Annotated in this window: 102 protein-coding genes, 9 pseudogenes, 3 riboswitches and 1 other annotated feature (2 of these 115 cut by a window edge); of the genes and pseudogenes, 29 read left to right on the plus strand and 82 right to left on the minus strand. The window is 40.6% G+C overall.

What is annotated here, in order from left to right:
• From ACN6MY_RS15525 to ACN6MY_RS15535, 3 genes are all read right to left on the minus strand, one after another.
• Positions 1 to 73, minus strand: partial view of an SRPBCC family protein gene (locus tag ACN6MY_RS15525; RefSeq protein ID WP_419881006.1) — the beginning only. It extends 377 nt beyond the left edge of the window; 73 of the gene's 450 nt are visible here — the first part of the coding sequence; the start codon lies at positions 71 to 73; its stop codon lies off the left edge, out of view.
• A gap of 291 nt (positions 74 to 364) precedes the next feature.
• On the minus strand, positions 365 to 559 hold the full coding sequence (locus ACN6MY_RS15530; RefSeq protein WP_419881007.1) for a hypothetical protein: 195 nt from the start codon (positions 557 to 559) through the stop codon (positions 365 to 367).
• Positions 560 to 1,111: 552 nt separating this feature from the next.
• Positions 1,112 to 1,672 (minus strand): MEDS domain-containing protein, encoded by a 561-nt coding sequence (locus ACN6MY_RS15535; RefSeq protein ID WP_419881008.1) that lies wholly within the window; start codon positions 1,670 to 1,672, stop codon positions 1,112 to 1,114.
• Between the two features lie 606 nt (positions 1,673 to 2,278).
• Here ACN6MY_RS15535 and ACN6MY_RS15540 point away from each other — a divergent pair.
• Complete coding sequence (locus tag ACN6MY_RS15540) at positions 2,279 to 3,082, plus strand: STAS domain-containing protein (RefSeq protein ID WP_419884184.1); 804 nt, start codon at positions 2,279 to 2,281, stop codon at positions 3,080 to 3,082.
• Positions 3,083 to 3,193: 111 nt separating this feature from the next.
• Here the strand turns inward: ACN6MY_RS15540 and ACN6MY_RS15545 are convergent.
• A pseudogene (locus ACN6MY_RS15545) lies at positions 3,194 to 3,691 on the minus strand (TetR-like C-terminal domain-containing protein).
• A 294-nt stretch (positions 3,692 to 3,985) separates the two neighbouring features.
• On the opposite strand from ACN6MY_RS15545, the gene ACN6MY_RS15550 reads away from it, so the two are divergent.
• Positions 3,986 to 5,026 (plus strand): NAD(P)-dependent alcohol dehydrogenase, encoded by a 1,041-nt coding sequence (locus ACN6MY_RS15550; protein WP_419881009.1) that lies wholly within the window; start codon positions 3,986 to 3,988, stop codon positions 5,024 to 5,026.
• A 486-nt stretch (positions 5,027 to 5,512) separates the two neighbouring features.
• Here the strand turns inward: ACN6MY_RS15550 and ACN6MY_RS15555 are convergent, their stop codons facing one another.
• The 4 genes and pseudogenes from ACN6MY_RS15555 to ACN6MY_RS15570 form a co-directional block, all read right to left on the minus strand.
• Complete coding sequence (locus ACN6MY_RS15555) at positions 5,513 to 7,231, minus strand: methyl-accepting chemotaxis protein (protein ID WP_419881010.1); 1,719 nt, start codon at positions 7,229 to 7,231, stop codon at positions 5,513 to 5,515.
• A 699-nt stretch (positions 7,232 to 7,930) separates the two neighbouring features.
• A pseudogene (locus ACN6MY_RS15560) lies at positions 7,931 to 8,200 on the minus strand (hypothetical protein); the annotation flags it as partial.
• A gap of 55 nt (positions 8,201 to 8,255) precedes the next feature.
• A complete protein-coding gene (locus tag ACN6MY_RS15565; RefSeq protein ID WP_419881011.1) occupies positions 8,256 to 8,468 on the minus strand; it encodes a hypothetical protein in 213 nt (70 codons plus the stop codon).
• A 469-nt stretch (positions 8,469 to 8,937) separates the two neighbouring features.
• Complete coding sequence (locus ACN6MY_RS15570; RefSeq protein WP_419881012.1) at positions 8,938 to 10,068, minus strand: NADH:flavin oxidoreductase; 1,131 nt, start codon at positions 10,066 to 10,068, stop codon at positions 8,938 to 8,940.
• A gap of 225 nt (positions 10,069 to 10,293) precedes the next feature.
• Between ACN6MY_RS15570 and ACN6MY_RS15575 the strand changes: the two are divergent.
• Positions 10,294 to 10,436: pseudogene (locus ACN6MY_RS15575) on the plus strand (IS1595 family transposase); the annotation flags it as partial.
• Positions 10,437 to 10,525: 89 nt separating this feature from the next.
• Here ACN6MY_RS15575 and ACN6MY_RS15580 read toward each other — a convergent pair.
• Positions 10,526 to 11,350, minus strand: coding sequence for a DUF2785 domain-containing protein (locus tag ACN6MY_RS15580; protein WP_419881013.1), 825 nt, complete (start codon positions 11,348 to 11,350; stop codon positions 10,526 to 10,528).
• A gap of 281 nt (positions 11,351 to 11,631) precedes the next feature.
• Here ACN6MY_RS15580 and ACN6MY_RS15585 point away from each other — a divergent pair, with 281 nt between their 5' ends.
• The gene (locus tag ACN6MY_RS15585) at positions 11,632 to 12,096 is read left to right on the plus strand and encodes a VOC family protein (protein WP_419881014.1); all 465 of its coding nucleotides are present in this window, start codon (positions 11,632 to 11,634) and stop codon (positions 12,094 to 12,096) included.
• Positions 12,097 to 12,268: 172 nt separating this feature from the next.
• Here ACN6MY_RS15585 and ACN6MY_RS15590 read toward each other — a convergent pair.
• Positions 12,269 to 12,754, minus strand: a pseudogene (locus ACN6MY_RS15590) (transposase); the annotation flags it as partial.
• A 1-nt stretch (position 12,755) separates the two neighbouring features.
• Here ACN6MY_RS15590 and ACN6MY_RS15595 point away from each other — a divergent pair.
• Positions 12,756 to 13,001, plus strand: a pseudogene (locus ACN6MY_RS15595) (IS110 family transposase); the annotation flags it as partial.
• A 378-nt stretch (positions 13,002 to 13,379) separates the two neighbouring features.
• Here ACN6MY_RS15595 and metG read toward each other — a convergent pair.
• The 11 genes and pseudogenes from metG to ACN6MY_RS15650 all read right to left on the minus strand — a co-directional run bounded on the left by metG (position 13,380) and on the right by ACN6MY_RS15650 (position 28,590).
• A pseudogene (gene metG / locus ACN6MY_RS15600) lies at positions 13,380 to 15,016 on the minus strand (methionine--tRNA ligase).
• Positions 15,017 to 15,072: 56 nt separating this feature from the next.
• Positions 15,073 to 15,338 (minus strand) — a binding site (T-box leader).
• A 771-nt stretch (positions 15,339 to 16,109) separates the two neighbouring features.
• Complete coding sequence (locus ACN6MY_RS15605; protein ID WP_419881015.1) at positions 16,110 to 16,517, minus strand: hypothetical protein; 408 nt, start codon at positions 16,515 to 16,517, stop codon at positions 16,110 to 16,112.
• 15 nt (positions 16,518 to 16,532) lie between these two features.
• Positions 16,533 to 17,384 carry a hypothetical protein gene (locus ACN6MY_RS15610; RefSeq protein ID WP_419881016.1) on the minus strand — a complete coding sequence of 284 codons (852 nt, stop codon included), beginning with the start codon at positions 17,382 to 17,384 and terminating at the stop codon, positions 16,533 to 16,535.
• 137 nt (positions 17,385 to 17,521) lie between these two features.
• Positions 17,522 to 17,954, minus strand: a pseudogene (locus ACN6MY_RS15615) (pre-toxin TG domain-containing protein); the annotation flags it as partial.
• Between the two features lie 787 nt (positions 17,955 to 18,741).
• Positions 18,742 to 19,230, minus strand: a complete 489-nt coding sequence (locus tag ACN6MY_RS15620) for an SMI1/KNR4 family protein (RefSeq protein WP_419881017.1) — start codon at positions 19,228 to 19,230, stop codon at positions 18,742 to 18,744.
• Entirely contained in the window at positions 19,227 to 21,329 is a 2,103-nt protein-coding gene (locus ACN6MY_RS15625) for a T7SS effector LXG polymorphic toxin (RefSeq protein WP_419881018.1), read from the minus strand. The genes ACN6MY_RS15620 and ACN6MY_RS15625 overlap by 4 nt, the downstream gene beginning before the upstream one ends.
• Positions 21,330 to 21,350: 21 nt before the next feature.
• Positions 21,351 to 21,620 carry a YwqI/YxiC family protein gene (locus tag ACN6MY_RS15630; RefSeq protein ID WP_419881019.1) on the minus strand — a complete coding sequence of 90 codons (270 nt, stop codon included), beginning with the start codon at positions 21,618 to 21,620 and terminating at the stop codon, positions 21,351 to 21,353.
• Entirely contained in the window at positions 21,620 to 22,048 is a 429-nt protein-coding gene (locus tag ACN6MY_RS15635; protein ID WP_419881020.1) for a YwqH-like family protein, read from the minus strand. The genes ACN6MY_RS15630 and ACN6MY_RS15635 overlap by 1 nt, the downstream gene beginning before the upstream one ends.
• Before the next feature lie 611 nt (positions 22,049 to 22,659).
• The gene (locus ACN6MY_RS15640) at positions 22,660 to 23,835 is read right to left on the minus strand and encodes an MFS transporter (protein ID WP_419881021.1); all 1,176 of its coding nucleotides are present in this window, start codon (positions 23,833 to 23,835) and stop codon (positions 22,660 to 22,662) included.
• A gap of 207 nt (positions 23,836 to 24,042) precedes the next feature.
• A complete protein-coding gene (locus ACN6MY_RS15645) occupies positions 24,043 to 26,211 on the minus strand; it encodes a PAS domain S-box protein (RefSeq protein ID WP_419881022.1) in 2,169 nt (722 codons plus the stop codon).
• A 96-nt stretch (positions 26,212 to 26,307) separates the two neighbouring features.
• Positions 26,308 to 28,590, minus strand: a complete 2,283-nt coding sequence (locus ACN6MY_RS15650) for an ATP-dependent DNA helicase (protein WP_419881023.1) — start codon at positions 28,588 to 28,590, stop codon at positions 26,308 to 26,310.
• Between the two features lie 190 nt (positions 28,591 to 28,780).
• On the opposite strand from ACN6MY_RS15650, the gene ACN6MY_RS15655 reads away from it, so the two are divergent.
• Positions 28,781 to 29,686 carry a YitT family protein gene (locus ACN6MY_RS15655; RefSeq protein ID WP_419881024.1) on the plus strand — a complete coding sequence of 302 codons (906 nt, stop codon included), beginning with the start codon at positions 28,781 to 28,783 and terminating at the stop codon, positions 29,684 to 29,686.
• 112 nt (positions 29,687 to 29,798) lie between these two features.
• Here ACN6MY_RS15655 and ACN6MY_RS15660 read toward each other — a convergent pair whose 3' ends face one another.
• The 5 genes and pseudogenes from ACN6MY_RS15660 to ACN6MY_RS15680 form a co-directional block, all read right to left on the minus strand.
• Complete coding sequence (locus ACN6MY_RS15660; RefSeq protein WP_071352875.1) at positions 29,799 to 29,993, minus strand: cold-shock protein; 195 nt, start codon at positions 29,991 to 29,993, stop codon at positions 29,799 to 29,801.
• 842 nt (positions 29,994 to 30,835) lie between these two features.
• Positions 30,836 to 31,042, minus strand: coding sequence for a cold-inducible protein YdjO-related protein (locus ACN6MY_RS15665; protein WP_071352874.1), 207 nt, complete (start codon positions 31,040 to 31,042; stop codon positions 30,836 to 30,838).
• Between the two features lie 80 nt (positions 31,043 to 31,122).
• Positions 31,123 to 33,243 (minus strand): DNA helicase RecQ, encoded by a 2,121-nt coding sequence (recQ, locus tag ACN6MY_RS15670; protein ID WP_419881025.1) that lies wholly within the window; start codon positions 33,241 to 33,243, stop codon positions 31,123 to 31,125.
• A 128-nt stretch (positions 33,244 to 33,371) separates the two neighbouring features.
• Positions 33,372 to 34,169, minus strand: a complete 798-nt coding sequence (locus ACN6MY_RS15675) for a LysM peptidoglycan-binding domain-containing protein (protein ID WP_419881026.1) — start codon at positions 34,167 to 34,169, stop codon at positions 33,372 to 33,374.
• A gap of 329 nt (positions 34,170 to 34,498) precedes the next feature.
• Positions 34,499 to 35,370: pseudogene (locus tag ACN6MY_RS15680) on the minus strand (S1 RNA-binding domain-containing protein).
• Positions 35,371 to 35,637: 267 nt separating this feature from the next.
• Here ACN6MY_RS15680 and ACN6MY_RS15685 point away from each other — a divergent pair.
• Entirely contained in the window at positions 35,638 to 36,081 is a 444-nt protein-coding gene (locus tag ACN6MY_RS15685) for a GNAT family N-acetyltransferase (protein ID WP_419881027.1), read from the plus strand.
• Between the two features lie 151 nt (positions 36,082 to 36,232).
• Positions 36,233 to 37,423, plus strand: coding sequence for an alanyl-tRNA editing protein (locus ACN6MY_RS15690; RefSeq protein WP_419881028.1), 1,191 nt, complete (start codon positions 36,233 to 36,235; stop codon positions 37,421 to 37,423).
• A gap of 40 nt (positions 37,424 to 37,463) precedes the next feature.
• On the opposite strand, the gene ACN6MY_RS15695 is transcribed toward ACN6MY_RS15690, so the two are convergent.
• The 4 genes from ACN6MY_RS15695 to helD all read right to left on the minus strand — a co-directional run bounded on the left by ACN6MY_RS15695 (position 37,464) and on the right by helD (position 41,046).
• On the minus strand, positions 37,464 to 37,745 hold the full coding sequence (locus ACN6MY_RS15695) for a DUF5658 family protein (RefSeq protein WP_419881029.1): 282 nt from the start codon (positions 37,743 to 37,745) through the stop codon (positions 37,464 to 37,466).
• A gap of 53 nt (positions 37,746 to 37,798) precedes the next feature.
• Positions 37,799 to 38,218 carry a hypothetical protein gene (locus tag ACN6MY_RS15700; RefSeq protein ID WP_419881030.1) on the minus strand — a complete coding sequence of 140 codons (420 nt, stop codon included), beginning with the start codon at positions 38,216 to 38,218 and terminating at the stop codon, positions 37,799 to 37,801.
• Positions 38,219 to 38,347: 129 nt separating this feature from the next.
• On the minus strand, positions 38,348 to 38,560 hold the full coding sequence (locus tag ACN6MY_RS15705; RefSeq protein WP_141770088.1) for a hypothetical protein: 213 nt from the start codon (positions 38,558 to 38,560) through the stop codon (positions 38,348 to 38,350).
• Between the two features lie 230 nt (positions 38,561 to 38,790).
• Positions 38,791 to 41,046 (minus strand): RNA polymerase recycling motor HelD, encoded by a 2,256-nt coding sequence (gene helD, locus ACN6MY_RS15710; RefSeq protein WP_419881031.1) that lies wholly within the window; start codon positions 41,044 to 41,046, stop codon positions 38,791 to 38,793.
• 310 nt (positions 41,047 to 41,356) lie between these two features.
• Between helD and ACN6MY_RS15715 the strand changes: the two genes are divergently transcribed.
• Both ACN6MY_RS15715 and ACN6MY_RS15720 read left to right on the plus strand, forming a co-directional pair.
• Positions 41,357 to 42,976: an ABC-F family ATP-binding cassette domain-containing protein gene (locus tag ACN6MY_RS15715; protein WP_419881032.1), complete on the plus strand. Its 1,620-nt coding sequence runs from the start codon at positions 41,357 to 41,359 to the stop codon at positions 42,974 to 42,976.
• A gap of 364 nt (positions 42,977 to 43,340) precedes the next feature.
• Positions 43,341 to 43,592, plus strand: coding sequence for a hypothetical protein (locus tag ACN6MY_RS15720; RefSeq protein WP_419881033.1), 252 nt, complete (start codon positions 43,341 to 43,343; stop codon positions 43,590 to 43,592).
• A gap of 52 nt (positions 43,593 to 43,644) precedes the next feature.
• Here ACN6MY_RS15720 and ACN6MY_RS15725 read toward each other — a convergent pair whose 3' ends face one another.
• From ACN6MY_RS15725 to trhA, 4 genes are all read right to left on the minus strand, one after another.
• The gene (locus tag ACN6MY_RS15725; protein WP_419881034.1) at positions 43,645 to 44,016 is read right to left on the minus strand and encodes a hypothetical protein; all 372 of its coding nucleotides are present in this window, start codon (positions 44,014 to 44,016) and stop codon (positions 43,645 to 43,647) included.
• 273 nt (positions 44,017 to 44,289) lie between these two features.
• Positions 44,290 to 45,075 carry an SDR family oxidoreductase gene (locus ACN6MY_RS15730; RefSeq protein WP_419881035.1) on the minus strand — a complete coding sequence of 262 codons (786 nt, stop codon included), beginning with the start codon at positions 45,073 to 45,075 and terminating at the stop codon, positions 44,290 to 44,292.
• Positions 45,076 to 45,092: 17 nt separating this feature from the next.
• Entirely contained in the window at positions 45,093 to 45,950 is an 858-nt protein-coding gene (locus ACN6MY_RS15735) for a GRP family sugar transporter (RefSeq protein ID WP_419881036.1), read from the minus strand.
• Positions 45,951 to 46,400: 450 nt separating this feature from the next.
• On the minus strand, positions 46,401 to 47,051 hold the full coding sequence (trhA, locus tag ACN6MY_RS15740; RefSeq protein WP_419884185.1) for a PAQR family membrane homeostasis protein TrhA: 651 nt from the start codon (positions 47,049 to 47,051) through the stop codon (positions 46,401 to 46,403).
• A 690-nt stretch (positions 47,052 to 47,741) separates the two neighbouring features.
• Between trhA and ACN6MY_RS15745 the strand changes: the two genes are divergently transcribed.
• Positions 47,742 to 48,323, plus strand: a complete 582-nt coding sequence (locus ACN6MY_RS15745; RefSeq protein WP_419881037.1) for a metalloregulator ArsR/SmtB family transcription factor — start codon at positions 47,742 to 47,744, stop codon at positions 48,321 to 48,323.
• Between the two features lie 95 nt (positions 48,324 to 48,418).
• Here the strand turns inward: ACN6MY_RS15745 and ACN6MY_RS15750 are convergent, their stop codons facing one another.
• From ACN6MY_RS15750 to ACN6MY_RS15780, 7 genes are all read right to left on the minus strand, one after another.
• Positions 48,419 to 49,033, minus strand: a complete 615-nt coding sequence (locus ACN6MY_RS15750) for a cell wall hydrolase (protein ID WP_419881038.1) — start codon at positions 49,031 to 49,033, stop codon at positions 48,419 to 48,421.
• A 108-nt stretch (positions 49,034 to 49,141) separates the two neighbouring features.
• Positions 49,142 to 50,374: an MDR family MFS transporter gene (locus ACN6MY_RS15755; RefSeq protein WP_419881039.1), complete on the minus strand. Its 1,233-nt coding sequence runs from the start codon at positions 50,372 to 50,374 to the stop codon at positions 49,142 to 49,144.
• A 393-nt stretch (positions 50,375 to 50,767) separates the two neighbouring features.
• Positions 50,768 to 51,169 carry a secondary thiamine-phosphate synthase enzyme YjbQ gene (locus ACN6MY_RS15760; RefSeq protein WP_419881040.1) on the minus strand — a complete coding sequence of 134 codons (402 nt, stop codon included), beginning with the start codon at positions 51,167 to 51,169 and terminating at the stop codon, positions 50,768 to 50,770.
• A 2-nt stretch (positions 51,170 to 51,171) separates the two neighbouring features.
• Positions 51,172 to 51,984, minus strand: a complete 813-nt coding sequence (locus ACN6MY_RS15765) for a VOC family protein (protein ID WP_419881041.1) — start codon at positions 51,982 to 51,984, stop codon at positions 51,172 to 51,174.
• 287 nt (positions 51,985 to 52,271) lie between these two features.
• Entirely contained in the window at positions 52,272 to 54,149 is a 1,878-nt protein-coding gene (locus ACN6MY_RS15770) for a PTS fructose transporter subunit IIABC (protein WP_419881042.1), read from the minus strand.
• Positions 54,146 to 55,069 (minus strand): 1-phosphofructokinase, encoded by a 924-nt coding sequence (pfkB, locus tag ACN6MY_RS15775; RefSeq protein WP_419881043.1) that lies wholly within the window; start codon positions 55,067 to 55,069, stop codon positions 54,146 to 54,148. Before pfkB ends, ACN6MY_RS15770 begins: the two co-directional genes overlap by 4 nt.
• Positions 55,066 to 55,818: a DeoR/GlpR family DNA-binding transcription regulator gene (locus ACN6MY_RS15780; protein WP_419881044.1), complete on the minus strand. Its 753-nt coding sequence runs from the start codon at positions 55,816 to 55,818 to the stop codon at positions 55,066 to 55,068. The genes pfkB and ACN6MY_RS15780 overlap by 4 nt, the downstream gene beginning before the upstream one ends.
• A 449-nt stretch (positions 55,819 to 56,267) precedes the next feature.
• On the opposite strand from ACN6MY_RS15780, the gene ACN6MY_RS15785 reads away from it, so the two are divergent.
• Both ACN6MY_RS15785 and ACN6MY_RS15790 read left to right on the plus strand, forming a co-directional pair.
• Positions 56,268 to 56,831 (plus strand): transposase, encoded by a 564-nt coding sequence (locus ACN6MY_RS15785; RefSeq protein WP_419881045.1) that lies wholly within the window; start codon positions 56,268 to 56,270, stop codon positions 56,829 to 56,831.
• A complete protein-coding gene (locus ACN6MY_RS15790; protein WP_419881046.1) occupies positions 56,795 to 57,661 on the plus strand; it encodes an IS3 family transposase in 867 nt (288 codons plus the stop codon). The genes ACN6MY_RS15785 and ACN6MY_RS15790 overlap by 37 nt, the downstream gene beginning before the upstream one ends.
• Positions 57,662 to 57,727: 66 nt before the next feature.
• Here the strand turns inward: ACN6MY_RS15790 and odhB are convergent, their stop codons facing one another.
• The 5 genes from odhB to ACN6MY_RS15815 all read right to left on the minus strand — a co-directional run bounded on the left by odhB (position 57,728) and on the right by ACN6MY_RS15815 (position 68,661).
• Positions 57,728 to 58,996: a 2-oxoglutarate dehydrogenase complex dihydrolipoyllysine-residue succinyltransferase gene (gene odhB / locus ACN6MY_RS15795; RefSeq protein WP_419881047.1), complete on the minus strand. Its 1,269-nt coding sequence runs from the start codon at positions 58,994 to 58,996 to the stop codon at positions 57,728 to 57,730.
• 1 nt (position 58,997) lies between these two features.
• Positions 58,998 to 61,856 carry a 2-oxoglutarate dehydrogenase E1 component gene (locus ACN6MY_RS15800; RefSeq protein ID WP_419881048.1) on the minus strand — a complete coding sequence of 953 codons (2,859 nt, stop codon included), beginning with the start codon at positions 61,854 to 61,856 and terminating at the stop codon, positions 58,998 to 59,000.
• A gap of 606 nt (positions 61,857 to 62,462) precedes the next feature.
• Complete coding sequence (locus tag ACN6MY_RS15805) at positions 62,463 to 63,266, minus strand: polysaccharide deacetylase family protein (RefSeq protein ID WP_419881049.1); 804 nt, start codon at positions 63,264 to 63,266, stop codon at positions 62,463 to 62,465.
• Positions 63,267 to 63,365: 99 nt separating this feature from the next.
• Positions 63,366 to 66,824: a methionine synthase gene (metH, locus tag ACN6MY_RS15810; protein ID WP_419881050.1), complete on the minus strand. Its 3,459-nt coding sequence runs from the start codon at positions 66,822 to 66,824 to the stop codon at positions 63,366 to 63,368.
• Positions 66,817 to 68,661 carry a bifunctional homocysteine S-methyltransferase/methylenetetrahydrofolate reductase gene (locus tag ACN6MY_RS15815; RefSeq protein WP_419881051.1) on the minus strand — a complete coding sequence of 615 codons (1,845 nt, stop codon included), beginning with the start codon at positions 68,659 to 68,661 and terminating at the stop codon, positions 66,817 to 66,819. Before ACN6MY_RS15815 ends, metH begins: the two co-directional genes overlap by 8 nt.
• Positions 68,662 to 68,889: 228 nt before the next feature.
• Positions 68,890 to 68,990, minus strand: a riboswitch (SAM riboswitch).
• Positions 68,991 to 69,275: 285 nt separating this feature from the next.
• Here ACN6MY_RS15815 and ACN6MY_RS15820 point away from each other — a divergent pair.
• Positions 69,276 to 69,884, plus strand: a complete 609-nt coding sequence (locus ACN6MY_RS15820) for a class I SAM-dependent methyltransferase (protein WP_419881052.1) — start codon at positions 69,276 to 69,278, stop codon at positions 69,882 to 69,884.
• A gap of 87 nt (positions 69,885 to 69,971) precedes the next feature.
• On the opposite strand, the gene ACN6MY_RS15825 is transcribed toward ACN6MY_RS15820, so the two are convergent.
• The 5 genes from ACN6MY_RS15825 to ACN6MY_RS15845 all read right to left on the minus strand — a co-directional run bounded on the left by ACN6MY_RS15825 (position 69,972) and on the right by ACN6MY_RS15845 (position 74,745).
• Entirely contained in the window at positions 69,972 to 70,616 is a 645-nt protein-coding gene (locus ACN6MY_RS15825; RefSeq protein WP_419881053.1) for an MOSC domain-containing protein, read from the minus strand.
• 306 nt (positions 70,617 to 70,922) lie between these two features.
• The gene (locus tag ACN6MY_RS15830) at positions 70,923 to 71,012 is read right to left on the minus strand and encodes a putative holin-like toxin (protein ID WP_371261463.1); all 90 of its coding nucleotides are present in this window, start codon (positions 71,010 to 71,012) and stop codon (positions 70,923 to 70,925) included.
• 366 nt (positions 71,013 to 71,378) lie between these two features.
• Entirely contained in the window at positions 71,379 to 73,037 is a 1,659-nt protein-coding gene (locus tag ACN6MY_RS15835) for a glycerol-3-phosphate dehydrogenase/oxidase (RefSeq protein ID WP_419881054.1), read from the minus strand.
• Between the two features lie 209 nt (positions 73,038 to 73,246).
• On the minus strand, positions 73,247 to 73,801 hold the full coding sequence (locus tag ACN6MY_RS15840; protein WP_419881055.1) for a glycerol-3-phosphate responsive antiterminator: 555 nt from the start codon (positions 73,799 to 73,801) through the stop codon (positions 73,247 to 73,249).
• A gap of 104 nt (positions 73,802 to 73,905) precedes the next feature.
• Positions 73,906 to 74,745, minus strand: coding sequence for a Ku protein (locus ACN6MY_RS15845; RefSeq protein ID WP_071353381.1), 840 nt, complete (start codon positions 74,743 to 74,745; stop codon positions 73,906 to 73,908).
• A gap of 284 nt (positions 74,746 to 75,029) precedes the next feature.
• Between ACN6MY_RS15845 and ligD the strand changes: the two genes are divergently transcribed.
• Positions 75,030 to 76,880 (plus strand): DNA ligase D, encoded by a 1,851-nt coding sequence (gene ligD / locus ACN6MY_RS15850; protein ID WP_419881056.1) that lies wholly within the window; start codon positions 75,030 to 75,032, stop codon positions 76,878 to 76,880.
• 31 nt (positions 76,881 to 76,911) lie between these two features.
• Here the strand turns inward: ligD and dapF are convergent, their stop codons facing one another.
• Positions 76,912 to 77,901: a diaminopimelate epimerase gene (gene dapF / locus ACN6MY_RS15855; RefSeq protein ID WP_419881057.1), complete on the minus strand. Its 990-nt coding sequence runs from the start codon at positions 77,899 to 77,901 to the stop codon at positions 76,912 to 76,914.
• A gap of 203 nt (positions 77,902 to 78,104) precedes the next feature.
• On the opposite strand from dapF, the gene ACN6MY_RS15860 reads away from it, so the two are divergent.
• The gene (locus tag ACN6MY_RS15860; RefSeq protein ID WP_419881058.1) at positions 78,105 to 78,398 is read left to right on the plus strand and encodes a hypothetical protein; all 294 of its coding nucleotides are present in this window, start codon (positions 78,105 to 78,107) and stop codon (positions 78,396 to 78,398) included.
• Here the strand turns inward: ACN6MY_RS15860 and ACN6MY_RS15865 are convergent.
• The 6 genes from ACN6MY_RS15865 to ACN6MY_RS15890 form a co-directional block, all read right to left on the minus strand.
• Positions 78,393 to 79,637 carry an EAL and HDOD domain-containing protein gene (locus ACN6MY_RS15865; protein ID WP_419881059.1) on the minus strand — a complete coding sequence of 415 codons (1,245 nt, stop codon included), beginning with the start codon at positions 79,635 to 79,637 and terminating at the stop codon, positions 78,393 to 78,395. The genes ACN6MY_RS15860 and ACN6MY_RS15865 overlap by 6 nt on opposite strands.
• Before the next feature lie 159 nt (positions 79,638 to 79,796).
• Positions 79,797 to 81,098 carry an NCS2 family permease gene (locus ACN6MY_RS15870; protein ID WP_419881060.1) on the minus strand — a complete coding sequence of 434 codons (1,302 nt, stop codon included), beginning with the start codon at positions 81,096 to 81,098 and terminating at the stop codon, positions 79,797 to 79,799.
• A gap of 95 nt (positions 81,099 to 81,193) precedes the next feature.
• Entirely contained in the window at positions 81,194 to 81,352 is a 159-nt protein-coding gene (locus tag ACN6MY_RS15875) for a hypothetical protein (protein ID WP_419881061.1), read from the minus strand.
• 35 nt (positions 81,353 to 81,387) lie between these two features.
• Positions 81,388 to 81,957 (minus strand): beta-class carbonic anhydrase, encoded by a 570-nt coding sequence (locus ACN6MY_RS15880; protein ID WP_419881062.1) that lies wholly within the window; start codon positions 81,955 to 81,957, stop codon positions 81,388 to 81,390.
• Positions 81,958 to 82,069: 112 nt separating this feature from the next.
• A complete protein-coding gene (locus ACN6MY_RS15885) occupies positions 82,070 to 82,873 on the minus strand; it encodes a hypothetical protein (RefSeq protein WP_419881063.1) in 804 nt (267 codons plus the stop codon).
• 501 nt (positions 82,874 to 83,374) lie between these two features.
• Complete coding sequence (locus ACN6MY_RS15890; protein ID WP_419881064.1) at positions 83,375 to 83,695, minus strand: DUF4870 domain-containing protein; 321 nt, start codon at positions 83,693 to 83,695, stop codon at positions 83,375 to 83,377.
• A gap of 196 nt (positions 83,696 to 83,891) precedes the next feature.
• On the opposite strand from ACN6MY_RS15890, the gene ACN6MY_RS15895 reads away from it, so the two are divergent.
• The 3 genes from ACN6MY_RS15895 (at position 83,892) to ACN6MY_RS15905 (ending at position 86,674) form a co-directional block, all read left to right on the plus strand.
• A complete protein-coding gene (locus ACN6MY_RS15895; RefSeq protein WP_419884186.1) occupies positions 83,892 to 84,641 on the plus strand; it encodes an undecaprenyl-diphosphate phosphatase in 750 nt (249 codons plus the stop codon).
• A gap of 89 nt (positions 84,642 to 84,730) precedes the next feature.
• A complete protein-coding gene (locus ACN6MY_RS15900) occupies positions 84,731 to 85,864 on the plus strand; it encodes an amidohydrolase (RefSeq protein ID WP_419881065.1) in 1,134 nt (377 codons plus the stop codon).
• Positions 85,865 to 86,116: 252 nt separating this feature from the next.
• The gene (locus tag ACN6MY_RS15905) at positions 86,117 to 86,674 is read left to right on the plus strand and encodes a GNAT family N-acetyltransferase (protein ID WP_419881066.1); all 558 of its coding nucleotides are present in this window, start codon (positions 86,117 to 86,119) and stop codon (positions 86,672 to 86,674) included.
• Positions 86,675 to 87,095: 421 nt separating this feature from the next.
• Here the strand turns inward: ACN6MY_RS15905 and ACN6MY_RS15910 are convergent, their stop codons facing one another.
• Positions 87,096 to 87,260, minus strand: a complete 165-nt coding sequence (locus tag ACN6MY_RS15910) for a YflJ family protein (protein ID WP_419881067.1) — start codon at positions 87,258 to 87,260, stop codon at positions 87,096 to 87,098.
• Positions 87,261 to 87,323: 63 nt separating this feature from the next.
• Positions 87,324 to 88,400 carry an undecaprenyldiphospho-muramoylpentapeptide beta-N-acetylglucosaminyltransferase gene (locus ACN6MY_RS15915; protein ID WP_419881068.1) on the minus strand — a complete coding sequence of 359 codons (1,077 nt, stop codon included), beginning with the start codon at positions 88,398 to 88,400 and terminating at the stop codon, positions 87,324 to 87,326.
• A gap of 294 nt (positions 88,401 to 88,694) precedes the next feature.
• Here ACN6MY_RS15915 and ACN6MY_RS15920 point away from each other — a divergent pair, with 294 nt between their 5' ends.
• Positions 88,695 to 90,050: an MATE family efflux transporter gene (locus tag ACN6MY_RS15920; RefSeq protein WP_419881069.1), complete on the plus strand. Its 1,356-nt coding sequence runs from the start codon at positions 88,695 to 88,697 to the stop codon at positions 90,048 to 90,050.
• Positions 90,051 to 90,121: 71 nt separating this feature from the next.
• Here the strand turns inward: ACN6MY_RS15920 and ACN6MY_RS15925 are convergent, their stop codons facing one another.
• The gene (locus tag ACN6MY_RS15925) at positions 90,122 to 90,895 is read right to left on the minus strand and encodes an SDR family oxidoreductase (protein ID WP_419881070.1); all 774 of its coding nucleotides are present in this window, start codon (positions 90,893 to 90,895) and stop codon (positions 90,122 to 90,124) included.
• Positions 90,896 to 91,069: 174 nt separating this feature from the next.
• On the opposite strand from ACN6MY_RS15925, the gene ACN6MY_RS15930 reads away from it, so the two are divergent.
• The 5 genes from ACN6MY_RS15930 to ACN6MY_RS15950 all read left to right on the plus strand — a co-directional run bounded on the left by ACN6MY_RS15930 (position 91,070) and on the right by ACN6MY_RS15950 (position 93,170).
• Positions 91,070 to 91,312 (plus strand): spore germination protein, encoded by a 243-nt coding sequence (locus ACN6MY_RS15930; RefSeq protein ID WP_071352628.1) that lies wholly within the window; start codon positions 91,070 to 91,072, stop codon positions 91,310 to 91,312.
• 12 nt (positions 91,313 to 91,324) lie between these two features.
• Positions 91,325 to 91,567, plus strand: coding sequence for a spore germination protein (locus ACN6MY_RS15935; protein WP_419881071.1), 243 nt, complete (start codon positions 91,325 to 91,327; stop codon positions 91,565 to 91,567).
• Positions 91,568 to 91,612: 45 nt separating this feature from the next.
• Positions 91,613 to 92,107, plus strand: a complete 495-nt coding sequence (locus tag ACN6MY_RS15940) for a CS domain-containing protein (RefSeq protein ID WP_071352626.1) — start codon at positions 91,613 to 91,615, stop codon at positions 92,105 to 92,107.
• 87 nt (positions 92,108 to 92,194) lie between these two features.
• Positions 92,195 to 92,677: an Hsp20/alpha crystallin family protein gene (locus ACN6MY_RS15945; protein WP_419881072.1), complete on the plus strand. Its 483-nt coding sequence runs from the start codon at positions 92,195 to 92,197 to the stop codon at positions 92,675 to 92,677.
• Between the two features lie 13 nt (positions 92,678 to 92,690).
• Complete coding sequence (locus tag ACN6MY_RS15950; RefSeq protein ID WP_419881073.1) at positions 92,691 to 93,170, plus strand: hypothetical protein; 480 nt, start codon at positions 92,691 to 92,693, stop codon at positions 93,168 to 93,170.
• A gap of 187 nt (positions 93,171 to 93,357) precedes the next feature.
• On the opposite strand, the gene ACN6MY_RS15955 is transcribed toward ACN6MY_RS15950, so the two are convergent.
• Positions 93,358 to 93,765 (minus strand): FixH family protein, encoded by a 408-nt coding sequence (locus ACN6MY_RS15955; RefSeq protein WP_419881074.1) that lies wholly within the window; start codon positions 93,763 to 93,765, stop codon positions 93,358 to 93,360.
• Between the two features lie 53 nt (positions 93,766 to 93,818).
• On the minus strand, positions 93,819 to 94,097 hold the full coding sequence (locus ACN6MY_RS15960) for a hypothetical protein (protein ID WP_419881075.1): 279 nt from the start codon (positions 94,095 to 94,097) through the stop codon (positions 93,819 to 93,821).
• A 79-nt stretch (positions 94,098 to 94,176) separates the two neighbouring features.
• On the opposite strand from ACN6MY_RS15960, the gene ACN6MY_RS15965 reads away from it, so the two are divergent.
• Positions 94,177 to 94,425, plus strand: coding sequence for a DNA alkylation repair protein (locus ACN6MY_RS15965; RefSeq protein ID WP_419881076.1), 249 nt, complete (start codon positions 94,177 to 94,179; stop codon positions 94,423 to 94,425).
• A 57-nt stretch (positions 94,426 to 94,482) separates the two neighbouring features.
• Here ACN6MY_RS15965 and ACN6MY_RS15970 read toward each other — a convergent pair whose 3' ends face one another.
• From ACN6MY_RS15970 to ACN6MY_RS16010, 9 genes and pseudogenes are all read right to left on the minus strand, one after another.
• Positions 94,483 to 94,848 carry a MarR family transcriptional regulator gene (locus tag ACN6MY_RS15970; protein ID WP_419881077.1) on the minus strand — a complete coding sequence of 122 codons (366 nt, stop codon included), beginning with the start codon at positions 94,846 to 94,848 and terminating at the stop codon, positions 94,483 to 94,485.
• A gap of 237 nt (positions 94,849 to 95,085) precedes the next feature.
• Positions 95,086 to 95,997, minus strand: coding sequence for a CobW family GTP-binding protein (locus ACN6MY_RS15975; protein ID WP_419881078.1), 912 nt, complete (start codon positions 95,995 to 95,997; stop codon positions 95,086 to 95,088).
• A gap of 575 nt (positions 95,998 to 96,572) precedes the next feature.
• A complete protein-coding gene (locus ACN6MY_RS15980) occupies positions 96,573 to 96,923 on the minus strand; it encodes a cupin (protein ID WP_419881079.1) in 351 nt (116 codons plus the stop codon).
• A gap of 168 nt (positions 96,924 to 97,091) precedes the next feature.
• Positions 97,092 to 97,355: pseudogene (locus ACN6MY_RS15985) on the minus strand (pentapeptide repeat-containing protein); the annotation flags it as partial.
• A 457-nt stretch (positions 97,356 to 97,812) separates the two neighbouring features.
• On the minus strand, positions 97,813 to 98,346 hold the full coding sequence (locus ACN6MY_RS15990) for a cupin domain-containing protein (RefSeq protein WP_419881080.1): 534 nt from the start codon (positions 98,344 to 98,346) through the stop codon (positions 97,813 to 97,815).
• A gap of 17 nt (positions 98,347 to 98,363) precedes the next feature.
• Complete coding sequence (locus ACN6MY_RS15995; RefSeq protein ID WP_419881081.1) at positions 98,364 to 98,990, minus strand: methylthioribulose 1-phosphate dehydratase; 627 nt, start codon at positions 98,988 to 98,990, stop codon at positions 98,364 to 98,366.
• A 3-nt stretch (positions 98,991 to 98,993) separates the two neighbouring features.
• Positions 98,994 to 99,650, minus strand: a complete 657-nt coding sequence (locus tag ACN6MY_RS16000; protein WP_419881082.1) for a 2-hydroxy-3-keto-5-methylthiopentenyl-1-phosphate phosphatase — start codon at positions 99,648 to 99,650, stop codon at positions 98,994 to 98,996.
• A complete protein-coding gene (mtnW, locus tag ACN6MY_RS16005) occupies positions 99,647 to 100,891 on the minus strand; it encodes a 2,3-diketo-5-methylthiopentyl-1-phosphate enolase (RefSeq protein ID WP_419881083.1) in 1,245 nt (414 codons plus the stop codon). The genes ACN6MY_RS16000 and mtnW overlap by 4 nt, the downstream gene beginning before the upstream one ends.
• 66 nt (positions 100,892 to 100,957) lie before the next feature.
• Positions 100,958 to 101,107, minus strand: a riboswitch (SAM riboswitch).
• A gap of 172 nt (positions 101,108 to 101,279) precedes the next feature.
• Positions 101,280 to 102,452 (minus strand): pyridoxal phosphate-dependent aminotransferase, encoded by a 1,173-nt coding sequence (locus tag ACN6MY_RS16010; protein ID WP_419881084.1) that lies wholly within the window; start codon positions 102,450 to 102,452, stop codon positions 101,280 to 101,282.
• A gap of 102 nt (positions 102,453 to 102,554) precedes the next feature.
• On the opposite strand from ACN6MY_RS16010, the gene ACN6MY_RS16015 reads away from it, so the two are divergent.
• From ACN6MY_RS16015 to mtnA, 3 genes are all read left to right on the plus strand, one after another.
• Positions 102,555 to 103,337 (plus strand): carbon-nitrogen family hydrolase, encoded by a 783-nt coding sequence (locus tag ACN6MY_RS16015; protein WP_419881085.1) that lies wholly within the window; start codon positions 102,555 to 102,557, stop codon positions 103,335 to 103,337.
• 92 nt (positions 103,338 to 103,429) lie between these two features.
• Positions 103,430 to 103,585: riboswitch (SAM riboswitch) on the plus strand.
• An 84-nt stretch (positions 103,586 to 103,669) separates the two neighbouring features.
• A complete protein-coding gene (gene mtnK / locus ACN6MY_RS16020) occupies positions 103,670 to 104,881 on the plus strand; it encodes an S-methyl-5-thioribose kinase (RefSeq protein WP_419881086.1) in 1,212 nt (403 codons plus the stop codon).
• A gap of 16 nt (positions 104,882 to 104,897) precedes the next feature.
• A complete protein-coding gene (gene mtnA, locus ACN6MY_RS16025) occupies positions 104,898 to 105,947 on the plus strand; it encodes an S-methyl-5-thioribose-1-phosphate isomerase (RefSeq protein ID WP_419881087.1) in 1,050 nt (349 codons plus the stop codon).
• A gap of 13 nt (positions 105,948 to 105,960) precedes the next feature.
• On the opposite strand, the gene ACN6MY_RS16030 is transcribed toward mtnA, so the two are convergent.
• The 10 genes from ACN6MY_RS16030 to ACN6MY_RS16075 all read right to left on the minus strand — a co-directional run.
• Complete coding sequence (locus ACN6MY_RS16030) at positions 105,961 to 106,416, minus strand: YndM family protein (RefSeq protein WP_419881088.1); 456 nt, start codon at positions 106,414 to 106,416, stop codon at positions 105,961 to 105,963.
• A gap of 140 nt (positions 106,417 to 106,556) precedes the next feature.
• Positions 106,557 to 108,032 carry a S41 family peptidase gene (locus tag ACN6MY_RS16035; RefSeq protein WP_419881089.1) on the minus strand — a complete coding sequence of 492 codons (1,476 nt, stop codon included), beginning with the start codon at positions 108,030 to 108,032 and terminating at the stop codon, positions 106,557 to 106,559.
• Positions 108,033 to 108,317: 285 nt separating this feature from the next.
• Positions 108,318 to 109,022, minus strand: a complete 705-nt coding sequence (gene deoD / locus ACN6MY_RS16040; protein WP_071352608.1) for a purine-nucleoside phosphorylase — start codon at positions 109,020 to 109,022, stop codon at positions 108,318 to 108,320.
• A gap of 313 nt (positions 109,023 to 109,335) precedes the next feature.
• Positions 109,336 to 109,506: a YozD family protein gene (locus ACN6MY_RS16045; protein WP_071352607.1), complete on the minus strand. Its 171-nt coding sequence runs from the start codon at positions 109,504 to 109,506 to the stop codon at positions 109,336 to 109,338.
• 145 nt (positions 109,507 to 109,651) lie between these two features.
• Positions 109,652 to 110,371: a hypothetical protein gene (locus ACN6MY_RS16050; protein WP_419881090.1), complete on the minus strand. Its 720-nt coding sequence runs from the start codon at positions 110,369 to 110,371 to the stop codon at positions 109,652 to 109,654.
• Between the two features lie 141 nt (positions 110,372 to 110,512).
• Entirely contained in the window at positions 110,513 to 110,737 is a 225-nt protein-coding gene (locus ACN6MY_RS16055) for a YozE family protein (RefSeq protein WP_419881091.1), read from the minus strand.
• Positions 110,738 to 111,399: 662 nt separating this feature from the next.
• On the minus strand, positions 111,400 to 112,611 hold the full coding sequence (locus ACN6MY_RS16060) for an IS4 family transposase (RefSeq protein ID WP_419881092.1): 1,212 nt from the start codon (positions 112,609 to 112,611) through the stop codon (positions 111,400 to 111,402).
• A gap of 375 nt (positions 112,612 to 112,986) precedes the next feature.
• Entirely contained in the window at positions 112,987 to 113,265 is a 279-nt protein-coding gene (locus tag ACN6MY_RS16065; protein ID WP_419881093.1) for a YokU family protein, read from the minus strand.
• Between the two features lies 1 nt (position 113,266).
• The gene (gene ablA / locus ACN6MY_RS16070; RefSeq protein WP_419881094.1) at positions 113,267 to 114,688 is read right to left on the minus strand and encodes a lysine 2,3-aminomutase; all 1,422 of its coding nucleotides are present in this window, start codon (positions 114,686 to 114,688) and stop codon (positions 113,267 to 113,269) included.
• A 172-nt stretch (positions 114,689 to 114,860) separates the two neighbouring features.
• Positions 114,861 to 115,343: the final stretch of a sigma-54 interaction domain-containing protein gene (locus ACN6MY_RS16075; protein WP_419881095.1), read on the minus strand. 903 nt of this gene lie beyond the right edge of the window; the window shows 483 of its 1,386 coding nt (coding positions 904-1,386); its start codon lies beyond the right edge, outside the window — the gene reads right to left on this strand; the stop codon is at positions 114,861 to 114,863.

The following is a 115,343-nucleotide window of genomic DNA, read 5'->3' on the forward strand; positions in this document are numbered from 1 at the left end:
GTGCATTCATTGTCCGCTCTACCGTTAGATTAAAAGGCCTTGCTGAAAAATCCGGTATATTGACAGGTTTCATAACTTTCCCTCCATGTGCATTTAGTTTTTATTGCAGACAAATATAAAATTATCCAAAAGTTAAAAAAACCCTCTTTTTCCCCGTACTTTATCTAAGTATGATTTCTCCCTATAATTTATTAATTTACTATACAAATAAAACTTTAAAAACACTATTTTACTAACTTCTAGGCTTGCAAGGCAAAATGACTCCCAAAGGTAATAAGATTATTATTAATGAATGAATGAATAATGTTACATGCTGAACCTCTTTGAAAAAGAAAAGACACCCATTTATGAGTGCCTTACGCATTTATGTTAATGCAGATTCTTTAAATGAAACATTTCCAATATCTTTACCGTTTTCGTCTTTTAGGAGATGCCCATACAGCTTGTGTACTTGCCAGTACATGATGTCCACACTCTCTGCAATTATTACGGAATGTTCTATTTTACCGTTACCTTCAACAACGACCGAGTATCTTTTTCTTTTGTTTTCCCTGGACATTTTTGTCCCCCTAGTATTTAGAATCAGCCATGTTTGAAGCAACAAACGTATAATCTTTTTTAACAAATACCCTTTTTTGTAACCTTTAAAACCAGTTACACAACAAGTCATCCTAAAAAATTTGAACCAGGCTATTGAACTCTTTAAAGAAGAAATGTTTCTATACTCATAACCTCTTGGCCTATATCACTTCGATATGAGCTTTCAAAGCTGCTGCAGGATTTACAGGTTTTTGCCCAACTTTGGCCCTAAAAGAGTTTGCGTTGTATCCGGTTCCCAGCAGGCCCAGGATATTCTTGTATCTCTGCCCTTTCCAATTGAAATATTTTAGGAAAGAATAACTCCAGAGTAACTCAATTTCAAGTAAGGGGCGATCAGTTAGTAGACAAGATCAAACTCCCGCACACCCCTATGTTCTACCCTGGCCAAAGGTCCAATAAAAAAAGAGCAACCAGTAAAAACTGGTTAACTCTTTAATACGAAGCAAACTTATGCCAACAATGCCCAGGTAACAATGTTTCTGCCGGCAACTTATTTATATTATCTAATATCCTACAAGGGACTCATAGCAGAAGGATAGATTTTATCTCCTTTGATAATATATTCGTGACAGCTCATTAATGCCGTTTTTAGTGATTCAGGCACTCTCTCCGAATCATATGCACAAACTAAATATAATCCCCCTTCATTGACTAATCTGTCTGCTTCCTTTTCAAACTCTTCTAATATTGCCAATATACTTTCTTGTTCTTCATGCCATTCAACATGAGCCCAGGTACGGAAAGATAAATCATTGTCATAAAAAGGTTTTAAAATATTATTCAGATAAGAAAAAATCACATGCGGCTGAAAACTTCCATTTGAACAGTAGTAGTCAAAATTATTAATAGTATGAACTTGGGACATCTGTTGCTTGGTTAAAATACCTTTTAATTGCCTATTTAATTGAAGGATTATTTTTTCACTCTCTATAATTAATATGTGGTCATCCTGCTCAATCCCTGAACGAATGTACGATATAAGATTATTTAAATATGATTGTTGTTCGGTAATATAATAAAAAATATGTACGCTTTTATTATCTTTGATTATTTGAGAAAATTCCTTTTGCAACTAAATCACTCCTATTTGGTAATTACAATCATATCATTATGGAGTAAATATAACTATGTTTACATTCACGTAAAATCCATTTGAATCCAACACTTTATTTTTAAAGGAAGACCCACGCTAGCATAACAAATATTAAATTCATGCAATTTTACCCCTGTATTTCAGCGAACGGAGAAGCTGCGATGGCAACCATTTTCTTCGATGTATGCACCCGTTAGTTAAAAAAACTCATTTAAGTTTTTACAATATAGATTATCATATTGTACAATAAGAAGAAGAACGCCTAGCGGGCCTAATCTTTTATTAATGCATCTGTTAGCCATCATTCAATATGAAATTATTACTGCTCTACATACAATAAAATGTTTAGGAAGTGGCAATTCGATATAAACATAATTCAGTTAACATAATCCATAGTACTATTAAATATATCCTCTTTTAATTACGATTGAGTAGGTTTTTTTAAGTAAATGTTACCATTTTTAAAATTATCTTAAGATAGTTACAAAATTGCTATGTAAGAAAAACCGCAATATAATAAATTTACAATTATCAAGTAAATATCATTCATTAAAGGGGACTAGGCTATTGGAAACATTACAGATAATGGGCACAGAAATTGAATCTTTTATTCACGAACATGGGGAAACATTTGAACGCAAATTGCTTTCGGAAGCTGTAAATGTCTCAACAAAAATCACGGATATTTTAAATCAGGGAAACATTGATTTGTTAAAAAATGCCCGGACATTGATTTATTATGTAATTAACCAGAAAGATCAAGATTTAGTGGCGTTCGCTAAACAGGAAGGCATCGCTTGGGCGGAGCATGCATTAACACTTGAGTTAAAATTAGAGTGGGTTCAAGCAATCAGAAGAACCTTATGGCATTATGCAGGTATTCTTGATGAGGAAAAAAAGATAACGAATGACCGGTCAGAATTTTATATTTTAGAAAAAAACATCAATGATAATATTGACAGGTTCTTAAATAACTTCTTTCTTAACTATGCCAAATACAAAGAGTCGGTATTTTTAAAACAAAGAGAAATGGTGGAGCACTTATCAGTTCCGATCATACCTGTCAGCGGTAACGTTTCTGTTTTACCGCTTATTGGGACAATAGACTCCTACAGAATTCAAATAATTGAAGAAAAAGTTTTAAACGATATAGCAAAATCGAGAATACAGACACTTGTTATGGACCTTTCTGGTATTGCCATGATGGAACGGGATGTCATAAATCATTTTGAAATGATATTGGCTGGGGTTAAAATGATGGGCTGCAAAACAGTTCTTACTGGCCTTCGTCCTGAGCTTGTAAGAAAAATGGTGCACGCGGGAGTCCGTTTTGATGAAGATGCAGATACTAAAGGTACACTACAGGAAACTTTAAAACAATATTTATGAATAAAAATCAAGGGCCGTTGGCAGCGGTCTTTTTTTTTGATTGTTAAAGCGGCGAAAGTGGCATCCAGGAAGGCTGTTAAATTATCATTATGCCCAAGGTGCCCCGCTTCCTCAATTGTTACCATTTTGCAATTCGGAATAAGCTATAATACTTTCTAGTAAATCTCCCACTTTTTCTGCATTTCCTTCGGTGAATGAGGCATGTCATTTTTCAGCCACCATTCCACTACGCCTACGTAAGCATTGGCAACAAATTCGACAACGATATCTGCGTTTTGAGCTAAATTTTTCCCATTTGTTATATCTACGACTTTTTTGAATTCATCGATATTATGCTGAATAAACCTGTACGAAAGTAACAGCCCCTTCACTCGCCAGCATCGTCGAAAAAAACAAATAGTTGCGTTCAAGATATTGCATGCCGGATACGGTCGATTCAATCCATTCCATCTCAGCTTCTAACTCACAAAGGTTAACCATATTACTGATTTGTTCCTCAATAATCTTATCTAGCAGGTCAAATTTGTCCAAGTAATGAAGTTAAACAGTAGCACGTTTAATATCTGCCCTGATAATTCTTCTATTCACTTTAGCCATTGTCAACACCATACCCTTACTGAGATAATCCACAATTTAATCCGTTTTGTTGTAAAAACAACAAAACGGATTAAATTATCTAGTTCTTTATCTTGTTTTAATTATTTTTATACTATAAATTATTAACAGGTGTTATTAAAGAATCGATTTTATCTTTAATTGAGATGTAAAGATCTTATCCTTTGGAGATTTCAATAAGTCAAAACACATTCTGATGTTTAAAGTTAGATAAACAAAGGAAAATGGAATAAGGTTCTTTTTATAAGAACCACTGCAGCAATTTTAAATTATGGGAGGTTATTTTTAATGATAAATGTAAAAGCAAGAGCTGTTGATGGTCCGGACAAATCCTTTCGAAAAGCTGAGATTCAAAGAAGGGATCTTAATTCACATGATATTTTAATAGAAATTAAATTTGCAGGCATTTGCCATTCAGACATCCATACCGCACACGGCGAGTGGGGGCCTGTAAACTATCCGCTGGTACCTGGACACGAAATTGCAGGTATTGTCACCGATGTAGGCGCCAATGTGACAAAGTATAAAGTTGGAGACCGGGTTGGTGTGGGATGTATGGTGGATTCTTGCGGCGAATGTGAGAATTGCAAAAAAGGTGAAGAACAATATTGCCTTAAAGGAAATGTTCCTACATATGCCGGTGTAGATAAATACGGTGAACCTACTCAAGGTGGTTATTCTACCCACATTGTCGTAGTTGAAGACTTTGCAGTGAAGATTCCTGATAGTATTCCACTTGATGCTGCAGCTCCATTACTTTGCGCAGGTATTACCACATACTCGCCTTTAAATCATTGGGGAGCAGGTCCCGGCAAGAAAGTAGCGGTTGTCGGAATGGGCGGTCTTGGACATATGGCGGTCAAAATTGCCCATGCCATGAGTGCCGAAGTCACTGTGTTATCACAAACGCTGAACAAAAAAGACGATGGCTTTGAATTTGGTGCTGATCACTACTATGCTACAAGCGATCCGGAAACATTTGAGAAACTTGCCGGAACGTTTGACTTAATTATTAATACGGTAAGTGCAAAGATTGACATTAATGCTTATTTCTCATTGTTAACACTTGATGGAACACTAGTTAATGTCGGTGCTCCTGCAGAGCCATTGCCAGTAAATGTATTTTCTCTCATTGGCCACCGCCGTTCATTTGCGGGTTCAATGATTGGAGGTATCCGTGAAACTCAGGAGATGCTGAACTTCTGTGCAGAACACAATATTGCCCCGAAAATTGAAGTCATTTCGGCTGACCAAATTGACGAAGCCTACAAGCGGGTATTATCTTCGGATGTGAAATATCGATTCGTGATTGACACAAGCACAATCTGAATTAAATTAAATAAGACATGGGAATGGAAATTTTAATTGATAGGCTCTATTGAACTTGTCTGTTGATTTCTTCTCCAATCAACAGGGTACTTTAACAAAGCCAAAAGAAATGAAGATTATTAGAAAATCACCCCCTTTTTCTTTGGGGGTGATTTTTTTACTGGTAAAATTTTTCGATAGGAGTTGTGTTTTTTGAAAAGCGGAATAGGATGCTGATTTGCATATTAACCATAGGTGTCTTGGCATCTTAAATACTGAAATAGGCGTTATGGGTTTATTACCTTCCATTGCTAATTTCTTTGATATCAGCATAATTAAAGCAAGGTGGCTGGTAAGTCTTTTTGCTCTTACAATGCTGTATCTGGGCCAGTGATGCCGCGAGTCCCTTGGTTTAATATGTTTTCCATGTATTTTTAAATAAGAAGTAAACAACGAAAAGGGGAGTAAAGTTACCCCCTTCTCAAAAATTCCCTATATTTATTTCTGTTATTTTATTTTAAAGGTAGAAACCGAATCATTTAACTCTTCCGCTAAATTAGCCAATGATTGTGATGTTGCCGCAGTTTGTTCGCTTGCTGCCGCCGATTCTTCACTAGCACCTGCTATACTTTCAACTGCTTTCATAGCCTCGGCGGATTGTGCAGACTGGTTTGCACTAGCTGAAGCAATGTTTTCGATTGACTTCATAACTTCTGTTGACTGCGCTGACTGCTTATCACTTGCTGATCGTATTTCTGCTACTTTTGCAGAAACCTGACCAACCATATTTGCGATAGTGTTGAATGCTATCCCAGTTTTATGAGAGTTATCTACCTCTTCTTTTACTGCTTTAACACTACTTTTTGTACTGTACTGAATACCTTTTATAATCTCTGAAATTTCCTTAGTTGCCTCGCTGCTTTTTTCTGCAAGTTGACGTACCTCATCTGCTACAACGGCGAAACCTTTGCCTTTTTCACCTGCACGTGCTGCTTCAATTGCTGCGTTCAACGCCAACAGATTTGTCTGACTGGAAATACCGTCTATTACCTTGATAATATCCCCAATCTTGTTTGCATCCTTTTCAAGCAGAAACATCTTTTCACTTACCCCTATCATTCCATCAATAGAAGTTTTAACAACTACGCTGCCATTTTCTGATTGTTCGGCTAAAGCCTCTCCTATTATTGCGGTTTCTTTTGCCTTCTTAGCAACTGAATCTATTACTATGTTTAACTCCTTGAAAAGTTGCGCCATTTTTTGTGAATCCTTTGATTGGCCTTCAGCACCGTTTGAAATCTCCGCAAATAATTCAGTGATTCTCTGAGCATCATTTGCCTGAGTATACGCACCGCTTGCTATTTCTTCAGTTGTAGCTGAAATTTGTTGAGAAGAAGCAGCAACACTTTCAGCAGACTGAACGATGCTTCCAACTGTTTTACGCAAATCCAATATCATGTTATTAATAGAGTTAGCCAAAACTCCAACTTCATCTTTGCTAAAGATATCCGTTGTTTTAGTTAAATCCCCCTGTGCTACATCACCTACTAAATCAACAACCCTTTTAAGAGGTCTTGCAATTAACTGGGAAAGTATATATCCAAAAATTATACTGAATAATACCGCAATTATGATAATAGTAATTGTGGCAGAACGAGCAGAACTGTAAAATGCATCAGAATCATCGGCAGACTTTTTACTCAAATCAATGTTAAATTTAATTAAGTCCCTTAAACCATTTTGAACCTTATCCCCTGAAGCTTTAAAATCAGGAGCCATTTTCAAATAGCCGTTTATATCATTGCTATACCCCAATTTAATTGCAGCTTCTAAATAGGTATAATAATCATCCAAGGCAGGCTTCAAAGCATCCAGACGCTTTTGCTCTCCAGGTAACATAGTTGTAGTATTTTCATAAAAATGAATGTTGTCTTGAATTTCCTTTTGTACTTCTCTTATTGTTTTCTGGAACTCATCTTTCTTTTCAGGTGTTTTTGCCACCATAACTAAATCACGAATGTTTACTCTGATTCTCTGATACGCAGTTTCAGTAGAACCTAGTTTACTAATAGGAATAACTTGTTCTTTATACATGAAATTTAGATTTTCATTTGATTTGCTTAAGTTTGTTAAACCATAAATCCCAACGGCGCCTAGAATAATACTCATTAATACAAATGATGAAATTAATTTTACTGAAGTTTTAAGATTAATAAACCATTTCATGCTCATATCCCTTACTTTCCCGAATGTTTTATCTCAGTTGACCTTCAAGAAACCACCATATGTGATTTACATTATGAACAACTTTTTGGTCCTGCTACCAACGGAAAATGAGATTGAATTTTCCATATCCCTCAAATAAAATGACCCAACAATGGAGCATATAAGATCATCTAATCTGTTTGCATAATTAATAACAATTAGAAATACTATCAATTGGTATTTTTTTGATAAAAATAGTTATTCTAATATCTCTTATCAATATATCGGTCTCTAACAATAATATTAAAGAATTATTTGTATAAATGTGCAAAATCCTTTACTCCAACTGGGACATCCACTTTTCCGATCTGTTTGCCTATTTCCTGGAGTGTCTTTGAAGTATTTTTCACTGTGGCTTGGGCGTATTGTTTGTGTTGAATGGGATATTCGCTGGCTTACTGCCGATGAATCTCTCTGCTGCCCCAAGTCCGATTATGCTGAGTGCCTGGGTGAGGCTTTGCTGCTTTTGTTCGTCTGTCAGCTTGTTTCCTAAAAAGTCCCTTCCTGTGATGGCCTCTCCCAGTCAAAGGCGGCGGTGAGCCCGTAGATGCCTTTTTCGGTCTGCTGAAGAACCTTGGGCTTTACTGGCTGAAGCTGTTATTATAGTTTTTCTATCTATTTTCTTTAATCAATTTTACCCGTTTATTTATAAATAATTATTTGATTTATAGAAGAATTAAAAAATACTTCTTTATAATTATCACTATTATTAAGAGACACTATATTTTCTTGTTTCTCAATAATACATATCGGATCGCCAGAACCAGTTGATCCCAAATAATAATATTTTTGTAACTTTTCTGGCATATATAGAAAAATACCTCTTCACTTCATCCAAAAAATTTGCGCTCATTAAATTTTTTTATTAAATATAATTGGTGGGCCATCTTTGTTAACATCCCATTTATCATTAAATTCTTCTGGTAGTATCGTCTTCTCACCTCTTAAATTATTTATAAAAGTTTCTAATCTAGTTGAAATTTCATCATCTATACCAGTGATTCCCCATTCCTTTTCTATGAATACCAACATAACTGGGATGGAAGCTTATTGGTAAAGCTACAGCTTGACCACCTTCTCCTATATGGTGATGCCTCATGGGATCTTTTATATACCTCTTATACTGTGGAAAATGTTTTATAAATTGTTCATCAACAATTGAACTCGACCTCTCTTTATCAAGTCGTATTGTCGGCACTTTAAAACTCTGGATTACTTTTAAGTAATGTATTAAAATTTTTTTGCATTTCTCTCCCAGCCTGCATCATTAGTTCCTGAAATAGCTTTACCTTTAAAATTCATTGCAACTACAAGTCTAGGATCAACTAAATACTCTTCATCAGTGAATTAGTACCTTAACAATATCTGACCTCCATATTCAGCTTGTGTTCAGCACTACCAAAAATCAATTTAGACAGACGAAAGGTGAGCCAACATCTTCTGTAAGCCCACCCTGTCTATTTCCATGCTTCTTCATTGAATTTGCCACCTCTTATTCCTTCATCTGAAAATATGGATCAAATTCTATTTTTCTTAATGCGGTAACGCCAACATTTTGAAAATTTTAGACGCTAAGCAATTTAAACTTAAAAAAGTTGATTCCTTAAACTACAGGAATCAACTTTTTAATTTGGCTTTTTCAAGTAAGCACAGTTGATGGAGAATATTCAAAATTCAAATTCTTTAATTTTAGCATTTGGACTTAATACTTTTTCCGGTACAAATTCTTCTGGTTGTTCTCCATTTTTCACTTTATTTGCCCAGTCATCGTTGGCAAGAGCTCCACGACCTAAAGTGATAACATCTGCTTCACCTTTTTCTATAATCTCTTTTGCTTTTTTGGGGTCATGAAGGCTCCCGTTTGCGATAACAGGTAATTTGCCATACTTTTTAGCTAACGCTGCAAGAGTAGGTCCATCTCCAAAGGCTGAATCTGTTGCGTCTGTTCCTTCACCTTCAGGGAATGCAGGTTGCCATGCTTCAAATTCTGTTACATGGATAAAATCTAGTCCTGCTTGTCCTAACTGACCAAAAATAATTTCGGCATCTTTTTCTTTATCGGCCCACTTATGATAATAGTCATTTATTTTCCCCTGAGAAATTCTAATACCAATTGGATATTCCTTTCCAACTACTTCACGCACTACACTTGAAACTTCCACCAATAAACGAACACGATTTTCTGTAGTTCCACCATATTCATCAGTTCTTTTATTTGTATAATCCGTCAAGAACTGATCAAGGATATACCCATTGGCCCCGTGAATTTCAATTCCATCAAAACCAGCCTCTTTAGCATTCTTTGATGCCTCAACAAACCCTTTAATTATCTCCGTAATATCCTCCTTTGTCGCTTCTTTTGGTAATGGGAATGTTCCATCCCCACCATAAACTTTCATTTGCTGTCCTTTTGGTTGAACTGCTGATGGTCCTAACGTGTCACTTACAAATCGGTTTCCTTGAGATAAGGCACCCGCGTGCATCAATTGAACAAATATTCTCCCACCCTCTTGATGAACAGCATCCGTAACCTTCTTCCAAGCCTTTACTTGTTCGTTGTCTATGATACCGGGTTGATCAAAATACCCTTGACTATAAGTATTATCTGGATATGTTCCCTCGGTTATGATTAAACCAAATCCCCCCCGAGCAAATTTCGCATAATAATCAACCATTTGGTCAGTCGCTACTCCTTCTGGTGTAGCACTTGTTCGTGTCATTGGGGCAACACCCACCCGATTGTCTAGTGTTATGCTACCTAATGTCACCGTTTCAAACAGTAAATCTTTGTTTGCCATAATGTAAACTCCTTCCATATTCCAAATCATGTATAGTATGTTCCATTGTTGAATTAATTAACAGCCGTCAATACCGCAGGCCATGCCTTCCATTAAAATAACAGGCTTTTGTTTATCCAATTCATCCTTTATTATTTGTTCCAAAGTTTCTTTTGAATGTACTCCCGCGATAGTCGTATCTCCAATAACAAATGTCGGACGGCGGTAATATTCGCTTCATCATAGTATTCGGACAATTACCTCTACTGGTTTAGCTTTCTTGAGAAAGGCAAAAAAAAATAGCTGAAAAAGAACAGATAAATCAAATGTTGCTCAGTTCCTGCCAAAATTCTAATCATATTACAGTGAAATTCTTGCGTGAGGTATAAATAAAATACAGCCCATTCTATAAGAACCGGCTTATACTCAATTCTACAAAAACGTATGACGATTAATTACAAAACGCAAATGTACTCTCTCAAAAGATTCTTGCCAACCTATGTTCAATTTTCTTCTGAAGTTGCAGTAGTTTAGGATTACCGTTAATTTTAATGTAAAAACTCTTTAAAAATGTTTTGATATTAAATACTAATAACCAATACTTTTCTTTTTCAATCTGTTCCTTTTGAATTTTTAATTCATTCGGTAAGTGTTGTAGTAATTCTTCTATATCTGCTGCATTCAACCCCCTTTCTAGCATTTCAAGAATAGGGATTAATAACCTTTCATCTTCATCGTGAACATAGACACTACTTGATATAAGAACTTTACTCCATAACACTCTTAATATTTCAGGATAATCTTCTTTATCTAGCTTTGGATTCTTCACCAACATTTCAAAAGTGTCAGCTACATGGGCGACACTGTGAGCCCATCCTTTCCCGGCGACATACCCTCTTAAATCTTTCTCAAGGTAAATGTACTTCATTAACTCCTCTTTAATGCTATTTACTTTGCTTGAGGATAAAAAATTTTCTTGATTATCCCTGTTAAGTATTAATGCTACTAAAAGGGTTGAAAATGCTCTTGTGAACACGGTGTCGGTTTCCTTTTCGCCGATACCTTTAAACATTAGTTCCATACAAGTATCTAAGAGTTCGGTTAATAGTTGAGTTTCAATTTGATTACTCTCAATAATTAATTTATAAAAAGAAGTATAAATCAACTGGTCACGGAGTTCGCTATCCGTAGAACCAATATGCTCTAACATCGACTTTAAAACGGAAGTTTTATCTACGTCTTGCCAATGACATTTTTCATTTTTAAGTTCAGTTAAGATAGACTTTAGTTCACTTTCGCTCAATGAAACACGTCCTAATGATAACCTCATAATTATCCCCTTTTTTATGTAACTGAATATTGAATACTGTATAAACGTGTTTGTTAGCAGGAAAAACTCTTGTAAACATACTACCATAAAAAGTAAATTTTTTTTAACCTCATTTAAAAGCAACAATCTATACGAAAAGTGCCTAAAATAAAAATAAGTTTGTGAAGGTTGACACTAACGGGCAGATTAGTTGTATAAAACATGCGTTTATCTATAATTGGTAATATATTCATAATTGTAGAGGGGTTGAGAACTTGATAGAAGGAATATTTGAAGCACATTTGCCAGTAAAAAATTTAGATGTTTCATTGGAGTTTTATAAAAGGCTGGGTTTGGAACTTGCATGGCGTGATGAAGAAACTGCTTTTTTTTTGATTGAAAAAGGAAAAAGTTGGTTAGGTTTGTGGGAAGGAAATGAGTATCAAACGCCATACCATCCTTCCTTACGACATATTGCTTTTCGAGTTTCATATGAAAATTTAAAAGAATCTTTAAAATGGTTAGATTCTATTCAAGTAAAAGTCGTGCCATTTGGTAGTAGAAAATCTATTGAGCCATTTATTCGACCATATCAAGAAAATGCTTCCGTTTACTTTGAAGACCCTGATGGTAACAGTTTGGAAATGATGTGTTCTGTTGAAGTTCCTAATGCTTTAAAACATATTACTGATAAGCTGTCCTTTGAAGATTGGGAGGAATTAGCTAAAAGTAAATTATAAAAAGAGAAGGCATAATTATTTATTTTGCTTAATGAACTAAACAGCTAATAGTTTGTCAACATTTTTCAGTTAAAACATTAAATCTCTAATGTTATACTAAAAAAGAACATGCCAAATAACCTTCCTAGATATTCGTTTGGAAGGTTTTTCATTATTTAGTTAGACATATAATCTAAGCTGTATCCTGGAAAGTTGTATTGCTTTTTAAAAGCGTATAAATCCATTGTAAAAGTTTATTGGCACAAGCTATAACGGCGACTTTAAAGGGTTTTCCTTCTTCTCGTTTTTTATCATAAAACTCCCGTAACCTTTTGTTACGAGGGATGATCTCATCAGTGGTTTTCTTTTTGCGACAATCACGAATGGCGCAGCGTACAGCCATATATAAGGCGTGTCGAAGTCTGCTTGATCCTCTTTTGGTTATTCGGTTTACCGTGCCTTTAAATCTACCAGATTCAAAAACCCTAGGATCAATCCCGGCAAAGGCCACTAGCTTTTTGGGATGATTAAACCGATCAATTTCTCCAATTTGGGAAATGATCGTTGCCGCGATTTTTTCACCATACCAGGGATTGATTATCTTATATTCTTGTAATTCTTTTGCCAAAACATCTATCTCGGCTTCTAATCTTGATAAATGTTTTTGGTATTCTAAAAGTAAGGAGGATGTAGAGCCGTATAAGAAAAGAGGCATCCAATTATTAAATTTGCGCAATCTTACTAGACAACACTATAATATTACGGGTATCTATGTACAAACAAAATTACAATTTCAGGCTATCTTAGATCAAGTTTTTCCTGAATATAGGGGTGTTTTTGGTGACTTATATTCCTTCGTCTCTTTGCTTACTTTAAAAGAATATCCTACGTCTAAAAACGTTTTGGAAATGGGACAAGAAAGGCTTTTTCTTTTCCAAGTATGCTTGAACCTGACTTTCACCTTTTGCGACATCCAGACCTATTACTGGATTCATTCTAAAATCTCCTCCTCCTAGGAAATTAACCGGTACCCCTAATCCTTCTTGTAGTGTGACAGCTTCGCTTATTATTCGGGATCTTTGTCCCAACCAGCCTCAATCGTTTTTCTACAAGCAGGGGGCGAACTGTTTAGTTAACGGGGATCTATGTCTAGTCCCACGGGTGCTTACGTTCTACCCCGGCTATCGATATAAAAAATGATCAACCAGAAATATCTGGCTGATCTTATAATACGAATGGGTGCTTGTGTTCAATACCCCAAATTATCTATAAGCCGAAAATATGCAAGGTTTTTAAAATTCTTTTCAATTATACGGTTTGCTGCTTAATTTATCTAACTCTTCATCAATTTTCGAAGTATCGATCCGCTCAAAAAGGGGTTCAACATTTGATATAGAATAAGGTGGAATTAAAAACGATTTCCAACTGGCAACAGTTATATTTAACATTCTTTTGACCTTTTCACTGGAAAAAGGAAGAAACGGGGTCAATACATTCGCTAAATTTCCGATTAAGTAAATGCAATTTCCTAATGTTTGTAGGCAAGAGTCCTTATCCTCGTTTACCTGTTTCCAAGGTTGCTGTTCATCGAAATATTTATTAGCGTATCTAACAAGTTCAAATGTTTTTTCCAGTGCCTGCTTAAAGGATGCTGATTCAATGAATTGTCCTACTTCGTCGTATAATAAGTTAACTCTTTCAATAAAAGTGGAAGTGGCGGATTTTTCAGGGATGACACCATCAAACGACTTTTGAATGAATTTCAACGTCCTATTGACAAAGTTTCCATAAGCCCCTAACAGTTCACTATTATGGCTATAAATGAATTCTTTCCAGGAAAAGTCGGCATCTCGGCTTTCTGGAGCGTTGATTGTTAAAAAATAACGTATAGAATCAGGTTCATATCTATTTAGAATATCAGGGACCCAAACAGCCCAATTTCTGCTAGTGGACAGTTTCTTCTTTTCCAATGTCAGATACTCATTCGATACTATATGAGTTGGCAAAGGTTCTTTTCCCAATCCGGCCAAAATCCCTGCCCATATTATTGAATGGAAAGGAATATTATCTTTTCCGTGTACGTAATAAGAAGTGGTACTTGAATTCCAAAAAGCTGAGTCATCTCTTTTAGTTTCCTTTGCCCATAGCTTGCTGCAGTGTAATAGCCCGATACTGCTTCAATCCAAACATAAATTTTCTTATCTTCATATCCAGGAACCGGAACACTTACCCCAATAGGCAAATCCCTTGAAACCGGCCGGTCCTGCAACCCTTCTTTTAAATATCTTAGGGTTAATGAATTTGCATTATCTCTCCATAGATGTTTGTCCTTAGCCTCTTCTGTATAATTTTCTAAAACCTTCTGGAATAAACTTAATGAAAAGTAAAAATGCTGCGTTTTCCTTGTAGTAGGTGGATTATCACAAATTTTGCATTTTCTATCAAGCAGCTCAAGCGGTTCTAAAACGGTGGAACAATTATCACATTGATCACCTCGGGCGGTTGCTCCACAGTTTGGACAAGTTCCCTCAACATACCGATCAGGTAAAAATTGCTGATCATATTCGCAATATGTTTGCTCAATTTCCTTTTTATAGATAAGTCCCTTATCAAGCAGTTTCAAAAAAATCTCTTGGACGATTTTATGGTGGTGCACTGTATCGGTCCTTGTATAAGTATCATAAGAAAACCCTAGCTTTGAAAAGCACCCAACAAATTCTTGATGATATCGATTAGCAATTTCCTTTGGTGTGAGATCTTCCTGTTTTGCCCTGATTGTTATTGGTGTACAATTACAATCGCTTCCTGATACGTATAAAACCTGTTCTCCTTTTAAACGGTAATACCTTGCCAAAATATCTCCAGGCAACAAACTAGAAATGTGGCCAAGATGTAATGAACCATTTGCGTAAGGCCACGCACCGCCAATAAAAACAGCCATAATTTAGACCTCCTAAATTAATAAGAATAAAAACAAAAAACCCCGCCCTTAACAACGTTAAGGACGAGGTTTAATTCCCGTGGTACCACCTTTTTTCGCAAATGATTCACACCATTTGCCTCAACAAGTACTGAGTAATATCACTCTTATACTGTGACAATGCTAACGAGTGCCAAATCTCGTCGTATCCTACTAATACAATAGTATTTTCAGTACGAAACTCAGAGACCATTGTTCAAATGAATGTTTTTGCTTCTTTTCAGCTACCGAAGCTCTCTGTCAAAAACGAATCCATTTTACTTTTTCTCTTCATTGTCTTTATTTTATAATTACAAATATTCTATTCAATATTTTTCCATAAGTCAACATCAAAAGCAACTCGAACAAGGCTTGTTGATCATCGTATCGGTTCTTTCTTCTTAATATCAGATACTACATCGAGTATTAAAATACACTTCTCTTTCTTTTTTTCCTTTTCCAAACACGATAACGCGGACTGTTCTGCAAAGTGGTATAACCATCATGAGCACTCGATTCTCAAAACAAATAATTATTGTATGTTCACTAAATAATACATTGTTTCAGATTATCTCCTGGATTACAGTGAAAAAGAGTATCTAGAAGAATGTGCTTGTTAACACAACAACCTTTTTTCCATATTGAGTCCTTCCCGTTACAGTAATTAAAATTCGTGTAACGCTTTTTAAACGAATAGCGAGTATTTTACGACCGTCTCTAGTAAAAATACAACCCAAAATTTATAAGTCCAGATAGCAAAAGCCTATCCTTTCATGTTATGAATTATTTATCGCCACGATCTGTGTCATTCATGTGTTATCCAAAGCATAATGTACACGAAGTATTCATAATGCTTTTTAAATCTTTATGTATTCTTGTAAGCTTCAGCCTAGATTTTATTTCTATTAGACATGCATGAGAATCAAAGGAGAAACGTACCACTGAAAAAAAGCTCTTCAGAGATCGTTAATCCCAAAGAGCTTATTTGTAATATCAAATCATTTGGTGACGATGGTCCCATCATTACACAAAAGCATATAACCTCAATTATCTATCAATAATAAATTTCTTAACATTATAGTTTTTTTATCAATTCTAAAACTTCAATCTCATCCTGATCTACTATTTTTTCATAGTAGTATTTATCTGTACGTTCAAATCCATTTTGCCTTGCAAGTTCCGCATTAGTAGTACCTAGTCTAAATTGTGATCCTTCTTTATTAAAATTTAAATTATATATATTTCCTCTGTACTTTGCCTTGTAATCAACTTCATAAATTTCATCAAGTTCAACCTTATTCATTTCCTTGATATATAGCCTGGGTAAGTTAGCACTATCTTTATAGTTACTAGGATAAATTTTTTCCTTAAACCCATTGTTCAAATCCACTTTATCTTCACTAACTAATCTTATACTATCTCCATCAATATTACTGACCCTAAAGATTTTACTTGTATATTTTGCAAAAGTCCCTTTTTCCATACATTTCCCCCCTTATTATTTGACTGGTGTAAACACTTTTAAATCACTATCAAATATAGCTACTAGTTTTTCAATACCATCCGTTACTCTATATAATTCTGCTCCATTATTAGGAAAATATCTATTATCAAATTGCCACTCAGGAACTAATTCACCATTTCTTGACCCTGTAAAACCATTCAGTGTACATGGTGGACCATCTGTATTTGTTCCTCCGAAGCGCTCTCCGTAAGGGATCTCAATATTATCTGCCCTGTTAGTTGTAAATTTAATTTTCCCGTATACATTCCCATCTTCAGGGAAAGGCCTACTTCCATTCCAAGAAGTGTAGTCAAGGCGGAAAGATTCAACAACATCACCATAGTTTTTAATATGACCAACGTCATCAACTTTAGCAATATATCCTCCAATTTCAGCATAATCTCCGGATAAATATTTTTCTATATCACTAGCTGGAATTGTTTTCTGTAACAGAGTATCTTTTGTAATTAGAGGTACCGAATCTCTTATTCCTTTTATCATATGAACTACATCACTAGTTAATTCTGATATATGCTTTAGTTTCAATTCTTGGAATTCACTCAATGTTAATTTATGTCTTTTTAAAGCTTCTCCTATTTGGGCTTTGAAACTATTTTCGGATATACCACCATCAAGTATAGTTTTAACTTTGCTAGCTTCATTAACAATTTTGCCCGTACCCTCACTACCACCACTTAACTCCTTATTAACCTGTTTCTGTTCCTTCTTCTTCGCAAGCTTCTCTCCAAGACCCCGCTTCACTTCGCTGAGGGTTTTGGTTTCGATGGCAAGGACATTTGGCTGAATGGGGCGGTTTGCGGCCATTTTTAGTACTTTTGCGCCCACTGGGACATCGACTTTTCCGATTTGTTTGCCGAGTTCCCGGAGTATCTTTTGAGCATTTTTTACTGTGGTTTGGGCGTATTGTTTGCTGTAGGTGTTGAATGGGATATTCGCCGGCTTTCCGCCGATGAATTGCCTGTTGCCCCTAGTCCGATTAAGCCAAGTGCCTGGGTGAGGCTTTGCTGCTTTTGTTCTTCTGTCAGCTTGTTTCCTAAAAAGTCCCTTCCTGTGATGGACTCTCCCAGTCAAAGGCAGCGGTGAGTCCGTAGAGGCCTTTTTCTGTCTGCTGAAGAACCTTGAAGCTTTTGGAGGTTTTATAGGCATCCAGGGCATGATCGGCGGCATTGAGTACCTTCGCGGTTTTGTAGATTGCCCTTCCGCCCTTTGCTGCTCTGCCTGCCAGCCTACTACAGGGATAAATCCGGCTGCGGCATTGTAGCGCCGCAACACGCTGAGCTGTGGTCAGTTCTGGTGTGTAACAGGGTCAACGCCTTCTGTCGTCGTCCTGATGTAGTCGTAATATCTGGTCATTTCGCCGGTTAAGGTCTTCGCTGTGTCCCAAGTTTGTTCATATGGAAGTCAAAAAATCTGCAATAATGTGCTCGTTTACAAAAATATGTAACATTCAAGCCTTGTTCTTTTCAATATATTTTAATTTCACCTTCTTTGTATTTCAAACTGTATATATCTTTCGCTTGCCCTTTTGTTGAAACTCTTATATACCCAAGAACGTTCAATTTCTCACCCTCCCGTTGCATAAATTTTAATTTTTGTAACGCTTTTTAATAGCGAGTATTATACGACCGTCTCTTGTAAAAATACAACCCAAAATTTAAAAGCAAAGGCAATTTTACATCTCTCTTTCACGTTACCAGTAGTTTATCGCCACGAGCTTTGTCATACTCATTAGTTTGTTAGCTATTCCCTGTCATAACTACCCCCGCCATGTAAAATGTTATATCGCCTAGTTATCGTACTTATCACAAAATCTAATTATAAAATCAATACTCCATGATGGTATTTACCTTCATGAGCTATGAATTTCAGTAAAGCATCATCCATGTCGTCCAAAGCTTAAATATCTCATAAAAAACAAAAACACCTGTTGCCTAAAAGGCAATCAAGTGCTTTATAGTTAGCTATATAAAATACTTCATTTCTATTTCTAGCTTTAAACCAACGAGCCCTGTTTAATTTCGTAATTTCCAGGCTTGTTTCCTATAACAATAAATACTTTATTACATTAAAGTCTTCTCGCCTAGTTATCGTACTTATTTTTCTTAACAAAATATTGTTATACAACTCCATGATGGTACAACCTTCATGAGCTTTTGATTTTAATGTTTAATTTCTTAAATTCTTAGTCATGTAGCTTATCAAGAAATTCCGTAAATGTCGCTGCAACGTAAAATACATTTTCTCTTGCACGTTCTTCAGCCTGTTCTTCCGTTAACCCTTCTTCTTCCATTAACATTTCTTTTTCAGCAGCATTTTCATGTTCCCAAAATACCACAATTGGATTATCTTCATGATCTTTAAAATCAAAGCATATTAAGTTTCCAGACGGATCAAAGGCTATAGGAAATATCTTCTTTGGAAGAGTATCCTTATAATCATTGAATACTTCTACAATATGCTCATCATCTTCATTGTCATATGTTAATAATGTTCCAAATACCTTTTCTTTTCCTTCAACTTGAAATAATCCGGGGCTAACGTGTGCACCATTATAATTCATAGCAACTTCTATATAATCTAAGGGGAATTTTACTCCAAATGTTCCTCCAACATTCTCCACTTCTTTTTTAGTCACTGGTTCGTCCCATGATCTCCATTTTACATTACTCATCTAATACCATCTCCCCATAATTTATTCCCACCTAAATGATTCACTTTATGCGTTTTAGATACTACTAGTTGCATCTTACCAGGTACCTGATGATGATGCCATGTCAGACCTTTTATTCTGGCTTCTCCATTTTCAATATCCCTAAGTTGTTTTGAAGTGAATAACTCCTTAGATAATTCACCTTGATCAATTGCTTCATTTAATAATTTTGTACATTCTTTAAATTGGGCATCATCAGTTGCTTTGAACAAATTCTCTTGTAGTTTCAATGAAAATTTAACATCGTCTCCTTTAAAAATCGGAAAACCTAATACATCATAATTTACGCCTTTCACATGTGTCCCCCCTGCTAATGACTTATTAAGAATATTATTCTTTGGCGAAGCATTTAAATAGTCATCCACATGCCCCACTACGGCTTTAAATTCATCAATACTATCATAACCGTATTCCTTGATAGTTGTTTCATCTACAACTTTCAAAAAGTCTTCGACACTTTCATATCCTTTAGGAACAATAGATCTATTAATCAAGTTTCCATTTATATCATAATCATTTTTAATAACTTCATCAATTTCAGATCTGTGAACATTCTTACCCGTACTATTACTACCACCACTCAACTCCCGGTTTACTTTCTTCTTGGCCAGTTTCTCCCCAAGACCCTGCTTCACTTCGCTGAGGGTTTTGGTTTCGATGGCAAGGACTTTTGGCTGGATGGGGCCGTTTGCGGCCATTTTTACTACTTTTGCGCCAACGGGGACATCGACTTTTCCGATTTGTTTGCCGAGTTCCTGGAGTGTGTTTTGAGCATTTTTCACTGTGGTTTGGGCATATTGTTTGCTGTAGGTGTTGAACGGGATATTCGCCGGCTTCCTGCCGATGAATTTGCCTGCTGCCCCTAGTCCGAGTATGGTTAGTGCCTGGGTGAGGCTTTGCTGCTTTTGTTCTTCTGTCAGCTTGTTTCCTAAAAAGTCCCTTCCTGTGATCGCCTCTCCCATGCCATTTGCAGCGGTGAGTCCGTAGAGGCCTTTTTCGGTCTGCTGAAGAACCTTGAAGCTTTTGGAGGTTTTATAGGCATCCAGGGCATGATCGGCGGCATTGAGTGCCTTAGCGGTTTTGTAGATGGCCCTTCCGCCCTTGGCTGCTCTTCCGGCCCACCCTACTACAGGGATGAATCCGGCTGCTGCCATTGCCGCGGCCGCTGCCCGCTGAGCGGTCGTGAGTTTCTTATGTGTAACAGGGTCGACGCCTTCTGTCGCTCTGATAAAGTCGTAATATCCGGTCATTTCGCCGGTAAAGGTCTTCGCTGTGTCCCAGGCTTTTTCATACCACGGGCGATTGGCCTGTTCCTCCAGCTCTTTCGCCTGTTTCCGGGCTTCTGCCTGATCTTTTTTAAATGCCAGATAATCGCTGTTCGCTTTCTTGACATCATCCATCTGCTTGTGCACTTCACTGTTTTTGTAGGCTTGGCTGTCAAAGTACAGCGGCGAGACCCTGCCGCCCTTGCTGCTTGAATTCATCAGTGTGCCCATGAGTGTAATCAGATAGATTTCCTGCTTCTCGGAAACGCCATATTCACTCAGCAGGCTTGCATCGAACTTATTGACAGCTGCAATGGTGTTGTTTCTTTTTTTATCCGCTTTATCAATTTCATCTTCAAAGGTCTCTTTTGAAAAAACCTGTAAAGATAGAATATCATCTATTGTATGAAAAATCTTCTTCAAATCATCCTGCTGGGCCGTTACGATTTCCTTTGACTTTTTCAGTCCGTTTGAAACCTCGTCCTCGAGAAAAGGTTCAATGACGACTGTATCCTTTGAGAGCTTGAATTCTTCTGCAGAGCCGCTGACTCCATTAAAAAAGGCGATGTGGGCCCCAATCAGCCGGAGCCATGAATCCGCCAGCTCTCCTTGTGCCTGATAAAATCCCTTAATCGATTTTGCGCCTTCTCCCTGAAGTTCATCGTCCATTTTTACAATCGCGGCGAATTCCTTCTTAAGCGCAGTGATTTGCTTTTCAAGGTCTTCATATTGCTTGGCGCGTTCCTCCATTGCTTCTATCAGTGTGTTGGATTCGTAGATTTTGGTATCCGCCATTTTATCAGTGCCCTTTCCGGTTTATTTCCTTATCATCGCTTCGTCCTGATGCTTCATTAAATCGACGCCTGCTTTTGTATCCTCGATATTTTTTTGGACGATGGCCATATAGCTTTTTAACAATTCGGCTAAGTTACCTTCACGCTCCAGCCAATGACTGGTAAAATCCAGCTTGTTACTGCCCGCAGCATTTTCAGCTGGCGTTTTTAGTGTTAAAGCTTCCAAAGCTGTCTTTGTTTTGGACAGCTGGCTGATTACTGCATCATGCTTCAGCTTTATTTCCATCTCCATCAAAATACCTTCTTTCTCAAGTCATTTAAATAGTGGCCGACTTCCTCATAAATCTTCTCGCCTTTTTCACTTGCCTTTTCAGCTGTTGCCACTGCCGCACTGGCTATAGCTAGTGCATTTCTTTCCAGTTCAAGCCATGTAATCTTGCTTTCTATTTCACTGATATACTGATCATAGTCGTCATTCAATATATTCGAAATGGTAGTATGCGCTTTTTTTCTCGCTTTCTCAAACGATTCTGATCGCTTTCCAGTCCATGATTTTCCTAAATCTGGTTCAAGAATTGCTTTAATTTCTGTTAAACCAGTATCCTTTTCCTTATTAATATCCGCTTTTGCAGCTTTAAGCCGGGCGATTTGTTCATCAAAATTTGCAATTGCAGAAGAAGCTGCATCATGTGCGGCTTTCAATGAATCTGTCACTTCCATGCTGGCACCTCTCATTCTTAAATTTTTGGTTCCGTGAATAATTGAACATGCATATAGGGTTATCAATTTTCAATAGAATGAAACAAACTCAGTCTTTTCCATATTTTACATTATAGGGTACATAGTTGTTTATATTAATAGGAAATTTGACTTCTTTTCAATTCTATCAACCGGGTAAATAGTCACAAAAAAACACCTTTCCAAAAAAATGAAAAGTGTTCACAGGCACTCATATGTCTTTTTCTTTCTCCATCAGCTTTCTTACCTTTTCCTTTGGGGTCCAGCAGGTAAACTGATAGGAAGGTTTAGTTTCAAAACCCAAGCGAGAGCATCTATACATCATTTTTCCATTTACCCTTTCACTGCAAAAATGAATGCATGAGGCACAGCAATGATATCGTTTCATAATGTTCCCTCTTTTCGGGCTGTTCAGGGGCACTTAATCAGGAGCATATGAACAATGCTGAATCCTGATTTTTGAAGGCAGCCTTTAATCTAAATCCTGATTCTTCGCCATGCAGATTTCAGCTTGGGTGCAGTAATGGTTATCCTTTAACCCGCTTTTCCCGGTTGTGTTTATCCCTTCCGCTCCTGTCACATTCAGGACAAAATCAGCATGGAGCTTTAACAGAGCTTTTTTCTTTAAGTATCAGCCAGACTGTCAGAAGCATACCGAGCAGCGACATGCCTGCAAATAGGAGATATACGCTGTAAATGCCGCTATTTTCAAGCAATATGCCGCCGGCAAATGTACTGAACCAGTTGCCCAGGCCATTCCCAAACGCGGAATAAATCGTTACGGCGGTTACAGTAATATGAGCGGGGACGATTTTGGATATATATTGAAGTCCAGCGGGAATGAAAAGCCCAAGAGAAAATCCCGAAACAATAGATGATATATATACCAAAGTCAAACCAGGTTCATAAAAATAAAACGTCCAGCGAAGCAGTGAAGCACAGGCAGCCATCAAGGCAACCGGCAACAGGCCACATTGGTTGATCCATCTTCCGGCTAGCCTCATAAAAGGAATTTCAGAAAGCACGGCAAGCAAAAAGGCAATTCCGATGCCAGTATATGTGCCTCCTCTTGCTTCTACAAACAAGCCATAATATACATTGTTGGCCAAATTCGGTCCAAAAACAAGAAACGTAACGATTAAAAAAATGACAAACCGAGGGATGGAAAAAAGCTCTTTCATACCGGTTCCAGGCTTTATTTTAACTGCGGCAGGTTCTTCAGGCAGACGGAGCGCAAGCCCTGCTGCTCCTGTAAGCCCAATAAAGAAAGCGTAGAAAATGACTGTCAAACCTATCGGGGTTTCAGAAAGGCGCCCCATTACAAATACCGCTATGCCAAAGCCAAGTGATCCAAATAGGCGGATGTTCCCGTAATTCCACCCTTCTTTTGCTGTGTATTTAAGGGAAATACTGTCTGATACGGGAATGATGGCGCTTTGAAAGACAGCAAGGCATGCTGCCAGGATGACGAGGGGAAAATAAGAATGAAGCACTAAGTATCCTAAGCCGAGAAAACCAGCAAAAAAAGCTGTCAGTGAAAGCACTTTAGATGGCTTTCCGGATATATCGCAGACCATTCCCCAGATAGGCTGAAATATAATCATGATAATAGGCCCTATAGACATGATGGTCCCGATTTGATATCCATTCATTCTTTCACTTTCCTTTAAATAAACACTAAGAAGCGGTGTTAAGCTTCCTACTGCAAAAAAGGAAAAAAGATAGTAGGCTTGTAATTTGAGCATGTTTGCTTTTACAGGATTTTTCAAAAGTCACTTTCCTCCGATGTATGATAATTCAAAATTAACATATCGAATACTAAAATGCCATTTTTTCGAAAGTTTAGATTTATTCCCAATTTTAACTAAAGCTCTTTGCAGATTATATCTCCTCCGGGAGGCAAGTCACCGCCCCGCCTTAGGGTGACTGTGCCTGCATCTGAAATTAAAAGAGCCCTTCACAAAAAAACAGAAGCATTATTGCTCCTGTTTTCCGTTTGCTGCGGGCAGCTCAATATGAAAGGCTGTACCTTTATTTATTTCACTTTCAACCTCCACCGTGCCGCCATGATTTTCAATAATGTTATAGCTGACCATTAACCCTAGGCCATTGCCCGTACTTTTAGTGGTAAAAAAAGGTTCACCGAGTTTTTCCAGAGCTTCAAGAGGTATTCCGCCGCCTGTATCTTTAAATATAATTGATACATTTTGCCCTTTTATTTGAATGGCCGCTTTAATCGTTCCTCCATCCGGCATGGCGTCCATCGAGTTTCTGGAAAAATTCAGGAAAACCTGTTTGATTCTGTTTTTATCACAGCGAACCATGATGTTTTCCTGATTATATTCGAGATAAAAGGAGATATTTTTCTTTTTTGCTTCTATTTCCAGGAAAGAAAAAACACTTTGGATAATGGATACCATGTTTTCTTCTTCCAAATTGATACTTTGAGGCTTCGCAAGGACCATAAAATCCTCCACAATATCATTGACCCGTTCAATTTCATCTAAAATGATCTCTAAATATTCATTTCGTTCACCGCTTTGCTCATCCAGCTGCAAATATTCGGCATAGCCCTTAATTGTCGTCAGCGGATTCCGGATTTCGTGGGCCACACCTGCTGCCAATTGGCCGATAGCTGCAAGCTTATCCTGCCTGTGCAGCATATCCTCCGTTTCTTTCCTCTTCGTGATATCCGTTCTTATTGAAATATACTGATAAGGTTCCCCGTTTTCATCTAAAAATGGGACAATCGTCGTTCCTACCCAATAGTAGTTACCGTCCTTAGAGCGATTTCGCAGCTCCCCCTTCCAGACATTTCCGCTAGAGATGGTCCTCCACATCTCTTGGAAAAACTCTCTGGAATGATAGCCGGAATTAAGGATATTATGATTTCTGCCTATCAATTCTTCCCGAGAATATTGCGAAATGTCACAAAGCTTGTCATTCACCTTTGTTATATTCCCTTTTTCGTCCGTAAAAGCAACAATGGCAGATTGATCAAGCGCATAATGAATATCACGGATATCCTTCATTGTTTCCTTTAAGTCGGCTTCGGCCCTTTTTCGTGCCGAGATATCCGTGCGAATGGAAATATACTGATAAGGCTTTTTCCTTCTCATAAAAGGAACGATCGTGGTGTCCACCCAATAAAGCGTACCATCTTTTGCTTTATTGCAAATTTCACCCTTCCATGTTTCCCCGCTGGAAATCGTTTGCCACATTTCTTTATAAAATGCTTGTGTGTGATAGCCTGAACTTATGATAGAATGGCTTCTCCCCATCAGTTCTTCTTCACTGTATTTAGAAATCTGGACAAATTTATCATTGACATAGGTTATCTTTCCTTCACTGTCCGTTATGGCTACAATAGCAGACTGATCAAGTGCATAGCGGAAGTCCCGCAAATATTTATCGCTTTTTGCCAGGCGTTTGTTCATGATCATCGCGGATCCGACAAGTCCTGCAACAATGAGGACCGATACAAAAAAGACCAGATTAATAACAAACGGTGTACCGTTCACAAGCTGTTCCACATTTTTGATCGGCTCTTTTGGAGGCATGCTCCTGGCTAATAAAAAATGGCCTTCCGCAATAGCAATTGTAACGATTAAGGTGCTCAGCGGCTTGAACCATAGCTTATTTTTGCGGTTCCAATGGTTCGCATAAAAAAGAATCATAAACGAACATAAAAACATGGCCATGATTAAAAGAAACGAACCCGAGAGAACGGCAAGATGATAAAAAATCCCGTTATTCAGGGCATACATCCCGATAATATAATTGGACAGCACAGACAAAGTCAGGAGAAGACTGCAGCAGCAGACATGCAAAAACCTGATTTTTTCAGTTGAAACAAACATAAATCCCATTCCAGCAAGAGCAACGCCAAGCACCATTGATAAAATAGTAACTGGAATGTTGTATGCTCCCGCCCCGTTCTGGTCGAAAGCCAAAATTCCAAAGAAGTTGAAGGTCCAGATGGCCATTCCCATGGAAAAGCTCCCGCCAAGAAATAAAAACCGCTTATTGGTTTCAGAGGTACGCAAAAGAATCAATAAATCTATACTTGTATAAGAAGCCATAAATGTAAGGATAACAGCCACTAATAGCAAAATTGGATTAGATGACTCAATAATCTGGCTCATGTATTGATATCACCTTTCTATATGAAGTAATGCAGATTGATACTGCCCTCTTATTATATATCTTCCTTTTTCAATGTAAAGAAATGAGCAAAGGTGTTAATATAAGTTATAATTTCCCCAGTTTTCCGGCAGCATGCCTTGATATTTGGCAGTCAGGAATCTGTCATCAACAAGAACAATCAGCCCATGATCCTCCTCAGACCTGATCAGCCTTCCGCCAGCTTGCAGCACTTTATTCATCCCTGGAAAAACATATGCATAATCATAGCCGTTTTTCCCCTGATCCTGAAAATGGCTTTTAATAATATCACGTTCAAAACCAATCTGCGGCAAGCCCACTCCGGTGATGATTACGCCGCTCAGCCGGTCACCCTTCATATCCACTCCTTCTGAAAATATCCCGCCCAATACAGCAAATCCAACAAATAATCTGTCCTTGTTTTCCTGAAAAGAGTTCAAAAAATCTTCCCGTTCATCTTCCGTCATAGTGCTGCCTTGAATGATCGTTTTCACAGCAGATGCTGCTGTAAATGCGCCATACACGTTGTTCATGTATTGATGGGAAGGAAAGAATACCAGATAATTCCCTTTCCTTCCGTCAAGAATGTTTATAAGCAAGTCTGTAATCCGGTCTATAGATTCTTCCCTGTCGCGGTATCTGGTGGAAATCCTGCTGATAAGCACTTCATTTTGATCTGCTGTAAACGGAGAAGGCACCGAAATCCGATAATCTTCCTCGCCTCCTCCAAGCATATCCATAAAATATCCTGCTGGCGAGAGAGTAGCAGAGAATAAAATGGCAGAGCAGAATCCAGATAGAATATTTTTCAGCAGTGTTGAAGGATTCAGGCAGAATAACTTGACCTTTGCATCATTCTGCTGTATTTCAAAATATATCGAATAATGCTCATCAACAAGCTTAGAAATCTTTAGAAAGTTTTGAACATCAAAATAGCCCTGAAGCAGGTCTTCATGTTCCACTCCGCCACTCCTCTCCAGCAGAAAGGGTTCAGCCGCCTCAATGAATGCTTCGAGACCTTCTAAAAGATCATCAGGCAAATTCTGCATGATTTTATTATAGCGATTATCAAGCGACTTTTTTTCCTCTATAAAGTACCGATTGATATTTTTAGCAGCGCGCGAAATAGCAGGCTCATTTAATTTATTTTCCCGCTTTATCTGCAAAAATTGAGTTTTATATAATTCTGCCGAAAACATGCTTCTCGCTCTGTCCACTAAATTATGTGCTTCGTCCACAAGCAGCACGGTGTCCTTTTTCTGCTCATCAAGCATCCTTTTTAATGACACCCTTGGGTCGAACACATAATTATAATCACATACGACCGCATCACAGACATAGGCAAGGTCGAGCGAAAATTCAAATGGACAGAGCTTGTGCTTTTTGGCATACTCCTCAATCACACTCCTTGTAATCAGCTGTTCATGTTCTAAAATATCCAGCATCGCGTTATTAACACGGTCATAGTAGCCATTTGCAAACTCGCATTCATTTGGATTACAGCTGCCGTTATCATGAAAGCAGATTTTATCCTTTGCTGTTATTGTCACCGTTTTGCACACTAAGCCCCGGTCCATCATTAAGGAAAAAGTGTCTTCAGCAGTCTGGCGGGTAATTGTTTTGGCTGTCAGGTAAAAAATTTTCTGGCATTCGCCTTGTCCCATGATCTTTAAGCTGGGAAATATGGTGGAGGCTGTTTTTCCGATTCCTGTAGGCGCATTAGCGAACAAGTTAGCTTTTTCGTTTATGGTCTTATAAACGGCTCCAGCAAGCTTTCTTTGGCCGCCACGGTAATTTTCAAAAGGAAATGACAAATCTCTGCAAGCCTTATTTCTTTCTTCAAGATGCTCAAGCTTCCAATTGGCAAAGTGATAAAATCCCTTCATCATATCTTCCAGAAAAGCAGCCAGCTCCTGCCTGCTGCAATTCACTTTGAATCTTTTTATTTCTTCCGTGTTCTTTTGAACATATGTAAGCTGAACGCCAATTTCGTCCAGATTATGATGTAAGGCAAACATGGCAGCATAGCATTTAGCCTGCGCCCAGTGCACCGGATAATTGGTTTCTGACAGAGTGTGCAAATCCAAGGCAGTACTTTTGATTTCATCAATGGTATAGGAATGGCCATCTGCCAGCAAGCCGTCGCATCTTCCCTCAATGAAAAAAACAATATCCTCATACGTATGCTCAAGCGTCAGAGGCACTTCCTTTAAATCATGTTCACCGTATTGTTTTTGGATTTTCTGGTGAATTCTCGTGCCTTCTGACAGCGATGCGGCGGCCCTGAAACCAGAGGTTATGCTCCCGCTTTTATAAACATATTCTGCAAGAGTCCTTACAGAGACTTTATAATTTTTCATGAATTCCCCCTGCTTTCCCTTAAGTTTATTGATAATTAATCGAAGAAAGTGACATGATAACCTGGAAGGTTTTGTTTATTAAAATAAGAGCCCAAAACAGGGTGTAAAGTAAAAATACTATAATATTTTTAGTAAATTGTTTATACTTAAGTTGTACATACATATATTTTTATAAGGAGGGGGCATGCTGATGGCAGATACAGCAAGCTTAAGTCTTACAGAACTGGTTGAGAAGAAAGCACACAGAAAGCTGACAAAAAGGCAGATTTTGCAGCGGGGGCTGCTGATCACGCTCGGGGCGGTGCTCATGAGCGTTGGCCTGGAAATTTTTCTGGTTCCAAACAATGTAATCGATGGAGGAATCACAGGCATATCCATTATGCTATCGTATTTAACGGGATTAAAGCTCGGTATTTTCATTTTCGTATTGAATCTTCCGTTCTTTTTTATCGGGTATAAACAAATCGGTAAAACCTTCGCTATTTCTACTCTTTATGGAATTTTCATCCTTTCCATTTCAACTGCATTGCTTCACCCCGTACCTGCTTTTACTCAGGATATCCTGCTTGCCACCATATTTGGCGGAATTATTCTAGGTGTTGGAGTCGGAATTGTCATTAGATATGGCGGTTCTTTGGATGGTACTGAAATATTGGCTATTCTCGCCAATAAAAAGGTTCCATTCTCAGTAGGCGAAATCATTATGTTTTTCAATTTGTTTATATTGGGCAGCGCGGGATTTGTGTTCTCATGGGATCGTGCTATGTATTCCATATTAGCCTATTTCGCCGCTTACAAAACAATGGACATCGTAATTGCCGGCTTGGATGAATCCAAATCCATCTGGATCATAAGCGATGAATACGAAGAAATTGGCGAAGCCATCCTAAACCGTCTGGGACGCGGAGTAACCTACCTGACAGGAGAAGGCGCTTATTCCCGTGATAACAAGAAAGTGATTTTTTGTGTAATCAACCGTCTGGAAGAAGCCAAATTAAAGGATATTGTCACTAATTTCGATCCTTCGGCTTTTCTTGCAGTAGGAGACATTGCTGAAGTACGCGGAGGGCGTTTCAAGAAAAAAGATATTCATTAACAAGTGGCCTGCAGTTTTAAGTTCATTAGCGAACTTGGAAGCTGCAGGCTTTTTTCAGATGGTATTTCAAGCAAAATAAAGACACACTTCCGGAGTGTGCCTTCTTTGATATTTATTTATTTCTCGGGTTGTTTATCGCCTGCAGCATTTTTGTTCCTTCTTTCATCTCACTGCCGCACAGCGGACAGCTAGGCTTGTCGCTGCTTGTGAAATTATCACGGATCCATCCCTTGCAGTCCTCTGATGTACATTCCCAGACCTTTGTTTCTTCAGGTGGTACTTCTTCGACGTTATTGCGTTTATACAAAGCATCTCACTCCTTGGATTTGATTTGATTATCGTGCTTTTTAGAAACAATCTTTCTCATTTCACTGGAACAAGATGTCAGCTCCGCACATAGAGCCATGTCTAAACACATGTTTCTATTTTATTATACCATAAAAAGCCTATCATATGAAGTGCCTGCTCCTCTTTAAAATGGCACCAATACCATTAAGAAACAAATAGCGGTTGCATGCGTGTACGGCAGTGGCTCTTTGCTGCACTGCATAAAAAAGCTGCCTTTTTGGTGTAAGGCAGCTTTCTTTAATCAGCGTGTGAGCTGATATGTTCTGCTATTTTTCTGCCTTTCTGCGTTTTAACGGAAAACGCAGCAGAAATAATGAGCAGGAGAGTAATTTTTCCGGTCTAACCTAAAACAATGAAAGCCCTTCCTCTCTCCCATCAATACGGTTCCTAGACCGCGCCTGTGAGAATCAGGTTTAGACTTAAACATGTTTATTAAAGGATACTGTCGAAATGACGAATAGGGGATGATTGTCCAATAGAAGTAAATTTCATAAGAAGAATAAAACTACCTGAGGAAAACTTTAGGGTTGTTAATCCGTTATTTTCAAATATTGCTAAACTCAACTCTTGGCCATTCAGACGGCTTCTGCTGTTTGCATTATGGCTTATACACTTACTTTAATAAAAATGTCTTTAAATTACCCTCTTGGTGTTTATCATGTTCCAACACCTGAATTCTTATAATAACATAGTTTTGCCTTTAAGTCAACAAACCCTTAAAGTTTGATTCGGCTTATCGGGATTGCTGCAGATATTCTTTTGCAGAGGTAAAGAATATCTGCATGCAGCATTTTTCCGGTTTTATCTGTAAGCATTGTAATCATTGTTGATTTGAGGCAATTCCCTGATTTCCTCTACAAGGTTTTCACCGCACATTGGACAAGAAAGATTGTCCGTGACAAAATCCTTCCGCATCCATCCATTGCATGTTTCCGACGCACAAGCATATACTACTGTATCTTCGATGATAGTAACGGGTTCCTCTTGATTCTTTTTTGCAAAATACATGAGTAACCTCCTTTTTTAACAGTATACGCAGTAATGCATCGGATTATTTATTAAAAAAGCATTTTCATATGGAAGGTCAATTATATTTCAACACTATTTCTTAATAATGCAGCTTTTATCATAAAATAGCTGATTTCCTCCGGCAAGGCTTCTTTAAGAGGCTTGAGTTTTTCAGCTCCAATATTTGAAACCATATCAAGTATCTGCATGTTTGCTGATTCAGGCAAGATTCTGTGCCAGTCAACATCTCTTCCCTCTTCCCCGCATTTAAGGAGGTGATTTTCAACTGAGATTTCCGCCAGGCCTCTTAGCACTGCAATTTCCTCAATGCTCTTTCCCTCTTTAAAAAGCCTGAATGTTTCAAGATAAGAAGGTTCTCCCTTAGTTTCCCGATTCTTAATGGCTTCATCAGCCGGATGACTTAATTCCGGATTTTTCGCAAGGTATTCCTGGATTTTTCTGATGAATATCCGCCCATACTTTTCCTGTTTTTTTTGGCCGACTCCTTTTACAGTAATAAAAGTTTCAGGCGTGACCGGAAGCGAGGCAGACATGTCTTTTAAAGAGGCATCAGAGAAAATGACAAATGGAGGCACCTTTTCTTCCTGGGCAATTTCTTTACGGAGCTGCCGCAGCTCTTCAAATAGAAGATTATCGGAAGAAATGGTTGTAATAACGGAAAGCTCCTTGCGCATGACCATTTGTTTGCCTAGAAGAACCTCTTTTCCTTGGTCTGTTACCTTCAATACTGGAAATTGGCCCCCAGTCATCTCGATAAACTGCTTTGAAGTGAGGTAGTCAATAAAATCAGCAACTTCTTTTGCAGATTTGTTCTTCAATATTCCATATGTCGATAGCTTTTGGAAATTGAAGTCCTCCACTTTCTTATTTTTTGATCCTGTCAGCACCTGGCTGATGAGGGTTTTGCCAAACCTCTCTCCCATTCTGATCATGCAGGATAATACCATTTGTGCTTCTGTCGTTACATCTACCGAATTTCTGTTGTCTTTACAATTTTCACAATGCCCGCAGTTCTCTGGATTTTCTTCGCCAAAATAACGGAGAATGAAAGCCTGAAGACATCCTTCTGTGAAGCAGTAATCCTTCATGGCATTCAGCTTCTTCAGCTCGAGATCCTTCCATTCCGGCCGGGATTCGGACTGGTCTATTAAAAACCTCTGCAGGCGCAGATCCTGAGGAGAGTATAACAGGATACACTCACTATCGAGACCGTCACGTCCTGCACGGCCAGCTTCCTGATAATAACTTTCCATATTTTTTGGTGTTCCATAATGAACAACGAAGCGAACATTGGATTTATCGATGCCCATGCCAAAAGCAGAAGTGGCAACCATAAGCGAGATGTCATCCTGCAAAAATTGTTCCTGCTGCTGCGATCTCTCCTGCTCATTCATGCCTGCATGATAACGGCCGGCTTTAAAGCCGCCTTTAGCCAGACGGCTGTATAGCTGGTCGACCTCTTTTCTTGTTGAAGCATAAATGATTCCTGACTCATGCTGATTTTCGGAAAGATACCGCTTCAGATATTGATTGCGATTTTCATCCTTTACAACAGCAAAACTCAGGTTGCTTCTTTCAAAACCGGTAAAGACTGTATTTGATTCTTCGATATCAAGGGATTGGCAGATATCATTTCTTACTGCAGGTGTTGCTGTAGCTGTAAGAGCCAGGACAACCGGATTGGATGGAAGCTGTTTAATAAGCGTTTTTATTTTCAGGTAGCTCGGCCGGAAATCATGTCCCCACTGGGATATGCAGTGTGCTTCATCTATTGCCACCATTGAAATATCAAATCGTTGCAGCTCCTGCAAAAAAGAAGGCAATTCAAGCCTTTCAGGCGCTATGTAAACCAGCTTATACAATCCATTGGCAATTCCCGAGAGCCTGTCTGATGCTACCTTAGCAGAAATAGAACTATTAAGAAATGTTGCTTCAATGCCATTTAAAAGAAGAGAATCCACTTGGTCTTTCATTAAGGAGATAAGCGGGGATATTACGATGGTGAGTCCGTTCAGAACCAGCGCCGGTATTTGATAGCAAATCGATTTCCCTCCCCCAGTGGGCATTATTCCGGCAGTATTTTTACCTGATAAAACCTTGCTGATGATTTCTTTTTGTCCATCACGGAAGGTTTCATACCCAAAATATTTCTGAAGATATTCCTGAGCTTCTTCAATCACTCCTATCCCTCCATTTTCACTTTACATTTCACTTCTATTTTACACTGTATCCAGTTATTCTTCAAAAAAAGTGCGACATGAAAAAGGACACAGAATTTCTCTGTGCCCCGAATCTATGTGAAAGTATTTTATTTAATGACTTTGACCTGTACTTGCTTTCTGCCCCAATTTAACGCATCTTGTTCTTTAGGGAAGAAGATATCAATTTCGTTTCCTTTAATACCGCCGCCGATATCTTCGGCTGTCGCGTATCCATAACCTTCTACATATACTTCAGAGCCGAGCGGGATGACACTTGGGTCTACTGAAATGACTTTAGCTTCCGGGTTAGCTTTTAAATCGACGCCTGTAGCGGTCACTCCGCTGCAGCCTTTACAGCTTGCTGTATAGCCGGTTGCCGTTACTGTCAATTCCTTGGCGAATTGTTTTTCGGCAGGTGCCTCGCTTTTTTCATTTGTAGCGGCAGCCTTTGTTTGCGTCTGTGCTGGCTCAGCCTTCTCGCGGCTTGGCTGTGCTTCTTGTTTCACGGATGCTCTATTCGCATGTTTTGGTTCTGATGCAGCCGTGGTTCCGTTAGATGAAACAGATAATTTTTGGTTTGGCTGGATTAAATCTGAATGCAGGTGGTTCCAGGCTTTCAAGTTTTCAACTGATACATGATATTTATTGGCTATGTGCCAAAGAGTATCGCCTGATTTAATTGAATAATACTCTTTGCTTGAAACATTAAGTACATCTTCAGGTTGAATAGTATCTGAAGTAAGGTTATTCAAGGACTTTAATTCATCTATTGATACATGGTATTTTTGAGAAAGTCCCCATAATGTGTCTCCATTTTTTACTTTCACATCCTGTGCATGTGCGTTTGTGCCGATTGCACCGGATATAGCAGCTACTGCTGCAAAAGTTAAGAATGTTTTTTTCATAAGTAGTTACCTCCTTGTTCAGCTTGTTACAAGCTAACGGAATTAATCGTAACATAAATATTTTCATAGCAAAGAACAGGAAGATGAAACTCTGATGACAAAGATATCAGCTATATGACGGCAAAGTAACAATACGTCTGATTATTCTGAAAAAATAATTCATACTTCCCTCATTAGCACTGAATTAATGATCTGACTAATCCATTGGTCCTATATATCTGTTTAGAGAGGATTTTTGCACAAAAAAAAAACAGCGGATATGCTCCGCTGTCCCCCAACGAGGGGCAATTGCAATGATTCCCGGAAAAACCTTGGGTAATGTGTTCCATTTATCTCCGGTCAGAAGAATATGTCCAGCCTTCTTCTTGATATATCTTATCTTCCTTCATCAATTTCCCCAAAGCTCTTTTGAATGCACCCTTGCTTAAGCCAAAATGGAAGGAAATATCTTCAGGGAGTGTTTTATCTCCATAAGGCATCGCACCGCCCCTATTCATAAGATACTTGTAGATTACCTCTGAATCTTCGTCCATTTTATCCTGCTTGAATGGATGAAGCGAAACATTCAATGTGCCGTCTTCCTTACTGTCTATAACCCTGCCTTCTACATACTGGCCAAGCCTTGGCTCATCTTTTCTTTCACTTTCATGGATGAAGCAGCGATATCCTTCTTCTGATATAAAGAAGATCCGGCCAAAAGCAGCCGATAGACATTCCCTTTAACAGCTGCGTTCCTGATTCCCTTAAGAGGAGCCTGTACAGACAAATCTGCCATTATATCCTCAGTGGCAAGTTTCCCGAATAACCTTTCTTGGCGGTCCGTTTTAAGTGAAATGAATAACCGGTCTCCTTCTGCTGGCCATAAATGCTGCAAATTAGGCAAATCATCAAGTGATACCAGCATGTCTTTAGAAATTCCGATATCGACAAAAACACCAAGATTCCTTTTCACACTGACAACTTCCGCCCACCCGTATGAATCCAGGGTAACCTGTGGGATTTTTCTTGTTGCTGTAAGCCGTCCCTGTTTATCATGATAGATAAATACCTTTACATCCTGTCCAATTTCCAAATCATCCTGCTCGTTCATTTCATTTTTATGAAGCAAGACACTTTCTTCTCCGTCTGTCAGGAACAAACCAAATTCTGCTTCTCGTTCTATCTCTAATTCAACTGCTTTTCCAGCCTGAATGTAATCCATGTATGTGTTATCCTCCCAAAACTGCTTTCATTATGTTTATATTGTACCAAAAATTGCAGCACTTCAATCAGTGAGTCATGCTCCTGCAAAAAAATTTTGCTCTATAGCTCTTCCTGTTGATAGCTCTCATTACCGGCATATTCGAATCTATCATTTATATCAGTTGTTGTATATAAAAAATTTCCATAACCCCAAAAAACATGCACCAGCTGTTCACCGTTTAACAAATGTTTTATAATTTAAAGGAATGAAAAGGAGGATGAAAGTATGAATATCCTTGAGATAAAGCCCGAAGATACCTACAGCATCAGACATAGTGTTTTAAGACCCAATCAGCCTCTTGATGCCTGCAAATATGACTGCGATTTCAATATCGATACCCTGCATTTCGGAGCATTCAAAAATGAAATGCTGATAGGCATCGCCACTTTTTTAAAGAGTCCGAATCCTGACATTCCAGGAAGCAGCCATTACCAGCTTCGGGGAATGGCCTGTCTTCCGGAGTTTCAGGGGATCGGTGCGGGCCGCTCACTTATATTGTATGCTGAAAAGGTACTCAGAAAACGGAAGGCCGATGCCTGGTGGTGCAATGCACGGCTTAGCGCGTCGAAATATTATCAAAAGCTTGGGCTTCAATCGGCAGGCGATATATTTGAAATCCCCCATATCGGCGAGCACATTGTGATGTTTAAAATGCTGGATTTTGGATGATGATGCCATCAGCACGGAGATTTTTCAATAACAACAAGAGCCAGATTTTCAGTCTCATTGACATTCATTCTGCAAAATTCCATATAACGGTCACTCCTCCAACAAGCAGCTGTTCATATATTGAACCATGAATGAAGAAAGGATTAAACATATGACAAATAAATTGTTTTACGGCAAGGTCTACACTAGACAATGGGAGACAAAAATCACCAGGGTTATTGAAAGAGAAGAAGGAATCTTCGCCATTTTGGAGGAAACCGCATTTTATCCGCATGGCGGCGGGCAGCCATCAGACACAGGCACGATCAATGGAATACCTGTTTTGGATGTGTTTAATGAAGACGGAGAAGTGCTTCATCAGCTGGAGCGTATTCCTTGTGACTTACATGCATCCTGTGTGCTTAACTGGAGCAGAAGATATGATCATATGCAGCACCATAGCGGCCAGCATTTGCTTTCTGCCGTCTGCCTTCAGCTCTTCGGTTCAAAAACAATGAGCTTCCATCTGGGCAAAGACGACTGCAGCATTGATGTTGACGGTTCATTGACTGATTCAAAGAAAATGGCAGACCTTGAGAAAAAAGTGAACGAGCAAATATATCAAAACAGAAAGATACATAGCTATTTTGTCACTAATGATCAATTAAAAGAATTGACTCTTGTAAAAATGCCTAAGGTTACTGAAAATATCCGCATTGTAGAAATCGAGGGAATTGAATTCAATGCATGCGGCGGAACCCATGTGGCAAGAACAGGGGAAATAGGAATCATCAAAATACTTAAAGCAGAAAAACAGAAAGACTTCACTAGAATTTACTTTAAATGCGGAAATAGAGCTTTGGAGGATTATAATGATGCACTTGGTATTCTCGGAGCTTTATCCAAAAAATTCAATACCGGAAGAAGTGATATCCTTGACCGGTTTGAAAAGTGGCAGCAAAACCAAACATTGCTTGAAGCTGAAATCGCGGAACTTAAAGAAAAAAATGATTCCTATCTGGCTTCAGAATTGTTATCACAAATAGAAAATGGTGTTCTTTCACATATCTTTGAAGATAAATCATTACGCGAACTTCAAACCCTTGCTGCTAGGCTTGCTGCCGAAAATGATATTTTCATCATCTTTGCATCCCTCAAAGAAAATAAGCTGGTTATGTACCATAACGGTTTTTCACCTTTTTCATGCGGGAATTTTTTCAAACAGCACCTTAGCCAATTCAGCGGAAAAGGCGGAGGAAATGATAAGTCAGCACAAGCAGGCTTTCCCTCTTCTGATGCAGCATTAGAATTCCTTGAGTTTTCTGCTGGCCAGTTAAAGGACACCGAGGGATGCAGAAAGTAATAACTGTAACATGCAAAAACCCCAATGGAGGGGTTTTTGTTTAGATATACAGCGGCACGATCCACAGCAAGTGATAAAGGTCTACTAAAAGGTAAAGGGCTGCTGCCACTTTCAATAAAACGTGAATCCATCCAGCCTTGATTTTTCTATAAAACACAATCAGGAAGATTGGCAGGGATAGCTTAATGAGAACAAATAACACGAGGCTAACATCGATGATATAAGCCATTACAGGATTTGCTTCTCCGATTATATTATGCGAGATCCCAGCTGCCGTAAAGATAGTGTCAATAAGGATTAACAGAAAAATCAGTATCGGCATGGCGGAGCTACCCTCTCTTATCCAATCATATTCGTCATCACTTTTAGTTCATGTTATTTTTGCAGTTTCAAGAATGCTGTACCATGCTCAGCAAAATGGTCATGATAAAATTTTTCTCTTTCTATCAGCTGATGTGTCACTTCTTCAAGATTTGCTTTTCCATCCAGACTTTCCTTAATATCTTTTTGAGCCATATAATAAGCCAGCTTATCCCAAAAAACCATTTCTTCATAAGCAGCTATGGATTCTTGAATCCTTTTTGCATTTTCTTCATTCAGCTCATACAATTCATGCTCAACATTATGGATTACTTGGTTACTTTCGAACTCCCCTGCAAGGGACAATAAATATTGTTCGAGTTCGAAGGTTTCTTGGCTTGCACCTTCCAGACTGCTGGAATCCTCTACCCAATATCCGTATTGCAGAAGTTTGAGCAGCGTTGTATATTGTTGTTTTGATAGGTTGATTTTCATCTTTCTGCTCCCTTTTCATAGGTTTGTTATCATACTAACATAAAAAAATTTAAAAGAGCAAAAAAAGGGAAAATATAGCAAAGAAAAATTCCGACAAAAAAACCGCTGTTCAGCGGTTTTTTGTTAGCTTTATTGTACTTCTTCCACATAAAAATATGATGCTTTTTCTGTATCCACCACATAATGTGTATCACCTTTGACCATATTGTACGTTTTATGTTTTTGTATGTTTGTAATCATTTGCGTGGTATCTTCACCTTCAACCACATGAGAAAGCTCTTTGCCTCCATCGAAGTAAAATCCTACTTTAAGTTTCATTTCTTTTGCCAGTCCCTTCTGCATTTTTAAAATTCGCGTCTCTATTATTTCCCCTCTCTAGCCCTGCAGGTAAACATGTTTTTATTTTCCTTACTAAAATGTCCTATTCCGCTGCAAATATGCCGACTGATTTATCCTAAATACACTGAGAAAGTTACATACTCCCAAGCTTCGTTTTTCAGGAACATGTACATAGCCGGAACCTGCCGATTAACCGGAATAGGCTGCCGTTATAAAACAAGGCAGCCTGAGTATCATTCTTCTATAAGGAAATCTTTCTTTTCTTTTCCAAAAAAATATAGCCTGTGCAGCGGCCGTGTCATTGCGACATACAATAGCTTAATATCAAGCTCGTTGCCAGCTTCATATTTTTCTTCCAGCGAGACGGCAAATACTGCGTCAAACTCCAGTCCCTTGGCCAAATAGGATGGTACCACAACAAGTGATTCTTTCGGGATGGAAGTCCCCTCCTCCAACAGGTATACCTGGCTGTCAAGGGCACTCAAGGATTCATACGCTTTTTGGCTGTCCAGCATGGTTTTGGCGATAACAGCAAAGGTTTTGAGTCCTTCCTCTTTTAGTCTCTCTACCTTCTCCAATAGCTTTCTTCCCCATGCCTTATCTGCCATAGGGATGAATTCCGGGCTATCACCATGCCTGACAACAGGCTGCACCTGCGGAAAGGTGTATGGAAGCTTTGTTAATAATTTATTTGCAGCAGCCATGATTTCTACAGTTGTCCGATAGCTTTTCTGAAGCTCTGTATAAGTGGCTCTTGGAAATATATGCTGGTGGACTTCTTCCCATGATTCAAGGCCTCTGTACGAATGGATGCCCTGGGCCAGATCGCCAACCAGTGTGAACATATCAGTATCGACTGCCGTCTTTAATGATTGCAGCTGCATAAAGCTATAATCCTGCGCTTCGTCAATGACTACATTCTTTGCCATATAGTCTTTATCAATTCCGAAAATACGTGCTTGAAGATAAAGGATTGGTCCCAAATCTTCCAGTTCATAAAGTTTTTTTGCGAAAAGCTGAGTAGACATGATGCAGATGCTCTCTGCTTCCAATAGGGTTAATTGGCCATCACTATATGAAGCAAGAGCTTCTGGATCGCTAAACAGCTCTTGATAATATTCGAGAACATTTTTACGTTCAAACTGCTTTAAATAATCCTTCACAGCATTCCGGCAGGCCTTTTTTACTTCTTCGATTCTTTGAGCCTTTTTGTCGAGGCACTTTGAAACGTACTCTTTCCTGATATCAGGATCAATATTTTTATATAACGCTTTATCTATTTTAGCATCATAAAAATCTGCAACCCGGTCAAGCATGACCTTTTTTTTCGATTTCACCTGATTTTGAAGGATTACCTTCAGCTTATCAATCCGCCCGTAAAGCGGAAGATACCAATATTCCTCCTGTAGCAGCTTTTTGAATTTTTTAGAAGAATAAAGGCGGTATTTATCTGCATAAAAATCCTCTGAAGGATTAAAACGTGTATAAATTTCCATCAGATGTGCGTCGATGATTTTCTTGAATAAGGGGGATCCTTTAAACCTTGAGGCGGCCCTTATATCTTTTGTTTCTTCCTTCTGTTTTTCAAGAATTCTTATCAGCTTGTCATCTTTCGCCAGCTTCAGGGTTCTTCCAATGGCTTTTTGCACATATTCAGCAAATGTCATTTGCTTTACTTTCTCTGCTCCAAGCTCAGGGAGTGCTTCCGATATGTAGTCGATAAATAATCTGCTTGGTGCAAGAATCATCAGCTGGCGGGGATCGAACATTTCCTTATAGTGATATAAAAAGTAAGAAACCCTGTGCAAAGCAATCGTTGTTTTTCCGCTCCCGGCAGCTCCCTGGACAATGATGGGCTTATTCAGATCAGCACGGATAATTTTGTTTTGCTCTTCCTGGATTGTGGAGATTATCTCTGTTAATCGGCTGCTTGAGCTTTTTGAAAGGGAATCCTGAAGCAACTCATCTGTTGTCGTCAAATCAATATCACGCACTTCATCCAAAGCGCCATCTTCAATCATGAGCTGTCGTTTCAAGGTAATATTTCCTGTGAAGGATTCTCCTTCAGCTTCATATATTACCTCTCCGATGCGCCCCTCATAATAAAGATTTGCAATAGGCGAACGCCAATCGACAATCATTTGCTCCTGGTTTTCCCTTTGATATAGTGAGGTTTTTCCAAAATAAAGGACTTCTGGCTTCCCTGTCCCTTCCCTTACATAGTCCACTCTGGCAAAGTAAGGTTTATCCCTGGCTTTGCGGAGGCTTTCCAGCTCAGCCTTTGACATTTCAAAAAATCCTGCGTTGGTCAAAAGCTCTGAATATCCGCCTGACTCCAGCCAGTCAGCATCTCCAAAGGCTTCCTGCATATTTTTTTTGAATTGGCTCTTGCTGGTTTCTGAGGTTTTAATTACGACATCCATATATCTTTTTGTGAATTCTAAATGAAGCTTTTCGTTTTGAAAATCAGGATGCTGATTTGCAGTCATTATTTTCTCCTTTCGAAAAGAGCATTGCATCTCTCATCTTTCAAATTGACTTGCTGCCCGGAGAAATTTAGGATCAGCGGTGAAATGGCGGAAATTTATATTATCAGAAAAATTTAACAATATCAAGCAGGAATTTCCCGTAGAAGATTTCTGATTCTAGCCCTTTTTAAAATCAAAATTCTAGAAATTAATATTGCCGGAAGTGCCCGTTCTTCATTAAAATTAACGGTGCAGGATGAAAACCATTTTCCAGTCCCCCCTTTTCCATGTTATAATTTCAAAGACATTGTCAATGGAGGAATGCTAATAAATGATTACTATTAATAACGTTAGCTTGCGATATGGTGACCGTAAGCTATTTGAAGATGTAAATATAAAATTCAATCCTGGTAACTGCTACGGTTTGATTGGTGCTAATGGTGCCGGTAAATCGACTTTCTTGAAGATCCTTTCTGGAGAAATCGAAGCACAAAGCGGAGATATCCATATGGGGCCGGGAGAACGCCTAGCCATATTAAAGCAAAATCACTTTGAATACGAAGAACATGAAGTTTTAAAAGTGGTTATTATGGGCCACGAGAAGTTATATAGCGTTATGCAGGAAAAGGACGCTATTTACATGAAGGCACATTTTACTGATGAAGATGGCATGAAAGCTGCCGAACTTGAAGGTGAATTTGCTGAATTGAACGGCTGGGAAGCAGAATCTGAAGCAGCGATCCTTTTAAAGGGCCTTGGTATCGAAGAAAATCTTCATACCAAAAAAATGGCTGAGCTTACAGGCGGCGACAGGGTAAAAGTCCTTCTTGCACAAGCATTATTCGGCAAACCGGATGTTCTATTACTGGATGAGCCTACCAACCATCTTGATTTAAAGGCGATTCAATGGCTGGAAGAATTTTTGATTAACTTTGACAATACAGTCGTCGTGGTGTCGCATGACCGTCACTTCTTAAATAAGGTGTGTACACATATCGCTGATCTTGATTTTGCCAAGATTAAGGTATATGTGGGCAACTATGACTTCTGGTATGAGTCCAGCCAGCTTGCACAAAAGCTGACACAGGAATCTAATAAGAAAAAAGAAGAAAAAATTAAAGAGCTTCAAAATTTCATTGCACGATTCAGTGCGAATGCATCTAAATCCAAACAGGCAACTTCACGTAAAAAGCTGCTTGATAAAATTTCTTTAGATGATATCCAGCCTTCATCCAGGCGCTATCCTTATGTAAACTTCACTCCAGAACGAGAAATAGGAAATGATTTATTAAGGGTTGAAGGCCTTTCAAAAACGATTGACGGAGTAAAAGTTTTGGACAATATCTCTTTCATCATGAATAAAGATGACAAAATTGCCCTTGTCGGCAGAGATGAAATTGCCCAATCGACTTTATTTAAAATTCTTTCAGGTGAAATGGAAGCAGACAGCGGCACATATAAATGGGGAATCACTACTACACAGGCATATTTCCCTAAAGATAATGCCGAATATTTTGAGGGCTGCGATCTTTCTCTTGTTGACTGGCTTCGCCAATATTCACCTAATGACCAAAGTGAAAGCTTCCTAAGGGGCTTCCTTGGCAGAATGCTTTTCTCAGGCGAGGAAGTTCTTAAAAAAGCAAGTGTCCTATCAGGCGGCGAGAAAGTGCGCTGCATGCTATCCAAAATGATGCTGAGCGGCTCTAATGTTCTAATGCTTGATGAGCCTACCAACCATCTGGATCTTGAATCCATAACTGCTTTGAATAATGGTCTTATCAGTTTCAAAGGATCTATGCTCTTCACTTCCCATGACCATCAGTTCATTCAGACAATCGCTAACAGGATTATCGAATTAACTCCAAATGGTGTTGTGGATAAGCAAGTGTCCTATGATGAGTATCTTGAAAACAGCGAGCTGCAAAAACAGGTTGCTGAAATGTATAAATAATTTTAAGGCACACTATTTCATCTTGGGATAGTGTGCTTTTTTTTCACCTCTTACTATCTTAACTAATACCTAACTCCGAGTTAAATGGGATTAAGATTTGTAGTGAAGTTCATTTATTCTAGCGAGGTTAATATTAAAATATATTTTTTTCAGTTTTGTTTTAGAGCTAAGTCTCCTCGGCGGTTAAAGTGAAGCTTCGATAATCGGTTGGAATGATACACTAAAATGCGCTATGAACTCTCTTAAAACCCGACGCCCGCAGCAGAAATTTTCTGGCTGGATGAACAGATTTCCTATATTAAAAGAAATAAGAGGTTTAAAACCTGCCAAGGGCTGGCATAATGCTCGATAAGGGGTGATATGTATGGAAGCTTGCCAAATTAAGGAGATATTTGAAAACAGCAGCTATGGATTTTTGTATAAAAAATTCCACTATCAATTATTCGTTTCAGGGCTGCTGGATGATATTGATGATTCAGAGTTAATAGAGCGTTTTCTGGATTCCTACTGCTTTGAGCAAAATGTGAATCTATGTTTTGATAATTTTTCATTTTATTTTAAAACGTATTATTACTCGTATATTAAGCATGATTTGCAGAACCACTTCCTGTATTAATGGCAAAAAGCCGGGCATAGCTCCCGGCTTGGTTTGATGAATTGTTTTCGTTTCAATAATAAGGATATCCGCCCCCATAGTATGGGTATCCGCCATAAGGGTATCCGTATCCATAAGGGTATCCATATCCATACCCTCCATACCCTCCATACCCCCCATAATAAGATCCTCCGAGTAAGGAACCTACTGCAAGGCCTCCAAGAAGTCCGCCGGCAAACGGACCTCCAAATCCAAAACCAAATCCTGGCCTACCAAAACCAAACCCTGGCCTTCCAAAGCCAAATCCCGGTCTGCCAAAGCCAAATCCCGGTCTGCCAAAGCCAAATCCCGGCCTTCCAAATCCAAAACGCCCGATGCCTCCAAACCCCAACGGACTTCTTAAATCATTCGCATCTGCATACACGCCATCAAATTCAGGATTCATAATGGGCCTCCCTTTTTTCTTCTGTATTTTTCTTACTCTATACAAATATGTGGAATTTCTTTATTTGCATAGGCGTATAACCTGAAAAACAAGAAAAAATCAGGCATTTGTTATAGTTGATGGCCTTTTCACAGATATTTTGAAATTGCAGCTCCAGTATGGTTGCCGAAATTTGAATCGTTAGGGGATTCTCTGCAAATGATGATGCACGGCGTAACATCCTGATTCTTCACTGTTTTTCGGCATAAAAAAAGAGCCGAAGCCCTTTTTTTATCAGCCTTTTCCGGCCTGGAAGCCTGGATATTTGGTCATGCCGCCGTCAGCGTACAATGTGTGGCCTGTTACATAGCTTGATTCTGATGATGCCAGCCAGACAGCACAAGCAGCAATTTCTTCTGGTTTTCCTATATAACCCATAGGAATCAAATCAAGTGTGTCCTGCTTTGCCTTAGGATCTGCAAATTTTTCAGCATTAATCGGCGTATCGATGGCTCCAGGGGAAATATTGTTGACCCGGATACCCTTCGGTGCATATTCCAGCGCCAGAGTTTCGGTCATCAGCTTCACACCGCCCTTGCTTGCAGCATAATGGACAAAATGAGGCCATGGAATCCGGTCATGTACTGAAGCCATGTTAATAATATTTCCCTTAATATCATGTTCCACCATATAAGCGATGGCCTCTCTGCTTCCAAGGAACATTCCTGTCAGGTTGACATTGATGACTTTATTCCAATCTTCCAGTGAAAGCTTATGTGAAGGAACTTCATTTTCAATTCCTGCATTGTTTATCATGATATCAATCTTGCCGAATTTTTCAACTGCAAACGCAAGGAGCTTTTTGACGTCTTCTTCTTTAGTTACATCACCTTGAAGAGCCGCCGCTTCTCCCCCATTTTTTTGGATAGTTTCAATGATTTCCTGATATTCACTGTTATCTGAGTGGTAGTTCAAGACCACTTTCGCTTTTTCTTTGCCGAATCGCTCTGCAATGGCCTTTCCTAAACCTTTGGCAGCTCCTGTAACAACAACCACTTTATTTTCCAAATCCTGATACATAATTGGCACCTCACCTTTTAATGTTTTGTGAATCCTAAAAGAACTCCGCCAGCAATTACAAGCACACAGCCTATTATGACGAATGCCAGCTGTTTGCCGGATTTCTTTTCTCCCAGGAGAAATATTCCGCCTAGTGTGGAAATGACGATCCCCATTTGAGAAAAGGTAAAGCCTATGGCTACTCCCACTTTTGGATTCGCCAGCAATAATCCTATATTTCCTATTCCCCACATTATCCCTGTTAAAATATTTCTAAACGCATATTTTGAAAAAGGATTGTGCTTGATTGACAGCAGCAATGCACCGGCGAGCATTCCAAGAGACTGTGGAAGAATTGCCGACCAGCCGCTGATATTAAACCATTTAATGATTACAACATAACCAATATAGCCTACAGAAGATAAAAGGAGGACCAGTAAGCCTTTTTTAAGGCTGTTCCCTTTTTCATTTTTATCTTCCGTCTGGCCTGTGCTTGTAAAAATGACTCCCGCGATAATGCATAATAGCGCAATGATGCCAAGAATGACCGTAGTTTTTGATGTCCATTCTTTAAACACGATCACTCCAAAAAGCGTTGTACCCAAAAGCTGCATTCCTGTAGAAATCGGCACGGTTTTGGATACTCCTATATATTTGACGCTGTTTAGCTGATATAGCTGTCCAACAGACCAAAAGAAGCCTGATATCATGCCGGCCGCCCATGCAAGCCCGCTCATTTCAGGGGTTTTTATAAAAAACATGACAGCCGCAAACAGAAGCGATCCGCATGTTATGCCAAGTGTCTGGCTGTAGGAATTGCCTCCGAGCTTTACGCTGACAAGCACCAGGCTTCCCCACGCAATAGCCGGTAGCAACGCATAAAAAATTCCTTCCACAATGATTCCTTCTTCCAATTTTGTTTGTGAATGTTAAGCAAGCTACTTACCTGCTGACAGTATGTTGATTCCCTATTGAAAAAATTAAAAACCTTTTTTAAAATTCGCGGAATTTTCGCACTTAAAGAAGCAGAAGACTGGAGGAGGTTTGCAGAGTTACTCATGAAGGCATAAAAAAAAGGCCCTTTCTGCAAAAAAAGTAACCTTCCGAAAATATACAGGGATGACCCTCAGTTAACGCTTTCATCACATGAAAACCAGTTAGACTAAAGAGCCATCACTCGGTCTTATCCCCATAAGTCCGTATAAATGCAAAATATATAATTACCCCTTTGCACAGTACGATTATACTACATTTTTTTATATATGACAAATTTGTGAACAAAACTGAAAAAAATAGGACAGCGAATAACTCCCCTTAAAACTGGCAGCTTCACTGTCCATGACTTGCTATGCATCAATTGGAAGAACATAAAGAAGTACCGCAAAAAAGTGGGCCGCAGAGCCTCCCAGCACAAATAGATGCCATACAGCATGATGAAAAGGAAACCCTCTCCATACATAAAATATTGCACCGGCGGTATACATCAAGCCCCCAAATATGAGCAAATGCATGCCATTCGGCGGAAGCGCAGCACTAAGGGGACTCCAGGCCGCTACTATCATCCAGCCCATAACCAGATAAAGAAGCGTGGATAAAAACAGGAATTTTTTCACAAAAAATGCTTTGAAAATGACTCCTCCCAGCGCTATGCCCCAGACGATTCCAAGCAATGTCCATCCGAGAACCCCGTTTACACAAATAATCATAAATGGTGTGTAAGTGCCTGCGATAAAAAAGTATATGGCTGAATGATCAAAGATTTCAAACAGATCTTTGGCTCTGCCAGGAGGGAAGCTATGAACCAGGGTAGACGACATGTATAGAACAAGCATGGAAACCCCGTAAATGATGGAAGCAGCCAGATGCCAAGGTTTGCCTTCTTCTGCTGAATAAATAATCAAAAAAACTAATGCAGCTATGCTGAGCATTGCACCAATACCGTGGGTTATGGCATTAACCAGCTCTTCTTTTTTCGTATAAACATGTGTATCGGCCAAAGCATTCACCTTCGCTTTCACTTTATAAGAGGTCCTTTCAGTACGGATGAGTTCCGCTAGTTTCAGGCACCTTTTGTTTCAGCTTTAGAGCAAAAAAACATAAATTGATATGGCCATCACGGCTATTTTTTATCTGCTCTAAGTATACCCCTATTTCCCAAAACATAAAAGATGGAGGAATCACAAGGGTTGAGTCATGCATTTGCGGGGGAGAAATTTTCACTTCTCTTTATGTAAGATTCTTTAGGGTATTTATCTAAATATTGATTTCGCTCGAATCCTTGCAAATTCGGCTCGAATGGGGCTTTATTTCGCTCTTATGAAAGTGGATTTGGCTCGAATCGAGGAGTAATTAAAATTGATTATCCATTTAATTGGAAAATCACAAGCCCAATTATTTAGAAAAAGTAAATTACCGTTTTTTTTGGATATGGAGATCCTAAACGGCTTCAAAAGGGACCATTTTTTGTTCTCTTTTGGTGTCAATCGCACCTTCCTCTCCAATCAAACATGTGACTAAAAATTTTTACCGATTGGCCAATACACTATTGGTACCTTCTTTCACTCAGATAAAGTTGCATTATCCCGGCCTGCAAACATGTCTCCCCTGCGTCTACAAAAACAGTTGCAAACTCTATCTAATTCGACTATTATCTAATTAGATAATAATCGAATTAGGAGGTATTACTCTTGCAGCTTGATAAACTTATTGCTTTTCACAAAACAATGGGAGATGCCCAAAGAATCAGGATTGTCACCCTTCTTGCCGCTGGCCCCAAACATGGAGGAGCCCTTGCAGGAATATTGGGAATAACGCCGCCAACAGTTTCCCACCATCTCTCCAAGTTGAAAGACATAAATATCATAAAAGACAGAAGAGATAAAAACACCGTTTATTATTTTTTGAATGAAGATGTACTTCATTATTATTCTGAGGCATTGCCAAAGCTTATTTCAAATAGGGAGGAAGAAAAAGTGACAGATGAAAAGACTGTGGAATATAAAAAAATCCTGGGCAATTTCCTTTCCAAAGATGGCCGTTTAAAAACCATCCCTGCACAAAGAAAGAAAAAATTGATTATACTCCATCACCTTGCAAGCGGCCTTGAATCCGGGAGGAGATACGAGGAAAAAGAAATTAATGAATTTATAACAAAATTTCACGAAGATTATGCCTCCATCAGAAGGGAATTTATCATAAATGCTATTATGTTCAGGGAAAAAGGCATTTATGAACTAAACCCAAAAGAATTATGGGCCAGCATTGAATAATATTCTGGGTTAAATGAAGACTATCAATGTATTCATTTTGTTGGACAGGTGATATAAAACAGCCATAAGCTTAAGCTTATGGCTGTTTTTCCATATTAACCCTGCCCTACGGCAAAATGATGGCCGCCGATCACTCTGACTACCTTCAAGGTTCTCATCCATTTGCTCTTAGTCAAGCTGGGATTATAAAAATACAATTCTTTATAAGTATATCCTTGGATGGCTATTGCTTCATTCACTGCACGCTTTGAATCGAGCCCTGCATTTTTCTTGATGCTTCCATTTGAAACAGGCTCAAATTGGTTTTTCTGATATATGACTCCATGAATGGAATCAGGAAACTGTTTATTATGAACGCGGTTCAATACCACTGCAGCAACCGCCACCTTGCCTTTATATGGTTCTCCTTTTGCTTCGGCGTTCACAAGCCTGCCAAGCAGCTCTTTTTCATGATTGCTGATAGGAGATTGCGGGATAGCCAGTACTTTTCCAGGCTCAGCTACATTGTTATCATTATGATTCATTTTCTTTAGTGACTTAACAGATACTCCATATTTTTTCGCGATATCCCAAAGATTTTCTCCCTGTTTAATCGTGTGTTTTTTCACTGGTACAGCTGCATATGTTGAATGATCTGGCGCAAACGCCAATAACCCAAGTAATATCATTCCAAGAGACATTAAGAACACTTGATTGCGTATTTTTGTCATTATCTTACCTCCTTGTTAGCCAAAAACAAGGATAACAGAGGAACGAAAAAAAAACAGCGCTTAATATTTCCCAAGGAAATAGAGGAAATCATTCCAAGCTTCCGTTTTTTAAAGCATATGCAGCCTCTTGTCAGCCAGGCTATGCGCCTTTTTTCTTTTCAGCAGCATATGGACATAAAAAAACAATGGGACCCCAATAAAAGCAGCAGCACTTAGAGAACCGAATAAGTACATCGGCTTTCCCGCTCCAAAGGACTGAAGCAGGTACCCTCCAAGCAAAGGCCCTAAAACATTGCCGAGCCCATTGAAACCCATTGCCCCAAAATAGGTTCCTTTTAAAGATGAATCGGCAATTTCATCAATAAAAATATCTGTCATGCTAAACATAAGAACTTCACCGACTGTAAAAAGAAGAATAAGGACGATCAGGGATGCAATGTTATGTGCAAAACCAAACCCAATCAGTGATAAGCAAATGACAAAATTCCCTGCCATGATGGAAACTAGAGGTGATAATTTCTTTCCAAGCTGTACCAGCGGATATTGGATCAGCACGACCGCAACAGCATTCAAGGCAAGAAGATAAGAAAATACTGCCACACCGTTTTCAAACGAAGAATCTGAAAAATACTGAGGAAGTGTCGAATTGAACTGGGAAAAACCTATGATGGAAAGAATCATGGCTAAAAGTGACAATGTGAAAATTTTGTCCTTCCTGATTAGTGATAAAGCTTCATTTAAAGCAACACGGTTCTCTGAAGTCCTCCTTTTTGGGACATAATGCTTTAAAGAAATGGCCAGAGAAATTCCATATAATATATATATTCCTGCCGCTGCAAAGAAAGTTGCCGTAGAGTGTGATGACCCAAGCTTCAATCCAAGAATAGGGCCAAAGGTCACCCCCACGTTAATCGCTGTATATCTTAAATTGAAAATCATCAGCCTGTTTTTCGGTTCAGTAATATCAGACAGCAGAGCCCGTGAAGACGGTTCAAACAGCGATTTGCATAAACCATTTAATGAATTCATGATAAAAAAAGCAATAACACTATGCGCTGCCCCAAACCCAGCAAATACTGCTGCCCACAAAAAGACAGATATAAGAAGGATATTCCTCCTCCCGAATCTGTCAGATAAATATCCTCCAATGAAGCTTGAAAATACGCCTACCAAGGCACTTACTGCCACGATCGCACCTGCCTCAGCAGGTGACGCATGCAGGGTTTTGGTCAAATATATCGCTAAAAATGGCATGCTCATGGATACAGCCATCCTGCCAAACATCGTTCCAATAATAATATTCCAGCCAATCGGGCCGACGTCTCGAATTATTCTGCTCATATAATCCCCATTTCCTATGTATATCCGGTCTTTCTCCGGGCTATTTATTCCTTCTGATGAATTCAATCCGTTAAAAAATTGACTATTTTCTGATTTTATTGTTTATTTCCCTTGCCGTCAATAACCCTCTAAAAAATCCGCGAAAAATTTTAGGCTATTTTCATACATTTTGCTGCTATGGAACAAGGCGGTTGATTTCCGTTCCAGCATGCCCGCTTTCTGCCGGGCGGGCGGTGAGCAGCTGTTCCGCTAATCCCACAGGAGCCCCGCACCTTACACTCCAATCAATCTGACTTAACAATGGAATCTCTCACACAACACATTAAAAACAACAATCTTAAAGATGAGAGCCAATTTAAAAGTACCCAAAAAAAAGAGACATGCAAATGCCCCTTATTTCCCTAACAATGTAATATAAACCTGCCGCTCTCTGGGACCATCAAATTCACAAAAATAAATTCCCTGCCATGTTCCAAGAATCAGATTGCCTTTATGGACGATTACCTGCTGTGACGGGCCAGTGAAGGAGGTTTTTAGATGTGCTGCGGTATTACCTTCAGCATGCAGATCGAGTTCATGGTTCCACGGGAAGATTTCATCAAGCCTTCTCAGAAAATCTGTTTTAACATCAGGGTCAGCATTTTCATTTATGGTAATTCCGGCCGTTGTATGTGCTGAATAAATAACCGCTATGCCTTCTTCAAAGCCTGTTTCCTTTATGAATTCCCGGACTTCTGGCGTCAGGTCTATGATTTCATCTCTTTTCCTTGTATTCACACTAATTTTTTTTATCATGCTTATCCTCTCCTTTTGGAAAACTCGTACCAGCTTCCCATGATTTCTTGTACAGAATCTTTTCCATTTATGGTTTTGATGCAAACCTTAAATGGCTTTTGCCCTATTTCTTCAATGTCAGCAGACACTTTGCATTTTGAAGAAGGCTCTGCAAAAATAAGCCGTGTCCCTCCTGCAATGATAGAACCGCAAAAACAATCGAGCGTGTGATCCAAATAAAATTCTTCTATCTTTGCATCAAGGAGCATGCTCCATTTTGCTGCTGTGGCCTTACAGTTTTTTACCCTAAAATATACAGATGAAATCCCTTCATCCGCACCGCTTTTGATTATTATACCCCTATCAAGCAAATTCTTCAGCCTGATGGAATCCTCTTCCCATTCAATGAAAAACGGCAATGGAAGCTCTCCTTCTTTTTGTTCGATAAAAAGCATTTTCCATTGCAGCAATGCTCCATCTTCAAGCCGCCGTTCGGCATGTATCACCTTTTTGGGATTCATGCCTTTTTGAAGCAGAACATTCCTCAGACTGGAAATATCTTGGGTCCGAAAGCAAATGGCACCGAAGCCTTCATGATGATGATTTTGCAGAAGCAGGGAAATCAAATCATTGTCGGCATGTCTAGCCTTCTTTATGTCATTCACAGCCAAAAATTCAATATAAGCCAAGCCGGCATGCATCAGGCTGTTCCAGGTTCCCCATTTTTCATGTTTGCCGCCAATTACAGCGTGGCGGCCAATTTCTTTCATTTTGTCTGCCGCCTCAGCAGGGCTGCGGTTTATAAAATGTACAAGATGATCGAATAAAAGATCCAAACCCTTCCTCCCCTTCCATATTGCAATAATCCCCCTTCAGATTCAGGGTGAAGCTTAGCTTTGTGATTCCTTTAAATATGTATATCAGGTAAAATCAGGTAAATTGATTTTATCATACTTGAAGGACCAAACAGATCAATATGTTTCCGGCTGCAGAAAAAGTTATGATTGCAGGATTGTTCCCACACCTGAGAGGCTTAAGAAGGCTTAATTTTTCCCGGTATTTTCCCATAAAAAAACAGGCTTTTCACAAAAGCCTGCTTAATGAGCATCTCACCTGACTAACATTATATTTTCTGTTTTTTCCAGACACCGAGAATGAGAGCTGTCACAATAGATCCAGCCAATATCGCTGCCGCATACAGGAGAGGATGGTTGACGAGACCGATTACGAATATTCCTCCGTGCGGTGCCGGTAGAGTGATGTGGAAAACCATGGAAAGGGCGCCAGCAATAGCTGATCCGATCACACTGCTGATGATTACCCTGAGAGGATCTGCAGCAGCGAAAGGAATTGCACCTTCTGTTATGAAGGACATTCCCATAAAGTAATTGGTAAATCCTGATTTTCGTTCTGTTTCAGTAAATTTCTGCTTAAAAAAAGTAGTAGCCAGTGCGATTCCGAGTGGAGGAACCATCCCGCCTGCCATAACGGCTGCATGCGGCCCAAGGCTTCCTGCCTGGATGGCAGCAATACCAAAGGTAAAAGCTGCTTTATTAATCGGCCCGCCCATATCAACCGCCATCATTCCGCCAAGGATGATGCCGAGCAGAATGGCATTCGCTCCTGATAATCCCTGCAGCCAGGAAGTCAAGCCTGTATTTATCGCTGTCACTGGATCATTGATAACATAAAGCATGATCAAGCCAGTAATCAGGATACCAAAAACCGGATACAGCAGGACAGGCTTGATGCCTTCAAGCTGCTGCGGGAGTTTATCAAACAATTTCTTCAAGCCTAAAACAACGTAGCCGGCAAGGAATCCTGCAATCAAACCGCCAAGAAAACCAGCATGGGCCTGGGCTGCAAGATATCCACCGACTATACCCGGTGCAAAACCCGGGCGGTCAGCAATGCTGCTTGCAATGAACCCTGCAAGAATCGGAACCAGGAAGAAGAAAGCACCATGATCTCCCCCGCCGATGTATCCCAAGGCACCTGCGATCGGATTATAGCTCGGGTCTTTTGGGTCCGAGGAATGAATGCCGAAAAAGAATGAAAGGGCTATCAAAATGCCGCCGCCAACAACAAAGGGAAGCATATTGGAAACACCGTTCATTAAATGCTTGTAAAATCCCCCAAGTTTTGATGCGGAACCGGCATCTTCATTGCTGCCGGCAGTATTTTTACCTGCCTTATAAATGGGTGCTTCCTGGTTCATTGCCCGCTGGATCAATTCCTGGGGCTTTCTTATGCCCTGCGCGACAGGGACGATAATGACAGGCTTCCCTGCAAAACGATCCATCTCTACCTGTTTATCGGCAGCAACGATGATGGCATCGGCCGCCCGTATTTCTTCATTTGTCAGTTTATTTTTTATCCCGGTGGAACCATTTGTCTCTACTTTAATGTTCACACCCAACTCTTTTGCTTTCGCCTTTAAAGCATCCGCTGCCATGTAAGTGTGGGCAATGCCTGTCGGACAAGCTGTAACGGCAAGCAGCATCCTTGATGAAGCAAATTCTTCCGATTCATTCTGACTTTCGCTTTCATGTTCTTTCTTATCAATCAGCTCAAGTATTTCACGAGCCGATGAAGCACTAAGCAGCTTACCGCGAAATTCTGCATCCATTAATAGAGACGAAAGCCTTGATAGCGTTTCCAAATGATCGTTATTAGCACCTTCGCTTGCTGCGATCATAAAGAACAGATGGGACGGCTGGCCGTCCAGGGATTCATAATCAATCCCTTTGCTGGATCGTCCGAAGCAGATGCTTGGCTCTTTTACCGCTGCGGTTTTGGCATGGGGAATGGCAATTCCTTCTCCGATGCCTGTTGTGCTTTGTTTTTCCCTATCCAATATGGCTGCCTTGTAGCTAATGGGATCGTGCAGTCTTCCCGCTCCCTCCAGCTTGGCAACTAATTCGTCAATGACACTGTCTTTGGACTCTGAAGATAATTCAAGAATAATAGTATCATATTGTAAAAGGTCTGTTATTTTCATAGTAAACCACCCTTCATTTCTTCAATTTCAATGTCGCCAAGCAAATTTCCGATATCCCCCTGTCTGCAAAGATCAGAAGAAAAGGCAGTTGCACTCCCCGCAGCCAGGCTGTATTTGAAGGCATCCAGCATGCCTGCTGTCACATATTTACCGATAAATCCGGCAACCACTGAATCTCCTGCTCCTGTAGAGTTCACTACACTCCCTTTTGGAACATTGGCTTTATATGTTTTGCTCTCCGTACATAAAACAGCTCCTTCACCAGCCATAGAGACGATGACATGCTGTGCCCCAGCTTGTGCGAGTTGTTTCCCGTAAAAGGCGGCTTTCTCGGAGGAGTCAATTTCTTCAGAAAAAAGCTCTCCCAATTCATGATGGTTAGGCTTAATCAGGAAAGGCCGGTGCTTCACTGCATTCAGCAATCCACTCCCGCTTGTATCGACAACTGCCTTGATATTATTATTTCCGCAAAATTCAGTCACTTGTTCATAAAATCCTGCCGGCATGCTTTTAGGAATACTCCCTGAGAGTACTAGGATATCGTTTTTCTTCAGCTTTTTTATTTTATTTAATAGGTCTTGATAATTTTCGGAAGAGATTTCCGGACCGTTTCCATTGATTTCGGTTTCAGTACCTGTTTTTAATTTGATGTTAATCCGGGATTCTCCGCGAACCCTTGTGAAGTCCGTTTCAACATCTTCTTTCCTGAGGAAATCTGAGATGAATTCTCCTGTAAAGCCGCCAATGAAGCCAAGTGCCTTGCTTTTTACATTCAGCCTTTTTAAAACTCTTGATACGTTGATTCCTTTGCCGCCTGGAAATCTGGCATCGTCTTTTACCCGGTTTAAATGGCCGATTTTTAAATTTTCTACTTCAACTATATAATCTATCGAAGGATTCAGGGTTACTGTATAGATCATGCTGTCACAACCTTTGCTTTAGGGTTTTTCCTCAGCTCTTCTAGAGCTTCTGCGTCATTTCCATCTGTTATGACGATTGCTTCATGAATATCTGCTACTTTTGCAAATGTCGATTCATTCAGCTTCGTGCTGTCAGCCAGAATATACACTTCATTTGACAAAGAAATCGCCATTTTCTTGAGCAGTGCCTCGTCTGGGTCTGGGGTGGTAAAGCCAAGTTCAGGGTGTATGCCGTTTATTCCCAAAAAGCATTTATCAAACCTGAATTGCGAAATAAAATTTACTGCCGTGCTTCCTACTACAGCACTTGTAGAAACTTTTATTTCTCCCCCGGTGATCAGTGACTTTATCTTATTTTCCATCAGGAGCTGAATATGCATCACTCCATTTGTAAGAACGGTTACATTTTTATTTTTCAAAAAAGGAATCATTTCCATTATGGTTGTTCCGGCATCCAGATAAATGCAATCGCCTACCTCAACAAAGGAGGAAGCCAATTGGCCGATTTTCAGCTTTTCAGCTACAAATTTATTTTGTTTTTCATGGATGGTTGGCTCAAGCCCTTTTCTTTGAAGCAATGAAGCACCTCCATGCACTCTTTTCAGCAGCTTCATTTCTTCAAGCTGCGATAGGTCTCTCCTGATTGTTGACTCCGATGTTTGCAAGTGGTCCACAAGCTCCTGCAGCTTGACTGTTCCATTCATCTTTAGGAGTGCCATTATCTCTTGGTGCCTTTCAGCGGTAAGCAAAGAACCACCTCATTTCTTATTATCTTTATCATAAAGGAAGCCCTTACAAAATACAATCAAAACATTCAAATTCATTCAAAATCATTTAAATTCATTCAGCCCTATTTATAAGGCTCTGGTTATTTCCCCTACAGAGCTACATTTCCTTCTACGTTAATCGGGTCTAGTGGCTTAAAAAAACACATTCCTTTTCAGCCATAAACAGCCAATATTGAAAAGCTGATAGGTTTCTTTTGCAGATCTGCTGTGAATTACAAAGCTGCCTTATGCCTGATTTTTGCCCCGCCTGTATCCTTTAATCCCATAGATATATAGATTCATAAAAAAACTCAACTTAATCTATTGTCATATCGGCAACATTGAAACCACCTACGAAAAAAAAAGCCGTACTTATTGGTACCGACCCCCGAAAGTTAGAGTGAAAAAATCTAACTTTCGGGGGTGTTTTTATGGCTAAATATAGTGAAGAATTTAAAATAAAGCTTGTCACCGAGTATTTAGATGGAAATCTTGGCTATAAATCATTGGCAAAAAAATATAATATGGGCAGCCAGACACCAATCGTGGAATGGGTAAAAGTCTATAAATCTCAGGGGATGGAAGGATTAAAACGAAGAAAGACGAAGAAGGAGTATTCTGTTCAATTTAAATTAGATACGATACAATTTATGTTACGTACAGGTGCTTCTTATTTAGAAACTGCTGTTCAATTCAATTTGAACCACCCTTCCTTGACTAGACGCTGGATGAAAACACTTCAAGAACAGGGAGTAGAAGGCCTGAAACTAAAATCAAAGGGGCGGCCTTCTATGTCTAAAAAACCCAATAATCAGAAGAAAAAAGAAGAAAAAAAGGGAACACGAGAAGAAGAGTTAGAACGTGAGAATGAACTACTAAGACTGGAGAATGCGTATCTAAAAAAGCTAAAAGCTTTTCGCGAGAATCCGAACGCCTTTCACGAAAAGCACAAACTAAGATGGCATTCGAACTTAAAGAAGAAGGATTTCGATTAAAAGATATTCTCTTTGTTGTAGGAATTCCAGAAGCAACTTATCACTATCATGTGAAAAGTTTTGGTAAAGAAGACCCGGATATAAAATTAAAAGAACTCATTGCACACCTATTTAAAAAGTTTTATGAACGCTACGGTTATAAACGTATTTCTACGGAATTAAAGAAACTAGGACACCTTGTCAATCATAAAAAAGTCTATCGTATTATGCGGGAGCTAGGATTAAAATGTGTGAAATTCATGCGAAAATCTCGTACTTATAATTCCTATAAGGGGACGATTGGAAAGGTAGCGAAAAATCGATTATCTCGCCGTTTTAGCACACCTGTCCCTCTTCAAAAATTAGTAACCGATATTACAGAATTCAAATGTCTAGGCGGAGAGAAATTATATGTAAATCCGATTCTTGACCTTTATAACGGAGAAATTGTTGCGTTTGAAATAGGGAAACGTCCAACGTTAGATCTTGTCATGAAACCTTTGAAAGAAACATTAGAGGTACTAAAGAATCATGCGACCTATCGCACCACGATCCATTCCGATCAAGGCTGGCACTATCAACACAACAAATGGGTGAGGACGTTAAAAGAGAATAAAATATTTCAAAGTATGTCACGTAAAGCAACCTGCGCAGACAACGCTTCTATGGAGAATTTCTTTGGCATTTTAAAGCAAGAAATGTATTATGGGGAAAAACTAGTAAGTTATGAAGAATTAAAAAGTGGAATAGAAGAATATATCCACTGGTATAACAATGAACGATCAAAAACAAAATTAGCTGGATTGAGTCCAGTCGAATACCGAACTCAATCTAGCCAATCAGCTGCATAATAAAACTCTAACTTTTGGGGGTAACCACCATTCCAATAATATGGAATAAGTACGGCTTTTCTGTAATCAGCCTTCTAATAAAAGCTGTTCAGGATCTTCTAAAAGTTCTTTAACTGTGACGAGGAAGCCAACCGCTTCTTTTCCGTCTACAATTCTGTGGTCATAAGAAAGCGCAAGATACATCATTGGCCTGTTTTCCATTGTATCATTATCAATGGCAACCGGCCTAACCTGGATTTTGTGCATTCCGAGGATACCCACTTGTGGGGCATTTAGGATAGGCGTTGATAATAATGATCCAAATGTTCCTCCATTTGTGATTGTAAACGTGCCGCCAGACAAATCGGATAGTGCCAGTTTGTTGTTCCTTGCCTTTACAGCAAGATCAGAAATCGATTGTTCGATTCCGGCAAATCCTTTTCTGTCTGCATCACGCACAACAGGAACCACTAAACCTTCATCTGTCGAAACGGCAACGCCGATATCATAAAATTTCTTCATGATAATTTCATCGCCATTGATTTCTGCATTAAGAAGGGGGTATTTCTTAAGTGCGCCGATAACCGCTTTGGTGAAGAAGGACATAAAGCCCAGCTTGACATCATGCTGCTTTGCGAACGCATCTTTACGGCGTTTCCTAAGATCCATGACCGCTGTCATGTCAACTTCGTTAAAGGTAGTAAGCATTGCTGCTTCATGCTGCACTGCCACAAGTCGTTTGGCAATGGTCTGGCGTCTGCGGGACATTTTTATTACTTCTACACGGTCATCTGATTGGGATGGTGCCGCTGGTGCAGGCGCAGCCTTTGGAGCCGGAGCACTTTGCTTTTGAACAGGTGCTTTTCCAGCCGCTTCTACATCCTGGACCCGTACCCTTCCAAGCGGATCTGCAGCTGCTACTTCACTTAAGTCAATTCCCTTTTCACGAGCAAGTTTTCTTGCAGCAGGAGAAGCTATTGTCCGCTGTGCAGGGTCTTGTTTTGTTTCTTCTTTTGGTTCCGTTGTGATAGGCTCTGTCTTCGCTTCTGGAGCTTTTGGAGCTTCCGTGTTAACAGGAGCTGCAGTTTCAGCAGGAGCTTCAGCTGGTGCCGCTTTTGAACCGCTTTCGTCTACTACAGCAATTGCCTGGCCAACTTGAACGGTATCTCCTTCTTCTGCAAGAAGCTCTTTTAGTGTTCCAGAGTAATCTGAGATAATTTCCACATTTACCTTATCTGTTTCAAGTTCAAGGATATAATCCCCTTTTTCCACTGTATCTCCCGGTTGCTTTAACCATTGAGCAATGGAACCTTCTGTAATTGATTCTGCTAATTCCGGTACTTTAACTTCAGCCATCTTACTTTTCCCCCTCTACTGTACGTGTAATCGCTTGAGTAATAATCCTCTGCTGCTCTTTTTTATGGACCGTCGGATCTCCCTCTGCAGGGCTTGAACGGCGTTTTCTTCCTATATAAGAAACATTCAGGCCATGAGGTGCAGCTGCATTCAGCCTCGGTTCAACAAAGTTCCATGCCCCCATGTTTTTAGGCTCTTCCTGCAGCCAGATAATTTCCTTCAGCTTTGGATATTTTTTCATGATCTTCTGGATTTCCTCAAATGGGAATGGATAAATTTCTTCAATCCTGATTACATGAAGCCAATCCAGTTTTTCCTCAGAAGAAATTCTGCCGCTAAGTTCAACGGCGAGCTTTCCTGTGCAGAAAACAATTCTTTCTACTTGATCAGGATTTTCGCCCAGACCCGGCTGTTCAATGTAAGTCTGGAATTCACCTTCAGTAAAGGCAGAAACCTCTGATGCCATTACCTGATTTCTCAGCAGGCTTTTCGGCGTCATAAGTACTAGCGGCCTTACTTCATCCATTTCAAGAATTTTGGCTTGTCTTCTTAAAATATGGAAATACTGTGCTGCAGAACTCAAGTTTGCAACAGTCCAGTTGTTTTCAGCTGCAAGGGAAAGGAAGCGCTCCAGGCGCGCACTTGAATGCTCTGGCCCTTGTCCTTCGTATCCGTGAGGCAGCAGCATGACAAGCCCGGACTTCTGGCCCCATTTAGCACGTCCGGCGGCAATGAACTGGTCAAACATCACTTGTGCTGTATTGGCGAAATCCCCAAACTGGCCTTCCCAAAGAACAAGTGTTTCAGGTGCAAAAACATTATATCCATACTCAAACCCTACCACTGCTGTTTCAGTGAGCGGACTGTTATGGACAGCAAAAGAAGCTTTTGCAGACTCAAGTTTGTGAAGCGGTGAATATGTTTGGCCATTCTCGCTGTCATGAAGAACAATGTTGCGCTGTGCGAATGTTCCCCGTTCAGAATCCTGTCCTGTCAGCCTGATTGGCGTACCATCGCTTAAAATGGATGCAAATGCCAAGGTTTCAGCATGGGCCCAGTCTATTTTTCCATTTTCAGTGAATGAATCAAGGCGGCGGGTAAGGATGCGTCCCAGTTTTTTATTGACTGTAAACCCTTCCGGCCATTGAACTAACTCTTCATTAATCTTTTTAAGTTCATCTGCCGCTACAGCGGTTTCAATTTTGGGAAGTCCATGTTCAACCGTTTCAGGCGGGTTGCATTCTGCGCCTTCCTCCGGTTTATCGCCTGATACCCTGCTATATGCTTCTGTCAGCCTTGAATCCACTTGTTTTTCAATGTCTTCGATTTCTTCCTGAGAAATTTCGTTATTTTTCAAAAGAAGTTCCCCATAAATTTCTTTCTGGGTCTTATGCTGATGTATAAGAGCATACATTTGCGGCTGAGTGACTAGCGGCTCGTCCATTTCGTTATGGCCAAAGCGTCTATATCCGATTAAATCAATTAAGAAATCCTTTTTAAATTCTTTGCGGTATTTATATGCCAGTGCCACAGCTGCAAGGCATGCCTCAGGATCATCTGCATTCACATGGACAATCGGCACTTCGAATCCTTTAGCAAGATCGCTTGCATATCTTGTGGAACGGGAGTCTTCACTTTCAGTGGTAAAGCCGATCATATTATTTGCAATGATATGGATGGATCCGCCGGTCTGGTAACCGCGCAAACGACTTAAGTTAAGGGTTTCCGGAACAATGCCTTCACCTGGGAAAGCTGCATCTCCGTGTATTAAAATTGCTATCGAACCCGTTATATCCTGAACAGGATAACCGGCCTTTGTCCTGTCTTCCTGTGCAGCACGTGAATATCCGACAGAAATCGGGCTGACCACTTCAAGATGGCTCGGGTTATTGGCCAAGGTAATTCTTGCTTTTTGTGTATTTTCTTTTGTAATTTGCTTATCAAGGCCTAAGTGATACTTAACATCGCCTGTCCAGCCGTAATTGATGCCAATCGATCCCTCAGATGGAACAAGATCTTTATTTGGAGAGTGCTGGAATTCAGAAAAAATCACTTCATATGGCTTCCCAAGCACATGTGCAAGGACATTCAAACGTCCGCGGTGGGCCATGGCAATATTCACATTAAAAGCCCCGTCCTGAACTGCTTCAGAAATCAATTCATCGACAATCGGAACAAGTGTATCTAAACCTTCAATAGAGAACCGTTTTTGGCCGACATATGTACGGTGCAAAAATTTTTCAAAGTTTTCTACTTCAGTCAGCCTTTTCAGCAGGAGTGACTTTTTCTCTTTAGTAATCTCAGGGAACATGCTTCCGGTTTCAACCATATCTGTAAGCCATTGTTTTTCGTCAAGATCACTAACATGCTGAAACTCAAAGGCTATCGTTTTTGTATAAAGTTCTTTCAAATATCGAACAGCATCGTATCCGTCCTTCACATAATCAGGAGAAGCAGCACAAATGAAGTCTGCCGGAATTTTTTTCAGATCATCTGCTGTTAGGTCATATTTTTCAAAATGAATCTGCTCTGCATCTAATGTTTTGTCATTCAGAGGATTAATATTGGCCGCAAGATGTCCATATGTACGGATGTTATCAGCCAGCTTAACGGCTGACATGATTTTCTTCATAGATAGACTCTCGCTTGGCTCGATGGTTTGCCTCACCGGTGCCTCTGCCATAACTTCTGCATGTGCATCCAATGCCGGCGGACCAGCAATCTCAAATAAGTTTTTCAGTTCCGGATCCACTTCATCCGGATTGCTTTGCAGTAAATCGTATTGCTCCATGACGTACCCAAGGTTTGGACCGGAAAAAGCTTTCCATGGATCGTATGCCTTAGCATCCTTGTTGGCCATCTTGTAAACCCCCAGATTTTTTCAAAATTTTAAGTTCCCGTTTTACCCATCCCCAGAATATTTGCTGTTTGTCTATTTTTAATAAATATATAAAAATAGTTAATTTGCTATAAATTTATAATATTCAAAGGATAAAACGTTTTCAGATGTTATATTAACATGTTTTCAATGAAATTTCCAAAGAGATTCCTCGCATTGATCAGCAAATTCCAAGAAAATATTCTGCTTTATTCAGTATTTTAAAGCTTTTACTTAATTTTTTTCTGAATTAGCCCATTTTTCGCTGTTTCGACATTTTTTTCTTCAAGCAAATAAATCAGGGTCTGGAAGAAAATATCATAAAAACCCTTACATCTGACGAAACCATTATAACAAAATATAACTTTTTTTGTTCTACAAATTTTTTATTTTTTTGCATCTGCCGAATAAACGCAAACAAAAGCTGTGCTATTCGCTTGAACAATAGAAAAAGCCGGATAAAACACCTTCTGCGGGTTTTCCGGCTTTTCTCATTAAATTACGGCAATTGTCCTGACTAATGCTTTTTGGGTTTCTAGTAATTTCTATAAATTTCTATTTAATAAGGCTCTGCAAAATTTGTCTTTTTTAGCGAAAATGTACGATTGGAGCATTTTCCTGAATCATATCGAATTCATATCCCTGACTTTTCAGCCCCTCAATAATGGCAGGGAGGGCTGTGACTGTATTTTTCATGCTATTAATATCATGAAGCAGAATAATGGCCTTTTTTTGGTTTCGGGCCCCTTTCAGCACTGAGCTGATAATAGTTCCTGTGCTTATTGCCGGACTGATACCATCTGTAGAATCCACATTCCAGTCACAATACACATAGCCTTTATCCTTCAGCTCCTGGAGGATGCCATCCATCATTTCCTTTTTGACATTTTGGCTGATCATCCTATTTTTGCTTCCTCCGGGAAATCGGATGTACTTTGATGTAATTCCGTATTTCTTTTGAAGCATCTGTTCCAGCCGGTTTACATCCTGAAAAAATTTCTCTTTATCCTGGTAAATCACTGAATAATCATGGGTATAAGAATGCAATGCCACTGCATGGCCTCTTCTTATCATTTCTTTATAGCCCTGATCTGCGTATTTCTCTTCGTTTCCCATTACAAAGAAAGTAGCTTTGATATGATACCGGTCAAGTATATCCAAAATATCCAGGGTATGTGTGGAGGGGCCGTCATCAAAAGTCAGATAGGCCACTTTCTGGCTGGCTCTGTCAGCCAGTTCCAGCGGAGTCAGTTCCTCAGGCACAGTTTTCCATTGCTGTTTTTCACCATTCTCGCCTTGAGATCCTTCAGCCGTCCTTTCCGCTGCAAATGGATCCTGACCGGCCCCTAAAATAAATATCAATAACATCAGTAAACTCAGAACGATTTTCATTTCAGTTCCCCCTTGTTACTCATAAGGTGCTCAACAGGAGGAAACTCATTCACAGAAACAAAAAACCTGGAAATCTCCATGTCCGGAAGTTACTTCATTTTAGGTATCCACCCTGTTTGCATCAAAATACCTTGCCTGCGGATGTGAAAACACGACTGCAGAAACTGAAGCCTCAGGCTCCATCATGAAGCCTTCAGTAAGTGAAATGCCAATTCCCTCTGGCTGTAGCAGCCTGAAGAGCTTAGCCTGGTCATCAAGATCCGGACAGGCAGGATATCCAAAAGAGAATCTTTGGCCTATATATTTTGCGGCCAGTCTTTCTTTCATGGTCATATCCAAGTGATCGCTGATTCCCCAGTCATTTCTCATGATATGGTGGAGCCTTTCAGCAAACCCTTCAGCCATTTCAAGTGCAAGGGCCTGCAGTGCATGGCTTTTTAAGAAGTTTCCTTCTTTCTTTAGTTCTTCAGCCTTTAGCCGGATTCCCTTGCCTGCAGATACAGTGAAAAACCCCGTATAATCCATGATGCCAGAACTTACAGGTTTAACATAATCGGCAAGGCATAATCCCATTTCCCCGTTTTGACGGGGGAAATCAAAGATTTCGGCCACTTCTCCCGGATTTTCAGGATTATAGATAAGAATTTTATTTCCTTCGCTTTGTGAAGGGAAAAACTGATATACGCCATTTAAGCTAAATTCAGGATTGGTTTTCAGCATGTCCACAAGTTCATTTGTCAGCTCATTTAAAAATGCGGCTTTTTCATTCCCCTCCCGCAGCAGTACATCCACTTTCCCTTTTAGCCCCAAATGATGCCCTATCAGCATCTGTTTATTAACATAAGGCAAAACTAATTCCAGAGGGTAATTTTTCAAGACATGCCGCCTGATGTCTGCAGGTTTTTTCACCTCAAGATCTCTTGAAATAATAAATGGGGCCTTTTTGGCAATCTGCGGCCTTTCAAGCAAGGAAACGGCTTTAGCATTATGTTCTGCTTTATTTCTTTTTAGATCCAGATTAAGGAGAAATTCTTCTTTCTTGCTTTCATCATGGAGCATATTCGCTGCTGAAAGCCCGTCCATGGCATCCTTCGAATATATGACAGGCCCATCATATTCCGGCGAAATCTTAAAATCAGTAAATTTACGGGATAATGCAGCCCCGCCTACAAGGATTGGCACATTTACTCCCGCCTGCTTTAAATCCTGTGCCGTTATCACCATTTGCTGTGCAGATTTAACAAGGAGGCCTGAAAGCCCGATAACCGTTGGATTATGGGTACGGACCGCTTCAATAATCTGCTGTGTCTGGACCTTGATTCCCAGATCAACGACTTCAAAACCATTATTCGAGAGGATGATTTCAACTAAATTTTTCCCGATATCATGTACATCGCCTTTTACGGTTGCCAATAGCAGCTTGCCTTTTTTTGCGCTTGTATCTCCAGCCATAAGCGGCTCCAAATAGGAAACGGCCGCCTTCATCGCTTCTGCACTTTGAAGGACCTCCGCTACAATCAGTCTGTTATCGTTGAAAAGCCTTCCTACTTCAGACATGCCGTCCATCAGCGGTCCATTAATGATGGCAAGCGGCTCCTTGCCCTCTTTCAGGGCGATGTCAAGATCAGCCAAAAGACCCTCTTTTGTTCCCTCTATAATGTAGTTTGCAAGCCTTTCATGCAGCGGAAGCGATGCAGCGCTGACTTTCCTCTCCGTTTTCTTTCCGCGGTAAAACTCTGTGAAAGCGGCTAATGCTTCTTTCGAGGTATTAAAAAGCAGTTCCTCTGCAAGGCGAACCTCTTCCTTGGGGATAGAAGCAAAACGCTCTAATTTTTCCGTGTTGACAATCGCATAGTCCAACCCTGCTTTTGTGCAGTGATATAAAAATACAGCATTAAGGATTTCCCGCCCCCTTGCCGGCAAGCCAAAAGAAACATTGGAAATGCCCAGGATCGTCTGGCATTGCGGATATTTTTCCTTGATGCTCTGGATGCCTTTAACCGTTTCGGAGCAAGAGCCCAGGTACTGCTCATCACCAGTGCCGACGGGAAAAACGAGCGGGTCAAAGATGATATCCTTTGGATTGATTTTATATTTATTAATAAGCAAATCCATGGACCTGCCGGCAATTTCAAGTTTTCTTTTCACATCAATTGCCATTCCCTTTTCATCAATTGTCCCCACAACTACGGCCGCACCGTATTGATGAATGTATGGGGTGATTCTTTCAAATCGATCTTCACCATCTTCAAGATTAATTGAATTGATGATGCTTTTTCCCTGTGAGTTCTTCAATGCCTGCTCAAGAACGGCTTCATCTGTAGTATCTATAACTAAGGGTACCTTAACCTTCTTCACAGTCTCCCTGACAAATTCCTTCATATCCCCGAACTCGTCACCATCTGGGTCTGCCAGGCAGATATCAATCACATGGGCGCCCTTTTTCACTTGTGCTCTCGCAACCTCTGCCGCCTGCTCATATTTCTTATCACGTATCAGCTCTTTGAATTTGCGGGATCCTATCACATTTGTCCTCTCCCCGACAAATAGCGGCCTCATCGTTTCATCGTATATGAGAGGCTCTATGCCAGTAATTGCGTGATTGTGGGTGTTTTCTGGAAGGACTCTTGGCAGTACATCCTTTAAGGCGACAGACAGGGCCTCAATATGGGCTGGTGTAGTACCGCAGCAGCCGCCAATAATATTGACCCAGCCCTTTTGAGCAAATTGCTTCATTTTTTCCGCCAGGGAAACTGGCGATTCATGATAATGGCCTTCTTCATCCGGCAGCCCGGCATTCGGATAGCAGCTTACTGCATGGTGAGACAGCCCTGAAAGTGTGCGGATATGGTCAATCATAAACTCCGGCCCTGTTGCACAATTCAGCCCGACTGCCAGCGGGTCCATATGCTCACAGGATAAATAAAACGCTTCGATGGATTGCCCCGCGAGCGTTGTTCCCATCGGTTCGATCGTTCCGGAAATGATGATTGGCACCGTTCTTCCTGATTTCTTAAAGGCTGATTTAATTCCTAAAAAAGCGGCCTTAACATTCAGCATATCCTGACAGGTTTCGACTAGAAGCAGATCTGCCCCTCCGTCCAGCAAACCTCTTGCCTGCTCTTCATAAGAGGAAGATAATTCATCAAAACCCGTCCCGCCTGTAACGGAAAGGGTTTTGGTGGTTGGACCCATCGAGCCTGCCGCAAACCGCGGCCAGCTGACTGTAGAAAATTTATCACATGCTGCTCTTGCCAGCCTTGCTGAAGCTTTATTCAGTTCATAAGCCATACTTTCGAGCCCGTATTCCTCCAAAACAATGCTAGAAGCCCCAAAGCTGTTGGTTTCAATAATATCTGCCCCTGCTTTTAAATAAGCTTCATGAATGGACAAAATAATCTCTGGGGCTGCAAGCGAAAGATATTCATTGCATCCATCATACTCTTCACCGCCAAAATCAGCTTCGGTGAGGTTTTCAGCTTGAATCATCGTTCCCATTGCACCGTCCAGGATCAATATTTTCTTTTTCATCTGCCTTACTATCAGATTTTCACTCATATGCTGTCACCTCTGCCATTTTCATACTATCCGTCTTCCTGATATATTCAGTCAGCATTGCTGTCATTTCATACCTCATAAACGGAGTAATTAAATAAATTCCTTGAAACTTAGCCATCGCCGCATCTGCCAAAGATTTAGCAATGGCAAGCCCCTCATTCCTGGCAAGCAGCGGATTGCTGCCGGCAGCAGCCATGGCACGGCGCACATCATCCGGGAGTGTAATGCCCGGTATTTCATTATGAATAAATTCAGCATTTCTGGCACTTGTCAGCGGCATGATGCCTGCAAAAACAGGTGTATCAAGATGTTTGGTCGCTTCATATACTTCTTCCATCTGGTTTACGGAATAAATCGGCTGTGTCAGGAAGGATTGTGCGCCGCAGATAATTTTCTTTTCCATTCTTTGTACAGCTTTGTCGAGATACTTAACGTTAGGGTTAAATGCTGCAGCAATTTTAAAATGGGATTGCTGCCCAAGGCTTTGCCCCGAAAACGATAAACCCTCATTGAACTGCTTGACGAGGCTGATCAAATCGAAAGAAGAAAGGTCATAAACAGAAGTAGCTCCCGGAAAATCGCCAATTTTGGACGGATCGCCAGTCACAACAAGCAGTTCATTCAGCCCCAGCGTTTGGAGTCCCATCAAATGAGACTGCAGGCCAATCAGGTTTCTGTCCCTGCAGGTCAGATGTATCAGCGGATTGGCCCCCATCTGGTTTTTCAGCATTACACCAAGAGCTGCATTGCTTATTCTCGGCGTTGCGAGCGAGTTGTCAGCAAGGGTAACGGAATCAGCACCTGCATCCAAAAGTGCCTTAGCTCCATTCATAAAAGGTTCAATTCCGAGCTTCTTTGGCGGGTCAAGCTCAACGAGAACCGTCCGTTTTCTTTTAGCCAGCTGGTGCAGTGCTGGTGTTTTATCATCAGTTATCTCGATGATTTCTATCTTTCTGGCCTTAATTTCTTTTTGTGTAACAGGAGGGATAATGCCAAGCTTCTTTTTTACTTCCGCAATATGAAGTGGAGTTGTTCCGCAGCATCCGCCAATTACTGCTGCCCCCTGTTCCCTGAGCTTTAAGGCACTTGAGCCAAAGTATTCCGGCACGGCTTCATATATCAGCCTGCCATCGATATATTCGGGGAGGCTTGCATTCGGATAAACGGATATCGGCGTGCTCTTCATAAGGGGAACTTCTTCTAGGGAGCGGATCATATGATGCGGTCCAAGCCTGCAGTTTATGCCTGCAACATCAGCACCCAGCTGTTCAATTCTTTGAAATGCTTCATTTAAATGAATGCCGTTTTGCATGTATCCAATTTCATGCAATGTAACATTGGAGATGATAGGAAGATCTGTTTCTTTCCTGGCAATCGGCAGCACGGTTTCCAGCTCTTCGAGGTCATAAAAAGTTTCAAGAATCAGACCATCAGGCCCTTCCATAAGAATACTGTAAAGCTGCTCACGAAAGCTGCGTTTTATCTCCTCCATGCTAAGATCATTTTTCCTTATGCTCCGCAAAGCCCCAATCGTTCCAAATACAAATGCTTTTCCTTCCGAGGCCTTCCTTGCGATTGCAACTCCATTGCGATTAATGGTGCTTACTTCATCTTCAAGGCCGTACCGCTTCAGTTTATGATAGTTTGCACCGTAGGTATTGGATTGCAGAATATCGGCCCCAGCTTCTAAATAGGCCCTGTGAATAGTTTCTATTTGGCCGGGTTCAGTAGAATTAAGCTCCTCATAGCAATGATCAATTCCATGGGAATACAGCAATGTTCCCATGGCTCCCTCCCCGATAAGCACCCGTTTTTTCAGCTCGCTCCGGAAATCCATATGACACCTTCTTTCAATATTTGTGTGTAATTAATAAGTGCTTACTGTATACTTGGCTGTTGCTCTCCGCTAAAGGTTGGAAGACTTCCGAGGACGCGCTGCTCCCCCGTGAATCAAGCCCATCCATTCCAATAATAAAGTGCAGGAATTTGCAATGAACCATAACAATGGTCTTCGAAAATAAAATAAAAACAGGCCTTCTTGGAAGAAGGCCTGTTTCAAACATTCTCCTCATCTATCAAGCTTCTGCTTGCTGGATTTAGCACCATGGCAATATGCCGGTTGCTGAGGCTTCATGGGGCCAGTCCCTCCACCTCTCTCGATAAGATATGTAATTTTAATATTCAAAAAAATTAATTACATTTAATTTACATGATTAAGCAGCCAATTTCAAGGCTTTATGGAAAATAGTATGTATATCCTTCTAAAAAACCAGGCACTATACCCGCTCCTGCTCTTTTCTGCTTCTGGCCATCGCTTAACCTTACTATCCCTGTGAGCACATCAGGGGAAGTATTAAAGACAAAAAAACTAAAAAAATCAGCACCATGTTTACCAAAAGCTGCAGAAGTGAATAACAAAACTATAATTGCAAGGAGAAAGGAGGCATTTTTTTGATTGAAATTTTAGCTAAGCAATTCCGCAGGCCAGACGGACTATTAGGAAGGCTTGCCGGAAAAATAATGCTGTTCGAAAACCGCAGGATTAACCGCTGGACCATTGACCTATTGAATATAAAGCCCGGGGATTATCTTCTTGAGATTGGATTTGGGCCAGGATATGCGATAAAGGAAATTTTTCGCAGGCACCATAATGTGAAAATAGATGGAATTGATGTCTCAGTGTCCATGACTAAGGAAGCAGAAAAGAGAAATTCAAAAAATGCAGAAGAAGGAAGGCTTCAGCTATACAGCGGGGATGTGTCAGATTTCAAACAGGATTTATACAGATACGACAAGGTTTTTTCTGTTAATAACTATCCCCTTTGGAAAAATCCCAAGAAGGAATTAATCAGGATTCACCATTTGATGAAGGATGGAGGAACCATCGCCATCACTGTACAGCCAAGAGAGGAAGACGCTTCCCGGGAAAAAGCCCTGTCTCATGCCATAGAAATTGAACAAGCACTCTTTCATGCCGGATTCCGCAGCATCTCTGTTAAGTTCAAGAAAATCCGCCCTCAATTAACGGTATGTGTTACTGCCCATTGCAAAAAGAATTAAAAAAATTCAAGGTGTTATAAGAGCTCACTGATTTTAACGGAATCGCTGAGCTCTTGTCCCTTAAACAAACTTTATCTTAGAGGAATATTAAGAAAGCCTTTTTTTCAGCTTTTTCTTCCAGTCTTCTGCAAGTCCTTCTGCGGAAATCAGTTCCTCTGCGGCTGCCAAGCCTCCCTCCTGGTGCAGAAGGATTCTGGATGCCTTTAACACGGTAATTGGCTTTTGTGCGCGGTGCAGTAAAGTTATATCATCATTTTGATTGATTGTGCCAGCATCAATCATTTTTGCAAAATAACCTGTATAGCACGTGTCCAAAATGCGCTTTAAGAATTGAGGTTCTTTATTGAAATAAGAAATCGTGGAGCATGGCACCCTTCCTTGTGTTACCTGGACTGCAGCACTGCTGCCAATTCTGAAAATATCACCGATGCATACTTCTTCTTCCTTCATTCCATGAACGGTCAGATTTTCCCCAAAAGCAGGCATCGTAATGGTTTTCTGGAATTCTTCCTCCCATCGGGAATAGTGTTCTGCAGGGTAAAAGCATACAGCGCGTTCAGGTCCGCCATGGTACACCGGATTGCCTACTCCGTCCCCGGAAAATCCATTTACACCGAGTTGCGCTTTTTCTGTTTTCAGTTTTTTTATGGCTGTTTTGATATTCATTCCGCTGAATACCTCATCCTGCGGTTTTCCTATTTGAAGCGATACAATGCTCCCTTGCATTAACATTATATTTCATCCTCTCTGTGTAAGCATCTCACATCTCTTTTAGTGAATACATCCGATAGAATCGCAGCCGATTTTGGAGATTTTTTAATATGCAGTCCCCTCTATGTAAGTATACTAAAGCTTGCCGCCTTAAAATACAGCTCATGGTGTATTCGTGACAGGGCAGTGGTCTTATGGTATTCTAATGATAGATAAAAACAAAAAGAACCGCAAATGTGCCAGCATCTGCGGTCCCGCGATAGAATTTTCCTGTCGGACCGGACTTCTATCAGCAAACAGGCCTCTCCTTGTGCATTTTAGGATGGCCTATTTTTTATTGTGAAAAGACAAAATTGCAATTATGAGAGTAGCAAACGAAAACATCGCCATAAAAGTTTCAAAGATTGTCAAAGGCATCACCCCCTTTTCCGGGGAGTCCCGATCCTAGCAGTCTATCGCCCTTCTATTATACCATAATTCCCTTAAAATAACGAACATGTGTTCCTTTTGAACAAAATGGCTACTTTAGTACTAAAAATTCTGAATAGTTGTTGTTTTTGATATTGAGACATGTTACTATTACCATACAATATATAGTTGATCCACTGATAATATCGCCTATATATTGATTGTTTTTTAAATAGATTTCCTCTTTTCCGCTCATCATTTGGGCGGCTTTTTTATTTCCGGGCATGAGAAAAAAGACGAGCCGCCTCCTATGGTGTTATTGCCTTAGGAACAGCTAGTCTTTAGGGATTTTAAAACATCAATTTTACATATTTATCAAAATTCTGACGGGAATTCAGCTTCTCTTATACGTTCCTTCAGTACCTTAGCCATTTCAAGTTTCCTGCTCTCACTCCAGCTAAAAACTTCCTCCATATAGGCAATCACTCCCTCGCTCCACCTTTTTGCGCCAGCGATATCAAACAGGATAGCACCTGTTCTTCTTAACAGAAAATCATCTGGCGAAGCAGCACTTTCATCTTCAATCGCATAAACAAGCATAGCAAATATCTCTTTAGGCAGATGATATTTTTCTGCAAGGCTGCCTTTTTCACGATGGATTTGAAAGATCTTGCTGATATTCGACCCATATTTCTTAGCAAGTTTTTCAGCAGAGTCCCTTGACAATCCAGCTTGTGTGCCTTCTTCAATCCTATTTTCTATATAGCGTTGAAATTTTGATGCCCCGCCGACATCTCCTCCTGAAATCGGCATATGTTCCGTCTGGCAGTCATCAAATTTAATTCCGTACTCTTTTTCAAACTGCAGGGAAATCTTGTCAGTAACCTGCTTTGACATTTTCCTGTATCCCGTCAGTTTTCCTCCAGCAATGGTAATCAGGCCGGAATCCGAGACCCATATTTCGTCTTTTCTTGAGATTTCGGAAGGGTCTTTCCCGTCTTCATGGATGAGCGGCCGCACACCTGCCCAGCTTGATTCGACGTCATCTTCTGTAATGCCTACATCAGGGAACATGTAATGGATTGAATCCAGCAGATAATCTCTGTCTTCTTTGGTCATTTTTGGATTGACGGGATCATTTTCATAAAAGGTATCTGTTGTTCCTACATATGCTTTCCCTTCCCGCGGAATGGCAAATACCATCCTCTTATCGGGTGTATCAAAGTAAACTGCCTGCTTGAGCGGAAACCGTTTCTGATCGATCACGATATGGACGCCTTTCGTTAAATGAAGGGTCTTTCCTTTTTTCGAATGATCTTTTCCCCGTAAGTCATCGACCCATGGACCCGCCGCATTCACGATTTTTTTTGCCGAGATGGTGAATTCCTTTCCTGTCAGCATATCCTTGATTACAGCTCCAGCTATCCTCCCTTCCTTGTATACAAAATCAGTTACTTTGGCATAATTCAGAAGGTCAGCTCCAATATCCGCAGCCTTTTTTGCCACTTCAATCGTTAAACGCGCATCATCCGTTCGATATTCAACATAATATCCGCCCCCTTTCAAACCGGTTTTTTTGACCAAAGGCGCCTTGGAAAGTGTTTCTTCCCTTGAAAGCATCGTCCTTCTTTCCTTTCTTTTAACTCCTGCTAGAAAATCATAAACACGCAGCCCGACTGAAGTAGAAAACTTCCCGAAATTCCCTCCTTCATGAAATGGAAGCAGCATCCACTCCGGTGTTGTTACATGTGGACCATTTTCATAAACAATCGCTCTTTCTTTCCCTACTTCAGCTACTAAAGATACCTCCAGCTGCTTTAAATAACGCAAACCTCCATGAACGAGCTTTGTCGAACGGCTCGATGTTCCTGAAGCAAAATCCTGCATCTCCACCAGCGCCGTTTTAAGACCCCTTGACGCCGCATCAAGAGAAATGCCGCACCCGGTTATTCCTCCTCCTATTATTAATAAGTCATACTCTTTTGACTGCAGCTTATCTGTCACTTTCCCGCGATTTAAATTAGAAAACTTCATGCTATTTCCCCCTCATAGCTTCGTATAGTTATTTAATACCCTGATAGCCTTGCGTTTATGTTAAAAATGCATACAAAAAAGACCGCAGATCGCACAGCTGCCATATGCAGCCATGCCACTTGCGGTCTCTCCAATTCTCCAACCAATTTTATTAACTTATTTAAAGTATAACGCTTTCTTTTTCATTTGAAAAGCATTTTGCCCTGCAATCACTGTTCAGGGTTACTATACAGCTTCCAAAGCTCTAAATTGGAAGTGGTTATGGCAACCGCTCCGGAATTCAAGGCATTTTCTGCTTCCTGCCGGGTTCTTATAAAACCGCCTGCCATTATAGGAATGTTCACCTTTGACTTGATTTCTTCAATGATCCAAGGCATTGCACCCGGCAGAAGCTCAATAAAGTCAGGCTTTGTTTTTTCAATGAGCTGCAGGCTTTTTTCCAGCGCATGGGAATCGATCAAAAACATGCGCTGTATTGCTTTTATGCCCTTTTTCTTCGCTCTTTGAATCACACTTATTTTGGTGGAGATTAATCCGTAAGGCTTGTACTCCTGACAGATATATTCTGTTCCGTATTCGTCATTTTTAATTCCATGGATCAAATCCATATGGTAAATCATACTCTTGCCATGCTGTTCCGCCAATGCTGCAGCAGATTTTAACTGTGAGATATGTATTTCAAGGAAGGCTCCGATTTTAAATGGGCTTTCAAGGAATTTTTCAAATTCCTTCATGTTTCTTGAAGCGGGAATAATATGCTGCATGATTGTCCTCCCTTTCGGAAAGTATCCATTTTCCCATCATTTTATCATACTTTGGCCAATGCTTATTTATCAAATAACAAAAAAGGAGAAGGCATCTTCCCCTTTTAAGCTTCTTTTTTTCTTATTGCGGTCTTCTTTCTTGCTGTTTTTTTCTTTGCGGCAGGCTGTTTTGGCTTTGTTTTATCGATAGAGGCCTGCAGGGCAGCCATCAGGTCAGTAATATTACTTGCTTGCGGTTCTTTTTCTTTTGCGGTAACCGTCTTGCCTGATTTTTTGGACTCAATCAGCTCAAGAAGTGCTGTACGGTATTCGTCATGATATTTTTCTGGCTTAAACTCTGCCGTCAGCTGATCAATAAGCATGATGGCCGTTGATAATTCAGTATCTGAAATGGCATCCCCAGAAGGAATGCCAGGCACATCGGCTGCTGGCCGGACTTCATCAGGATAATGAATGGTTTCCATGATCAGTGTGTTTTCCATTACCCGGATTACTGCCATTTGTTCCTTTGAACGAATCATGATCTTTGCGAGACCTGCTTTGCCGGAAGATTCCAGCGCCTTCCGAAGGAGCGAATAAGCTTTTATTCCTCCTTCATTGGGAGACATATAATAGCTTTTATTGTAATAAATGGGGTCAATTTCTTCCAATTTCACAAAATCGATAATCTCGACTGCCTTTTCTTCATTCTCCTTTTTAAGCATAGTTAATTCTTCGTCTTCAAGAATCACATATTTCCCTTTTGTATATTCGTATGCCCTGACAATATCGTCCTTGCCCACTTCCTTGCTGCAGACAGGACAGACTTTTTCATATTTAATCGGGGAATGGCACTCTTTGTGCAAATTTCTAAGCGAAATGTCTTTATCTTCAGTCGCTGCATGCAGCTTGACCGGAATATTCACCAATCCAAAGCTTATGCTGCCTTTCCACATTGTGTGCATTTTTTTCACCTGCTGATTTTTTGTCTGCTCCTGTTACATACTTTCTGATGATTTCCGCTTCAGGCTCTCCCGTGTGCTTCTTTACCGGGTTTCCCGCAGGAGTCCGCACCTTCCGCCAACCGCCAATTTTTAACAGGGCTTTTATAAAAGAAGCTACTTTAAGTCTCCTTTATTAGGTATTGTGCACTGTTGCTTTCATTCCTTCCGTAAAAAAAATTGGCAATGCAAGTTTATGCTGATCTGGCACATCCTAAATGAACAAGCATTAGACAGGAGGGTTTTTCATGAAACCAATGCTTCCTACTTATAAAAGCGATCCCCCGCTTGGCGAGCCGTGGAGCTACGAAGTCAAATATGATGGGTTTAGGGGAATATTGACAATAGGTGAATCGCACACAGAGCTTCTAAGCCGGAATAATAAGAAGCTGCTGCCTAATTTTCCCGAAATACAAAGATACGCTGATTCAATAAGGCCAATGCTTGACGGTTACCTGCCTGTAAAACTGGACGGCGAACTGACTTGGCTTGTTAATCCATGCAAAAGCGATTTCATGCACCTGCAATGGAGAGGGAGATTAGGAAATTCGGAAGCCATTGAAAATGCCTCCTATGATTCCCCGGCGATATTTCTGGCATTTGATCTCATTGAATACAAAGGACAAAATCTTTTAAATACCGCTTACAGCGAACGCAAAAAACTCTTAAAAGAATTTATCAGAATTCCAGGCATACCAGAGTCACCTGATCCGCTGGATTCTGCCTGTATTCAATATATTCCTGCCTTCAGGGACTTCCATGCATTAATGGATCTGGTGATTTTATATGACGGTGAAGGAATTGTAGCAAAGCATGGAGCAAGCCTTTGGGAAGCAGGAAGGCGGACACAGGAATGGATAAAAATAAAAAACTGGCGGACTGTTTCCTGTTTTATCACTGAGCTCAATACAGCAAATGGCTACTTTTCCCTTGGTGTTTACCGGGGAAGTGAAATCATTTCCGTGGGTCAGGTAAAAAACGGCCTTCCGTCCCATGAAAGGGGTATTTTGGAACAGATTATAAAAAGTAATGCGGCAGGCAGTGATGGTGCTTCTCTTTTCATTCACCCTTCTATATGTGTATCTGTTCATTTTCTGCATTCTTATGATGAAAGTGAGCTTCGTGAGCCAAAGTTTCATAAAATTCTTGTAGAGGCACAACCCGATCATTGTACTTGGGAAGCATTCATAGAAGGACAGTTTACGTTTCCTGAAAGCTTTAAGATGACTTCTCCTGATAAGCCCATATGGAACACTGACAACGGGGGCATTATTACAAAGATAGAGTATTTACAGTATTTGAGGGATATATCCTCGTGGATGCTGCCTGGGTTATACAATAAAGCATTGACAACCATACGCTACCCTCATGGAATCATGTCTGAAGAACGGTTTTACCAGAAAAATGCGCCTGAATATACCCCTTCATTTGTCAATACGTTTAAGGAAGGAGATATCTCCTATATTCTTTGCAATGATATACAGACCCTGCTATGGCTGGGCAACCAGTTAGCCATTGAATTCCATGCACCCTTCCTTTCAGCAGGCAAAGAGATGCCGGATGAAATAGTACTCGACCTCGACCCTCCCTCATCCGCTTCGTTCCCGCTTGCAGTCAAAGCTGCGTCAGCCATCAAGAGATTTCTCGATTCCATTTCTATAAGCGGGGTATTAAAGACCTCGGGCAACAAAGGCCTGCAGATTCATATCCCGATCCCTGCCGATACATACAGCTATTCTGATACCCGTCTTTTCACGGATTTTCTGGCAGATTATTTATTAAACGCCTTTCCGGATGATTTCACGATTGAACGGATGAAAAAAAACAGACAAGGAAAGCTGTATCTTGATTTTGTTCAGCACGGGGAAGGAAAGACCATTATTGTCCCTTATTCTGCAAGGGGCAACAGCTTTGCGGGTGCAGCGACACCTCTTTATTGGGAAGAGCTGGAGAATGAGATTGCCATTGAAGATTTTACCATCAGAAATGCAGCCAAAAGGGTCAGAAGCCAGGGATGCCCTTTCAGAAATTACGAAGAGTACAGAGCAAATCAGCCATTTCAGGAGGTCATTTCTTTTTTAAATAAGCACAAAAAATAAGGTGCATCCTCGGATGCACCTTATTGTGTACCTATTTGAATGCTAAAATTTGTTCCCGCACCGAGTTTTCAAATTTTGAGTATACGTTGGTCTCTTTTGTGAATTTAGTTTCATGCAGAAGCTTGAATTTTGCCGTTTCTTCAAGGTCGACGGCTATGGATGCACGATACTCATATGTGGCGTTGCCAATCAAATCTATTTTATATTCTCCCGTTTTTTCATCCAAATGCACAGCACACTTTACTTTGCCGCCTGGATTAAAAACTTCTATTTCTTCTTCCACGTTAGCTTTGCCGTTCAAACAGGCGACAAGGCTTGAAGCAGACATTGCTGTTCCGCAGGCATTGGTAAATCCGACTCCTCTTTCAAATGTGCGGACAAAAATTTTATTTTCCCCAAGATGCCTTACAAAGCTTACATTTACCCCATCAGGAAAAAGCTCATTCGGCTTATTTACACTTTCGGCAAGTTCCTCCTGTATTCCAGAATCCAGGATTTCCTGTTCTACAATTGAAACAAGATGAGGGTTTGGCACAGCAAGGGCAGTAAATTGCAGGCTATCCGAAAGCACGGGAATCGTTTCATTTTCCAGGGATTCTTGCCCAAGCCGGAGCGGCAAATCGTTCAGCCTGAAAGAAACAGGTGATATTTCCACTTTAAAAGTAGGAATGCCTTCATAAATATCTGCGGTCCGTTCGACGGCAAGGTCTTTTTTCATTGTTTCAATTACTAATGTATCCTTGGAAACTGTTTCATGGACAAACCTTGCCACACAGCGCAAGCCATTTCCGCACATTGACGCCTCAGATCCATCAGCATTGAATACTCTCATCCGGGCATCCCCGCGGCTGCTCTTCATGACAAAAAGAATACCGTCTCCACCAAGGCTGCCTTTCCGATTGCATAAAGAAATGGCAAGCTTGCTTCTTTCATCATCTGTAAAGCTTATATCTTTAGTCAATTCATCGATTAATATAAAATCGTTGCCAGATCCATGGCATTTCAGTAAATCAATAATCATTCCAGCATCTCCAATCCATGTTTAACCCGGTGTTATTCTGTTCGCCTTAAAGGGTATATATGTATGTAATTCATTATACTATGCTGCTCTGCAAAAATTGAGTCTTACCTCCAGTATACTGATAATTTTTCTTGCGGCAAGCAAACAAGGGGCCATTTATTCGAACGAGCAAAAAAGCCCAAGGCAAAAAGGAGAGTGCCATCATGAAAATCCGTTCTGTATTTAAAAAGCATGTCTATTGGTTCCATCTATTTGTACCGGCAAAAGGACATGTCCTTTCGGAAGATTCCAATGGAAAGGTCATATCTGCAGAAGTTTCCATTTTGACAGAATCACAGCAATTAGTCTGGGAAGGTAAAATCCGCGTTTTCATCAATCAGTTTGGCACCTATCCGCAGCCTGAAGATCTAAATCGGATCCAAGCTTCCGATACAGCAAAGAAAATGCTACTTATTGAGCTAAGGCGGTACATCAAACCGCAAAAAGCTTTTTTATGATGAAGCAGCACTTCCTGAAAGCAGGCCGCTGGACCAGAAGAGTGCTTCTTTGCAGGCTTCAAAAACCTGGCTGCTGTCAAATCCCAGTGAGGCACACATCATTTCAGCGCTTTCCCAATTTGCCCCTTCCACTTCGATTGCCAAGTCCAGAATTTTTTTATAGATATTATTTTCTCCAAGCAGCGCCAGGGAAATTTCTTCATGCAGGGAAAGTTCCTGCAGTACATTCTTCATAGGAACCCCCATAATCGAATCCATCAGCGAAAACATGCCTGCCAGAAAAAAACCCGGTGCTGCCGTTCCTGCCTGGCTAAGTGAAGCAATTTTTTCACATGCCCTGGCCCTCGTCAGGCATATCCTGGCAATCTCACTAGATGCCTTCGATTGGCCCCCGCTATAGTCCCTTACAGCCAGTACAAAGATCCACTTTTGGATTTCAATCAATCCCAGAAAAACGATCGCCTGGCGAATCGAATTTATTTTATTTTTCGGCCTGAAAGATGGCATATTGATTAATTTAAGCAGCTTATAAGATAGAGATAAATCTTTCTCTATTAAACTTGTCAGATGATCGATATCCGGCTCGGGCAATGATAGAATCTGGATAATTTCATAATATGAATGAAAAAAGGGAGGTACATCATGTGTTGACAATATAATGGGCTTAGAGAAAAAATACCCTTGAAAATAATCGTAGCCTAATTTCTTTGCCAGCTCATATTCTTCCCTTGTTTCTACTTTTTCAGCCAGCAGTTTCAAATTAAGCAACCTGCAGATCGATTCTATTTGCTCTCTCATATTTTCTGGCGTATTCAGAAAATCCACTTTAATGATATCAGCTGTTTGCAGCAGTCTTTCTGAAAAGGGGTTTTCTTTATTAAAAACAAAGTCATCCAAAGCAATCTTATAGCCCTGTTTTTTAAGAGATAAACAAATGCCGATCAATTGCTCTGTCACAGGGACTGTTTCAAGAATCTCAACCACTATTTCCCTAGGAGGAAAGTATGTCGGCAGATTCAGTTCCAATAAGTTTTCAGTAAAGTTAATAAAGCATGGCTTTCCATCAGAAAGTCTGTCAATCCCAATGTTCAAAAAGCTGTTAATAATTACATCGGCAGTGGCCTGATCATGATTAACAGCATGATAGCTATTTTCCATACTATTGCGATACAATAATTCATAAGCAGTCAGTTCGTCATTTCTTCCAAAAATAGGCTGTCTGGCAACAAAAACTTCCATTTATAAACCCCTTTGTCATCCACGAATAATTATGCCTATATTTTAACAATAAAAGGAATATGTGTCTATTGGTATAAGAACAAATATTCAGGACAAAAAGCCAGTAAAACAGAAAAAGGAAGCAGATTTTACATATCTGCTTCCTTTTAAACTTCCAGCTCAGCTTATGGTGCTGATTATGAAATAGGCTAAAAATAGCACACCAATGATATAAAGCACCGGCGAAACTTCTTTTGCCTTGCCAATTACAATTTTCAAAATAGGATACATAATAAACCCGATGGCCATTCCGTCAGCTATGCTGAAAGTGAATGGAATCATGGCAATAATTAAAATGGCAGGGACACTTTCAGAAAAGTCCCCGAAATTCAAATGCTTGATATTTTCCATCATTAAAATCCCTATAATGATCAAGATAGGTGCAATGGCACTGTCAGGAATCACCTTGATGACTGGAATGAATAATATGGACACGATAAAAAGAATCCCGGTAATAACCGAAGTGAAACCAGTCCTGCCGCCAGATGCGATTCCAGCCGCTGTTTCTACAGTTGCCACCGTAGGGCTTGAACCTGCTAAGCCCGAAATCAATACAGAGATTCCAGTTGCCTGGAATGCCTTTTGATACTGTCCGGGTCTTTTAATGCTGTTCACATGTCCATGAACAAGACCGATATTTTCAAACACAAGTACCATTGTCATGATAAATACGGCTACCCAGAAATCAAAGCGGCCAGCTTCAGCAAAGGATAGAGACATAAAAACATCTCCGTAGGATGAAACATCCATGCCTTTAAACGAAACTCCTGAGAATGAAATGGTTCCAAGACAGTATGCTATGATACTGCCGGCAATGATCGTTATCAGAAAACTGCCTGGCACGTTTTTGATGAACAATGAAATGGCAATGATAAAGGTCAGCGCTGTTGCAATGACTTTGGGATCGCTGAAGCTTCCAAGCGCTAAAAGCGATGATGCACTCTTGGTGATCAAACCGCCTTTTTCAAGTCCAAGGAACATTAAAAATAATCCAAGTCCTACTGAAATGCCTTCTTTTAATGAATTTGGAATTGAATCACTGATAACTTTGGAAAAACGGGTAAAGGCGATAAACGCAAAGATGGCACCGGAAACAAATACAGCACCTAATGCAGATTGCCAGGATAGGCCCATTCCCTGGACCATCGTGTAGGCAAATAATGCATTAAGCCCCATTCCCGGCACAAGGATAATCGGGACATTTGCAAAGAACCCCATCAGGATGCAGCTTGCTGCAGACGTGACAATTGTCGCAACGATTGCACCGTTAAACGGAATGCCTGCTTCAGACAGAATCAGCGAATTTACCACGGTAATGTAGACAATGGTAAAATAACTCACTACCCCTGCAAGAATTTCTCTGCGGAATGTCGACCCATTTTCATGGATGTTAAAAAGCCTTTCAAAAATAGAACGATTCATAGTAGATTCCTTATTTAGTTTATCCCTCACCCACCCGTTTGTTACAGTGACAAACCACACTATGTGATTTTAACAGAAAAACACCGGAAATCAAACTATTCTCCCATTTTATCAGCGGACTGCTTGCTGCAGCCATTTTTTACACTTTGGCGGGTTGTTAATTTCCCCAGTTCATCCTGCCTGCAAACGCCCTCTGCAGACGCCCGGCTTCCCGAGCAAGGCATCTCCACGAAAAGTCCATCTAAAACCAGCACGCCGCCTTAATCCTCTGCAGCTTTAACGTAATCTATTATTTAAGAAATTCGTAGCCGTCAACGACTTTGTCAAGTTTACCGGTTTCAGGAGAGATGACAAGCCCGTGTACCGGGATATTTGCCGGAAGCAGCGGATGGTTCCGGATAATTTCGACACTGTTTTTAACACTTTCCTCTACACTGTCAAAGCCGCGGAGCCAGTTTTCCAAGTGAATGCCGGAGTTCTCCACCGTTTCAATTGTTTCTTCTGTAATGCCCCTGTCCTTCATTTTTCCAACCATCTTTTCACTGTTGATGGAGGACATTCCGCAATCATGGTGGCCAACTACAAATACCTCATCAGCATTCAATTCGTAAACGGCAACCATTATGCTCCTCATGGCACTTCCGAACGGATGGGAAACAACCGCACCCGCAGTTTTAATAACTTTGGCGTCTCCGTTTTTGAAGTTCATGGATTTAGGAAGCAGTTCAACAAGCCTTGTGTCCATGCAGCTTAGGACAACCATTCTTTTTTCAGGCAGCTTCCCTGCTTTATATTTTTCATATTCCTCTTCTTCCACAAATTTTTCGTTATATACTAATATTTCATCCAATAAAGACATACTATCACCTATTTTCTATGTATTTTTCTTGCTCATTATAATACAAAACAGACAAAATTGCTTTTTTTAAGAATCCTTCATGCAATCATGCAGTTCTTTTTTTAAGCTTTTTTCAATTTTTTCTATGATGCAAAACTGCTGCACAAAAACCAAGCACGGCCACTTTTTCTTCCATTTCGGCTGCTTCACTAAATGAGAGAACCGGAGTATTCATCTCCTTGAATCGCTCCCCCCACTCTATGGGCATCCAGCCTTTTTGAAACCTCACTATCTTTTTGCCGCTGCAAGTGCTTAATTCAAAATCATTGAGAAGCCCGCCGATGCTGACAGGAATCCAGTCTTCCCCGCTGGCTCCAGCAATCATGCCATTCACTTTAAAAAGGGATTTTTTCCATACTTCCTTAAAGGTCCCTATCAGCTGCCCTTCACCGTCTTTCATAACCACTTTGTTCAGCAGGCCCCAGCCGAAATTATACATACCAAGCAGTGTTCCCTTTGAGTCATACAATCCATACCTTTTAGGCAATACCAAGGAAACAGAGTTTGGAATCATCCACATATACCAGCTCATGTTCATGTCTCTTATTTCTCCTGCAAGTGCCCCGTTCGGTTCAAAAAGCAGTACCCTCAATGTAGGAGCCGGCATAAAGGCTGCCAGCAGATTTCTTTGCTCCCCCAGCGGCTTGCATGATGCTTCCGCTTCTTTTGGCAGTCCCTGTGCCCGGTTTTCGTATACTCTATATCCCGCAAAGCTTATTATGCTAAAAAGAATGAAGGGTGCTTCAATCTCCAGAATATTGCCCGTTAAAACCCCAGAAAGATGCAGTGCAAAGAAAGCTGCTGCCATGATTAAAGAAATCCAGGAAGTCCGGAAGCATATCTTAGCCGTTTTCACATAATAAGTCCGTATATTCATAATCTGCTCCTTGGGAGATTAATAGTATGCCTTAAGAATACATTAATAGACCGGCCGCTTGCCCGGCCTCCTAATGTATGTTCTACCTCTTTCATTCTATTCCTTTTTGAACTTTAATAGAATAAATAAAAAGCGGAAGCGCCTTATTCAAAGGATCAAAGACTAAGAACGCCGCGTCCTGCGGCAACGTCTTCGTGACCCCCATCCTGGGGGCCCTCAACCAGCATAAGACGCATCAGAATAGAAGGCGCTCTTTGCCTTCAATTCTGATGCGGCTTATGACCTCGAGAGGCTAGGCGCTGCAGCTGGATTGAATAAAAAGCGGAAGCGCCTTTTCTGAGGATCAAAGACTAAGAACGCCGCGTCCTGCGAAGCTTCTTTGTGACCCCCACCCTTTGAGCTCATATCGAGTATACAAGGTGCAAGAATAAAAAAAGTCCGTTAATGAACACCAAACATAAACAAAAAGGCATCCGGCAATGCGGATACCTTTTATGATTTTTATAGAATGCGGAATATAACGGGAATCTTATATTCTATACCCTCATACGACTTAACTGCCGCAATGATGGTAAAAACAATACCCGCTATCCCTATCACCGGCAGTGCAACAAATCCTATGAATACCAGGCAAAGTACCCCAGCGGCAGCTGTATAAATCGTATAGGAAATTAGAAAGTTAAAATATTCCCGTCCATGATAATCAATGAACTTAGAAGAATCTTTCTTTATCAGCCAAATAATCAATGGCCCTATGAAAACAGTAAAGAAACTGGCAACGTATATAAGCGCAGCCAATGATCTTTCATCACTTGATGGCATTTCCCTCTCCTCGCTTTCTTTATGATATTATACGCAAAAACTGTAAATAAGGCTCATATTTTTCCAGACTCCTCCTTTTTCTTGAAAATCAACATGTTCTTTTTTTGAGATACATATGTATGGATAAAAGGTTGTACAAAGTATCTTCTTATGAGGTGATGGTTTGTTGAATGGATTTCAAGCTTTAATACTAGGTATGATACAGGGATTGACGGAATTCCTTCCCATATCGAGCACCGGTCATCTGTATTTAGGAAGGCACCTCTTTCACCTGGATGATGCTGGCATTACGCTGGATACAATGCTGCACATCGGCACACTGCTTGCTCTTATCGCCGTGTACAAAGAGGATTTGTTTGCTTTAGTGAAGAAGCCCTTTTCCAAATTGACACTGTTGCTTATCGCAGGCACAATACCCGCTGTTTTTGCAGGACTGCTGCTGGGCGACTGGTTTGATGAGCTTTCCAAAACAGGAGTGACCATTGGATGGGAGTTCCTTGCGACAGGATTTATTTTATGGCTTGCAGACAGCGCCAAGGAAGGCAAAAAATCGATCAGCCAAATCACTGTAAAGGATGCCATCCTCATCGGCAGTTTTCAGGCTGCTGCAATCATGCCTGCATTATCCCGCTCAGGACTTACGATAGCTGCAGGATTATTATGCAAGCTTGATAGGGCGACTGCAGCTTATTTTTCTTTTCTTCTATCCATCCCTGCAATAACTGGCGGCATTGTGCTGCAAATCAAACCTGTTTTATTGGGACAGGCTGAGTATCTAAGCTTTCCAGCCCTTCTTGCCGGCACTCTTTCATCAGCTATTTTTGGATACATTGCTGTAGTATGGATGATAAATTATTTAAAAAGAAGATCTTTGAAAGTTTTTTCCATCTATGTATGGGCTCTAGGCGGGCTGATTTTGATTCTCCAATTTACGGGTGCCTTTTGAACGTGTTGGGGCTGCCTGAATTTCAATAAAAAGGATGCAGATTTATGCTGTTTTAAGGGGATTAAAATATATGTAAGAAAGGAGAAAAAATGTCTATACTTTTTCAGAATGCCATTGTCCATTCTGTCACCTCCCCTCCTTTGCAGGGAGGAGACGTATATGTGAGGGATGGAAAGATAAAGGATATCGGCCATTCACTTGAGCAAAAGTACAGCCATTATGCCCTAACAAGAATCGATTGCAGAACCATGCATCTTTTTCCTGGATTAATCGATGTTCACACACATATGGGGCTATACGATGAAGGCACTGGCTGGGCTGGCAATGACGCGAATGAAACCATCGAGCCGCTCACCCCCCAAATCCGCTCCATTGATGGGGTATACCCTCTCGATACGGCCTTTACTGATGCAATTTCAAACGGAATAACAACTGTTCAGGTGCTGCCTGGAAGTGCAAATGTGATTGGCGGGACTACATCTGTGATTAAGACTTTTGGAAACAATATTACTAAGATGCTTGTCAGGGAAACTTCCGGCCTTAAGATTGCACTCGGTGAAAACCCAAAAAAGATTCATAGTTCCTCAAGCAATGATTCCATTACACGAATGGGAATCATGGGAATGCTCAGGGAGGCATTTTCTGAAGCAAAACACTGTGATAATCCTGATACTTTCAGGGCTGCCCCGATCATTAAGGCCCTAAAGAGGGAGATCCCAGTCCGCATTCATGCACACAGGGCAGATGATATATTCTCTGCCATTCGTTTTGCTGAAGAATTCGAGCTGGATTTAAGAATTGAACACTGTACGGAAGGTCATTTGATAGCAGATGAACTGGCTGGCAGGCAGCTCAAAGTGTGTGTCGGTCCTACTCTTACCCGGAGATCCAAAGTCGAACTGAAAAATAAAAGCTGGAAAACGTATGAAGAATTGACTAAACGGGGTGTCGAGGTCTCCATTACCACGGACCACCCTTACACCCCGATCCAGTATTTGAACATATGCGCTTCCCTTGCCGTCCGGGAAGGTCTGTCTATTCAAAAAGCAGTTGAGGGCATAACTATTCTTGCTGCAAGAAATCTGGGACTGGAAAAAAGATTAGGAAGCATCGAGGCTGGAAAAGATGCCGATTTGGTCCTTTGGACACACCACCCTTTCCATTATCAGGCAAAGCCATTTATCACCATGATAAATGGAGAAATTGTATTCAAAAAAAAGTAGAAATTTGGTGAAAAAAATAGATAAAAACCTATTTTCAAATTCATTTTTTTTTAGTATTATACCTTCGTAAGGTATTTTTTTTTGAATATATTGCTTAAAAATAAAAATAGGGAAGGCAAATGGTGCGCCACCGGTTTCCGGTCCTAGTGGGTTCGATTCCCACCCCGAAATTTTTTGATGCATTACTTAAAAAATTTCGAGGGTGAGAGTAGAGCAGATGCTTGGAATCTGCCCTCAAGCGGAGGGACGGAAATGTTAAAAAAGAGAGATTTTACAGATTGTCATCCTCTTTACGAGTTGATTACGCATCCAGATGTCTTCCCTTTCGTGCGCCAAAAAGTTGATTCATATGAAGAATATGTATTCGTCACAAAGCAAACGATGGAAGCTGAAGAATCGGGCCAATTGATTTCCCGCACGATAACCGATGAATGGGAAAATCCGATTGGTACGATATCCCTTTTTGATGTACAGGATTCTGCCGGTTTTCTTGGGACCTGGCTTGGCAAGCCTTACCATGGAAAAGGTTATAATGCCATGGCAAAAGAAGCCTTCTTCAACGAGCTTTTCTTTGAACTAAACATTGAAACTGTGTTCATGAGAATCCGTAAAAAAAATCTGCGTTCTATTGGTGCTGCCGAAAAGCTTCCATATGCAGTCAAAGCCAACGAATCAAGGAAATATATGTATGATGCCATTAACGAAAACGGCGATATTTTCGATTTGTATGAAATTCCAAAGGATTTGTACACCCTCCATATTCTAAGACAGCAGCAGGATGATGATTCACAGCAACTGCTTGAAGCATAATTTTATAAGTTCGCTGCTATAACACCACTAGGGGATTGGCAATTGCGCCAATCCCCCTTTTCTTGTTCTCCTCAGCTATTATCACAGTCATCAACAAACACAGCCCGAATACGCAGAAAAAAACACAAAAGTTATCTCCAGGAATAAAAAATCAGCCCGGGAGGCTTCTGTGTTTTTTGTTTTTTCATTTAGGCTCTTTTCTTAAAGGTTGTTGTTTATTAATGAGGAGTTCTGCGAGGTGAACCCATTGTTAAAACAGGTTGATTGGAGCGCAAGGTGCGAGACTCCTGCTTAGATTAGCGGGACAGGTGAGATCCGCAGGCGCAGCTGAGGATTCTCACCGCCCGCAGAAAGCGAGCATCCTGAAGCGGAAATCAGCCACCTTGTTCCATGCAACAAATTTTACGAAAACAGCCTTCATTTATAAGCTAGAACTTTTACTGTCACTCTCAATCAATTCTTCGTACAGCTTGCGGACCACATAGGTTTTATATGATTCGAGCTTTCTTCTTTCAGCAGGATGCTTTGTAATCCCTTTTGCTTTTAATTGAGCCAAAAACCAGCCTTTTGAATATTTATAGGCCAATAGCATCTACCCCCTCATGCGCGTTTTACAAGATATGCGCATGAGGGGCGTTTCATGTATGTTCTAGCGGTTTTTCATCATGCCGTTAAGCAGTTCATACATTTCATGAGCGGTTTTAAAAGGACGCTCTTTTTTCATTTTATCTTTATACAAAGCAGTCTTCTCCTGTAAGGTATGAAGTGCAGCTTCGAAATTTTGATATGTTGCGTTTTCTTCCTGCAGTACCTTCGCGAAGCCTTGTTTTTCAAAGCTTGCGGCATTGAGGATTTGATCTCCTCGCGAGGCCTGTGCGCTTAATGGAATCAGCAGCATCGGTTTTTGGAGGCCGAGAAATTCAAAAATCGAATTGGAGCCTGCTCTTGAAACGATCACATCAGAGGCAGCCAGCAGGTCGAAAAGCTCTTCATGGACAAATTCAAATGGGCAATAGCCTTTTCTTTTCAGATGCTCCTTCACATTTCCTTTTCCGCAAATATGGATAATCTGATAAGAATTCAGCAGTTCATCAAGATTTTCTGTAATCAGATTATTGATCTTCACTGCCCCGAGGCTTCCGCCCATAACCAAAAGCACTGGCCTGCTGCTGTCAAAACCGCAGAATATCTTTCCTTTTGCTGCATTTCCCTTAAAAATGCCATCCCGCAAAACGGCTCCTATGTACATGGCTTTTTGCTCCGGCAGGTTAGCGGCAGTCTCCTGGAACGTTGTGAAAATTTTTGACGCAAATGGCATGGCAATTTTATTGGCAAGCCCTGGAGTATAATCTGATTCATGAATTAAAATTGGGATTTTTAGCATTTTCCCTGCAAGGACTACAGGAACTGAAACAAATCCTCCTTTTGAAAATATGAACTCAGGGCGGACTTCTTTTAAAATTCTTCGTGCATCGAAGATTCCCTTGATTACTTTAAACGGATCTTTCAGATTTTGAAGAGACAGGTATCTCCTTAATTTTCCCACAGCAACGGTACGATAGCTGATTTGAGGAAATTCCTTTTCAATGATGGATTTTTCAATTCCCTGCTCTGATCCAATATAGGTTACATCCCAGCTGTTTTCTATAAATTCAGGGATGATGGCAGCATTGACCGATACATGTCCTGCTGATCCTCCGCCCGTAAAAACGATTTTCTTTTTCATTTATTTCACCTTCCGCAACCAAAAATGTTTTCCCTTCATATTACCATAGTTGAAGCCGGCTGAAATGGCGAATCTTGAATTTTCTTTTGTCAATATAAGCAAAGGCGGGAAAAGAAATTCAAGAATACGCCAGATCTCCTGAATTAGATCAAGTACACCGCTCGCTGCCTTCCCTCCCCCCATATTTAAAATATTTACCTCCCGCAGACTAAGCAATCTTCAACAGACTCTATGAATTCAATGAAAAAATGTTATAATGCAATCATTCGCAAAAATGTAAATCGAGGTAACAGCATGAAGCAAACTTATACAAAAGCAGAAAAATTCCGCCAGCTGCTAGTAATACTCCTCCCCATCCTTGTCACACAAATGGGAATGTACGCAATGAATTTTTTTGATATCATGATGTCTGGCAAATATAATACTTCACATGTAGCAGGTGTTTCTATAGGGAGTTCCTTATGGGTCCCGGTAAATACAGGGCTATGCGGGATATTGCTCGCCATTACACCTATTGTTTCCCAGTACATCGGCTCGAAAAACCATAAAGCAGTACCTGTTTCAGTCATTCAAGGAGTGTATTTATCTGCTTGTATGGCCATTATCATAACAATCATCGGCATGTTCGTCCTGGATCCTGTACTCAATGGCATGAGTTTGTCTCCTGCTGTCAAAGAAGTGGCGCACGATTATCTTGCAGCTCTTGCACTGGGCATCCTTCCGCTTTTTATGTACAATGTCCTTCGATCATTCATTGATTCACTGGGCCAAACAAGAATTTCCATGTTCATTACTCTTTTTTCCCTGCCGGTAAATGTCCTGTTCAATTACCTCTTAATTTATGGGAAATTTGGTTTTCCAGAGCTTGGGGGCGTTGGTTCGGGCTATGCAACAGCCATTTCCTATTGGATGATCTTTTTCATCGCGGTGATTGTCGTTCACAGGATGCGTCCTTTTTCCGGATATAAAGTATTTCATTCTTTTCCAAAAGTATCGTTTGCTGAGTGGCGGATGATTCTGAAAATCGGCATGCCAATCGGATTTTCGATTTTCTTTGAAACCAGCATCTTTTCTGCAGTGACACTGTTCATGAGCAATTATGATACAATAACGATTGCTTCTCACCAAGTGGCAATTAATTTCGCTTCATTCCTTTACATGCTGCCACTCAGCATTTCAATGGCACTGACAATCATTATAGGCTTTGAGGTCGGTGCCGGCCGTTATATGGATGCAAAACAATACAGTTTGATTGGAATTTCCTCGGCACTATTCCTGTCTCTGCTATGCGCGTGCATCATTTTCTTTTTCAGGGAAAACGTTGCTTCCCTTTATACAAACGATTCTGTCGTCATGAAAATGACCGCACACTTTTTAATTTACGCAATCTTTTTTCAGATTTCCGATGCCGTGCAGGCACCTATTCAGGGAATTCTACGGGGTTATAAAGACGTCAATATTACGTTCATCATGACACTTGTGTCATATTGGATAATCGGCCTTCCAACTGGATACCTTTTCGCCCATTATACAGCGCTCGGACCTTTTGGATATTGGATCGGCTTGATCGCAGGACTGGCATTTGGAGCCGCCGGACTGACAAGCAGGCTCCTTAGCCTGCAGCGAAAAAAATATGCCGGGCGCGGATAAATGATAAAAGATTTTTGATTCTAGTGAGTATCATCTGACAGCGAAAAAAGACTCCGCCGTGGAGTCTTTTTTCATTTGTGGAATATTTTAGCAAGGACATCCTTGCCTCCTGTAACGGGAATGATGCTTCCTGTGATAAAGTCTGATTGCTGATCACAAAGGAAACTGATGACCCGTGCGAGGTCCTGCCCTGTGCCAGGCCTTCCGACTGGAACAGTATCATCGGAAATGTCCGCTGCCTCAATGATATCTTTTTCTTTCCATTCCTGGGTGATGTCTCCAGGACAAACCATATTCACCGTAATTCCATATGGAGCCTCTTCAAGTGCCAGGGTTTTGGTCAATGAAGTTAAACCGCTTTTTGCTGCAGCAAAGGCAGAACGGTATATCCAAGCAGGTGCTGTATCACTTCGCTCAAAACCGAACGATATCACTCTTCCCCACAAATTCTTCCTCATGCTGGGGATGATCTCTTTTGCCATATAGAAAAATCCGTTCAAGTTTCCGTTCATAAGATAGTTCCATTCCTCGCTCGTGTAATCAGCCATCGGTTTGCGCTCTTGAATATAAGGGCCGGCATTGTGAATGAAAATATCTATTTTACCGAAACTCTCTATAACTGCACCCACAGCCCTGGCACAATCCTCTTCAATCGAAGCATCCGCTTGTATTGCCATGGCCCGGACGCCAAAGGAGGAAGTGATATCTTCAATTACACGTTCTGCTTCTTTCCTGCTTTTCCTGTAGGTTATGATAACAGCCGCTCCTGAGCCTGCAAGCATATAGGCGGTCTTTTTGCCGATGCCTGTTGCCCCCCCGGTTATTAACGCTACTTTTCCATCCACAGTAATACCTCTTCATTTAGTGACTTTTCTTATAGTTTATTATACATAAAAATTTTTCATTCTCTACTTTTAATGGTTTCCTCCCGCATATTCCGTTTTCTTCGTCAACCGTATATTAACGTATAGGCAAAGTCCAGCATACGATAACACAACAAAGAAAAAGGATGTGCGGAGATGCAGACCGTGATTAATATTTACAGCCTGAAGATTAATAATATTTCAAGCAACGGAAGTATTAACATTGGGGAATCACTTCATAATTCACCCACTGCCAATACCAAGTCACAGGGCCAAAATTCTTCTTACGGTGATTTTGCCCCTCCACACGCAGTCATGGAAAACGTCTTTATCGACCCTGACCTAAACGATCAAGGTGATGTTTTGGATTCAACACCAGTAGTTTCCAGTCAATTGTAAAGGATGAATGTGATGCCTCAGCAAATAAATATTTTCAACATCAAGACCAACAGCATAACCACAAATGCGAATTTTGATATCGGCCCTACTGTCCATAATAGCCATACCTCGAATTTTAAAATCATTGGGGCTAATTTTTCTTTCGGAGATGTTTCTCCTGCAGGCTCAAGCATGGCAAACGGTTTTTGGGATCCGGATTTCAGCGATCAGGACCAAATTGCCAACCCATCCATGCCGATCACAAGCCAGTTGTAAGAAGGCAAAACAAGAAATGCCGGCAACGGAAGAGAGGAATTCATCATGTTTCCTTGGAATATGCTTTTCCCTTTTCAGAAAAACCAGACTGATTCTTTAAAAAACATGAAACCGCAGGAAATTCAATCATTCATTGATACGTTATTTTCCCAGGTGATTCCTCAGAATATGAAAGGAATGATGAACCCTGGGCAAAATGATGGCGGAGGAGGTTTCCCGCCGTTTGGCCAGTCTCCTCAGCCTGCTTCTGCAGAGAGAAAATCCCCTCTTGGCGCAGAGGTATTCGAAACACATACGGATGTGTATGTCAGGATACCCGTAAAAGATCCCGAGTGGCTGAAAAAAATCAGGATTTTTCATACCTCTAATCAATCCATCATTGAAGGAATACCAGAGAATGATGACAAACATATCATCACCCTTCCCGCAATTGTAAAGAAAAAAGGAGCATCTGCTCATTTCAAGGACCATACATTGGAAATTAAATTGCAGAAAAACCTGGATTTGCAGTACTCAGAAATAGACGTCTCCGAAATTTAATGGCGGCGTCCTTTTTTATCTTTTATTCTTAGATAAGCCCTGTGAAAATATAGTAATAAGAGCACCCGCTTGAAAGGTGGTCATAGTATGGATATGGATAAAATTAAGCAGTGGATTGAAATCTCCCAGTCCTATCAATCCGAACAGTTCTGGAAGCAGGTTTTCTCACAAAAAACTGCCGCCGAAAACACGTCTGCAGATAAAAGCCGCACAATGGATGGCCCCCTCAATACTGAAAGTGAATGGCCCATATATGATCTTTTCCTGTTTGGGGAGGTTATGACAATTACCATTGAGCTGGCCGGGATCCACAGAGAAGATATCGAGCTTTCCCTGAAGGATGACATTCTGGCCATAAGGGGCAGGATCAGGTCCATTCAGGAGAAAATCCATTATTACGTGAAGGAACGGAAGCATCAGCAGTTTGAAAGATTGATTAAATTGCCTTATCTCCCGGAAAGAAATACCTTTCAATCCGCCTTCCAAAATGGTCTTCTTACAATTACCTACAAAATCCCCCCTCAGGAAGAGCCGGTGAAGATCGATATACAGCCGGCCAATGAGAAGTAATGGAAAACCGGAGATGATAAAGTTTTTTAAAAGAAAAAAAACTGCCAGCAGCATATATGATGAAAAAATCGATTCACTCGAAGCAACCCTGAAAAATATCGAGCAGTATCTTTTTCAGCTATCTTCCAATAAAGGGCCCCCTATTCTCAAGCAGCAGGTTTCCATCAGACATGAAAACCCGGGCAGCCCAGAGAATAAAACCGAACAGCATGTCCAGCCCACGCCAATAAAAACTGAAGATTCTCTGGGGTCGGCCGCAGGCTCTCCCATCAAAATTGAGTCTTTAAGGGTCGATAAGATTATTGTGGAAAAGCTGGAATACAGCAATAACTTTGGACAGCTTGGAATAAATGAACTAACCGGCAAGCTGAACATTGGAGCGAGCTATGAAGGCAAGCTAAAGAAAATGCCGGAATTCAGCATGGCTAAATTTGCTTCAAAAGATGATGAAAAAGCACCGGAGGTAAAGCTTCATTCCAGAAAGGAGGAATAGCTTATCACAGCAGAAATACATGAAAAAGTATTCTAAAGTAATCGGAGTGAGTTCTGCTGCCGATTATTTTTTTGTTTTGCTGACTGCAGATTTCCGGACTCTTTGTACCCCGTCTGGGATGCTAATTCTCCAGGAGCCAGTGAATCCGCTATCAGCAAAACTTCTTAAAAACAATACATGGATTCAATTACTCCGTGCTGCTGCGGGAGCCGACGGTAAATTCCTTTTTAGGCATTGCATGCATCCCTTTTGCCGTTACGTGGGCAATTATGTAATAGGTCCCTTGTACAGGGAATGTTTTTTTAATTTCATAGACGCCTTTTTCATTGGGCTTGACTTCAATTGTTATATGGTTATTATTTTGCGATTTCCAAATCTCGAATTTCACTTCGTCTGCCTTTTTCACTCTTTTTCCATTAGAAACAATGTCTGCTTTAAAATCCACCGTTTTATTGACATCTGCTATTTCTGGATTGATTGTAACTTTTACATCGAGCATATTTGGCATATCTTCGGCCATTTCCTGCTTATTGCCGGAACACCCGCCCGCAAGCAAAAGCAGGCCAATCAAGAGGCATAAGCTTATTCTTTTCATATCCGCGCCCTCTTTTCCTGTGACTATCCTGAAAACTACAGGTCAGGTATTATCTATTTTTGAAGCGTCTTCATTTCCTCGATGTACAGAGAAAGCAGTCCCTGTTTTTCGTCTGCTGTCAAGGCTCCCGACTCAGCTAATCTTGTAATGCTGAGATAAAATTTTTCATAGCTTGACTTTCTTGTTCTTGGATGCGCATTTTCATCAAGAAGTTCCCGGCGTATCAGCTCGCTTAGTATTTCTTCAGGCTTTTGTTCCTTTTTAAGCAGCTGCCGATTATTCCAAAGCTTCAGATATAAGGGAAGCAGCTCTCCGCTAGGTATATTTGTCATTATAATTCCTCCTTTTTGGCGGCTTTGTACATAAAACGCAGATGATTTGCAAAAACTTACAGAAAAAGGAGTGAATAACATGCCACAGGTTTATCGATGTCCCGGATGCAAAACCAATAAATCCAGATTTAACATGATCCAGCAGGTTTCAGTCCCGGTTAAAAAAGATCCTCATACTGGGGAAATCGTCTCTGAATATTCCAATGATGCTCTTGAACCCTTTCATTTGCCTTATAAAGGGCCAGAATTAAAGGTTCAATGCGCGACATGCGGAATGATAGACGAAGAAAAATCCTTTGCTGCTTTCGGGAATATGGACATGCAATAATATTCTCAAATACGAAATAATGGCGGCATTAGCCATCACTGCCTAATGCCGCCATTTTCATTTAAACTTTTTGATTAAATGCAGCAGTGATGTCAATTCATCTTCTGTAAATGTGCCGAATTTTTCATGAAGATATTCGGTCTTTTTCTTTTCCAGATTATTGATGAGGTTTACACCTTCTTCTGTCAAATCGAATGTGACAACTCTCCGGTCACTTTCCGTTCTTTTTCTGAGGAGTAAGCCTTTTTTCACTAACGATTCCGTAACGGTTGTGATATGGCTTGCAGAAACATCCATTTCCTTTGATAGCCCTGTTGCATTTTTTATTTCAGAAAAAGCTATATTTTTCAAAACAAGAAATTCACTGCTATTAATTGATTCACCGTAAATGACAGATAACTCTTTTCTCATTGTTCTAAACATATTCTTGAATTCTTTTTCTAAAAGATATAATTTATCTTGTTTTAAAATGATAATCATTCCTTTAATTTTATATGAAGGCGATATTCTAAACGCTTTAAGTATAAAGGTAAATAGGCCATAAGTGTAGTATTATCCTTCAAAAAAAAATAAACCAGTACAGATTGGTTTACTTTTCTATGATTTCCGCCCTGCTCCTGGACCTTATTCCCAGTTTTTTTAAAATCAGGCTTTTTACAGTTACCCCAGATTTTCCAGCTGATGCACTATTCCGGCTTTATCAAGTTCTTCACCGATGATAACCAAATTTAAAGGCAGATTCAGCCCTTCCTGCAAAAAGAGCGGCATTCCATAGGTATATTGAAACAGATAAGGATAATCAGAATGTGTAAATTTGATGTAGCCTTTCATTCTGTATATGGTATCAGGCAGACTGCGCAGCCATTCTTCGAATTCCTGCTGCTTTATTGCATCTTTGAACCGGTGCACCAGCGCCTCAAGCTGCAAACTGTGCTTTGATCCTGAAATTTTAGAAGCATCCTTTGGCTGCATGTTCATGTTCCTGATAATTTCCAATGAAATTCCTGCCTGGCTGGTTAACAGGCAAAAGGCCTTTGGATTAATATTCTGAATGCTAAAAAGGATTTGGCCCGCATCTATTTCACTGACAAGATCTTGTTTATTCAGCAAAATCAAATCAGCATGTCGGATTTGCTCAAAAAGCAGCTGTCGAAGATGAGGCGGAAGCTTTTCTCTGTCTTTCCATCTTAAGAGGTCAACCACTCCAACAATCCCTTTGTATATGAGCTGTTCTGCAAAGAGCGGCGACATGATGCTATCGAGCACTTCCACCGGATGGGCTGCACCAGTTGTTTCAATATATATGGAATCTAAATCATTGGAAGTTAATAGCTCTTGCAGCTGCACTTCAAGCTTGTCCTGAATACTGCAGCAAATGCACCCGTCAAATAATTCTTTAAGAGGAACGTCCTCTCCGATCAAGCCAGTATCCACAGAAATGCTTCCTAATTCATTAAGCAATACCGCAATTTTTCTGCCTGCCTTTTTTTCTTCTTTTATTATATTTCTCAGCAGCGTTGTTTTTCCGCTGCCCAGGAAACCGCCAAGTATGTAAATTTCTGTTTTCTTCATTATTTTTCTCCTAATCCTGCTTCTTTATTACCCTTTATTTTAACATATTCCTGCATGCAGTGAATGCGGCATTTATCCAGTAAATTTTTCAGCCTGGGAGACAGTCATTCTTTCTCCCAATTAGAATGCAGATTTTCATAGGAAATTAAAAAATGTAAGCAAATTTAGTATTTTTATATCATTGTTCGTCTGATATGACTTTAAATTCTGAAGGACTTTTTTTATTTTAAGCTAAGTTAAAGGATAATGTTGATTTTTAATATTAAGAAAAGGGGACTCCATAATTGTTAGAGTTCCCTCTTTTAATTAGGCTGTTTTCGTAAACTTTGTTGCTATGGAAGAAGGTGGTTGATTTCCGCTTCAGGATGCTCGCTTTCCGCGGGGCGGGCGGTGAGCCTCCTCGGCTGCGCCTGCGGGGTCTCACCTGTTCCGCTCATCCCGCAGGAGTCTCGCACCTTACGCTCCAATCAACCTGACTTAACAATGAGATCGCCTCACAGAACTTATTAAAAAACAACAATCTTTAAGAAAAGAGCCTTTAATTAATACTCATATTTGTTTAACGCCTATAATCTCTATAAAGGTATCAATGATGAAGTGATTATCTCTTCGCTTTCTATAACGATTGCAGTTAAACCTGTATCTGTTTTGGTTTCGTGCCATTCGTCTTTATCCCAGAATACTGCTTCTCCACTGTGAACTTTGATGTATTCATCGGTTTCACATCTAACCCAACCTTCTCCGTTTACAATTAAAAGAAGCTGAGGAACATCAGCTTGATGATAACCAATTAACCCATTCGCATCTAAGTGCATACATCCTATATGTGCTGCTTTCTCTATCTGCGTAATATGTGACATCACAAAATTAGAGTCGAATTTTATGATTTTCTTCCCTACCTCTTTTTTAAATTGATATATTTTCATGTAATCCCCCCAACACCGACTACTTTACCACCATTTTTGGTTGTCTTTATTCACGGTTTACCCGTATTAGTCATTTGGAAAATTCTGATAACCTAAGTTTATCATAGGTTGCATTGGTTGAGAACAGACAGCTTTCAACAATCATTATGCTAACTGTTGTGTCTTCAATTCAGGATTATCTTGCCAGCTTTGTCCATTAAAAGTCACTTGAGAAACGGCTTGTCCAGCCCCTAAACAATGGTATACTGTGCAGCCTTTAAAACCTTTTTCTCTTAACTGGCTATGAATTTGGCAGCAATAATCAGATTGCAAATTCATGCAGGGAGTACCTGAAGGTTTGTTAATGGGAAAATCACTCGACGCTATAATATGAAGTGCTGTGCAGCAGAGTCCAAAGCATTTAGAACAATCGGCTGTTAAACCTTCTCTTATATTTTTGGCTGTTTCTTTCTTTCATTTTTAGCCCTCTTCACTATTCTGCTTTTTGTTTTAAAAAACCTCTGAATCTATTTTATAAAATCTTTAATTATCTGTCCGGAAAATATGGAATTATTTTGATAATTCTTCTTCTTAATTAATCCTGATCCGCTTCGACAATTTGGGTTATCAATTAAAATGGCGCTGACCAAGTCCCTTAGATGAGAAGAACCCAGTTAAGCTCGGATATAATGTACATGACATCCATTTTTTTGCAGAGTTTTTCGGTTTCTTATATTAAATAGGCAACGCTCACTGTTTCAGCTGCATGTCCAGAGTCTTGCAAGACATTATGAAGGAATAAGGATATGCTTTAAAGAATCTGCTAGAACTTTAAAAAGAATAATAAAAAAGGCCGTCCATCCCTCTTTTTTAGGGACGGACGGCCTTCTGGCTTCCGTTGTTTTTTTATTCAGGCCTGGATTTCTTCTTTTTCATAGATTGGAACCCAGCCTTCCGTTGTTACAAAAATGCGGACAGCCACAACTTTGCGATCCTCCTGAAGGGTAAAATAATGGCGGACAGATTCAGGTACGCTGATTAAATCTCCAGGATCCAGATTCACATCAAACCATGTACCTTCTTTTCCTTCTATGGCAAATAAGCCATGTCCGCTTACAATAAAACGCACTTCGTCATCTGAATGATGGTGCTCCTGTTTAAAATTACTGAGTAAGGAGTCAAGGTTTGGGGTAGAATCCGAAAGCGTAATCACATCATGGGATTTATAGCCCCTTCTATTGGAAATTTCCGTAATTTCATCTTGAAAGGCTCCAAGAATCTCATTCTTTTCTTCATCAGTAAGCTGAAATTTTTCCCTTAATTGCTCTGGCAGTTTTTCAATATCCCAGTTTTCATAAATAACACCCTCATTTTGCAGAAAAGCATGTACCTTTTCCCTACCTTTAATTAATTCAGCTGCTCCATGAATTTTAATGCTTGCCATGTATAACCCCTCCAATTTTATAATGAAACTGCATATGCAGCCTGCTGCCTTAATAGCAGATGATACTGAAAAAGAAATTCGCTTGCCTCAAGAAACTTCTTTGCTTCCAGAGGTGTCCTTCCCCAAACTGTAATTCCGTGATTGCGGATCAGTATGGCCCCGGCGGAGCTTTCAATGTACTTCGAAAATTCCCTTGAAAGAGCGGGTATATCCGCATGATTATGCACAATCGGGATTGTGAACTCTGCATCTTCCTCCCATCTTCCAGTGGCTTTGATGATTTCGTGGCCTTTGAAGGTCACTTTTCTTTCATCTCCGTAAAGATCTGAAATGACGTTATTTTCCACGGTATGGATGTGAAGGACACAGCCTGCAGCCGTTTTTCTGTAGATTTCCGTATGCAAAAGAGTCTCTGCAGAAGGCCGCAGCACTGTTTCTTCAGCTGGCAGGCCATTTTCATCTGCAAGCAGAAAATCTTCACTGGTCCTCTTTCTTTTATCCTTTCCGCTTGCAGTAATCAGAAAGGTTTTTGTTCCTTTTACCTTGATGGAAAGATTTCCGCTTGTTCCCATAAACCAGTCCCGTGCGGCAAGTTCATCCTTGATATCAGCAAGCTCCTGCCATTCTTTTTCATAGATACTCATACACTAAGCCGCCTCCAGTTTTAGCTTAAGGATGTTTATACAATCAAAAAATGTTTGAAAAGGCTGATAGCTTATTCCTTCTTCCCTGCATTTTTCAATCAGGAAATCTCTTGCTAAAACAAAATCTGCTTCTTTAGCTGCTTTAAAGTCAGTGATAGAGTCGCCAATGACAATTTTATATGTATCAGCTTCCGAGATCTTTCTCATGATGGATGGCTTGCAGCAGCCGCATCCATTCTGGCATTGGTCATCACAGGAATAAGGCCATATAATCTGAATTCTTTCCTGTTCAAAGACCGCCTTATTGCAGTATAAAAGATCCAAATCCAGTATATTTTCAAGCAGTGGTTCAATAAAGAAATCGATCCCGCCGCTGACAACGTACAAAGGAATGCTGTTTTGCCTGGCAAATGCAACAAATTCTCGGAATCCGTCACGAATTACAGCACTGCTTTTGACAAATTCGATAATGTCCTGCGCAAGCCCGCTATCGAGCAGAGAAAACATCTTGCCAACACCTTCTGAAATGCTCACTTTCTGGGATAGTACATCATCCTTTATTGATTCCCAGCCTTCTGGAGCGAATTCTTTCATGATTGCTATAATGTTGTCGCTATTCGTGATTGTTCCGTCAAAGTCGCAAAAAATAATTGGTTTCATAGTCTCTCAGGAACACCTCCCCACAAATCCAGGGCTTTTCGGAGTTCCTGATGTTCCTTTGCAGCATCTTCAAGATTTATGCCGTTTAACGAAGCCTCTACAGCCTGGCGGAATGCCTTGCCGCCGCCTGCTGCTCCATCCGGATGGCCATGTACTCCTCCGCCTGCATTTATCACGCAATCCTTCCCGAAATCCTCCATTAAATGCGGCACCATACCTGGGTGGATGCCCGCTGACGGTACCGGAAAGGCTGTTTTCCATTGTTCTTCCTCTTTTGTCAGCTGACAGGCGAGCTCAATGGAAATATTCCGGTCAAGCGCAACATTTCCATATGGTGATGGAAAAAGCGATAAATCAGCGCCGGCATACCTGACAAGCTTGCCTAAAAGCAGCGGATGGGAAACTCCGTAAAATTCTGAAGCTGTAAATGAACCGCTGAATGCAGGATGTGCCATGATGGGAAGGGGGGCATCCTCCAATTCTCTTAAACTCTGAAGAACGTCCAGCCCATATGAAAAGACATTGAATAATAAAGCGTCAGCACCTGCTTCAGCAGCCATCCTTGCCTTATCGGCCAAGCCGAATGTGCTGCCTGTCAGATTAACAGCATATAATGTCCGCTTCCCTGTTTCTTCGTAAGACTGGCGAAGCACTTCCTTTCCCTGGATTATCCGGTCAAGAAAAGGAGTCTGATCATTTTCAAAAAGAATTTCATCATCTTTTACTAAATCAACGCCTCCTTGGGCTTGGGCGCTGAGCTGGCTTTTCAAATATGAAAGATCTCTGCCGATGACTCCCTTAAATATACTCATAACCAGCGGCCGGCCAAACACATCCAGTTTTTCGCGGATACCCTTTATTCCATATCGCGGACCTGGGAAGGAACTTCTCAATTCTCCAGTTAGTTCAAGATCCAATAATTTTATTGCGCCGTCCAATGAGAGCTTACCGAAAACCGTTGTCAATATTGCCGGCAGATCAGCTGAAAAGTTGAAAGCAGGATAAGCAATTTTAATGATGGAGCGGAATGTTTTTTCACCAAAATAATTATTAACTTTTCCCCTCTGTTCCAGCTCTTCTACGGACAAGACCCGCCCTTTATGCTTTTTGAGCTGTTCTTGTTCCAGCAGGGGCAAATCTGTCCACGTTCCTACTGTTAATCCAAGGGCAATTCCCTCTGCCTTTTTTTCGTGGTTTCCTTTTGAATCATGGACCATATATGTTGCTATAACTTCACTCACAGATTTCACTCCCGGATGTAAAAAATAAAAAAACCTCTTCAGAAAGAAGAGGCCTTTTGAGCCATCTTCTTATCTTTCAGCAAAAAGCTGCAAGAATTAGCACCGTGCCTTGCGGATTTTTCATCCGGCGAACGTATTCGCCCCATTTCACAATGGTATTACAGTCGGTTGCCGGGCTTCATCGGGCTAGTTCCCTCCACCTGCTCACAATAAGAAAATGAAATATTTTAATTAATCATTTTTTGCAATTGTTTAATAATTCATATTCGGAGTATGACAGGAAATTTATTTCTTGTCAATCACTTTCCGAGTTCCATATGTAAAGAATTTGCTGTGCCACAATTGCCGGTTAAAGTCCGTCAGCTGCTTCTAAACATGCATTTTGAATTTAAAATAAATGTAACGCAGCTATTCTCCTGACAGCCTCCAAAAGCCTGTCTTCACCAGTAAGCAGTCCGGCCCTCACATAGCCTTCTCCATATTCCCCAAAACCTGCCCCTGCTGCCACTGCAACATGTGCATGCTGAAGCAGGTAATCTGAAAATTCCTGTGAAGAAAATCCCGCTGGAACTTTGAGCCATGCAAAAAAAGAGCCATCTGGCGAAGATACATTCCACCCTATAGAACGCAGGCCTCCGATGAATGCCTTTTTCCGGGATTCATAAATGTTCACCAGTTCCTTGACGCATTGCTGGGAATGCAGCAGCGCTTCTTGTGCAGCCTCCTGGATAGCCGGGAATAAGCTCACATACATATGATCCTGCAGCAGTTCAATCGCTTCTATGACACTGGAGTTTCCGACAGCAAAACCCACACGCCAGCCGGCCATGTTATAGGTTTTGGAAAGTGTATATATTTCAATGCCAATGTCCTTGGCTCCCTGTGTCTGAAGGAAGCTCAGAGGTTTTTTTCCGCCAAACCCGATGCCGCCATACGCAAAATCATGAACGACGCAGATGGAGTGCTTCTTCGCAAGCTTTACCGTTTTCTCAAAGAAATTTTCTGTAGCTGCTGCACCCGTCGGATTATTTGGATAGTTTAAGAACATCAGTTTTGCCAAGTCGAGTGTATCTTGGCCGATTCCATCATAATCTGGCAGAAAACCGTTTTCCTGCAGAAGCGGCAGGGTTTTGATTTTGGCCTGCGCCAACGCTATCCCGGACATATAATCAGGGTACCCGGGATCTGGAACCAGCGCTGTGTCACCTGGATTCATCAGGCATTGCGGCAGTTCTACAAGCCCCGCTTTTCCGCCGAACAGGATGGCAACTTCTGAATCGGGATCAAGCTTGACATCATATTCTCTTTCATAAAATTCTGCTGCAGCTTCTTTCAGTGACCGAAGCCCCTTGAATGGCGAATATTTATGATTAACAGGATTTTCGGCAGCCTGCTGCAGCTTTTTAATAATATGCTGCGGTGTTGGCATATCCGGGTTTCCTTGTCCTAAATTGATTACATCATGTCCTTGTTCTGTTATGCTGTTCACCTTAGAGACCAGTGAAGCAAAAAACTGCTGAGGCAGATTTTTGAGCAGCTCTGATTTTTGGAATTCTATCATTTTGGCACCTTCTCTGAAATTTCTTGAATTTCTCGTCACAAATGATATATCTTAAAATTACTAATGTAAAGAAAATTCTATGAAATCATGGAGGAAGATAACATGAAATGGAAAATAGCCTGTATACAAATGGATATATCCTTTGGCAGCCCCGCACAAAATTATGCCAGGGCAGAAGAGCTCATCCGTAAAGCTGCAGAGGAAAGGCCCGATATAGCGGTTTTGCCTGAGCTTTGGACAACGGGCTATGATCTCGGCAGGCTTGATGAAATAGCTGATGAAGAAGCGGCCGAAACCGTGGCATTTCTGCAGAATTGCGCAAAAAAATACCGCATCCACTTAGTGGGCGGTTCTGTTGCGAAAAAAACGGCAGAAGGAATAACAAACACCCTCATCGTCATCAGCAAGCATGGAGAGCTGATTAAAGAGTATGATAAGCTTCACCTATTTCGCTTGATGGATGAACATCATTATCTGCAGCCGGGAAAAGAAGATGGGCTTTTTTCTTTGGAAGGCATGCTTTGCGCAGGCTTTATTTGCTATGATATCAGATTTCCGGAATGGATACGTGCTCACGCTTCAAAAGGTGCACAAGCCATATTTGTTTCTGCCGAGTGGCCTAAACCCCGCCTTGCACACTGGAGAGCCCTGTTAATCAGCAGGGCAATAGAAAACCAGGCATATGTAATAGCAGTAAATCGATCAGGCAGTGACCCGAAAAACCTGTTCGCAGGACATTCCATGATAATAGATCCTTGGGGGGAAATAGTGGCGGAAGCTGCAGAAGAAGAAGAAATTATCACAGGGACAATCGATTTTGAAAAAACCGAAAATGTCCGGGAGCAAATACCTGTTTTCTCTGACAGGCGGCCGGAATTTTATTGATATTCTAAAAATTCAGTGTTGACAAATGTTTTTAAATATTGTTATTATTCATTTCAGGAACCAGGAAGAAAAAACTTAATAGCATCAACTTTCTCTTATCAAGAGCAGGCTGAGGGTTATGGCCCTATGAAGCCCAGCAACCGACCGTAATTCCATTGTGAAATGGGGCGAAGCATTTTCGCCGGATCCAATCCTTAAGGCACGGTGCCAATTCCATCAGAAAGAAATTTCTTTCTGGCAGATAAGAGGTGCGAAGCCTACACTTCAAGCCTCTTTCTTTTTAGAAGGGGGCTTTTTCTTTACCCCCGATACATTAATTGGAGGGATTATTCATGACTGAAGCTGAATATATACATTATGAACCACTGACCGAAAAAACAGCTCTAGAGCTCGTGCACCGGCTTGGATTATTTGAAGATGCGGGCAGCTTGAGCTGCCGGGAAATAGGCGATGGCAATTTAAATTATGTTTTCCGCATTACTGAAAAAGACACATCTAAGGGCATCATTATCAAACAGGCCCTGCCCTATGCCAAAGTAATCGGCGAATCTTGGCCGCTTACTATCAAACGGGCTGCCATCGAAGCAAATGCACTTGTCATTTTTAGAAGCTATTGCAAGGAATATGTACCCAAGGTTTACTATTCTGATGAAAAATTGGCCATTACCGTGATGGAGGACCTATCACACCTGACCATTGCACGCGAGGGACTGATAAATGGCGAAGAATATCCCCTGCTGTCAAAGCATATAGGCGAATATATAGCTAAAACCCTTTTCTATACTTCGGATTATTTTTTGGATCACAGCAAGAAAAAGGAATTGGCGCGACAGTTTACCAATCCTGAATTATGCCATATTACAGAAACCTTTGTTTTCACAGACCCCTTTTTCGATAGTGAATCCAATGATTATGAAGCAGAGTTGAATGAAGAAGTTCAAGCTATTTGGCAAAATAATATACTGAAGCTTGAAATAGCTAAATTAAAGAAAAGCTTTCTGACCGAGCAAGAAGCGCTCCTGCATGGAGATCTTCATACCGGAAGCATCTTTGCAGGCAGACAGGAAACAAAGGTAATTGATCCCGAATTTTCTTTTTATGGACCTATTGGATTTGATCTGGGACAGTATATGGCAAATCTGCTCTTTCAGGCTTTCAGCAGATCCCAAGAATTAAAAGAAGCCATCTTTACCCACCTGCATGATGTTTGGGATTCATTTGCGGAGGTTTTCACTGCCCTTTGGAATACACAAGGACAGGAAGCTTTTTGCAGGACAGAAGGCTATCTTGAATTTGTACTGAATAAAATCACCAATGATGCCTTTGGCTTCGCAGGCTGTGAATTAATCCGCAGGACAATCGGTTTGTCCCATGTCAAGGATCTGGACGGAATCCAAGATAAGGACGCACGTATTTCAGCTAAAAAAGAGGCCCTGAGAATCGGGGAATTTTTAATAAAGAACAGGAACCAGCTGGATATTTCACTGGTGACAGAAGCTGTGAGCCAGCATAACCTTTCACTTTCATACACTGCTAAATTATAATTTCGAGGAGATTATCATGCAAAAAACGACAGATATCCCTTCTTCCATCCAGTGGAAGGACACACACATAACTATACTTAACCAGCAGGCCCTGCCTCAGATTACAGAGTTCATTGACCTTTATACGATACAAGATGTTTTTGACAGCATCACCACCCTTAAAGTAAGGGGGGCTCCGGCAATCGGGATTGCCGCTGCGTACGGCATTGCACTTTCTGCTTCTGCATTTATTGGAGATGATCTTTTGGCGTTCAGAAAAAAAACGGAAGAAGATATTTCCTTCCTTTCTTCTTCACGGCCAACTGCTGTCAATTTATTCTGGTCATTAAACAGAATGAGGAAAAAGCTTAATGATGCAAGCAGTGTTAATGGAGCCAAAACCGATTTGACACATGAAGCCATCGCTATTTTCACTGAAGATGAAGCTACCTGCAGGAGCATTGGAGAATATGGGTTAACGCTTTTTAAGCCTGGAGATACTGTCTTGACCCATTGCAATGCAGGTGGTATAGCGACAGCAAGATACGGCACCGCTCTTGCCCCTTTTCACTTAGCAGCTGAAAAGGGAATTAACCTTAGGGTGTTTGCTTGTGAAACAAGACCTGTCCTTCAAGGGGCAAGATTGACTGCCTGGGAGCTGATGCAGGCAGGTGTTGATGTGACCCTGATATCCGATAACATGGCTGCACATGCAATCAGCACACAAAAAATCTCAAGCATCATCGTTGGTGCGGACAGGATCACGGCAAACGGCGATACAGCGAATAAAATCGGCACACTCAGCCTTGCTGTACTGGCAAATCACTTTGGCATCCCCTTTTATGTTGCCGCTCCTTCCAGTACGTTTGATTTATCCCTGGAAACTGGAGATTTGATTCCTATTGAAGAAAGAGACCCAAAGGAAATAACTCATATTCACGGAGTCCGGGTCGCCCCCGAAAATGTCTCAGTCTTCAATCCTGCATTTGATGTCACGCCTAATCATCTGATTACAGCCATCATAACTGAAGAAGGAATCATTTATCCAGATTTCAAAAAAAATATTCCAGATACTATAAAAAACTAGGGAGCTTCGCCCCCTAGTTTTGTTTGTTTTCATTATGATCCTTAAACTCTGGTTCTTCTGAAAATTCTGTCTCATATGATAATCTCCGGCTATAGACAGCCTTCTTATCCTGTACATTTCCTGTTCCGTTGCTCGGGCTTAGAATATGCCGGTGTACAAATACCTCTGCACCCAGTACAATGACGGCAGAAATGATGCTTCCCCATGCAATCTGCAAATAATTCTGCAGCACAATGTTCCCGAAAACCCATACGCTTATATATGTGATCAAAAAATCAAAAGCCAGTGCCGCTTTATTCCCGAGTCTTGGCAGAAGGATCAGGTCGCCGAAAATATAGGATACAATGACGGCAAATAAGCTAAAAGATATTATTTCTAAAAAGGAAGCTTGAAAAAACAAATCCAGTCCGACAGAAAAGGCTATAATGCAAGAGAGGAATTTAATGGCCAAAATTACTGCATTTTTCACAGGCGTTCACTCCTTTTTCTCTTTAATATGAGGTAAAAGCCTGCATTTTATACATATAAAAGCCGATTTAGCGCGGGTGGCGCCAAATCGGCTTTTTACTTGATCAAGCGGCTTCGCTTCCGTGAACACCGCTTACCCAATTATTTAGATTGAAGTTCTTTTTTTAATACTTCCTCTGCCTTCTTGACTTGAGTGTCATTGGCAAGGATTTTATTGCGCAATATCTCCATTAGCTTTACAGTCGTTTCGCCTGTAATAATGCCTGTTTTCTTTAAGGAATGGTCACCCTGGAACTTCATGACGGCAGATTTGGTTTGTTCATCGAAAAATCCGTCAGCCTTGCCAGGATTGTATCCTTCTGCTTTCAGCATCTCTTGTGCAGACTGCGTTTCAGCAGACGACATAGATTGCTTCAGCACTTTATCAGGAGAAATAAATGGCAGATTCGCATAGCTTGGAAGCGGTACTGCGATATCTGGGTTTATTCCCTTTTTATGAATCCAATTTCCGTTTGGAGTCAGCCATTTTGCAATCGTATATTTGATATTGGATCCATCACTGAAATCTTGCGAAGTCTGCACAGTACCCTTTCCGAAAGATTTTTCCCCGATGAGTTTTATACCAGCTGCTTCACTGACAGCTCCGGAGACAATTTCGGAGGCGCTCGCGCTTCCTTTATCGATCAGCACAACAACAGGAAGCTTTAACTCGCCATTATTTTGAGATTTTATGATTTCTTTCTTTCCAGCTTTATCTTCTACCTGAACAATCACTTTTCCATTTGGAACGAACATGCTGGCAATTTTCACGGCCTGGTCAAGAAGCCCGCCCGGATTTCCGCGCAAGTCAAGGATAAGACCCTTCATGTTCTTCTTTTTCATTTGGCCAATTGCTGTTTCAAGCTCTTTTGAAGTATTATCGGAAAAGCTTGTCACCTGGATCCTTGCAATTCCCCCTGATAGCATTTCAGGATATACAGTTTCAATCGGGATTGTATCCCGCTCAATACTCACTTGAATAGGATTGGCATCATCTCCTCTTGAAATCTCGAGATCTGCCTTTGTCCCTTTTTTGCCGCGGATTTTCAATACCGCTTCTGTAGCGCTTAATCCCTGAAGGCTCTTGCCGTTAACACTCAGGATGACATCATTGGGTTTAAGGCCTGCCTTTTCGGCAGGTGACCCCTTAATTGGAGAAACCACCATGATTTTTGAGTTTTGCTCCTGAATCTCTGCCCCAATTCCCTCAAATGAAGAAGAAATGCTTTCATGGAAGCTTTTTGCTTCCTTATCCGTCATATAGTCTGAATAAGGATCGCCTAGTGCTTCCACCATTCCATTTATTGCTCCGTTGACAAGCGTCTTATCATCTGTTTTTTGATAATACTGGCCCTTGAGTGTATTATAAGCAGAGAATAGCTTATTAAACTCCGGATGGTCTCCCTGCGTTTTTGCCACAATTGGAGCCGCTTTATCGTTGCCAAATGTAAGGGCAATCGTAGTGATTCCTGCTGTTAAAAAAATGAGCAAAAAAATCCCCATTATGAAAGGGAACCTTTTAATTTTAATAAATTTGGGTTCACTATTGTGTTCATGCTGCTTCTTTTCTTCTTCCACTAACCTTCACCACTTTCACCCATCAAAACTGGACTGTTTTATATTCAGGAATATTATGATTATTTTATCAGGTTTGTCAGCAAACGAAAAATATTAATAATCAATTTTAAGGAATTACAGAAAAAAGCCGGCATTTTCAAAAATAATGCAGGGCTTTTGAGGACATAAAAAATGCAGGCAGTCCAGCCAATGGCATAAGTTTCAAAAATGGCATATGCCAAATTCATGGTGTGTCATGCCATTGACTTTACTGCCCGATCTCTTTATGGGGAGTGGCAGGACTGCTTACTCTGCCGCTGCTGCTTCCAATGCAACTTCGATCATTTCATTAAAAGTGGTCTGCCTTTCTTCGGCTGTGGTTTCTTCTCCAGTTAAAATGTGATCGCTGACAGTTAAAACAGAAAGAGCTTTGCGCCCGAATTTGGCAGCAATCGTATAAAGAGCCGTTGTTTCCATTTCAATGGCAAGAATCTGGTATCTTGCAAGCTTCTCTAAGTCAGCGTTATCATTATAGAACTGATCGGCTGTGAATACATTTCCCGCTTTTAGGCGGAGGCCTTTTTTAAGTCCTGCATCATAGGCCTTTCTTAGAAGATCAAAATCTGCTGTCGGCGCATAGTCAATTCCCCCGAATGCCATGCGGTTCATCTGTGAATCTGTTGATGAGCTCATGGCAAGGATGACGTCACGGACCTTAACATCTTTCTGGATGGCTCCGGCTGTTCCTACACGAATTAAATTCTGAACATTATAGCTTGAAATTAATTCATTCACATAGATGGAAATGGACGGGACTCCCATGCCTGTTCCTTGTACGGAAACTCTCTTGCCCTTATATGTACCGGTATAGCCAAACATGTTTCTTACTTCATTATATAATTTGGCATCTTCCAAAAAGGTTTCTGCTATGTATTTAGCCCGAAGCGGATCTCCCGGCAATAAGACCGTTTCTGCAATTTCGTTTTCTTTTGCACCAATATGTACACTCATTGTATTGTCCTCCTCATTGTAAAGGATATTCATATATCCTACATTAATATAACACACAGGTATCTTGAAAGGGAAATAGAACTATATTAATGGGCAGCATCGCCAAAAGGATAAAAATATATGGCTTTGTTCTTTGTTCTGCGGAGGATCCGCCTTACTTCGTGGTTAAGCGTTACATGCTCCACAAGCGAGCCATGTGTCAGGAGCATAAATAAAAACAGCAACAAATAAATAAAACGGCGGGGGTGTCCGCCGTTTAGCTTCTCGAATCATTTCATTAAAAGGGCAATCCATCTGCCGGCTTCATTGCCGCCTACTCATCAATTTCTTCATCAATGATGCTTTTTTCAAGCAAATAGTCGAATGTAATATCAGCGATATCTTCTACTTCTTCTGCTGTAGGAATATAGCCCCTTTTCATAAGCTCTCTAAAAAAGAACTCGGCAATTTCTTCCGTATCAATAAATACCTCGATTTCCCGCATATCATCGCCCCCTCAATAAAGATGTATGAAAAAAACAAGACAAATATTCCTTGTCTATTCGTGATGGATCCGGAAAATCCCGTCTTCATGAAGCCTGCTGGCGTATGGTGTCCCATAAGTTTTCATTTTAGCCGCCAGCCATTTTTCATGAAGAAGACTCCCGATATTTATTACCATAGTTATATACTTCATTTGCAGCCTTTTGGACTTTGATCATGGCAATATTCATAACCTGTTTAAAATCTTCATCGCCAAACATGTCATACAGCAGCTGATAATCATTATATAAATCGAGAAGCCCATCGATGAAAGCCAGTTTCTCCGATTTCGTGTTTAACGTTTCCTGCTCGCTTGCGCGGGAATCCTTCTTCGTTTTATTGAGATCTACCTTCACAGGTTTTTTGGCTATAGAGTGAAGCAAGCCAAGTTTTTCAATGATGCCGTCCGCCTCTTTTGCATCTGCAATCAGGGTTAGCTCTTCTTCATGGGCCTCAAGCCATTCACCATCCGACACCCTCGAAAGCTCATAGATGACATCTTCCCAGGCATTTTCTTTATACCGCCATATTTCCGTCCTGAAGCCGATTACCTTAAAATAATCCCGGTCGTACCCATCAACCTGAACAAGATCGCCAAATATAAATTTGTAATCGATGTCAACTTGTTCTTTTTCATAATGCACTTCGCCTTTATATTCGAAAATATGCTGTAAAGTGCTCTCGATATACAAACCTTCACTATAATTCACTTCATACACATAATTATCGTCGAGATACTTGATATCTGTGATATTGCCGACTGTTCCATACATGATGATCACGACGGTATCGCCTTTCTTGAACTTCGGCTGTTTCCTTTTCCCCATAAGAGACATCCCCTCAGCATAGGTCCTTTAGTTTGATTATTAAATTATATGCAGAAGGAAACAAACAGGTTAAAAAGAAAATCGGCTGGAAATTATCCCAGCCGATTAAAGCATACTGTGCCTTGTTTGACATTAACAAAATCAAAGACCTTTTTCATCTTCCTGGTAAATCTCCCATGCCTGGTCAAAAATAGACATGCTATCAAGATAATGGCCGTTCATTTCAAGATATCTGCTTACTTCATCATAGCTTTTTGATTGTTTGGGAAATCCATGGTCTTCATAAGCCCGATTCGCAAAGCTGGTCAATTCATCTATGTCTTTGGGCTGCCTGTATTTCATTAAAAAAGAATAAAAAGCCTTCATAAGAAATCAAATCCTCCTCATTTTTCCCCGGAAAACCGCTTTGCCGCTTACTGCATGCTTGCCTAGAAGTATTTAAGCATGGAAATCTACTGCAAGGCAAGCAGGATGTTTAACAACTTCATTCCCGATATATCCCTTAGTCATGCCATACATGTATTACTTCCAAAGAATGAGGGAATTTGACGTCTTGTATCCCGTTTTTGCGGCATGGTCCTTTGAGCATTTGAGCTGTCCCATTACGGCTGGTTATTCAATCTATATCCACGTCTGACAGGTTATCAATCGTTCTTAATTATAGGGATTTGAAAGCAATACTTATCCTTAAGCTCTTCAAACAAAGGTAAGGTTGACAAGGTCATTTTAATCCCGCTTAACCTATTTCCATTAGCACCAAGAGGTCATAGAAACCCATATAAGGACTTAGCTTAAAACTGGGCATGATCGAATCCACCCATTTAGTATAGACGAACTCCATTTTAAAACAAAATAAGCCAAACCCCTTAGAATAAGGGATTTGACCTCCTGAAGTGTGGTTAATATTTTTTAAGTAGCACTAGGTTGATTGGAGCGCAAGGTGCGAAGACTCCTGCGGGGATCAGCGGGACAGGCTGGACCCACTGGCTTTGCATAGTTGGAAATAAAATTGAATATAAGTAATATTTTTACATCACATTTTCCCCGTGGGAACAAAAAAGACAACCGGCAAATAAGATTGCTATTTGTTCCCATTTTTTGTAAGTATTTTGTTTGATGATTCGTTTTACTTGTTTTTTTCTTGTCTCTTTAATCAAAGCTACACCACCATAATGTACGTTGCCCTTTTGCTTATCGGGGATTTTCTGCCGTCCCCGTGATGTTTTCTTTGACTTGTAAGCCAAGGCAGCGATGAGCTCGTCCCATGTCCTGTGTAAATACGTCTGGATATGCTTTAGGATGGACAACATACTTTTTTCAGACTTTGTTTTCAGCTTTACCATGAGAATAAGGATATAGGCAATCATCGCAATGAACATCTGATTCCAAATCCCTTGTGGTTTGGTGCTCCATACTTTGATAAATCGAAGGGATTGTTTGATCCACTTGAAGAATAGTTCAATCATCCATCTATTTTTATAAATGTCGGCAATTTCCAAGGCTGATAAATCCCATCTGGTCGTCACTACTTTATACGTCTTCCCTTTTGAATCTTGATATTCCACCATTCGCACAGGTTCCATTTTACCTTCTGCGCCGAGTATGACTTTTGCATCTCGCACAATTTGGTTCCCTTCGGGTACTTCGAAGTCTTCTTTCACTTCAATCCTGATATCACTTTTTAACCGGATGACAAATTTAATTCCATCTTTAATCCATTGATTCATCCTAATTTTATCCATATACCCGCGGTCCATCACATAGGTCGCATCCGAAAGTTCAATTAATAGTTCTCCACCTTCATGGTCCGAAACCTTCCCGTTTGAAGGCACAATTTTATCCGGATACTGAACATCAGGTGAAGCCACTACTAACCGGGTGTGCATTTTGACCACATTCCAGCCTTTTGTCACGTAAGCCCATTCTGATAGAACAGCTGGAAGCTTGATATGGGTGGCATCAATGATACGAAGCTGGCCGATATTGGGAAGACCCGAAAGGGAATCGGTATAAGCATTCAATTGCATGACGACTTTAAAGAACAAGGTTTGAAGGACCGAGGTATCTAGGTCATTGATTCTTCTGCTTAATTGTGAGCTACTGATATCTTTGATACCAATTTCCGTCATGAGACCGGAATACGCACGCATTTTGATATCAAATTCCGGGTAGGATTTCCAATGATCCAGCTGCGCGGTGATGAAAAGCTTTACTAATTGTTCAACCGTCAGCTTTTTCATGTCGTAATTTAAGAGAGGACAAGCTAAGTCCTCTGTAGGCAATAAAGATAAACATTGACTAATAACCGTTTTATGAGCTACCATAATATTGGTTTTGATGCTCCTTTGTAGATCGTTTGTTTTTGGGAACAAACATGTAACATATCTACAATAGGAGCTTTTTTTGTGTTTGTCTATGCCTTCAAGTGAGCGAATTTACATATTTTTGAAGGTATGCAAAGCCAGTGGGCTGGACCCCTCATGCGCCGGCGCCTGGGAGGCTCAGCGCATGCCCCGCGGAAAGCAAAGCATCCTGGAGCGGAAATCGACCGGCCATTTTACAGGACTCAGTATCCAGGCTGCTGCATTGAACCCTCGCCTGTTTTTAACGGCTTTTTAGGTAAAGTCAAAATAATTTCTTTTTAACAGCCTTTCCTTTTTCAGCAGCTCCTCATAGCGGATCACTTTTTCAAGTATTGAGGTGTTGATTAAAAACAGCTGGTCTTCAATCGTTTTGACGATATCTTCCGTCTGAAAGCTGGCTTTACAGTCGCTGCAGAGCTTTGAAGGTGTCTCCTTTATTTCAATGGCTTTTGTGCCATCCGGCAGTTCCCAGTAAACCGATTCCTTATGATTTGAGAGCACTCCATCACCGCACCAGGGACAAAGTTCCATTTCATTCACCGCCTTCTGTTTTCAGCTCTTTGGGCTGAGGCTGGTTTTTTTGCTGTGCCTGATATTTTTTTTCTTTTAACGTATCCCGTTTTTCACGCTGGTCCTTTAAAGTGGTATGAACGGGATCAGATGTGTAGTCCTTTCTTCTATTCATTCGTTTTAATCCTTCAGGAACAAGGTTGAATTGCTTATCATTCATTAAGCCTGCGATTCCAGAGTCAGAGCTTTTTTGCATATAATCCGGATAAACCCCTGCAAAATAGCCATCTGCCCTGCCAGGTGTGTAATTCTCTGTTTCCGGATAGGTAGTAATTACGCCTTCGAAGTTCCGCAGCACGGTTTTAGACGGTGATTGTGAAATGATATAGTTTGGCTGCAGTGAGATCTTGCCTCCACCCCCTGGTGCGTCAACAACAAAGGTAGGCACAGCATAACCGGACGTGTGTCCTCTCAATCCCTCGATAATTTCTAGTCCCTTTGAAATCGGGGCCCGAAAATGTCCGATGCCTTCAGATAAATCACATTGGTAAATATAATAGGGCCTTACCCTTATTTTCACTAAATCATGGACCAGTTTTTTCATTATCGGCACACTGTCATTAATGCCAGCAAGTATCACAGACTGGTTCCCCACCGGCACTCCAGCGTCAGCGAGCATCTCACAGGCTTTTTTAGATTCCTCTGTAATTTCAATGGAGGTATTGAAATGGGTATTCAGCCAGACTGGATGATATTTTTTCAGGATATTGCACAGATTTTCTGTAATGCGCTGCGGAAATACAACAGGCGCCCTGGTGCCTATGCGGATGATTTCAACATGAGGGATTTCCCTCAGATTTTTCAGGATATATTCCAATATGGTGTCATTGATCAGCAGCCCGTCTCCGCCAGAAATAAGGACATCCCTTACAGCAGGTGTTTCACGGATATATTGAATCGCAGCATCCAGCTGCTTTTTGGGAACACCCATGCCAATTTGTCCGGAAAACCTTCTTCTTGTACAGTATCTGCAATACATGGAGCACTGATTTGTCACCAAAAATAGAACCCGGTCCGGATATCTGTGTGTCAGGCCCGGAACCGGTGAATCTTCATCTTCATGAAGGGGGTCTTCCATATCATATTTTGTCTTATGAAGTTCCTTTGAAATGGGCACAGACTGCATCCTGATCGGACAGCGCGGATCATACTGATTCATAAGGGATGCATAATAAGGAGTGATATTCAGAGGAATCGTCTTCGTAGAAATCCGCACACCTTCCTCTTCGTCCTCTGTTAGATGGATGACCTTCTTTAAATCATCCAGGGTCCTGATTGTATTCGTCAATTGCCATATCCAATTGTTCCATTGCTCATCACTAATGTCTTTCCATAATTCAATATCCTTCCAGTGGCGATCTGGTTTAAATAAGTCGTAATGCATATTATTTCCTCCCCCAAAAACTGATACCTATATTTAATGCAAGAATCGTGCCAAAATAGACAATTACCTCTCATTAACATAAATATTTCATCTTTTCAGGGGTGCTGGATGTCCCCTGGCTTCTCTTTACTGCAAAAAAATCCTGTACAAGCGTAACAGGATTTTTTTTTTGCTATTTCTTCCCCTTTTGAATTTTGTATTGAAGCGTCTGCCTGGGAATATCAAGCAGCCTTGACGCCTTAAGGATATTGCCTTCTGAAGCTGCGAGAGCCTTTTCAATCAGTTGTGACTCCGTCCGCCTCACTGCCTCTCTTAAAGGCAGGAACTCCGAAAATTTTGGCGTTTCCCGAGGAACTGCATGCAAAGATACCGGAAGATCGCTGCTTTGCAGCTGCTGTGTTTCGGTTTGGTTAATCATGAACTCAATCGTATGCTTGAGCTCTCTGACATTTCCAGGCCATTGATAGTCAATAAAGGTTTTTCTGACAGCTTTGCTTAAATCGGTAACCTTACGGCTGAATTTTTCATTAAAATGATTCATAAAATGATAGGCAAGTATCACTATATCTTCTTTTCGTTCACGGAGCGGGGGAAGCTCATAGCTCATCACGTTCAGGCGGTAATATAAATCGCCCCGCAGGAGGTTTTCTTTTAC

This window comes from Peribacillus sp. B-H-3, from assembly GCF_048572925.1.
Lineage (GTDB): Bacteria > Bacillota > Bacilli > Bacillales > DSM-1321 > Peribacillus.

Bases quoted from the DNA above. Each gene is read 5' to 3' on its own strand.
- ACN6MY_RS15530 (WP_419881007.1), bottom strand. From the start codon at position 559: ATGTCCAGGGAAAACAAAAGAAAAAGATACTCGGTCGTTGTTGAAGGT.
- ACN6MY_RS15540 (WP_419884184.1), top strand. From the start codon at position 2,279: ATGGGCACAGAAATTGAATCTTTTATTCACGAACATGGGGAAACATTT.
- ACN6MY_RS15550 (WP_419881009.1), top strand. From the start codon at position 3,986: ATGATAAATGTAAAAGCAAGAGCTGTTGATGGTCCGGACAAATCCTTT.
- ACN6MY_RS15555 (WP_419881010.1), bottom strand. From the start codon at position 7,231: ATGAAATGGTTTATTAATCTTAAAACTTCAGTAAAATTAATTTCATCA.
- ACN6MY_RS15570 (WP_419881012.1), bottom strand. From the start codon at position 10,068: ATGGCAAACAAAGATTTACTGTTTGAAACGGTGACATTAGGTAGCATA.
- ACN6MY_RS15605 (WP_419881015.1), bottom strand. From the start codon at position 16,517: ATGGAAAAAGGGACTTTTGCAAAATATACAAGTAAAATCTTTAGGGTC.
- ACN6MY_RS15620 (WP_419881017.1), bottom strand. From the start codon at position 19,230: ATGAGTAATGTAAAATGGAGATCATGGGACGAACCAGTGACTAAAAAA.
- ACN6MY_RS15625 (WP_419881018.1), bottom strand. From the start codon at position 21,329: ATGGCGGATACCAAAATCTACGAATCCAACACACTGATAGAAGCAATG.
- ACN6MY_RS15630 (WP_419881019.1), bottom strand. From the start codon at position 21,620: ATGGAGATGGAAATAAAGCTGAAGCATGATGCAGTAATCAGCCAGCTG.
- ACN6MY_RS15635 (WP_419881020.1), bottom strand. From the start codon at position 22,048: ATGGAAGTGACAGATTCATTGAAAGCCGCACATGATGCAGCTTCTTCT.
- ACN6MY_RS15645 (WP_419881022.1), bottom strand. From the start codon at position 26,211: ATGAGCCAGATTATTGAGTCATCTAATCCAATTTTGCTATTAGTGGCT.
- ACN6MY_RS15650 (WP_419881023.1), bottom strand. From the start codon at position 28,590: ATGAAAAATTATAAAGTCTCTGTAAGGACTCTTGCAGAATATGTTTAT.
- ACN6MY_RS15655 (WP_419881024.1), top strand. From the start codon at position 28,781: ATGGCAGATACAGCAAGCTTAAGTCTTACAGAACTGGTTGAGAAGAAA.
- ACN6MY_RS15665 (WP_071352874.1), bottom strand. From the start codon at position 31,042: ATGTATTTTGCAAAAAAGAATCAAGAGGAACCCGTTACTATCATCGAA.
- ACN6MY_RS15675 (WP_419881026.1), bottom strand. From the start codon at position 34,169: ATGAAAAAAACATTCTTAACTTTTGCAGCAGTAGCTGCTATATCCGGT.
- ACN6MY_RS15685 (WP_419881027.1), top strand. From the start codon at position 35,638: ATGAATATCCTTGAGATAAAGCCCGAAGATACCTACAGCATCAGACAT.
- ACN6MY_RS15690 (WP_419881028.1), top strand. From the start codon at position 36,233: ATGACAAATAAATTGTTTTACGGCAAGGTCTACACTAGACAATGGGAG.
- ACN6MY_RS15695 (WP_419881029.1), bottom strand. From the start codon at position 37,745: ATGCCGATACTGATTTTTCTGTTAATCCTTATTGACACTATCTTTACG.
- ACN6MY_RS15700 (WP_419881030.1), bottom strand. From the start codon at position 38,218: ATGAAAATCAACCTATCAAAACAACAATATACAACGCTGCTCAAACTT.
- ACN6MY_RS15705 (WP_141770088.1), bottom strand. From the start codon at position 38,560: ATGCAGAAGGGACTGGCAAAAGAAATGAAACTTAAAGTAGGATTTTAC.
- helD (WP_419881031.1), bottom strand. From the start codon at position 41,046: ATGACTGCAAATCAGCATCCTGATTTTCAAAACGAAAAGCTTCATTTA.
- ACN6MY_RS15715 (WP_419881032.1), top strand. From the start codon at position 41,357: ATGATTACTATTAATAACGTTAGCTTGCGATATGGTGACCGTAAGCTA.
- ACN6MY_RS15720 (WP_419881033.1), top strand. From the start codon at position 43,341: ATGGAAGCTTGCCAAATTAAGGAGATATTTGAAAACAGCAGCTATGGA.
- ACN6MY_RS15725 (WP_419881034.1), bottom strand. From the start codon at position 44,016: ATGAATCCTGAATTTGATGGCGTGTATGCAGATGCGAATGATTTAAGA.
- ACN6MY_RS15730 (WP_419881035.1), bottom strand. From the start codon at position 45,075: ATGTATCAGGATTTGGAAAATAAAGTGGTTGTTGTTACAGGAGCTGCC.
- ACN6MY_RS15750 (WP_419881038.1), bottom strand. From the start codon at position 49,033: ATGACAAAAATACGCAATCAAGTGTTCTTAATGTCTCTTGGAATGATA.
- ACN6MY_RS15755 (WP_419881039.1), bottom strand. From the start codon at position 50,374: ATGAGCAGAATAATTCGAGACGTCGGCCCGATTGGCTGGAATATTATT.
- ACN6MY_RS15760 (WP_419881040.1), bottom strand. From the start codon at position 51,169: ATGATAAAAAAAATTAGTGTGAATACAAGGAAAAGAGATGAAATCATA.
- ACN6MY_RS15770 (WP_419881042.1), bottom strand. From the start codon at position 54,149: ATGAAAATAACAGACCTTTTACAATATGATACTATTATTCTTGAATTA.
- pfkB (WP_419881043.1), bottom strand. From the start codon at position 55,069: ATGATCTATACAGTAACCCTGAATCCTTCGATAGATTATATAGTTGAA.
- ACN6MY_RS15785 (WP_419881045.1), top strand. From the start codon at position 56,268: ATGGCTAAATATAGTGAAGAATTTAAAATAAAGCTTGTCACCGAGTAT.
- ACN6MY_RS15790 (WP_419881046.1), top strand. From the start codon at position 56,795: ATGGCATTCGAACTTAAAGAAGAAGGATTTCGATTAAAAGATATTCTC.
- odhB (WP_419881047.1), bottom strand. From the start codon at position 58,996: ATGGCTGAAGTTAAAGTACCGGAATTAGCAGAATCAATTACAGAAGGT.
- ACN6MY_RS15800 (WP_419881048.1), bottom strand. From the start codon at position 61,856: ATGGCCAACAAGGATGCTAAGGCATACGATCCATGGAAAGCTTTTTCC.
- ACN6MY_RS15805 (WP_419881049.1), bottom strand. From the start codon at position 63,266: ATGAAAATCGTTCTGAGTTTACTGATGTTATTGATATTTATTTTAGGG.
- metH (WP_419881050.1), bottom strand. From the start codon at position 66,824: ATGAGTGAAAATCTGATAGTAAGGCAGATGAAAAAGAAAATATTGATC.
- ACN6MY_RS15815 (WP_419881051.1), bottom strand. From the start codon at position 68,661: ATGGATTTCCGGAGCGAGCTGAAAAAACGGGTGCTTATCGGGGAGGGA.
- ACN6MY_RS15825 (WP_419881053.1), bottom strand. From the start codon at position 70,616: ATGTTAATGCAAGGGAGCATTGTATCGCTTCAAATAGGAAAACCGCAG.
- ACN6MY_RS15830 (WP_371261463.1), bottom strand. From the start codon at position 71,012: ATGCCTTTGACAATCTTTGAAACTTTTATGGCGATGTTTTCGTTTGCT.
- ACN6MY_RS15835 (WP_419881054.1), bottom strand. From the start codon at position 73,037: ATGAAGTTTTCTAATTTAAATCGCGGGAAAGTGACAGATAAGCTGCAG.
- ACN6MY_RS15840 (WP_419881055.1), bottom strand. From the start codon at position 73,801: ATGCAGCATATTATTCCCGCTTCAAGAAACATGAAGGAATTTGAAAAA.
- ACN6MY_RS15845 (WP_071353381.1), bottom strand. From the start codon at position 74,745: ATGCACACAATGTGGAAAGGCAGCATAAGCTTTGGATTGGTGAATATT.
- ligD (WP_419881056.1), top strand. From the start codon at position 75,030: ATGAAACCAATGCTTCCTACTTATAAAAGCGATCCCCCGCTTGGCGAG.
- dapF (WP_419881057.1), bottom strand. From the start codon at position 77,901: ATGATTATTGATTTACTGAAATGCCATGGATCTGGCAACGATTTTATA.
- ACN6MY_RS15860 (WP_419881058.1), top strand. From the start codon at position 78,105: ATGAAAATCCGTTCTGTATTTAAAAAGCATGTCTATTGGTTCCATCTA.
- ACN6MY_RS15865 (WP_419881059.1), bottom strand. From the start codon at position 79,637: ATGGAAGTTTTTGTTGCCAGACAGCCTATTTTTGGAAGAAATGACGAA.
- ACN6MY_RS15870 (WP_419881060.1), bottom strand. From the start codon at position 81,098: ATGAATCGTTCTATTTTTGAAAGGCTTTTTAACATCCATGAAAATGGG.
- ACN6MY_RS15880 (WP_419881062.1), bottom strand. From the start codon at position 81,957: ATGTCTTTATTGGATGAAATATTAGTATATAACGAAAAATTTGTGGAA.
- ACN6MY_RS15885 (WP_419881063.1), bottom strand. From the start codon at position 82,873: ATGAATATACGGACTTATTATGTGAAAACGGCTAAGATATGCTTCCGG.
- ACN6MY_RS15890 (WP_419881064.1), bottom strand. From the start codon at position 83,695: ATGCCATCAAGTGATGAAAGATCATTGGCTGCGCTTATATACGTTGCC.
- ACN6MY_RS15895 (WP_419884186.1), top strand. From the start codon at position 83,892: ATGATACAGGGATTGACGGAATTCCTTCCCATATCGAGCACCGGTCAT.
- ACN6MY_RS15900 (WP_419881065.1), top strand. From the start codon at position 84,731: ATGTCTATACTTTTTCAGAATGCCATTGTCCATTCTGTCACCTCCCCT.
- ACN6MY_RS15905 (WP_419881066.1), top strand. From the start codon at position 86,117: ATGTTAAAAAAGAGAGATTTTACAGATTGTCATCCTCTTTACGAGTTG.
- ACN6MY_RS15915 (WP_419881068.1), bottom strand. From the start codon at position 88,400: ATGAAAAAGAAAATCGTTTTTACGGGCGGAGGATCAGCAGGACATGTA.
- ACN6MY_RS15920 (WP_419881069.1), top strand. From the start codon at position 88,695: ATGAAGCAAACTTATACAAAAGCAGAAAAATTCCGCCAGCTGCTAGTA.
- ACN6MY_RS15930 (WP_071352628.1), top strand. From the start codon at position 91,070: ATGCAGACCGTGATTAATATTTACAGCCTGAAGATTAATAATATTTCA.
- ACN6MY_RS15935 (WP_419881071.1), top strand. From the start codon at position 91,325: ATGCCTCAGCAAATAAATATTTTCAACATCAAGACCAACAGCATAACC.
- ACN6MY_RS15940 (WP_071352626.1), top strand. From the start codon at position 91,613: ATGTTTCCTTGGAATATGCTTTTCCCTTTTCAGAAAAACCAGACTGAT.
- ACN6MY_RS15945 (WP_419881072.1), top strand. From the start codon at position 92,195: ATGGATATGGATAAAATTAAGCAGTGGATTGAAATCTCCCAGTCCTAT.
- ACN6MY_RS15950 (WP_419881073.1), top strand. From the start codon at position 92,691: ATGATAAAGTTTTTTAAAAGAAAAAAAACTGCCAGCAGCATATATGAT.
- ACN6MY_RS15955 (WP_419881074.1), bottom strand. From the start codon at position 93,765: ATGAAAAGAATAAGCTTATGCCTCTTGATTGGCCTGCTTTTGCTTGCG.
- ACN6MY_RS15960 (WP_419881075.1), bottom strand. From the start codon at position 94,097: ATGACAAATATACCTAGCGGAGAGCTGCTTCCCTTATATCTGAAGCTT.
- ACN6MY_RS15965 (WP_419881076.1), top strand. From the start codon at position 94,177: ATGCCACAGGTTTATCGATGTCCCGGATGCAAAACCAATAAATCCAGA.
- ACN6MY_RS15970 (WP_419881077.1), bottom strand. From the start codon at position 94,848: ATGTTTAGAACAATGAGAAAAGAGTTATCTGTCATTTACGGTGAATCA.
- ACN6MY_RS15975 (WP_419881078.1), bottom strand. From the start codon at position 95,997: ATGAAGAAAACAGAAATTTACATACTTGGCGGTTTCCTGGGCAGCGGA.
- ACN6MY_RS15980 (WP_419881079.1), bottom strand. From the start codon at position 96,923: ATGAAAATATATCAATTTAAAAAAGAGGTAGGGAAGAAAATCATAAAA.
- ACN6MY_RS15990 (WP_419881080.1), bottom strand. From the start codon at position 98,346: ATGGCAAGCATTAAAATTCATGGAGCAGCTGAATTAATTAAAGGTAGG.
- ACN6MY_RS15995 (WP_419881081.1), bottom strand. From the start codon at position 98,990: ATGAGTATCTATGAAAAAGAATGGCAGGAGCTTGCTGATATCAAGGAT.
- ACN6MY_RS16000 (WP_419881082.1), bottom strand. From the start codon at position 99,650: ATGAAACCAATTATTTTTTGCGACTTTGACGGAACAATCACGAATAGC.
- ACN6MY_RS16010 (WP_419881084.1), bottom strand. From the start codon at position 102,452: ATGATAGAATTCCAAAAATCAGAGCTGCTCAAAAATCTGCCTCAGCAG.
- ACN6MY_RS16015 (WP_419881085.1), top strand. From the start codon at position 102,555: ATGAAATGGAAAATAGCCTGTATACAAATGGATATATCCTTTGGCAGC.
- mtnK (WP_419881086.1), top strand. From the start codon at position 103,670: ATGACTGAAGCTGAATATATACATTATGAACCACTGACCGAAAAAACA.
- mtnA (WP_419881087.1), top strand. From the start codon at position 104,898: ATGCAAAAAACGACAGATATCCCTTCTTCCATCCAGTGGAAGGACACA.
- deoD (WP_071352608.1), bottom strand. From the start codon at position 109,022: ATGAGTGTACATATTGGTGCAAAAGAAAACGAAATTGCAGAAACGGTC.
- ACN6MY_RS16045 (WP_071352607.1), bottom strand. From the start codon at position 109,506: ATGCGGGAAATCGAGGTATTTATTGATACGGAAGAAATTGCCGAGTTC.
- ACN6MY_RS16050 (WP_419881090.1), bottom strand. From the start codon at position 110,371: ATGGGGAAAAGGAAACAGCCGAAGTTCAAGAAAGGCGATACCGTCGTG.
- ACN6MY_RS16055 (WP_419881091.1), bottom strand. From the start codon at position 110,737: ATGAAGGCTTTTTATTCTTTTTTAATGAAATACAGGCAGCCCAAAGAC.
- ACN6MY_RS16060 (WP_419881092.1), bottom strand. From the start codon at position 112,611: ATGAAAAAGCTGACGGTTGAACAATTAGTAAAGCTTTTCATCACCGCG.
- ACN6MY_RS16065 (WP_419881093.1), bottom strand. From the start codon at position 113,265: ATGGAACTTTGTCCCTGGTGCGGTGATGGAGTGCTCTCAAATCATAAG.
- ablA (WP_419881094.1), bottom strand. From the start codon at position 114,688: ATGCATTACGACTTATTTAAACCAGATCGCCACTGGAAGGATATTGAA.